106 protein-coding genes and 1 riboswitch are annotated in these 114,352 nt (G+C 57.5%); of the genes, 71 read left to right on the top strand and 35 right to left on the bottom strand.

Annotated elements, in window-relative coordinates; genetic code table 11:
• The first annotated feature begins 58 nt into the window (after positions 1-58).
• From VNZ60_RS14810 to VNZ60_RS14750, 13 genes are all read left to right on the top strand, one after another.
• On the top strand, positions 59-1,552 hold the full coding sequence (locus VNZ60_RS14810; RefSeq protein WP_414648849.1) for an ammonium transporter: 1,494 nt from the start codon (positions 59-61) through the stop codon (positions 1,550-1,552).
• A 126-nt stretch (positions 1,553-1,678) separates the two neighbouring features.
• Positions 1,679-2,227 carry a GNAT family N-acetyltransferase gene (locus VNZ60_RS14805; RefSeq protein ID WP_325660380.1) on the top strand — a complete coding sequence of 183 codons (549 nt, stop codon included), beginning with the start codon at positions 1,679-1,681 and terminating at the stop codon, positions 2,225-2,227.
• Positions 2,228-2,579: 352 nt separating this feature from the next.
• Positions 2,580-3,878 carry a glutamate--cysteine ligase gene (gene gshA, locus VNZ60_RS14800; RefSeq protein WP_325660379.1) on the top strand — a complete coding sequence of 433 codons (1,299 nt, stop codon included), beginning with the start codon at positions 2,580-2,582 and terminating at the stop codon, positions 3,876-3,878.
• Positions 3,879-3,914: 36 nt separating this feature from the next.
• Entirely contained in the window at positions 3,915-4,856 is a 942-nt protein-coding gene (gshB, locus tag VNZ60_RS14795) for a glutathione synthase (protein WP_325660377.1), read from the top strand.
• 123 nt (positions 4,857-4,979) lie between these two features.
• Positions 4,980-5,384, top strand: a complete 405-nt coding sequence (locus tag VNZ60_RS14790) for a PTS sugar transporter subunit IIA (RefSeq protein ID WP_325660375.1) — start codon at positions 4,980-4,982, stop codon at positions 5,382-5,384.
• Between the two features lie 67 nt (positions 5,385-5,451).
• Complete coding sequence (locus VNZ60_RS14785) at positions 5,452-5,721, top strand: HPr family phosphocarrier protein (RefSeq protein WP_325660373.1); 270 nt, start codon at positions 5,452-5,454, stop codon at positions 5,719-5,721.
• A 154-nt stretch (positions 5,722-5,875) separates the two neighbouring features.
• On the top strand, positions 5,876-7,630 hold the full coding sequence (gene ptsP, locus VNZ60_RS14780; protein ID WP_325660371.1) for a phosphoenolpyruvate--protein phosphotransferase: 1,755 nt from the start codon (positions 5,876-5,878) through the stop codon (positions 7,628-7,630).
• 405 nt (positions 7,631-8,035) lie between these two features.
• Positions 8,036-9,214 (top strand): homoserine O-succinyltransferase MetX, encoded by a 1,179-nt coding sequence (metX, locus tag VNZ60_RS14775; protein WP_325660369.1) that lies wholly within the window; start codon positions 8,036-8,038, stop codon positions 9,212-9,214.
• Positions 9,204-9,806: a methionine biosynthesis protein MetW gene (metW, locus tag VNZ60_RS14770; protein ID WP_325660367.1), complete on the top strand. Its 603-nt coding sequence runs from the start codon at positions 9,204-9,206 to the stop codon at positions 9,804-9,806. Before metX ends, metW begins: the two co-directional genes overlap by 11 nt.
• A 92-nt stretch (positions 9,807-9,898) precedes the next feature.
• On the top strand, positions 9,899-11,152 hold the full coding sequence (locus VNZ60_RS14765; protein ID WP_325660365.1) for an AmpG family muropeptide MFS transporter: 1,254 nt from the start codon (positions 9,899-9,901) through the stop codon (positions 11,150-11,152).
• A 173-nt stretch (positions 11,153-11,325) separates the two neighbouring features.
• Positions 11,326-13,248 carry a PrkA family serine protein kinase gene (locus VNZ60_RS14760; protein WP_325660363.1) on the top strand — a complete coding sequence of 641 codons (1,923 nt, stop codon included), beginning with the start codon at positions 11,326-11,328 and terminating at the stop codon, positions 13,246-13,248.
• A gap of 56 nt (positions 13,249-13,304) precedes the next feature.
• The gene (locus VNZ60_RS14755) at positions 13,305-14,570 is read left to right on the top strand and encodes a YeaH/YhbH family protein (protein ID WP_325660361.1); all 1,266 of its coding nucleotides are present in this window, start codon (positions 13,305-13,307) and stop codon (positions 14,568-14,570) included.
• Positions 14,567-16,096: a SpoVR family protein gene (locus tag VNZ60_RS14750; RefSeq protein WP_325660359.1), complete on the top strand. Its 1,530-nt coding sequence runs from the start codon at positions 14,567-14,569 to the stop codon at positions 16,094-16,096. The genes VNZ60_RS14755 and VNZ60_RS14750 overlap by 4 nt, the downstream gene beginning before the upstream one ends.
• A gap of 229 nt (positions 16,097-16,325) precedes the next feature.
• On the opposite strand, the gene guaD is transcribed toward VNZ60_RS14750, so the two are convergent.
• The 4 genes from guaD to xdhA all read right to left on the bottom strand — a co-directional run bounded on the left by guaD (position 16,326) and on the right by xdhA (position 22,764).
• Positions 16,326-17,678, bottom strand: a complete 1,353-nt coding sequence (gene guaD / locus VNZ60_RS14745) for a guanine deaminase (protein WP_325660357.1) — start codon at positions 17,676-17,678, stop codon at positions 16,326-16,328.
• Positions 17,679-17,746: 68 nt separating this feature from the next.
• On the bottom strand, positions 17,747-18,835 hold the full coding sequence (gene xdhC / locus VNZ60_RS14740; RefSeq protein WP_325660355.1) for a xanthine dehydrogenase accessory protein XdhC: 1,089 nt from the start codon (positions 18,833-18,835) through the stop codon (positions 17,747-17,749).
• Between the two features lie 24 nt (positions 18,836-18,859).
• Positions 18,860-21,235 carry a xanthine dehydrogenase molybdopterin binding subunit gene (gene xdhB / locus VNZ60_RS14735; protein ID WP_325660353.1) on the bottom strand — a complete coding sequence of 792 codons (2,376 nt, stop codon included), beginning with the start codon at positions 21,233-21,235 and terminating at the stop codon, positions 18,860-18,862.
• Positions 21,236-21,279: 44 nt separating this feature from the next.
• Positions 21,280-22,764, bottom strand: a complete 1,485-nt coding sequence (gene xdhA / locus VNZ60_RS14730; RefSeq protein ID WP_325660407.1) for a xanthine dehydrogenase small subunit — start codon at positions 22,762-22,764, stop codon at positions 21,280-21,282.
• A 577-nt stretch (positions 22,765-23,341) separates the two neighbouring features.
• Here xdhA and VNZ60_RS14725 point away from each other — a divergent pair.
• A complete protein-coding gene (locus tag VNZ60_RS14725; protein ID WP_325660352.1) occupies positions 23,342-24,643 on the top strand; it encodes an NCS2 family permease in 1,302 nt (433 codons plus the stop codon).
• Between the two features lie 44 nt (positions 24,644-24,687).
• Here VNZ60_RS14725 and metH read toward each other — a convergent pair whose 3' ends face one another.
• The 3 genes from metH to rocD form a co-directional block, all read right to left on the bottom strand.
• Positions 24,688-28,449 (bottom strand): methionine synthase, encoded by a 3,762-nt coding sequence (gene metH, locus VNZ60_RS14720; protein WP_325660350.1) that lies wholly within the window; start codon positions 28,447-28,449, stop codon positions 24,688-24,690.
• Between the two features lie 122 nt (positions 28,450-28,571).
• The gene (locus VNZ60_RS14715) at positions 28,572-29,450 is read right to left on the bottom strand and encodes a dimethylarginine dimethylaminohydrolase family protein (RefSeq protein WP_325660349.1); all 879 of its coding nucleotides are present in this window, start codon (positions 29,448-29,450) and stop codon (positions 28,572-28,574) included.
• Positions 29,447-30,685, bottom strand: a complete 1,239-nt coding sequence (gene rocD, locus VNZ60_RS14710; RefSeq protein WP_325660348.1) for an ornithine--oxo-acid transaminase — start codon at positions 30,683-30,685, stop codon at positions 29,447-29,449. The genes VNZ60_RS14715 and rocD overlap by 4 nt, the downstream gene beginning before the upstream one ends.
• A 232-nt stretch (positions 30,686-30,917) precedes the next feature.
• Between rocD and VNZ60_RS14705 the strand changes: the two genes are divergently transcribed.
• From VNZ60_RS14705 to VNZ60_RS14695, 3 genes are all read left to right on the top strand, one after another.
• A complete protein-coding gene (locus VNZ60_RS14705; protein ID WP_325660347.1) occupies positions 30,918-31,385 on the top strand; it encodes an Lrp/AsnC family transcriptional regulator in 468 nt (155 codons plus the stop codon).
• Positions 31,386-31,506: 121 nt separating this feature from the next.
• The gene (locus VNZ60_RS14700) at positions 31,507-32,142 is read left to right on the top strand and encodes a cysteine hydrolase family protein (RefSeq protein ID WP_325660345.1); all 636 of its coding nucleotides are present in this window, start codon (positions 31,507-31,509) and stop codon (positions 32,140-32,142) included.
• 68 nt (positions 32,143-32,210) lie between these two features.
• Positions 32,211-32,627: a tautomerase family protein gene (locus VNZ60_RS14695; RefSeq protein ID WP_325660344.1), complete on the top strand. Its 417-nt coding sequence runs from the start codon at positions 32,211-32,213 to the stop codon at positions 32,625-32,627.
• On the opposite strand, the gene VNZ60_RS14690 is transcribed toward VNZ60_RS14695, so the two are convergent.
• Positions 32,619-32,930, bottom strand: a complete 312-nt coding sequence (locus VNZ60_RS14690) for a 2Fe-2S iron-sulfur cluster-binding protein (protein ID WP_325660342.1) — start codon at positions 32,928-32,930, stop codon at positions 32,619-32,621. The genes VNZ60_RS14695 and VNZ60_RS14690 overlap by 9 nt on opposite strands.
• A 114-nt stretch (positions 32,931-33,044) precedes the next feature.
• On the opposite strand from VNZ60_RS14690, the gene VNZ60_RS14685 reads away from it, so the two are divergent.
• Entirely contained in the window at positions 33,045-33,203 is a 159-nt protein-coding gene (locus VNZ60_RS14685) for a DUF3096 domain-containing protein (RefSeq protein WP_092357961.1), read from the top strand.
• 22 nt (positions 33,204-33,225) lie between these two features.
• Here VNZ60_RS14685 and VNZ60_RS14680 read toward each other — a convergent pair whose 3' ends face one another.
• Both VNZ60_RS14680 and VNZ60_RS14675 read right to left on the bottom strand, forming a co-directional pair.
• Positions 33,226-34,128 (bottom strand): LysR family transcriptional regulator, encoded by a 903-nt coding sequence (locus VNZ60_RS14680; protein ID WP_325660340.1) that lies wholly within the window; start codon positions 34,126-34,128, stop codon positions 33,226-33,228.
• A gap of 61 nt (positions 34,129-34,189) precedes the next feature.
• Positions 34,190-35,263 carry a BMP family ABC transporter substrate-binding protein gene (locus VNZ60_RS14675; RefSeq protein ID WP_325660339.1) on the bottom strand — a complete coding sequence of 358 codons (1,074 nt, stop codon included), beginning with the start codon at positions 35,261-35,263 and terminating at the stop codon, positions 34,190-34,192.
• A 259-nt stretch (positions 35,264-35,522) separates the two neighbouring features.
• Here VNZ60_RS14675 and VNZ60_RS14670 point away from each other — a divergent pair, with 259 nt between their 5' ends.
• Positions 35,523-36,293 (top strand): class II glutamine amidotransferase, encoded by a 771-nt coding sequence (locus tag VNZ60_RS14670; RefSeq protein ID WP_325660337.1) that lies wholly within the window; start codon positions 35,523-35,525, stop codon positions 36,291-36,293.
• Between the two features lie 21 nt (positions 36,294-36,314).
• On the opposite strand, the gene VNZ60_RS14665 is transcribed toward VNZ60_RS14670, so the two are convergent.
• Complete coding sequence (locus VNZ60_RS14665) at positions 36,315-37,082, bottom strand: exodeoxyribonuclease III (RefSeq protein ID WP_325660335.1); 768 nt, start codon at positions 37,080-37,082, stop codon at positions 36,315-36,317.
• A gap of 256 nt (positions 37,083-37,338) precedes the next feature.
• Between VNZ60_RS14665 and pyrE the strand changes: the two genes are divergently transcribed.
• Entirely contained in the window at positions 37,339-38,004 is a 666-nt protein-coding gene (gene pyrE, locus VNZ60_RS14660; protein ID WP_325660333.1) for an orotate phosphoribosyltransferase, read from the top strand.
• Between the two features lie 49 nt (positions 38,005-38,053).
• The gene (locus tag VNZ60_RS14655) at positions 38,054-38,698 is read left to right on the top strand and encodes a DUF4124 domain-containing protein (RefSeq protein ID WP_325660331.1); all 645 of its coding nucleotides are present in this window, start codon (positions 38,054-38,056) and stop codon (positions 38,696-38,698) included.
• A 169-nt stretch (positions 38,699-38,867) separates the two neighbouring features.
• Here the strand turns inward: VNZ60_RS14655 and gatB are convergent, their stop codons facing one another.
• The 4 genes from gatB to gatC form a co-directional block, all read right to left on the bottom strand.
• Positions 38,868-40,328, bottom strand: coding sequence for an Asp-tRNA(Asn)/Glu-tRNA(Gln) amidotransferase subunit GatB (gatB, locus tag VNZ60_RS14650; RefSeq protein WP_325660330.1), 1,461 nt, complete (start codon positions 40,326-40,328; stop codon positions 38,868-38,870).
• A gap of 10 nt (positions 40,329-40,338) precedes the next feature.
• Positions 40,339-40,872, bottom strand: a complete 534-nt coding sequence (locus VNZ60_RS14645; protein ID WP_325660329.1) for a hypothetical protein — start codon at positions 40,870-40,872, stop codon at positions 40,339-40,341.
• Positions 40,873-40,889: 17 nt separating this feature from the next.
• The gene (gatA, locus tag VNZ60_RS14640) at positions 40,890-42,356 is read right to left on the bottom strand and encodes an Asp-tRNA(Asn)/Glu-tRNA(Gln) amidotransferase subunit GatA (protein WP_325660327.1); all 1,467 of its coding nucleotides are present in this window, start codon (positions 42,354-42,356) and stop codon (positions 40,890-40,892) included.
• A 111-nt stretch (positions 42,357-42,467) separates the two neighbouring features.
• Positions 42,468-42,770 (bottom strand): Asp-tRNA(Asn)/Glu-tRNA(Gln) amidotransferase subunit GatC, encoded by a 303-nt coding sequence (gene gatC / locus VNZ60_RS14635; protein WP_211461251.1) that lies wholly within the window; start codon positions 42,768-42,770, stop codon positions 42,468-42,470.
• 247 nt (positions 42,771-43,017) lie between these two features.
• On the opposite strand from gatC, the gene VNZ60_RS14630 reads away from it, so the two are divergent.
• The 12 genes from VNZ60_RS14630 to VNZ60_RS14575 all read left to right on the top strand — a co-directional run bounded on the left by VNZ60_RS14630 (position 43,018) and on the right by VNZ60_RS14575 (position 55,806).
• Positions 43,018-44,061, top strand: coding sequence for a rod shape-determining protein (locus VNZ60_RS14630; RefSeq protein ID WP_061534782.1), 1,044 nt, complete (start codon positions 43,018-43,020; stop codon positions 44,059-44,061).
• A gap of 167 nt (positions 44,062-44,228) precedes the next feature.
• A complete protein-coding gene (gene mreC / locus VNZ60_RS14625; RefSeq protein WP_325660324.1) occupies positions 44,229-45,266 on the top strand; it encodes a rod shape-determining protein MreC in 1,038 nt (345 codons plus the stop codon).
• Positions 45,263-45,775 carry a rod shape-determining protein MreD gene (gene mreD / locus VNZ60_RS14620; RefSeq protein ID WP_325660323.1) on the top strand — a complete coding sequence of 171 codons (513 nt, stop codon included), beginning with the start codon at positions 45,263-45,265 and terminating at the stop codon, positions 45,773-45,775. The genes mreC and mreD overlap by 4 nt, the downstream gene beginning before the upstream one ends.
• Positions 45,776-45,830: 55 nt before the next feature.
• Positions 45,831-47,831 (top strand): penicillin-binding protein 2, encoded by a 2,001-nt coding sequence (gene mrdA / locus VNZ60_RS14615; RefSeq protein WP_325660322.1) that lies wholly within the window; start codon positions 45,831-45,833, stop codon positions 47,829-47,831.
• 8 nt (positions 47,832-47,839) lie between these two features.
• Entirely contained in the window at positions 47,840-48,952 is a 1,113-nt protein-coding gene (gene rodA, locus VNZ60_RS14610) for a rod shape-determining protein RodA (protein ID WP_325660320.1), read from the top strand.
• Between the two features lie 85 nt (positions 48,953-49,037).
• On the top strand, positions 49,038-50,144 hold the full coding sequence (locus tag VNZ60_RS14605) for a septal ring lytic transglycosylase RlpA family protein (protein ID WP_325660318.1): 1,107 nt from the start codon (positions 49,038-49,040) through the stop codon (positions 50,142-50,144).
• A 221-nt stretch (positions 50,145-50,365) separates the two neighbouring features.
• Positions 50,366-51,223 (top strand): phosphonate ABC transporter ATP-binding protein, encoded by an 858-nt coding sequence (gene phnC, locus VNZ60_RS14600; RefSeq protein ID WP_325660316.1) that lies wholly within the window; start codon positions 50,366-50,368, stop codon positions 51,221-51,223.
• A 51-nt stretch (positions 51,224-51,274) separates the two neighbouring features.
• A complete protein-coding gene (gene phnD, locus VNZ60_RS14595) occupies positions 51,275-52,255 on the top strand; it encodes a phosphonate ABC transporter substrate-binding protein (protein ID WP_325660314.1) in 981 nt (326 codons plus the stop codon).
• A 3-nt stretch (positions 52,256-52,258) separates the two neighbouring features.
• Complete coding sequence (gene phnE, locus VNZ60_RS14590) at positions 52,259-53,062, top strand: phosphonate ABC transporter, permease protein PhnE (protein WP_325660312.1); 804 nt, start codon at positions 52,259-52,261, stop codon at positions 53,060-53,062.
• A 196-nt stretch (positions 53,063-53,258) separates the two neighbouring features.
• Complete coding sequence (locus VNZ60_RS14585) at positions 53,259-54,110, top strand: D-hexose-6-phosphate mutarotase (protein WP_325660310.1); 852 nt, start codon at positions 53,259-53,261, stop codon at positions 54,108-54,110.
• 533 nt (positions 54,111-54,643) lie between these two features.
• Entirely contained in the window at positions 54,644-55,054 is a 411-nt protein-coding gene (locus VNZ60_RS14580) for a hypothetical protein (RefSeq protein WP_325660309.1), read from the top strand.
• A gap of 53 nt (positions 55,055-55,107) precedes the next feature.
• Entirely contained in the window at positions 55,108-55,806 is a 699-nt protein-coding gene (locus tag VNZ60_RS14575) for a hypothetical protein (protein WP_325660307.1), read from the top strand.
• Between the two features lie 28 nt (positions 55,807-55,834).
• Here VNZ60_RS14575 and fmt read toward each other — a convergent pair whose 3' ends face one another.
• Positions 55,835-56,788, bottom strand: a complete 954-nt coding sequence (gene fmt / locus VNZ60_RS14570; protein WP_325660305.1) for a methionyl-tRNA formyltransferase — start codon at positions 56,786-56,788, stop codon at positions 55,835-55,837.
• Positions 56,789-56,891: 103 nt separating this feature from the next.
• Positions 56,892-57,422, bottom strand: coding sequence for a peptide deformylase (gene def, locus VNZ60_RS14565; RefSeq protein ID WP_325660303.1), 531 nt, complete (start codon positions 57,420-57,422; stop codon positions 56,892-56,894).
• A gap of 173 nt (positions 57,423-57,595) precedes the next feature.
• Here def and VNZ60_RS14560 point away from each other — a divergent pair, with 173 nt between their 5' ends.
• From VNZ60_RS14560 to VNZ60_RS14505, 12 genes are all read left to right on the top strand, one after another.
• Positions 57,596-58,660, top strand: a complete 1,065-nt coding sequence (locus tag VNZ60_RS14560; RefSeq protein ID WP_414648845.1) for a LysM peptidoglycan-binding domain-containing protein — start codon at positions 57,596-57,598, stop codon at positions 58,658-58,660.
• Between the two features lie 21 nt (positions 58,661-58,681).
• Entirely contained in the window at positions 58,682-59,878 is a 1,197-nt protein-coding gene (gene dprA / locus VNZ60_RS14555) for a DNA-processing protein DprA (RefSeq protein WP_325660405.1), read from the top strand.
• Between the two features lie 173 nt (positions 59,879-60,051).
• On the top strand, positions 60,052-60,531 hold the full coding sequence (locus VNZ60_RS14550; RefSeq protein ID WP_325660299.1) for a Smg family protein: 480 nt from the start codon (positions 60,052-60,054) through the stop codon (positions 60,529-60,531).
• 263 nt (positions 60,532-60,794) lie between these two features.
• The gene (locus VNZ60_RS14545) at positions 60,795-63,425 is read left to right on the top strand and encodes a DNA topoisomerase III (protein WP_325660297.1); all 2,631 of its coding nucleotides are present in this window, start codon (positions 60,795-60,797) and stop codon (positions 63,423-63,425) included.
• Positions 63,426-63,631: 206 nt separating this feature from the next.
• Complete coding sequence (locus VNZ60_RS14540; RefSeq protein ID WP_325660295.1) at positions 63,632-64,810, top strand: pyridoxal phosphate-dependent aminotransferase; 1,179 nt, start codon at positions 63,632-63,634, stop codon at positions 64,808-64,810.
• A gap of 240 nt (positions 64,811-65,050) precedes the next feature.
• Entirely contained in the window at positions 65,051-66,007 is a 957-nt protein-coding gene (locus tag VNZ60_RS14535) for a sugar ABC transporter substrate-binding protein (RefSeq protein WP_325660294.1), read from the top strand.
• Positions 66,008-66,129: 122 nt separating this feature from the next.
• A complete protein-coding gene (locus VNZ60_RS14530; RefSeq protein WP_325660292.1) occupies positions 66,130-67,743 on the top strand; it encodes a sugar ABC transporter ATP-binding protein in 1,614 nt (537 codons plus the stop codon).
• A 32-nt stretch (positions 67,744-67,775) separates the two neighbouring features.
• On the top strand, positions 67,776-68,753 hold the full coding sequence (locus VNZ60_RS14525; protein ID WP_325660290.1) for an ABC transporter permease: 978 nt from the start codon (positions 67,776-67,778) through the stop codon (positions 68,751-68,753).
• 26 nt (positions 68,754-68,779) lie between these two features.
• A complete protein-coding gene (locus tag VNZ60_RS14520; RefSeq protein ID WP_325660288.1) occupies positions 68,780-69,787 on the top strand; it encodes a LacI family DNA-binding transcriptional regulator in 1,008 nt (335 codons plus the stop codon).
• Between the two features lie 40 nt (positions 69,788-69,827).
• Positions 69,828-70,742: a ribokinase gene (rbsK, locus tag VNZ60_RS14515; RefSeq protein WP_325660286.1), complete on the top strand. Its 915-nt coding sequence runs from the start codon at positions 69,828-69,830 to the stop codon at positions 70,740-70,742.
• Between the two features lies 1 nt (position 70,743).
• Entirely contained in the window at positions 70,744-71,136 is a 393-nt protein-coding gene (gene rbsD, locus VNZ60_RS14510) for a D-ribose pyranase (protein WP_325660284.1), read from the top strand.
• Positions 71,137-71,189: 53 nt separating this feature from the next.
• Positions 71,190-71,435 (top strand): DUF3717 domain-containing protein, encoded by a 246-nt coding sequence (locus tag VNZ60_RS14505; RefSeq protein ID WP_325660282.1) that lies wholly within the window; start codon positions 71,190-71,192, stop codon positions 71,433-71,435.
• On the opposite strand, the gene VNZ60_RS14500 is transcribed toward VNZ60_RS14505, so the two are convergent.
• Entirely contained in the window at positions 71,424-72,938 is a 1,515-nt protein-coding gene (locus VNZ60_RS14500; protein ID WP_325660280.1) for a B12-binding domain-containing radical SAM protein, read from the bottom strand. The two genes, VNZ60_RS14505 and VNZ60_RS14500, sit on opposite strands and share 12 nt — an antisense overlap.
• A gap of 219 nt (positions 72,939-73,157) precedes the next feature.
• Between VNZ60_RS14500 and VNZ60_RS14495 the strand changes: the two genes are divergently transcribed.
• The gene (locus VNZ60_RS14495) at positions 73,158-73,448 is read left to right on the top strand and encodes a type II toxin-antitoxin system HicA family toxin (RefSeq protein WP_325660278.1); all 291 of its coding nucleotides are present in this window, start codon (positions 73,158-73,160) and stop codon (positions 73,446-73,448) included.
• Positions 73,423-73,839 (top strand): type II toxin-antitoxin system HicB family antitoxin, encoded by a 417-nt coding sequence (locus tag VNZ60_RS14490; protein WP_325660276.1) that lies wholly within the window; start codon positions 73,423-73,425, stop codon positions 73,837-73,839. The genes VNZ60_RS14495 and VNZ60_RS14490 overlap by 26 nt, the downstream gene beginning before the upstream one ends.
• 9 nt (positions 73,840-73,848) lie before the next feature.
• Here VNZ60_RS14490 and VNZ60_RS14485 read toward each other — a convergent pair whose 3' ends face one another.
• Positions 73,849-75,477: an ABC transporter permease gene (locus tag VNZ60_RS14485; RefSeq protein ID WP_325660274.1), complete on the bottom strand. Its 1,629-nt coding sequence runs from the start codon at positions 75,475-75,477 to the stop codon at positions 73,849-73,851.
• Positions 75,478-75,614: 137 nt separating this feature from the next.
• Here VNZ60_RS14485 and VNZ60_RS14480 point away from each other — a divergent pair, with 137 nt between their 5' ends.
• The gene (locus VNZ60_RS14480; RefSeq protein ID WP_325660272.1) at positions 75,615-76,682 is read left to right on the top strand and encodes an ABC transporter ATP-binding protein; all 1,068 of its coding nucleotides are present in this window, start codon (positions 75,615-75,617) and stop codon (positions 76,680-76,682) included.
• Between the two features lie 215 nt (positions 76,683-76,897).
• On the opposite strand, the gene VNZ60_RS14475 is transcribed toward VNZ60_RS14480, so the two are convergent.
• Entirely contained in the window at positions 76,898-77,932 is a 1,035-nt protein-coding gene (locus tag VNZ60_RS14475) for a Fe(3+) ABC transporter substrate-binding protein (RefSeq protein WP_325660270.1), read from the bottom strand.
• A 195-nt stretch (positions 77,933-78,127) separates the two neighbouring features.
• Between VNZ60_RS14475 and VNZ60_RS14470 the strand changes: the two genes are divergently transcribed.
• From VNZ60_RS14470 to VNZ60_RS14460, 3 genes are all read left to right on the top strand, one after another.
• Positions 78,128-79,306 (top strand): patatin-like phospholipase family protein, encoded by a 1,179-nt coding sequence (locus VNZ60_RS14470; RefSeq protein WP_325660268.1) that lies wholly within the window; start codon positions 78,128-78,130, stop codon positions 79,304-79,306.
• A gap of 5 nt (positions 79,307-79,311) precedes the next feature.
• Positions 79,312-80,124, top strand: coding sequence for a M15 family metallopeptidase (locus VNZ60_RS14465; protein ID WP_325660266.1), 813 nt, complete (start codon positions 79,312-79,314; stop codon positions 80,122-80,124).
• 107 nt (positions 80,125-80,231) lie between these two features.
• Positions 80,232-80,786 (top strand): phasin family protein, encoded by a 555-nt coding sequence (locus tag VNZ60_RS14460; RefSeq protein ID WP_325660264.1) that lies wholly within the window; start codon positions 80,232-80,234, stop codon positions 80,784-80,786.
• A gap of 104 nt (positions 80,787-80,890) precedes the next feature.
• Here the strand turns inward: VNZ60_RS14460 and VNZ60_RS14455 are convergent, their stop codons facing one another.
• A complete protein-coding gene (locus VNZ60_RS14455) occupies positions 80,891-81,805 on the bottom strand; it encodes a LysR family transcriptional regulator (protein ID WP_325660262.1) in 915 nt (304 codons plus the stop codon).
• A gap of 145 nt (positions 81,806-81,950) precedes the next feature.
• On the opposite strand from VNZ60_RS14455, the gene VNZ60_RS14450 reads away from it, so the two are divergent.
• Together VNZ60_RS14450 and ygiD are read left to right on the top strand one after the other, a co-directional pair.
• Entirely contained in the window at positions 81,951-82,355 is a 405-nt protein-coding gene (locus VNZ60_RS14450; protein ID WP_325660260.1) for a DoxX family protein, read from the top strand.
• A gap of 44 nt (positions 82,356-82,399) precedes the next feature.
• Entirely contained in the window at positions 82,400-83,197 is a 798-nt protein-coding gene (gene ygiD / locus VNZ60_RS14445) for a 4,5-DOPA-extradiol-dioxygenase (protein ID WP_325660258.1), read from the top strand.
• A gap of 18 nt (positions 83,198-83,215) precedes the next feature.
• On the opposite strand, the gene VNZ60_RS14440 is transcribed toward ygiD, so the two are convergent.
• The 6 genes from VNZ60_RS14440 to VNZ60_RS14415 form a co-directional block, all read right to left on the bottom strand.
• On the bottom strand, positions 83,216-84,433 hold the full coding sequence (locus VNZ60_RS14440) for a phospholipase D-like domain-containing protein (RefSeq protein WP_325660403.1): 1,218 nt from the start codon (positions 84,431-84,433) through the stop codon (positions 83,216-83,218).
• Positions 84,434-84,474: 41 nt separating this feature from the next.
• A complete protein-coding gene (locus VNZ60_RS14435) occupies positions 84,475-85,119 on the bottom strand; it encodes a MotA/TolQ/ExbB proton channel family protein (RefSeq protein ID WP_325660256.1) in 645 nt (214 codons plus the stop codon).
• 96 nt (positions 85,120-85,215) lie between these two features.
• Positions 85,216-87,612: a TonB-dependent receptor gene (locus VNZ60_RS14430; RefSeq protein WP_325660254.1), complete on the bottom strand. Its 2,397-nt coding sequence runs from the start codon at positions 87,610-87,612 to the stop codon at positions 85,216-85,218.
• Between the two features lie 78 nt (positions 87,613-87,690).
• Complete coding sequence (locus VNZ60_RS14425) at positions 87,691-88,431, bottom strand: TonB family protein (protein WP_325660252.1); 741 nt, start codon at positions 88,429-88,431, stop codon at positions 87,691-87,693.
• Positions 88,431-88,838 carry an ExbD/TolR family protein gene (locus tag VNZ60_RS14420; RefSeq protein ID WP_325660251.1) on the bottom strand — a complete coding sequence of 136 codons (408 nt, stop codon included), beginning with the start codon at positions 88,836-88,838 and terminating at the stop codon, positions 88,431-88,433. Before VNZ60_RS14420 ends, VNZ60_RS14425 begins: the two co-directional genes overlap by 1 nt.
• A 119-nt stretch (positions 88,839-88,957) precedes the next feature.
• Complete coding sequence (locus tag VNZ60_RS14415) at positions 88,958-89,530, bottom strand: hypothetical protein (protein ID WP_325660249.1); 573 nt, start codon at positions 89,528-89,530, stop codon at positions 88,958-88,960.
• Positions 89,531-89,675: 145 nt separating this feature from the next.
• Between VNZ60_RS14415 and VNZ60_RS14410 the strand changes: the two genes are divergently transcribed.
• The 5 genes from VNZ60_RS14410 to VNZ60_RS14390 all read left to right on the top strand — a co-directional run bounded on the left by VNZ60_RS14410 (position 89,676) and on the right by VNZ60_RS14390 (position 93,651).
• Complete coding sequence (locus tag VNZ60_RS14410) at positions 89,676-90,038, top strand: winged helix-turn-helix domain-containing protein (RefSeq protein WP_325660248.1); 363 nt, start codon at positions 89,676-89,678, stop codon at positions 90,036-90,038.
• A 191-nt stretch (positions 90,039-90,229) separates the two neighbouring features.
• Positions 90,230-91,672: a metallophosphoesterase family protein gene (locus VNZ60_RS14405; protein ID WP_325660247.1), complete on the top strand. Its 1,443-nt coding sequence runs from the start codon at positions 90,230-90,232 to the stop codon at positions 91,670-91,672.
• On the top strand, positions 91,672-92,907 hold the full coding sequence (locus VNZ60_RS14400; RefSeq protein WP_325660245.1) for a cytochrome-c peroxidase: 1,236 nt from the start codon (positions 91,672-91,674) through the stop codon (positions 92,905-92,907). The genes VNZ60_RS14405 and VNZ60_RS14400 overlap by 1 nt, the downstream gene beginning before the upstream one ends.
• Before the next feature lie 224 nt (positions 92,908-93,131).
• Positions 93,132-93,380, top strand: coding sequence for a type II toxin-antitoxin system Phd/YefM family antitoxin (locus VNZ60_RS14395; protein WP_325660401.1), 249 nt, complete (start codon positions 93,132-93,134; stop codon positions 93,378-93,380).
• Positions 93,370-93,651, top strand: a complete 282-nt coding sequence (locus VNZ60_RS14390) for a type II toxin-antitoxin system RelE family toxin (RefSeq protein WP_325660244.1) — start codon at positions 93,370-93,372, stop codon at positions 93,649-93,651. The genes VNZ60_RS14395 and VNZ60_RS14390 overlap by 11 nt, the downstream gene beginning before the upstream one ends.
• A 30-nt stretch (positions 93,652-93,681) precedes the next feature.
• Here the strand turns inward: VNZ60_RS14390 and VNZ60_RS14385 are convergent, their stop codons facing one another.
• Complete coding sequence (locus VNZ60_RS14385) at positions 93,682-95,313, bottom strand: NAD(P)/FAD-dependent oxidoreductase (protein WP_325660243.1); 1,632 nt, start codon at positions 95,311-95,313, stop codon at positions 93,682-93,684.
• A gap of 259 nt (positions 95,314-95,572) precedes the next feature.
• Between VNZ60_RS14385 and VNZ60_RS14380 the strand changes: the two genes are divergently transcribed.
• On the top strand, positions 95,573-95,890 hold the full coding sequence (locus VNZ60_RS14380) for a YXWGXW repeat-containing protein (protein WP_325660242.1): 318 nt from the start codon (positions 95,573-95,575) through the stop codon (positions 95,888-95,890).
• A 41-nt stretch (positions 95,891-95,931) separates the two neighbouring features.
• On the opposite strand, the gene mnmC1 is transcribed toward VNZ60_RS14380, so the two are convergent.
• On the bottom strand, positions 95,932-97,755 hold the full coding sequence (mnmC1, locus tag VNZ60_RS14375) for an FAD-dependent 5-carboxymethylaminomethyl-2-thiouridine(34) oxidoreductase MnmC1 (protein WP_325660240.1): 1,824 nt from the start codon (positions 97,753-97,755) through the stop codon (positions 95,932-95,934).
• 20 nt (positions 97,756-97,775) lie between these two features.
• Positions 97,776-98,714, bottom strand: a complete 939-nt coding sequence (locus VNZ60_RS14370) for a TraB/GumN family protein (RefSeq protein ID WP_325660238.1) — start codon at positions 98,712-98,714, stop codon at positions 97,776-97,778.
• A 45-nt stretch (positions 98,715-98,759) separates the two neighbouring features.
• Here VNZ60_RS14370 and VNZ60_RS14365 point away from each other — a divergent pair, with 45 nt between their 5' ends.
• From VNZ60_RS14365 to VNZ60_RS14335, 7 genes are all read left to right on the top strand, one after another.
• Positions 98,760-99,458, top strand: a complete 699-nt coding sequence (locus VNZ60_RS14365; protein ID WP_325660236.1) for an HAD-IA family hydrolase — start codon at positions 98,760-98,762, stop codon at positions 99,456-99,458.
• A gap of 71 nt (positions 99,459-99,529) precedes the next feature.
• Complete coding sequence (gene slmA, locus VNZ60_RS14360; RefSeq protein WP_325660234.1) at positions 99,530-100,105, top strand: nucleoid occlusion factor SlmA; 576 nt, start codon at positions 99,530-99,532, stop codon at positions 100,103-100,105.
• 90 nt (positions 100,106-100,195) lie between these two features.
• On the top strand, positions 100,196-101,329 hold the full coding sequence (locus VNZ60_RS14355) for an ABC transporter substrate-binding protein (RefSeq protein ID WP_325660399.1): 1,134 nt from the start codon (positions 100,196-100,198) through the stop codon (positions 101,327-101,329).
• Between the two features lie 17 nt (positions 101,330-101,346).
• Positions 101,347-102,408, top strand: coding sequence for a branched-chain amino acid ABC transporter permease (locus VNZ60_RS14350; RefSeq protein WP_325660232.1), 1,062 nt, complete (start codon positions 101,347-101,349; stop codon positions 102,406-102,408).
• On the top strand, positions 102,408-104,222 hold the full coding sequence (locus VNZ60_RS14345; RefSeq protein WP_325660230.1) for a branched-chain amino acid ABC transporter ATP-binding protein/permease: 1,815 nt from the start codon (positions 102,408-102,410) through the stop codon (positions 104,220-104,222). Before VNZ60_RS14350 ends, VNZ60_RS14345 begins: the two co-directional genes overlap by 1 nt.
• Complete coding sequence (locus VNZ60_RS14340; RefSeq protein ID WP_325660228.1) at positions 104,215-104,973, top strand: ABC transporter ATP-binding protein; 759 nt, start codon at positions 104,215-104,217, stop codon at positions 104,971-104,973. The genes VNZ60_RS14345 and VNZ60_RS14340 overlap by 8 nt, the downstream gene beginning before the upstream one ends.
• Positions 104,974-105,057: 84 nt before the next feature.
• A riboswitch (FMN riboswitch) is annotated at positions 105,058-105,226 on the top strand.
• A gap of 161 nt (positions 105,227-105,387) precedes the next feature.
• Positions 105,388-105,942, top strand: coding sequence for a 6,7-dimethyl-8-ribityllumazine synthase (locus VNZ60_RS14335; RefSeq protein ID WP_325660227.1), 555 nt, complete (start codon positions 105,388-105,390; stop codon positions 105,940-105,942).
• On the opposite strand, the gene VNZ60_RS14330 is transcribed toward VNZ60_RS14335, so the two are convergent.
• From VNZ60_RS14330 to gpmA, 5 genes are all read right to left on the bottom strand, one after another.
• Positions 105,936-106,328 carry a nuclear transport factor 2 family protein gene (locus tag VNZ60_RS14330; RefSeq protein WP_325660225.1) on the bottom strand — a complete coding sequence of 131 codons (393 nt, stop codon included), beginning with the start codon at positions 106,326-106,328 and terminating at the stop codon, positions 105,936-105,938. The genes VNZ60_RS14335 and VNZ60_RS14330 overlap by 7 nt on opposite strands.
• Entirely contained in the window at positions 106,325-107,092 is a 768-nt protein-coding gene (locus tag VNZ60_RS14325) for a HesA/MoeB/ThiF family protein (protein ID WP_325660223.1), read from the bottom strand. Before VNZ60_RS14325 ends, VNZ60_RS14330 begins: the two co-directional genes overlap by 4 nt.
• A gap of 91 nt (positions 107,093-107,183) precedes the next feature.
• Positions 107,184-108,710, bottom strand: coding sequence for a S41 family peptidase (locus tag VNZ60_RS14320; RefSeq protein ID WP_325660221.1), 1,527 nt, complete (start codon positions 108,708-108,710; stop codon positions 107,184-107,186).
• A 3-nt stretch (positions 108,711-108,713) separates the two neighbouring features.
• Positions 108,714-110,171: a murein hydrolase activator EnvC family protein gene (locus VNZ60_RS14315; RefSeq protein ID WP_414648843.1), complete on the bottom strand. Its 1,458-nt coding sequence runs from the start codon at positions 110,169-110,171 to the stop codon at positions 108,714-108,716.
• 80 nt (positions 110,172-110,251) lie between these two features.
• The gene (gpmA, locus tag VNZ60_RS14310; protein ID WP_211462476.1) at positions 110,252-110,998 is read right to left on the bottom strand and encodes a 2,3-diphosphoglycerate-dependent phosphoglycerate mutase; all 747 of its coding nucleotides are present in this window, start codon (positions 110,996-110,998) and stop codon (positions 110,252-110,254) included.
• Positions 110,999-111,202: 204 nt separating this feature from the next.
• On the opposite strand from gpmA, the gene VNZ60_RS14305 reads away from it, so the two are divergent.
• The 5 genes from VNZ60_RS14305 (at position 111,203) to VNZ60_RS14285 (ending at position 114,315) form a co-directional block, all read left to right on the top strand.
• On the top strand, positions 111,203-111,613 hold the full coding sequence (locus VNZ60_RS14305) for a rhodanese-like domain-containing protein (protein WP_325660218.1): 411 nt from the start codon (positions 111,203-111,205) through the stop codon (positions 111,611-111,613).
• Between the two features lie 73 nt (positions 111,614-111,686).
• Positions 111,687-111,950, top strand: coding sequence for a glutaredoxin 3 (gene grxC / locus VNZ60_RS14300; protein WP_325660216.1), 264 nt, complete (start codon positions 111,687-111,689; stop codon positions 111,948-111,950).
• Between the two features lie 145 nt (positions 111,951-112,095).
• A complete protein-coding gene (gene secB / locus VNZ60_RS14295; protein WP_325660215.1) occupies positions 112,096-112,605 on the top strand; it encodes a protein-export chaperone SecB in 510 nt (169 codons plus the stop codon).
• A gap of 130 nt (positions 112,606-112,735) precedes the next feature.
• The gene (locus VNZ60_RS14290) at positions 112,736-113,194 is read left to right on the top strand and encodes an SH3 domain-containing protein (RefSeq protein ID WP_325660213.1); all 459 of its coding nucleotides are present in this window, start codon (positions 112,736-112,738) and stop codon (positions 113,192-113,194) included.
• 104 nt (positions 113,195-113,298) lie between these two features.
• Positions 113,299-114,315 (top strand): NAD(P)H-dependent glycerol-3-phosphate dehydrogenase, encoded by a 1,017-nt coding sequence (locus tag VNZ60_RS14285; protein WP_325660210.1) that lies wholly within the window; start codon positions 113,299-113,301, stop codon positions 114,313-114,315.
• The last annotated feature ends 37 nt before the right edge of the window (positions 114,316-114,352 follow it).

The following is a 114,352-nucleotide window of genomic DNA, read 5'->3' as shown; positions in this document are numbered from 1 at the left end:
CATCAAAAGAACGTTTGCTACGATTTTAGCGGCCTGCTCGCTGATCGCTGCTACTTCCATGTTGCCGGCGTCAGCCGCTGACGAGGCGTCTGCCAGCGCCAGTGCCAGCGTGGCTGCTGCCAGTGCAGATGCATCAGCTGCCGCGGTTGCTGCGCCTGCAGCGGCGGCCGCAACACCAGTTGCCGCGGCGCCCGCTGCTGCCGCCAGCGCCCCTGCTGCTGCCGCTGCACCTGCAGCGCTGGTGCCGAACAAGGGCGACACCTCTTGGTTGCTGGTGTCTACAGCATTCGTCATATTGATGACTTTGCCCGGCTTGGGTTTGTTCTACGGTGGCCTGGTGCGCAGCAAAAACATGCTGTCGGTGCTGATGCAATGTTTCACGGTGTTCTCGCTGATCATCGTGTTGTGGATACTCTACGGTTACAGCATCGCGTTCACCGAGGGCAATTCCTTCTTCGGTGGTTTCAGCCGGCTATTCTTGCACGGTATGACACCGGATTCGGTTGCTGCCACCTTCAGCAAAGGCGTGGTAGTGCCTGAGTTCGCCTATGTGGTGTTCCAGGGTGCGTTTGCCGCGATTACCTGCGCCCTGATCATCGGCGCTTTCGCCGAGCGCGCCAAGTTCTCCGCGATCCTGGTATTCACCGTGTTGTGGTTCACTTTCGCCTATCTGCCGATGGCGCATATGGTCTGGTACTGGCCTGGTCCAGATGGCTTTACCGATGCTGCTGCCGCCGAAAAACTGACTGCTACCGGCGGCTGGCTGTTCCAAAAGGGCGCGCTCGATTTCGCTGGCGGCACCGTGGTGCATATCAACGCCGCTATCGCTGGCCTGGTTGGTTCGTATGTGATCGGCAAGCGTGTCGGTTTCGGCAAGGAAGCGTTCAAGCCGCATAGCCTGACCTTGACCATGGTCGGCGCTTCGTTGCTGTGGTTCGGCTGGTTTGGTTTCAACGCCGGTTCCGCTTTGGAAGCCAACGGCAGCGCTGCGCTGGCCTTCATCAATACCTTGCTGGCAACCGCTGCTGCAGTGTTGAGCTGGAGCGCGGGTGAATGGATCGGCAAGGGCAAGCCTTCGATGCTGGGTGGCGCTTCGGGTGCTGTTGCTGGCCTGGTGGCGATCACGCCTGCCGCCGGTTTCGTCGGCCCGATGGGCGCCTTGGTCATGGGCTTGCTGGCTGGTTTCGTCTGCCTGTGGGGTGTCACCGGCCTGAAGCGTTTGCTGGGTGCGGACGATGCGCTGGATGTGTTTGGCGTGCATGGCGTCGGCGGTATCCTGGGCGCATTGCTGACCGGTGTGTTTGCGGCGCCTAGCCTGGGCGGCGTCGGCATCTATGACTACGTCACCAATGCCGTGGCGCCAGACTATTCGATTCCTGGCCAACTGTGGATCCAGTTTGAAGGCGTGCTGACCACGCTGGTCTGGTCCGGCCTGGTTTCGCTGATCGCATTCAAGCTGGTCGATATCGTCATGGGATTGCGTGTGACCGAGGAAGAAGAGCGCGAAGGCCTGGATATCTCCAGCCATGGCGAATCTGCTTATCACGACTAAGTCATTCTGATCGTGCCGGATAGCTGCAGCACTGGCTATCCGCTACGATGCTCTACGTAATCCCGGGTCGATAGTCATGGCCTGGGATTTTGTTTTTTTGCGCTAACCGTTTCAGGAGATTTCAGCTTGGACCCGACCATCACCCCGCAGCGTTTGACCACATGTACGGTGGAGGACGTCAGGGCGAATCAGTTCGATCAGGTGGTGGGCCCGCTCACCGAGATCCTGATGGCCTGTGTAAGGCAGGGAGCCATTGTCGGTTTTGTGGATACGCCGAATGCCGAAGATGCGTTTTCATTCTGGTATGGCGTCAGCGGCTCGCTGGTAAGCGGCGGCCGTCGCCTGCTGGTGGCGCGCTTTGCCGGGCAGATCGTCGGCACCGTGCAACTGGTGCTGGCAGCGCCGGCCAACGGCCGTCATCGCGCCGAAATCTCCAAATTGCTGGTGCATCCCGATGTGCGGCGCAAAGGCGTAGCGCGCATATTGATGCAACAGGCGGAAGCAATTGCGCGCGCCGACGGCCGCTCTCTGCTGATCCTGGACACGCGCACCGGCGATGCGGCAGAATCTTTGTATAGTTCGCTCGGGTTTGCGCTGGCCGGTATCATTCCCGCCTATGCCCGCTCGACGGCGGGTAAGCTGACTGACAGCAGCTTCATGTACAAGCGGATTTAACTTTTGCAAGACAAAGGCAAGCGGGAATCGGGTCGGACACGATGGCAATTCGTGATAGCGATTTATGATAGTGATTTGATATGAAAAAAGGCGCCAGGCGGCGCTTTTTTTGTTTTTCCCGGGCTTTAAAAATACGCAACTGGCCCGATGTAGACTTGGCTTATAGAGCCCGTTGCCGGGCCATCGTTTTGGATGGCGTCGGATCGGGTAACCGGCGAAAGAATGCATTTCCCGTTAGAATCGGCGTCTCTTGCATGTTGTGGCTTGTTGTGGAAGTCTTGAAACCAACACTTTTACCCCAGGCAGTTGCGCTAGTTGCAGTCGCTGCATAGTTCCCAAAAGAAAGTTTTATATGGTTCCCCACCTTGTCACCGCCCTGAACGGCCCCTTGCTCGATCTGGAAAAGAAAATTCTCGCAGCCACTCCGGCCATCGAGCGCTGGTTCCGGATGGAATGGCAAGAACACACGCCGCCGTTCTATTGCTCGGTCGATCTGCGCAACTCGGGTTTCAAGCTGGCGCCGGTTGACACCAATCTGTTCCCGGGCGGTTTCAGTAACCTCTCGCCTGAAATGTTGCCGCTGGCAATACAGGCGGCGATGGCGGCTATCGAGAAATATTGCCCGGACGCCAAGAATCTGTTGTTGTTGCCGGAACTGAACACGCGCAACACTTTCTATTTGCAAAACGTAGCGCGGCTGATGCAGATTTTCCGTCAGACCGGCTTGCATGTCCGGCTTGGTTCGCTTGACGAAAACCTGAAGGAAGCGCAAACCATCGAGCTGCCGGACGGCAGCACGATCACGCTGGAGCCGCTCGAGCGTTCCGCCAACGGCCGCCGGCTGGGGCTGAAGAATTTCGACCCGTGCACCATCTTGCTGAATAACGATTTGTCTTCCGGCACGCCATCGATTCTGGAGAATATCAACGAGCAAAATCTGCTGCCGCCGCTGCACGCCGGCTGGACTGTGCGCCGCAAGAGCAATCATTTTGCGGCTTATGACGAAGTGGTCAAGAAATTCTCCAAACTGGTGGATGTCGATCCGTGGATGTTGAATCCGTTTTTCGCCAAGGTCGACCAGGTGGACTTCCAGGCCGTCGACGGTGACGACAAGCTGGCCGCCAGCGTCAGTTCGCTGCTGGCAAAGATCCGCAAGAAATACAAGGAATACGGCATCACGGAAAAACCGTTCGTGATCGTCAAGGCCGACGCCGGTACCGACGGCATGGGCGTGATGAGCGTGACAGACGTCAGCCAGATCAAGGAACTGAGCCGCAAACAGCGCGAGAAGCTGTCGCTGGGTAAAGCCGGCAACGAAATCCACGACTTGATCATCCAGGAAGGCGTGCATACTTTCGAACACATCAATGACGCTGTGGCAGAGCCGGTGGTGTACATGATCGACCGCTACGTGGTCGGCGGCTTTTATCGGGTGCACGCCGAGCGCGGCATCAATGAAAACCTGAACGCGCCGGGCGCCCATTTCGTACCGCTGGCCTTCGCCCAGCAACATGCGTTGCCGGATATGCTAGCCAAACCGGGCACCACCGCGCCGAACCGGTTCTACATGTACGGCGTAGTTGCACGTCTGGGTTTGCTGGCGGCTTCGCTGGAAATGGAAAAGACCGATCCTAATCCGGAAGAATATTAATTAGCACTCTGTCCTGACAACCATAGGGCCTAAAAAATGAAAATTGCTTTCCTCGCCGATCCGCTCAACACCTTCAAGACGTATAAGGATTCAACTTACGCAATGATGGTCGAAGCCGTCAAACGCGGCCATACCATCTATGCGTTCGAGCAGCAAGACATGGCGCTGGAAAGCGGGATTGTGACCGCCAATGTGGTCCGTGTCAGCCTGACCGGGGATGATAAGGATTGGTATCGCGCCAGCGCACCGGCGGCCATGTTCTTGTCAGAGTTCGATGCGATCCTGTTGCGCAAGGATCCGCCTTTCGACATGGAATATATCTACACCACGTATCTGCTGGAATTGGCGGAAACCCAGGGCGCGCGGGTATTTAACAAACCGCAGGCGATCCGCGACCACAATGAAAAGCTGGCGATTGCACAATTTTCGAAATACACCTCGCCGACCTTGGTGACGCGTGATGCGGCCCGCCTGCGCGCCTTCCATGCAGAACATCAGGACGTGATCCTGAAGCCGCTCGACGGCATGGGTGGCATCGGCATTTTCCGGGTGCGGCAAGACGGCTTGAATCTCGGATCCATCATTGAAACCCTGACCGACAACGGTCATCGCACCATCATGATCCAGCGCTTCATCCCAGAGATCGTCGCCGGCGACAAGCGGGTGCTGGTGATCGGCGGCGAAGTCGTGCCCTATTCATTGGCGCGGATTCCGCAAGGCAGCGAGGTGCGCGGCAATCTGGCGGCCGGCGGCATCGGCGTGGCGCAGCCGTTGACGGCGCGCGATCGCGAAATTGGCGAAGCACTCGGGCCGCTGTTGTTACAGCGCGGCCTGTTACTGGTAGGATTAGATGTGATTGGCGATTACCTGACTGAAGTCAACGTCACCAGCCCGACTTGCTTTCAGGAAATTAAACAGCAAACCGGTTTTGATGTTGCCGAAATGTTCATCAATGCGCTGGAAGCAGCGCTGCAATAATAAGAGATATAAGCGATTTGTATTGTCCTGATCGTTAGCTTGAATTCAGGGATCAGGATGGTCGTTGACGTAAAACCGTTGTAAACCCGGACAAATCCGCAATTCGGATTTGAGATTGACACTATGATTGGCATTCTTCTTTTAACCCACGCCCCATTGGGCCAGGCATTCATTGCCGCTGCCTCCCACGTGTTTCGTCAGACGCCGGAGCGGCTCGAAGCGATCGACGTCGTCGCCGACCAGAATCCTGCCGAAGTGCAGAAACTGGCCAAGCAGGCCGCGGCGCGTCTGGACGATGGTTCGGGGGTACTGGTGATTACCGACGTCATGGGTGGCACGCCATCCAATTGCACGCTGCCGTTTTGCACCGGCAGCCAGACCCAGGTGATTGCCGGTATCAGTTTGCCGATGCTGCTGCGCGCTTTGACTTATCGCAACGACACGCTCGACGTGGTGGCCGAAATGGCGCTGGCTGGCGGTCAGGGCGGGGCGGTCAGGGTCGATAACCGGGTGCGGGTGGCGCATTAGGCGCCGGCTTCTTAATACCAGGCAATACCAGGGTTTTTCAATACATTAGATATCAGATAAAAAACAAATGATTCAACAAGAAATTGAAATTATCAATAAACTCGGCTTGCACGCTCGCGCGTCAGCCAAATTTACACAACTGGCAAGTAAATTCAAAAGTGAAGTCTGGATGACCCGCAACAAGCGTCGTGTCAACGCCAAGTCGATCATGGGTGTGATGATGCTGGCGGCCGGCAAGGGCAGCACGATATTGCTGGAAGCTGAGGGCGAGGATGAGAAGACCTGCTTTGATGCCTTAAATCAGCTGATTCAAGACAAGTTCGGCGAAGGTGAATAAAACGGCTTATTGCTAGGCCAACTTCTAGGCCACCTTCTACAGCTTTAGCCCGGTTGCCTTGGAGATGGAGCGTTGCCGCCGGCTTGGCGGTTCCTGACTTTGTCTCGCAATTAATAAAAACATATAAAAACATATTTTTCAGCGGGCTGACCAGATGGCATCCTTTACCTTACATGGCATTCCGGTTTCGCGCGGCATCGCGATCGGCCGCGCCCATTTGCTGGCGCCGGCGGCGATGGACGTCAAACACTACCTGATCGGCGAAGCCGAGGTCGAAGCAGAAGTCCAGCGTTTGCAAAACGCAGTCGCCAAGGTACGCACTGAACTGCAGACCATCCGCAACGATTTGCCGAAAGAATCTCCGCCCGAGCTGGGCGCTTTTGTCGACGTCCATCTGCTGATCCTGTCGGACCCGATGCTGGCTGAGATGTCGCTCGATATCATCCGTAACCGCCAATATAACGCCGAATGGGCGCTGGTAACCCAGATCGACGAGTTGTCGGCGCAGTTCGACGAAATCGAAGACACCTATCTGCGCGAGCGCAAAATGGACGTGCTGCAGGTCGGTGAACGGCTGTTGAAAGTGCTGACCGGCACCGCCACCAGATTACCGGAAGTCGATAGCGACGGCGCTTCTTTTGCCAATATCGTGGTGGTCGCCTATGACATCTCACCGGCCGACATGCTGCAATTCCGCGATCGCGCGTTTGCCGGGTTTGTCACCGATCTCGGTGGCCAGAACTCCCATACCGCGATTGTGGCGCGCAGCCTGGATATTCCGGCTGCTGTCGGTATGAATAACGCTTCGCGCCTGATCAAGCAAGACGACTGGATCATCATCGACGGCGATGCCGGTGTCGTGATTGTCGATCCGGCAACAGTAATACTCAAACAATATCGCGAGCGGCAGGCGCACTTGCTGCGTTCGCGCAGGAAGTTAGGCAAGATCAAGAAGACCCGCGCGGTCACCCTGGACGGCACCGAAATCACCTTGCTGGCCAATATCGAACTGCCCAGCGACTGTGCGGCGGCGATGGATGCCGGCGCTAGCGGGGTCGGCCTGTTCCGTTCGGAATTCCTGTTCATGGGCCGCATCGGCACCCAGCATGAGTTGCCGAACGAGGACGAACAGTTTGAATCCTATCGGCAGGCGGTGATAGCGATGAAGGGCCGGCCGGTGACCATCCGCACCTTGGATGTCGGCGCCGACAAGCCGATCAACACCGAGGAGCAGACCGCGCTCAATCCGGCGCTGGGCTTGCGCGCGATCCGTTATTGCCTGGCAGAGCCACAGCTGTTCCTGACGCAACTGCGGGCAATTTTGCGCGCTTCCGCGTTTGGCAAAGTGAAGCTGCTGATTCCGATGCTGGCGCATGCGTTTGAAATCGACCAGACTTTGGCCATGATCGCGCAAGCCAAGCAACAGCTGCGCGATGAGGGCATCGCCTTCGATGAAGCGATCCAGACTGGCGCCATGATCGAAATCCCGGCGGCGGCGTTAGCCTTACCGATGTTCATCAAGCGTATGGATTTTTTATCGATCGGCACCAACGACCTGATCCAGTACACATTGGCGATCGACCGCGTCGATCACGAAGTGGCGCATTTGTATAATCCGCTGCACCCCGCTGTCTTGTTCTTGTTGTCGAGCGTGATTGCATTGGGCCGCAAGGCTGGGATTGCGGTGTCGGTATGCGGCGAAATGGCGGGCGACGTCAAATTTACGCGTTTGTTGCTGGGCATGGGCTTACTGGAGTTTTCGATGCATCCGGCGCAGTTGCTGGCGGTGAAACAGGAAGTGCTGAACAGCGATCTGGACGACCTGATGCCGCAGACCAAAAAAATCCTGCGTAATACGGAGCCGAGTGCAATTGCGACAGCCGTCCACCAGATGCGCATGACAGCATGATCAGCCTGTCTTTATAGTTCCAGTTTGACGCCAGGCCCCGACTTGGTTATTCTTGAGTCATCGCGCCGATTTGAATGGTCTTACCACCTCAGCTTGCGGGCGCGCGGCATCACCCGGTCTCCGGATCAGGCGATGCCAAATAAATACGGCTAAAGCGAGCTTGAAGTACAAGCCCAGAATTTAGCCCGATTAGCGAAAGCTCTCGGGCTTTTTTTATTTCCATACAACTCTAATGTAGTGTTTCACACATAATGAAACTTCATAAACGGCGTCTTTTCGCGCCATGCGTCGTTGCAAATCCTCGCGATAGTCCCGCTATCGCTCCGGTTCGCGCCTAGCCTGGCACGAAAATACACCATTTCTGAAGCCCCATTACATGCGAAACACTACACGAGCGTCCCAACCATGTCCCAAGGAATAGTTGCCCCGCAGTCCATGCATTTCGCGACGCCGCTGCAGTTGCAAAGCGGCGCGCTGCTGGCGGATTACACGCTGGTGTACGAAACCTATGGCAGTCTCAATCCCGACAAGTCCAATGCAGTGCTGGTCTGCCACGCCTTGAACGCCTCGCACCACGTCGCCGGCGTGTATCAGGGCGACGAAAAGAATGTCGGCTGGTGGGACAATATGGTGGGGCCCGGCAAGGCGCTCGACACCAACAAATTCTTCGTCATCGGCGTCAACAACCTGGGTTCCTGTTTTGGCTCTACCGGCCCGATGCATATCAATGCGGCTACCGGTAAACCTTACGGCGCCGGGTTTCCGGTAGTGACCGTGGAGGATTGGGTGCAAGCCCAGGCGCGCCTGGCCGATGCGCTGGGAATCGTGCAATTTGCTGCCGTCATGGGCGGCTCACTGGGCGGCATGCAGGCGCTGGCCTGGAGTTTGATGTATCCGACCCGCCTGCGCCATTGCGTGGTGATCGCCTCGACTCCCAAGCTGTCGGCGCAAAACATCGCTTTCAACGATGTCGCGCGCCAGGCCATCCTGACCGACCCTGGCTTTCACGGCGGCGATTATTACGCGCATGGCGTGGTGCCCAAAAACGGCTTGCGGGTGGCGCGCATGGTGGGCCACATCACCTATCTGTCGGATGACGACATGGCCGAGAAATTCGGCCGTGACCTGCGTTCCGGCGCCTACCAGTTTGGCTTCGGCATCGATTTCGAAATCGAATCGTATCTGCGTTACCAGGGCGATAAATTTTCCGAATACTTTGACGCCAACACCTATCTGCTGATCACCAAAGCCCTCGATTATTTCGACCCGGCCAAGGAATTCGACGGCGACCTGACGCGCGCACTGAGCAAGACCCAGGCGCAATTCCTGCTCGTATCGTTCATGACCGACTGGCGTTTTTCGCCGGAACGCAGCCGTGAAATAGTGCAGGCTTTAGTCAACAACAAACGTCGCGTCAGTTACGCCGAGATCGACGCCCCGCATGGGCATGACGCCTTTTTGCTGGACGACCCGCGCTATATGGCGGTGGTGGGCGAATACTACAACCGCATCTGGCAGGAACTTGGACAGCCAGCGGCATCGAGCGCAGCGGCTGAAGTGGCAGGAGCAGTACATGAATTTTGATCAATTAAGCGGTTTGCGCCCCGACCTGGCCTTTATCGCACACTGGGTGCGTGACCAGTCGCAAGTGCTCGACCTCGGTTGCGGCGACGGCGTCATGCTCGATTATCTGCAATCCGACAAACAATGCGCCGGCTACGGTGTGGAAATCGATGACGCCAAGATCCCGGTTTGCGTGGCGCGCGGGGTTTCGGTGATTCAGCAGGACATGGAAGCCGGGTTGACCCTGTTTGCCGACAATGCCTTCGATACCGTGCTGTGTCTGTCGGCCCTGCAAATGATGAAAAATGTCGAAGGCGTATTGCGCGATATCGCCAGGGTCGGTCGCGAAGCGATTGTCTCCTTCCCCAATTTTGCCTACTGGCCGCATAGAGTGGCGCTATTGCGCGGCCGCATGCCGGTTTCCAAGTCCCTGCCTTACGAATGGTATGACACGCCCAATCTGCGCTGCGCCACCATCAAGGATTTTGAAGAACTGGCGAATGAGGTCGGCCTGGAAGTGCTGGAATGCGTCGCCCTGCACGATGGCCAGCCGATTTCGGTGCTGCCCAATTGGCGTGGTAGTCTGGCGGTATTTCGCTTTCGCAAGAAATGAACCTGAAAAAAATAAAGGACATGCCGCCGGATTATGGCTGTAGCCATGCTTTGGCGGCGGATCCTAAACTCCCCGCTGCCGCGGGCGCATCCATGACATCAGATTCAAATCCCTGGCATCACTATCTCAACCGGCGCATGCTGATTTGCGCCTTCCTCGGTTTCAGTTCCGGTCTGCCGCTGTTCATCCTGCTTAGTTTGCTGCAAGCCTGGTTAAGTAAATCCGGCCTTGATGTAAAGGCACTGGGCTTGTTTGCGCTGGTGATGTTTCCATACACCTGGAAATTCCTGTGGTCGCCGTTGATGGACCGCTTCCATTTCGGCAAACTCGGCCGCCGGCGCAGCTGGATGATGCTGACCCAGGCCAGCTTGTTCGTTGCTATTGGCGGCATGGGTATGCTGAATCCGCACACGCAGGTGGCGACGATTGCCTTCATGGCCTCACTGGTGGCGTTCTTATCGGCCAGCCAGGATATTGTGATCGACGCCTATCGGCGCGAAATCCTGCCGGACAGCGAGCAGGGTCTGGGCGCGGCCATCAATGTCAATGCCTATAAGGTGGCGGGCATGGTGCCGGGCGCCTTGTCGCTGTTCCTGGCCGATCACATGAGTTGGCAGGCGGTATTCTGGATTACGGCCGGGTTCATGTTGCCGGGTCTGATTTGCACGCTGATGATCAAGGAGCCGACGGTGTACGGCGCGCCGCCAAAGAATCTGCGGGAAGCCGTTTTGTTGCCATTTCAAGAGTTTATTGTTCGGGACGGTTGGCGTAGCGCGTTGTGGATCCTGGCTTTTATTTTTCTGTATAAGCTCGGTGACAGCATGGCAACCGCGCTGGCTACCAGATTTTATATCGATCTTGGTTTCTCGCTGACGCAGATAGGCGTCATTTCAAAAACCACCAGCTTGTGGGCCAGCCTGGTCGGCGGCCTGGTTGGCGGCATCTGGATGGTGCAGATCGGGATTAATCGCGCCTTGTGGATTTTTGGCGTGGTGCAAGCGGTAACCATCCTGGGATTTGCCTGGCTGGCCCAGACTGGACCCGATCCGCTGGTACTGGCGATCGTGATCGGCGGCGAGGCGTTTGGCGTCGGTCTCGGCACCGCCGCTTTCGTAGCGTATATCGCGCGCACCACCGATCCGCGCTACACAGCAACGCAATATGCCTTGTTCACCAGCCTTGCTGCGGTGCCGCGTACCTTTATAAATTCTTCGGTAGGTTATATTGTTGCCGAAACCGGTTGGTTCCATTTTTTCATTTTATGTTTCGGACTGGCATTGCCCGGGATGTTGATTCTGTTCAAGGTCGCACCGTGGAATGAAAAGTTAGATGTTGTCGAAACATAGAAAACCCTGTTGCATCTTAGAAAAAGGATTAGAATCAAATCGTGTAATCCTCTTCTGGGCCGGGTCAAAAGATGACAGTAGCCGATCAAGGAACTGCGAAAAGCTGAAGAGGTCGAATTAGCAGAAGTAATTTGTTCAATTTGTTTTCGCAACATCGTTGATGCGGGGGTGATATGGATATCTACAGCAGCTTTGCGAGTCGGTTCGACAAGACCAGAGAAGAAGAGTTTTCCTTAGAAGAATATCTTGCGCTTTGTAAGACTGATCCCAGCTGTTATGCAACAGCAGGGGAACGCATGCTGATGGCGATAGGCGAGCCGAAACAAGTAGATACCCGCCACGATCCTTCCTTATCGCGCATCTTTGCCAACAAGGTGCTCAAGGTCTATCCGGCTTTCAAGGAATTCTACGGCGCTGAAGAGGTGATCGAACAAGTGGTCGCCTATTTCCGGCACGCAGCGCAAGGCCTGGAAGAACGCAAACAGATTCTGTATCTGCTCGGTCCGGTCGGCGGCGGCAAGTCGTCTATAGCAGAGCGCCTCAAACAGTTGATGGAGCATGTGCCGTTTTATGCCCTTAAGGGATCACCGGTCAACGAGTCGCCGCTGGGCCTGTTCGATTACGAAGAAGACGGCGCCATCCTGGAAGAGCAGTACAATATTCCGCGCCGTTATCTGAAATCGATATTGAGTCCGTGGGCCGTCAAGCGCTTGCACGAATTCAATGGCGACATCCGTAAGTTCCGCGTAGTCAAACGTTATCCATCGATCTTGCGGCAAATCGGCATTTCCAAGACCGAGCCGGGCGACGAAAACAACCAGGACATTTCCTCCCTGGTCGGCAAGGTCGATATCCGCAAGCTGGAGCAGTATTCGCAGGACGATGCCGACGCCTATAGCTACTCCGGCGGCTTGTGCCTGTCGAATCAGGGCTTGCTGGAATTCGTCGAAATGTTCAAGGCGCCGATCAAGGTGCTGCATCCGCTGCTGACAGCAACCCAGGAAGGCAACTTCAAGGGCACCGAAGGTTTTGGCGCGATTCCATTCGACGGCATCATCCTGGCGCACTCGAACGAATCGGAATGGAAAGCGTTCCGCAACAACAAGAATAATGAAGCCCTGCTCGATCGTATCTACATCGTCAAGGTGCCGTATTGCTTGCGGGTGTCGGAAGAAATCAAGATTTATGAAAAGCTGATCCGCACCTCCTCGCTGGGCAAGGCGATTTGCGCGCCCGGCACTCTGAAAATGATGGCGCAATTTTCGATCCTGACGCGCCTCGGCGAACCGGAAAATTCCAGCATCTTCTCGAAAATGCAGGTGTACGACGGCGAGAATCTGAAAGACAGTGATCCGAAAGCCAAGTCGTTCCAGGAATATCGCGATTATGCCGGCGTCGATGAAGGCATGACCGGGGTTTCGACCCGTTTCGCCTTCAAGATACTGTCACGCGTATTCAACTTCGATTCGACCGAAGTGGCGGCCAACCCGGTGCATCTGATGTATGTGCTGGAACAGCAGATCGAACGCGAGCAATTCCCGCAGGAGCTGGAACAAAAATACCTGTCTTACGTCAAGGATACGCTGGCCACGCGTTATGCTGAATTCATCGGCAAGGAAATTCAAACTGCTTATCTGGAATCGTATTCGGAATATGGACAGAATGTGTTTGACCGTTACGTCACCTATGCCGACTTCTGGATACAGGATCAGGAATTCCGCGACCATGACACCGGTGAAAGTTTTGACCGCGCCGCCTTGAACGCTGAGCTGGAAAAAATTGAAAAACCGGCCGGCATCAGCAATCCCAAGGATTTTCGTAATGAAATCGTCAACTTTGTGTTGCGCGCCCGGGTCTCGAACGCCGGCAAGAATCCGCTCTGGACCAGCTATGAAAAACTGCGCGTGGTGATCGAGAAAAAAATGTTCTCGAATACGGAGGATTTGTTACCGGTTATTTCATTCAACGCCAAAGGTTCGAACGAAGAATTACGCAAGCATGAAGATTTCGTCAATCGCATGGTCAGCAAAGGTTACACGCCGAAACAAGTGCGCTTGCTGTGCGAATGGTATCTACGCGTGCGCAAATCGTCGTAAGGTGAGCCGAAAGTAGTCGCGACTCACCGGACGCATTCCGACTAGGGGAGCCGAACGTGTTGCATCAGATAATCGACCGTAGACTGTCTGGCAAGAACAAGAGCATTGCCAACCGGGAGCGCTTTTTACGGCGCTTCCGGGCGGCTATCCATCGCTCGGTGACGGAGGCCGTGCGCGATCGCGGCATCAAGGAAATCGAGAACGCCAAGAGCATCAGCATTCCGCGCAAGGGGATCAGCGAGCCGGTATTTGGCCACGGCCCCGGCGGCAAGCGCGAGATGGTTCATCCCGGCAACCAGGATTATCTGCAAGGCGACCGCATTCCTCGCCCGGATGGCGGCGCCGGCGGTGGCGGCAGCTCGGCCAGCAATCAAGGTGAAGGCGAAGATGAATTCGTGTTCCAGTTGTCGCGCGAAGAATTCATGCAGTACTTCTTCGAAGACCTGGAGTTGCCGCGCCTGATCAAGACCAACCTGCTGGCGGTGCCGAGCTGGAAAAACATGCGCGCCGGCTATTCGACCGAAGGCACACCCAACAATATCGATATCGTGCGTTCTCTGCGCAGCTCACTGGGACGCAGGATTGCACTCGGTTCGCCGCTGGTGGCCAGACTGCACGAGTTGGAATTGCTGATGGAAACGCTGAAGGCGGATCCGCAAGACCGGCGCGATGAAATCAAGCGCCTGGAGGAGGACATCCACCATTTGAAAGGCCGCATCTGGCGCATTCCGTTCATCGATCCTTTCGATCTGCGCTATGTGAATCGGATCAAGGTACCGCAGCCTTCCAGCCGGGCTGTGATGTTTTGCGTGATGGACGTATCGGGTTCAATGGATGAGCAGCGCAAAGACCTGTCGAAACGTTTTTTTATCCTGCTCTACCTGTTCCTGACCCGTAACTACGAGCATATCGAAGTGGTTTTCATCCGTCACCACACACGTGCCGACGAGGTCGACGAAGATACCTTTTTCCACTCGCAGGAAAGCGGCGGCACGGTAGTTTCGAGCGCACTGGAATTGATGAAGAAGATCATCGACGAACGTTATCCGCCCGGAGACTGGAATATCTACGGCGCCCAGGCATCCGACGGCGACAACTGGAATGACGATTCGCCGAAATGCCGGCAACTGCTGGAACTGGAGATACTGCCGCGCTCGCGCTATTTCGCCTACATCCAGGTAACCGTTGAAGAACAGAATCTGTGGACTGAATATCAGCAGATCGCTGCTGTGAATCCGCAGTTTGCCATGAAAAAAGTGCAGGCTGCCAGCGAGATCTATCCGGTGTTCCGCGAACTGTTTGAAAAACAGGTGCAGTCATGAACGACCGCTTGGCCAACAAAGTTTTGCCATGTCCGTCCGATTGGAGTTTCGACCTGATCGAAGTGTATAACGACGAGATTGCCCGTGTTGCGGCCACTTACAAACTGGATATCTATCCGATCCAGCTGGAAATCATCACCGCTGAACAAATGATGGATGCCTATGCTTCCGCCGGCATGCCGGTGAATTACCGGCACTGGTCGTTTGGCAAGCATTTCCTGATGACCGAGCGCGACTACAAACGCGGGCAAATGGGCCTGGCCTACGAAATCGTCATCAATTCGAATCCCTGCATCGCCTATCTGATGGAAGAAAACACCATGACGATGCAGGCGCTGGTGGTGGCGCATGCGGCGTATGGACATAATTCTTTTTTCAAGGGCAACTACCTGTTCCAGCTGTGGACCGACGCCCACGCAATCGTCGACTACCTGGTGTACGCCAAGAGCTACATCGCCGAATGCGAAGAGCGCTACGGCTTTTCCAAGGTCGAGGAATTGCTGGATTCCTGTCATGCCCTGATGCACTACGGCGTCGACCGTTATAAGCGCCCGCAGAAACTCTCACTGGAAAAAGAGCGGGCGCAGCGCCGCGAACGCGCAGATTACATGCAATCGCAAGTCAACGAATTGTGGCGCACCTTGCCGGAGAAAAAGGCATCAGCGGCGGAGCAGATTGAAGGGCGTTTTCCGCCCGAGACGCAAGAAAACCTGTTGTACTTTGCCGAGAAAAATTCACCGCTGCTGGAGTCGTGGGAGCGCGAGGTGATCCGCATCGTGCGCAAGATCGCCCAGTATTTTTACCCGCAGCGTCAGACCCAGGTCATGAACGAAGGCTGGGCCACGTTTTGGCATTACACGATTCTCAACACGCTATACGATGAAGGCCGGCTGACCGACGGTTTCATGATGGAGTTTTTGCACTCGCACAGCAATGTGGTGTATCAGCCGCCGGTGACCAAATCGTATTACAGCGGCATCAACCCGTATGCCCTTGGTTTCGGCATGATGAGTGATATTCGCCGTATCTGCGAAAAACCCACCGATGAAGACCGGCATTGGTTTCCTGAAATGGCAGGAACACCCTGGCTGGATGCTCTGCATTACGCGATGCGCAACTTCAAGGATGAAAGTTTTGTCGCGCAATACTTGTCGCCGAAACTGATACGCGACATGCGTCTGTTTTCCGTATTGGACGATGAAAATCGCAGCGAGCTGGAAGTCTCGGCGATCCATAACGATGCCGGCTATCAGTACGTGCGGCAAGCCTTGTCGCGGCAATACGATATCAACCACCGCGAGCCGAATATCCAGGTCTGGTCGGTCAACACGCGCGGCGACCGCAGCCTGACATTGCGCCATTTCCGCAGCGACAGCCGGCCACTGGCAGATGGCACCGATGAAATGCTGCGCCATATGGCGCGCCTGTGGCAATTCGATGTGTATCTGGAAAGTGTCGACGACAGCGGCAATGTTTTGCAACGCTATGAATGCGTTAGCGAAAACAAGTATGTGCTGCGGCCCTAGGAGCCTGTCGGACTTAGGGATGATCGGCTGCAAAAATAGCTGAGCGGTCCATATTTCACCGGTTTCTTGGTCAATAGCTAGCTATTGACGCTGCGAACCCGGCAAAATCTGCCCTCGCTCAGCTATTTTTTCGCTTCGATCCCCTAAGTCCGACAGGCTCCTAGAACTTCATCAAAACTTCGATCGTACGGCTAGACCGGATTACACCAGCGTAATCCGGTCTAGCGCTTCATGCGCTAGCCGCAGTCCGGCTATGCACCAGTTTCCCGGCCGCATAAGTTGCAGCAATAGCCCGGTCATCGCCCAGCAGAGCCAGCGCAAACAACAATTCCTCCAGACTCTCGGTACGCTCGCTTCGGCGCGCCAGCAACGGCGTAGCTTGCGGATCGAGCACAATGAAATCGGCTTCGGCGCCGGCGACGAAATTGCCGATCGTGCCTTCCAGCTGCATGCTGCGTGCGCCGCCCAATGTCGCCAGGTAGAACATCCGCAGTGCCGGCAGATAGGTAGTTGCCATACGCGCCACCTTGTAGGCTTCGTTCATGGTTTGCAGCATCGAGAAACTGGTGCCGCCGCCGACATCGGTAGCCAGCGACAATGGTACGCCCGCCGCATCGGCGCCTTTAAAATCGAATAAACCGCTACCGAGAAACAGATTCGATGTCGGACAAATCGCGACGGCCGATTGTGTCTCCACCATACGTTGACGATCGTGGTTGTCGAGCCAGACGCAATGGCCATACATGGAGCGCGGCCGCAACATGCCGTACTTGTCGTAGACATCCATATAGCTGCGCGAATCGGGGAATAGCGATTTGACCCAGGCTATCTCATCGGTATTCTCTGCCGCGTGGGTTTGCAGATACACATCCGGATAGGCCTGCGCCAGTTCGCCCGCCAGTTGCAGCTGCGCATTGCTGGAAGTCGGCGCGAAGCGTGGCGTGATCGCATACAGTTGACGGCCGCGCTTGTGCCATTTCTTCAGCAACTCTTCACTGTCGCGGATACCGCCTTCCGCCGTGTCTTGCAAGAACTCAGGGCAATTCCTGTCCATCAGCACCTTGCCGGTCACCATCCGCAGATTGCGCGCTTCGCTAGCGCTGAAGAAGGCGTCCACCGAGACCGGATTGACTGTGCAATACACCATCGCCGTGGTGGTGCCGCAGCGTAGCAACTCATCGATAAAGAATGTGGCGACCTCGCTGGCATGGGCCGGATCGCTAAATTTGCGCTCGGTCGGGAAGGTATATTTTTCCAGCCACGGCAACAGGCCAGGCGCCGGTGAGGCGATCATGTCGGTTTGCGGGTAGTGCAGATGGGTGTCGATAAAACCCGGCATGATGATCTTGCCGCGGTAATCCTGGATCTTCAGTTCGCTCTTCAATTCAGCCTGCAATTGCGCAGACAATTGCTGATAGTCGCCGGCCGCCACTACCTTGCCGTCGGCGATCAGCAGCAAGCCATCTTCATGCCATGCATAAGCATCTGCCTGAAGCGCCGGATCGGCGTGGAAATGGAAAACACTAGCGCGGTATGCCTGCAATGTGGACTGATCGATATTGCTGAAACTGATGGCTGCCATGAAACTATCCTTGAATGAAAGCGCGAACTAACGCTGCAATGAATAACTGAATTTGAATCGAATTTAAACTAGATTTCGCTGACAAGTTGCAGCCGCAATTGCGGCGCTGCTGTCTGCTGTTGTTTGGCAATTTGCTCCCAAACCTGAAGCAACTGCGCAGTGACCGAGGCGGCGATGACAGCGGGTTCCTTGCCGATAATGCCCGGTATGCCGATAGGGCAGACCATGTCGGCCAGCCGTTCCAGCGCTATGCCGCGCTCGTGCAAACGATGCTCGAATTGCATGCGCTTGCTCTTCGAACCGATCAGGCCGAACCAGGCAACCCCATCGCGCTGCAGAATCTGTGCCGACAAGCGCTGGTCCAATGCGTGATTATGGGTCATGACCAGGAAGCTGGAACCGTCCGGAGCGCTATCGACCAAGGCCTCCGGCGTATCGGTCGCTTCCACGCAAACATTGGCCGGCAACTGGTCCGGGAACATTTCTTCCCGCTCGTCGATCCAGACCACGCGGCACGGCAAATCGCCGAGCGCCTTGACGATCGCCGCGCCGACATGGCCGGCGCCAAACAGAAACAACAGCGGCCGGGTCGCCAGGCAGGCATCCAGCAACCAGCGGCGGCCGTGATCATCGCGCAAGATCAGGCAAGCGCCGAGCGCCTTGGCCGATGGCGTCGATAAAGACGGCAGGGTCGGCAAACGTCCCGGTCCGTGCAGGCGCTCGCCATCGCCGTCGGTCAATGCCGGCGGCGCGGCGTCATCCAGGGCGACCAGACGCCAGCTGTCTTCACCCTCGCGCAAGCGGCGCTGCAGGAAACTGAAATAGTCGGCCGCGGCAGCCGTTACCCGTTCAAACGCCAGATGCACGACGCCGCCGCAGCATTGGCCCAGCGATGGCCCGAGAGAAAAACGTTGCAGACGACGTTCGCGGCTTAACGACAAGCCTTCGTCCAGCATTTCGCGGGCGATTCTGATCGCCTGCAATTCGAGATGGCCGCCACCGATAGTGTCGAACTGGCCGACCGCAGTCACCACCATTTTTGCGCCCGGCTCACGCGGACCGGAACCCTCGACCTGCGCCACGGTGACCAGGATCGCCGTAGTGGTTTGCGAGGGTTGCGTGATCAGCGTGGTAAGCGCATCCAGCCAGTTGCTCATGGGGAATCTCCCGCTATGTGTCGATCAACTGGTCCGCGACATGGCGCTTGCGATGTCACGTACGGCATCGACTGACTTGAGAATCGCTTCGCTGGTCGCCGGCGCATTCAGCGGCGGATTGAAGCGGTTGCCGCCAACGCTGGCGATCGCGTCGCGGATCGCGAAGAATACCGAGAATGGCAACAGCAAAGGCGGTTCGCCGACGGCTTTGGAGCGATGGATGCTGTCTTCAACGTTGCGGTTCTTGAACAGCTTGACGCGGAAATCTTCAGGGCAATCGGAAATGCCGGGGATCTTGTATGTCGACGGCGCGTGGGTCATCAGCTTGCCGTCCTTGTTCCACCACAGTTCTTCGGTGGTGAGCCAACCCATGCCTTGAATGAAAGCTCCTTCAACCTGGCCGATATCTATCGCCGGATTGAGCGAATGGCCGGCATCGTACAAAGCATCCGCGCGCAGCAATTTCCATTCGCCGGTGAAGGTGTCGACCACCACTTCCGATACCGAAGCGCCGTAGGCAAAGTAAGAGAACGGCCGGCCGGTCATGGTTTTCGGATCCCAATGCAGGCCGGGCGTGGCGTAGAAACCGTCTGACCACAATTGCACCCGCGACAGATAGGCCTTTTGCGCCAGATCGCCAAACGCCAAGCTGTGCTCGCCGAGATGGACAGCACCGGCTGCAAACGTCACAGCTTTGGCGTCACCGCCGTGCAATTTGGCAAAAAATTCCGCCAGGCGCTGACGAATCGTATGCGCCGCGTCTTGCGCCGCCTTGCCGTTCAGGTCGGCGCCGGTGGAGGCTGCAGTTGCCGAAGTATTGGCGACCTTGCTGGTGTCGGTCGCGCTGACGCGTACCAGTTCCAGCGGGATACCGAGTTCATGCGCCACCACCTGCGCCACTTTGGTATTGATACCCTGGCCCATTTCGGTGCCGCCGTGATTGACCAGTACCGAGCCGTCGGTGTAGACGTGCACCAGCGCGCCGGCCTGGTTGAAATGGGTGACGTTGAAAGCGATACCGAATTTGACCGGTGTCAGCGCCAGGCCCTTTTTCAGTACCGGGCTAGACGCATTGAACGCTGCGACGGCGGCGCGGCGTTGCCGGTACTCACTGCTGGCTTCCAGCTCGGCCACCAGTTCATGGATCACGTTATCGACGATTTTTTGACCGTATTGCGTGACGTTGCGGCCTTCTTCATCGTTGCGGCCGTAGAAATTCAGCTTGCGGATATCGAGCGCATCGCGTCCCAGGTTACGGGCGATTTCGTCGACGATGTATTCGATCGCAATCGCCCCCTGCGGGCCGCCGAAACCACGGAAGGCGGTGTTCGATTGGGTATTGGTCTTGCCGCAACTCGCCCTGATGTCGACATCGGACAGGTAGTAGGTATTGTCGAAGTGGCAGACGGCGCGGGTGGCCACCGGCGCCGACAAGTCGGCCGAGAAACCGGCGCGGCTTACCATGTCGACTTTTGCGGCGACAATCCGGCCAGCATCGTCGTAACCGACTTCGTAATCGTAAAAGAAGCAATGGCGTTTACCGGTGACCATCATGTCGTCGTCGCGGTCGGCGCGCAGCTTGACCGGGCGTTTCAGCTTGGCCGCAGCAATTGCTGCCACCGCCGCCCACAAGGCCGATTGCGATTCCTTGCCGCCGAAGCCGCCGCCCATGCGCCGGCACTCCACCACGATGTTATGCGAATGCACACCCAGCGCGTGCGCAACCACGTGCTGCATTTCGGTTGGATGCTGGGTCGAACACAATACCAGCATGCCGTTTTGTTCTTTCGGGATGGCGTAGGAAATCTGGCCTTCCAGGTAAAACTGTTCCTGGCCGCCGACATACAACTGGCCACTGGCACGATGTGGCGCAGTCTCGAAAGCTTGCTGTGCATTGCCGCGCTCCAGGTGCATCGGCGGCAACACATAGGACTTCGCAGCGTGCGCGGCTTGCGGCGTCAGGATGGCGGGCAACTCTTCATAGTCGATGACTACCTTGCGCACTGCGCGACGGGCGTTGTCATGGCTGTCGGCGACTACCGCGAAGATCGGCTGTCCCACATATTCGACCAGACCCTTGGCCAGAATCGGATCGTCGTGAAGAATGGGGCCGCAATCGTTGGTGCCGGGGATGTCGGCTTCCGTGAAGACTGCCACCACACCAGGTGCGCTGCGCACGGCATCGAGGTTGATCGAGCGAATCCGCGCGTGGGCTTTTTGCGACATGCCGAGCGCGGCGTGCAGCGTGCCTTGCGCTTCCGGGATATCGTCGGTGTAGGTAGCCTCGCCCAGCACATGCAATATCGCCGATTCGTGCGGATGCGATTGCCCGACCTCAGCCCAGGCAGTGCTGCTGCCTGGCTGCACGGTTTTCATAAAATTTTCAGTTTGCTTATTCATGGTGTCTACTCTTTATCTTCGCCGGCTGTGGACTTATGGGGCACTCAAGCACACACAAAAGGATTCACCTGATCGCTACGCAACGGCGCATCGACACGGGTTTCCAGCCAGAACCGGCGCAGCAGGTTCTGCGACGTCTTCATCCGGTACTCGGCGGAGGCGCGCATATCGGAGAGCGGTTTGTAATCGTCGGTCATCAGCGCGACCGCGGTTTCCATCACGCTTTCGCTCCAGACCTGGCCGCGCAATGCAGCTTCAGTCAGTGCCGCACGTTTAGGTGTCGCTGCCATGCCGCCGAAGGCGATCCGGATATCGCGGATCTTGTCGCCGTCGAGGGTGACGGAAAACGCAGCGCAGACGGCTGAAATGTCCTGGTCGAAACGCTTGGCCAGTTTGTAAGTACGGAAACGTTGTCCGGCATGCGGCAATGGAATGCGTACGCCTTCGACAAATTCATCGGCCTGCATGTCTTTCTTCATGTAGTCCAGATACAAAGCTTCCAGCGGCATCACGCGTTGCCCGGCCGGACCGCGCAGCACCACTTGCGCGCCAAGTGCAATCAGCCACGGCGGCGAGTCGCCGATAGGCGAGCCGTTGGCGACATTGCCGCCCAAAGTGCCGGCATTGCGGATCGGCAGCGAGGCAAAGCGTTGCCACATTTCCGATAATTCCGGGTAGTGCTTGCAGATCTCGGCGTAGGCGTCATTCAGCGTTACGCCGGCGCCAATTTCAAGTTGTCCGTCGCGCGTGACCATCGCGTTCAGTTCGGTCACCTGGCCGAGGTAAATGATGTCGCCCAGATCGCGCATCTGCTTGGTGACCCACAGGCCGACATCGGTCGAGCCGGCCAGGATGCGTGCGTTCGGTTTGGCGGCGCGTACTTCCACCAGTTGCGCCAGGGTGCGCGGTGCGTAGAAAGTCTGGCCATCGTGCTTGTAGACGAATATGTCGTCACGTTGCAAAGGCTGCAGCGCGTGTTGCAAGGCTTCACGGTCGAAGCCGACTGCCGGCAACTCGCCCATCCGGTGTGCGGCGTCGATGATCGGACGGTAGCCGGTGCAGCGGCACAGATTGCCTGATAGCGCGATGTCGATATCCTTGCGTTGCAACGGCTGGCACGCGCCTGCCGACTTGCAGGCGGAGGCCTGGCTGCCATCGTTTTTCAGGTATAAATCCCACAGCGACATCACAAAACCGGGGGTGCAGAAACCGCATTGCGAGCCGTGGCATTCGACCATGGCTTGCTGGACCGGATGCAAGGCGCCGTTGTTTTGCTTCAAGTCTTCGACTGTATACAAGGCCTTGCCGTCTAGCGTAGGCAGAAACTGGATGCAGGAATTGACCGATTTCAGCGTGACGCCGTCGGCGGTCTGTTCGCCGATGACAACGGTACAGGCGCCGCAATCGCCTTCGGCGCAGCCTTCCTTGCTGCCGGTGCAGTGCAGGTCCTCTCGCAAGTGTTGCAGGATAGTGCGGGTAGGCGCGGCCTGGTCTACCGAATGGATTTCGCCACGGTAGTAGAAGCGGATGACGCTATCGGCGACCTTATTGGCCCCATTATCGGCCGTGGAATTAGATGCGGATGTAGACAAGACGATCTCCAATCAGATTTGGCGACTGCTGCAAGAACTATGCCTTTTGGACCGTATTGCCGGGATTGCCTGGCTGCGGAGCAGTGCATAGGTATAGGTCAGATATGGTTAGACTGACTTTGCAACGGTGTATTAATTATGAGCTTAGATTAGCATTCGCGCCGTCGCTCCATATAGCGAAACGGCTAATGTCAGGTATCTCTGAAATGGAATAGAGAATGCATAAGCCATACATAATTGCAAATATCACTATCGTCGACGAGATGTTCTTGCTTTGTGATGCATTTGCTAATTTTTGAAGTGCTTGAGAGGCATGAAATTCCTGGCGGCAGCAATTGCAGGGCTATCAAAGCCGTGGCGGGAGCGGTTATCATCACGCTGGAATAATTGATATTTACCCTGGAGCATACTTGTGACCTCGTTCTGCAACACCCTATTTTCTCGGAACTCCGCAGCAAACGGAGCAACGCGGCAGCCAGAAAACCAAAAACAACAATAATCAAGGAGACACACAATGCAGTTGCTCGAGAATTTTTTCAAACTGAAAGAAAACGGTACTGACGTTCGCACCGAACTGATCGCCGGCCTGACCACCTTCCTGACGATGGCTTACATCATCTTCGTCAATCCGGCCATCCTGGGCGACGCCGGCATGCCGAAGGGCGCAGTCTTCGTCGCCACCTGCGTGGCGGCCGCCATCGGCACCCTGATCATGGCCTTGTACGCCAACTATCCGATTGCGCTGGCGCCCGGCATGGGCCTCAATGCTTACTTTGCCTACGCGGTGGTGAAGGGCATGGGCGTGTCCTGGGAAGTGGCGCTGGGCGCCGTCTTCATTTCCGGTTGCCTGTTTATCATTGTCAGCCTGGTCGGCATCCGCGGCATGATCGTCAACGGCATTCCGCCCACGATACGGATTGCGATCACCTCCGGGATTGGTTTGTTCCTCGGTTTTATCGCGCTCAAGAGCTCGGGCCTGGTGGTCGCCAATCCAGCCACTTTCGTGCAAATCGGCGACCTCCACCAGATCCCGGTGATCCTCTCGATTATCGGTTTCCTGCTGATCGTGGTGCTCGATCACCTCAAGGTCAAGGGGGCGATCCTGATCGGCATCCTGACTGTTACCGTGCTGAGCTTTGTGGTCGGCGGCAATACCTTCACCGGCGTGGTGGCGCTGCCGCCATCGATAGAGCCGACCCTGTTCAAGCTCGACATTATGGGCGCCTTGTCGATGGGCGTCATGAACATCGTACTGGTGTTTTTCCTGGTCGAGATGTTCGACGCGACCGGCACCATGATGGGTGTGGCGAACCGTGCCGGTTTGTTGGTCAACGGCAAGATGGCACGCCTTAACAAGGCTTTACTGGCGGACAGTACAGCGATTGTGGCCGGTACCCTGCTGGGTACCTCCAGCACCACGGCCTATGTCGAAAGCGCCGCCGGGGTCCAGGCTGGCGGCCGTACCGGTTTGACTTCGCTGGCGGTCGGCATCCTGTTCCTGGCCTGCCTGTTCATTTCGCCGCTGGCCGGCGCGGTGCCCGCCTACGCTACGGCGCCGGCATTGTTTTATGTCGCCGGTTTGATGCTGCGCGAACTGGTGCACCTGAACTGGGAAGACAGCACCGAAAGCGTACCGGCTGTGATCACCGTGCTGATGATCCCGTTCACCTATTCGATTGCCAACGGGATTGCCTTCGGTTTCATTTCTTATGCAGCGCTGAAACTGTTCACCGGCCGCGTCAAGCAAGTGCCGGTGATGGTGTGGTTTATTGCGGCAATCTTCCTGTTCAAGTTCATTCACCTGGGTGGTGATTGACAGCCAGGTAGATTAAAAAAGGGGCGCTACCCCCCTTTTTAGTCTTACAAATTCGGCGCCAGCCAGCGCTCCACATCGTCCTTGCTGGCATCGCGCCGCGCCGCCATATCGCTGACCTGGTCGTCGCCGATCTTGCCGACCACAAAATACTTCGACTCAGGATGCGCGAAGTAAAAGCCAGACACCGCAGCACCCGGGAACATGGCGAATGACTCGGTGACTTGCATGCCGATTTCGTCGCATTGCAGCAGCTGGAACATATCGGCCTTGACCGTGTGTTCCGGGCAGGCCGGATAACCGGGGGCCGGGCGGATGCCGCTGTAGCTTTCCTTGATCAAGGCTTCGTTGGACAGGCTTTCATCAGGCACATAACCCCACAAATCCTTGCGCACCCGTTCATGCATGTATTCGGCGAAGGCTTCCGCCAGACGGTCAGCCAGCGACTTCAGCATGATCGACGAATAATCGTCGTGCGCATCTTCGAAGCGCTTTTCGTACTTCTCGATGCCGATGCCGCTGGTGACCGCGAACAAGCCGATGTAGTCGGAAATCCCGGATGATTTCGGCGCAATGAAATCGGCCAGGCATTGATTCGGACGGGCAACGCCGTCGATCACCGGCTTCACGGTTTGCTGACGCAAGCCGTAGTAGGTGAAGGCGATTTTTTCGCGTGTGTCGTCGGTATAGATTTCGATGTCGTCGTCATTTACCGTATTGGCCGGCATCAGTGCGATGACGCCGTTGGCGGTCAGCCAGCGGCCGTCGATCACTTTCTTCAGCAGCGCCTGGCCTTCTTCGAATACCTTGCTGGCCGCTTCGCCCACCACCTCATCCTTGAGGATGGCAGGATAGGGGCCGGCCAGATCCCAGGTCTGGAAGAAAGGCCCCCAGTCGATGTAACGCGCCAGCGTGCCCAGATCAACGTTCTTGAAGACGCGGCGGCCGATGAACTTCGGCTTGACCGGTGCAAACTGCAAGCGCGTACGATTCTCGCGAGCCGCCGCCAGCGTCAGCAGCGGCACCGCTTTCTTGTTGGCGTGCTGCTCGCGGATTCTTTCGTAATCGACGGCGATTTCATCGATGTACTGATCGCGTTGTTCCGGCGTCAGCAGAGACTGCGCCACCGATACCGAGCGCGAAGCGTCCGGCACGTAGACTACCGGGCCTTCGTAATTCGGTGCGATCTTGACTGCGGTATGCGCACGGCTGGTGGTGGCGCCGCCGATCAGCAGCGGCATCTTGACGCTGCGGAAATACGGATCGCGCTGCATTTCCTTGGCGACGTGCGCCATCTCTTCCAATGACGGCGTGATCAAGCCGCTCAAGCCGATGATGTCGGCATTCTCAGCCTTCGCCATGGCCAGGATTTCCGAACACGGCACCATCACACCCATGTTCACCACTTCGAAGTTATTACATTGCAAGACCACTGAGACGATGTTCTTGCCGATGTCATGCACGTCGCCCTTGACGGTGGCAATCACGATCTTGCCCTTGGGTTTGGCGGCGATGCCGGTCAGTTCTTCGTGCAGGCGTTTTTCTTCCTCGATGTAGGGAATCAGATGTGCCACCGCCTGCTTCATCACGCGCGCCGATTTAACCACCTGCGGCAAGAACATCTTGCCCTGGCCGAACAGGTCGCCGACGATGTTCATGCCATCCATCAGCGGCCCTTCGATCACATGGATCGGCCGGCCGCCGTTGTTCAGCAGTTCCTGGCGCGCCTCTTCGGTATCTTCCACGATCCATTGCGTAATGCCTTGCACCAGCGCGTGCGCCAGCCGTTGCTGCACGGTGCCGCTGCGCCATTCCAGCGTCGCTTCTTCCTTCTTGTCGCCGGCCTTCAAGGTCGAGGCGATTTCGATCATGCGTTCGGTGGCATCCTCGCGCCGGTTCAACACCACATCCTCAACCCGCTCGCGCAATTCGGCCGACAGGTTGTCGTAGACGCCCATCATGCCGGCGTTGACGATGCCCATGGTCATGCCAGCCTTGATGGCGTGATACAGGAATACCGTGTGGATCGCTTCACGCGCCGGATCGTTGCCGCGGAAGCTGAAGCTGACGTTGGAAACGCCGCCGCTGATCTTGGCGTACGGCAGGTTCTCGCGGATCCAGCGGGTGGCGTTGATGAAATCGACTGCGTAGTTGTTGTGCTCTTCGATGCCGGTCGCGATGGCGAAAATGTTGGGATCGAAAATGATGTCTTCCGGCGGGAAGCCGATCTGTTCGACCAGTAATTTGTAGGCGCGTGCGCAAATCTCGATCTTGCGTTCGAAGGTATCGGCCTGGCCTTTTTCATCGAAAGCCATGACGATCACGGCGGCCCCATAGCGGCGGCACAATTTGGCCTGACGCAGGAATTCCGGTTCGCCTTCCTTCATCGAGATCGAGTTGACGACGGCTTTGCCTTGCACGCATTTCAGGCCGGCTTCAATCACCGACCATTTGGACGAGTCGATCATGATCGGCACGCGGGCGATGTCCGGTTCCGACGCGATCAGGTTCAGGAAGCGCTGCATCGCGGCGACCGAATCCAGCATCGCTTCATCCATGTTGATATCGATCACTTGCGCGCCGTTTTCAACTTGCTGGCGGGCTACCGTCAGTGCCTCATCGTATTGCTCGTTGAGGATCAAGCGTGCGAAGGCTTTGGAGCCGGTGACATTGGTACGTTCGCCGACGTTGACGAACAAAGAGTTATCGTCGATGGTGAATGGTTCCAGGCCCGACAGCCGCATTTCGTGTGTGGTCTCAGGCACGGCGCGCGGCGCGATGCTGGCGACAGTGTCGGCAATCGCCTTGATATGCGGCGGCGTCGTGCCGCAGCAACCGCCGGCGATATTGACGAAGCCGCTTTCAGCGAAATCCTTGAGCAGCGACGAGGTCACATCCGGGGTTTCGTCAAAGCCGGTATCGCTCATCGGGTTAGGCAGGCCGGCGTTCGGATAAATGCAGACAAAGGTATCGGCGATCTTCGACAATTCTTCGGCGTAGGGGCGCATCAGGGCCGCACCCAGCGCGCAGTTGAGGCCGACCGTCAGCGGCTTGGCGTGGCGGATCGAATTCCAGAACGCCGGCACGGTTTGTCCCGACAAAATGCGTCCGGAAGCATCGGTCACGGTGCCGGAAATCATGATCGGTAAACGCAGGCCCGATTCTTCAAAGAAGGTATCGATGGCAAACAGCGCAGCTTTGCAATTCAGGGTATCGAAAATGGTTTCGACCAGCAGCACGTCGGCGCCGCCTTCGACCAGGCCGCGGGTTTGTTCCAGATACGAGGCGACCAGCTGGTCGAAAGTGACGTTACGCGCCGCCGGGTCGTTCACGTCCGGCGAGATCGACGCGGTTTTCGGCGTCGGTCCGAGCGCGCCGGCGACGAAGCGCGGCTTGTCCGGTGTCGAATATTTGTCGCAGGCGGCACGCGCCAGCCGCGCCGAGGCGACATTCATCTCGTAAGCCAGATGCGCCATGTGGTAATCGTCTTGGGCCACAGTGGTGGCGCCGAAGGTGTTGCTTTCGATCAGATCGGCGCCGGCCGCCAGATATTCCTCGTGGATGGCGCTGATGATATGCGGCTGCGTCAGCGACAGCAGTTCGTTATTGCCCTTGACGAACAACTCGCGGCCAGGGCCGGTGAAGTCGATGAAACGGCCCTTGGGGCCGCCGCGATAATCTTCTTCCGTCAGCTTGTATTGCTGGATCATGGTGCCCATCGCGCCATCCAGGATCAGGATGCGTTGCGCCAGCAGCTGGCGCAGGCGGGTTTCGGTAGATACGGTCGGGCTGGTTGCGGAAGGCGTCATGGCGTGCTTTAGTTACGTACTCTGGTCGGTATGAACGCAAAAAACCCGGTCGCCGATAGCGCCGGGTTGTTTGCAAAGGCAATGCCAGAAATTATACGTTAAATCAAGGGCTTGCGTATGCCTTAGGCCGCTTGCTGGCTGACTAGTTGCGCCACGGTTTGTTGCGGCTCGTTGAGCTTCAGGGTCAGGCATTTTGCTGCGCCGCCGGCCTTGAGGAATTCGGTCAGTGCTGTCTGATGCACAATAAAACCGTGCGCTTGCAGCTGCGCAACCAGGGCGTCGGACGCCTGGTTCAAGAAGATATGGCGACCTGAGTTGACGGTATTGCAAGCAAAATGCAAGGCGTCTTCACTGCTGACAATGATCCGTTTGTCAGCCGGAACGCGGGCTGCAATGTGTGCTTGCGAGACGGCGTCGAACGCTTCCGGGAAATACATCACATAACCGCCGGCGAGCGGGCAAAAGCAGGTGTCCAGGTGGTAGAAGCGGGCATCGACCAGCTTCAGCGGCTGTACTTCAATTTCCAGTAATTCAGACAATCTTGTTGCACAGGCAATATCCGAGCGATGGCCGTGGCCGAACCACAACAGATTTTCGCTGCGATCCATCAAGGCGTCGCCAGCGCCTTCGAAAGGCAGTTCCGGCGGCAAGGTCAGCACGTCGAAACCGTGGGCGGTAAACGCGGCTTCGAAATAGACTTCCTCGGCTTGCCGTTCGACATGGCGGAAACGCGAGAGCACAACTTTATTGCCCAATACCACACCGGCATTGGCAGTAAACACCAGATCAGGCACCCCCGGCATGGCCGGCATCATCTTGATCTTTGCAACCTGTCCGATGGCTTCCACCAGCGCCAGCCACTGTTGCATGGCGAGACTACGGTTGCCATGCGCAATATTGCCAGCCATCCACGGATTAATGACGTAAGAAACTTCAAAATGGTCTGGAGCGCACATCAGGAATGTGTCCTCCGCGGTATGGTCCAGCAGGTGGTTGGTCATGCGTAGCTCCTTTCGGTCAGGTGGGCGGGGGGTGAAGATAGGGATGAAAATGTATACTTGATGGCTTCCAATGCAGCGTCGATATCATTGGCGGTAATGATCAGCGGCGGTGCAAAGCGCACCACCGTGTCGTGCGTATCTTTAGACAAAATTCCTTGTTGCATCAGGCGCTCGCAGAATTCGCGCGCAGAAATAAAGCTAGGATCGAGATCCATGCCGATCAGCAGGCCTTTGCCACGGACTTCGCGGATAGCTGGGTGCGATATCGCCCGCAAGCCCGTCAGTAAGCGCTCACCCATGAGTTGCGCGTTGTCTGCCAGCTTGTCGTCGCGCAGCAGGCGCAATGCGGCATGGCCGACTGCGGCCGCGAGCGGGTTGCCGCCAAAGGTGCTGCCATGATCGCCGGGAGTAAATACCGCCATCAGGTCTGCCCTGGCCAGAAACGCCGATACCGGCAGCAAGCCGCCGCCGAGCGCCTTGCCGAGAATCAAACCGTCCGGCTTGATAGCGTCATGGTCGCTGGCCAGCAGGCGGCCGGTGCGGCCCAGCCCGGTTTGCACTTCGTCGCAAATCAGCAGCACATTGTGGCGATCGCAGATTTCGCGGCATTTTGCCAGGTAGCCTTCGGGCGGCACGATGATGCCGGCTTCGCCCTGGATCGGCTCCACCAGGAAGGCTGCGGTACGCGGTGTGATGGCGGCTTCCAGCGCGGCAGCATCGCCAAACGGCACGCTGACGAAACCGCCGGAAAACGGACCGAAACCGTCGCGGTACTGCGCTTCCGATGAAAAGCCGACGATAGTCGTGGTGCGGCCGGCAAAATTACCGCGGCAAACGATGATTTCGGCGGTCTGGTCGGCAATTCCTTTCACCTTGTGGCCCCATTTGCGGGCCGCCTTGATGGCGGTTTCAACCGCCTCTGCGCCGCTATTCATCGGCAGCGCCTTGGGCATGCCGGTGATTTCACACAGCAATTGCAGGAACGGTCCCAGCTGGTCGCTGTAAAACGCTCTGGAGACGACTGCCAGCTGGCCCGCCTGTTTGCTCAATGCGGCGACCAGGTCAGGGTGGCTATGGCCGAAGCTGACAGCGGAATATGCCGACATCATGTCCATGTAACGCTTGCCGTCCTGATCCCACAGCCAGATGCCTTTGCCGCTGCTGAGCACTACCGGCAGCGGGGAGTAGTTGTGCGCACAATAGCGGTCTTCGAGAGTTATTGCGTGGTTCTTCATGGTTTGCTCCTGGGGTGAGGCCACTTCTAAGAACCTAGCCTGGGCTGATATGCCGATGACATCTGGTCCGCTGGCGGACGCTGGCTGAGACGCTTAGAGGTAGCTGCAAAATGCCGTTTTATCGGTGTGCTGCATCTGGTTACATGATAATCACAAGTGTTGGAAATATTTTTGCGTAATTGCTCAACGATTCGATGTAATGTGCACGAATCATGCATAAAAGGAGACCAAGGTGGAAAAGCTTGATCGTTATGACCGTATTTTGCTGCGAACTTTGCAGACCAACGGCCGCGCTTCGAATGTGGAGCTGTCCGAGCAAGTCAATTTATCGCCGCCGCAGTGTTACCGGCGCGTGCAGCGGCTGGAGAAGGACGGCGTCATTCGCGGCTACGCGGCGCAGGTGGAGCCGGCCGCCATCGGGCTCGGTGTGGTTGCCTTCGTCAACCTGAACATCGCACGCGAGCAGTTCAAGCAGGTGCGCAAGCTGGAAAAGGCGATCCGGCTGTTTCCGGAAATCCTGGAGTGCTACACGATTTCGGGGGATTTCGATTATCTGCTGAAGGTGGCGGCCAGCGATCTGAAATCGCTGTCGGCGTTCCTGACCGATCGTTTGATGCAGGTGCCGGGAGTGGCCGGTGTGCGATCCATGGTTTGCCTGGAGGAGATCAAGCCGTCCAGTCCGTTGCCATTGGCGGATTGATCGCCGAAACCATTATTTGTGCTGATTCAGCACAAATAATGTGCCGCCAGCCGGCTGTTCTCTGCACGGCTGCGGGCTTAATCTGTGTACTCCGGATCACAACAAACAACACGGAGTTCACATGACTACCTCGACCAGCAAACTGAACGGCAGCCCAACCATTCGCACCATCGTTGGCGCTACCCCCAGCACCAGCCTCGATCCAAAATCGACCGCGCTGCTGGTGATTGATATCCAGAACGAATATTTCAGCGGTCAATTACCGATTCCCGACGGTATGCAGGTACTGCGTAACGCCAATCGCCTGATCTCGCTGGCCGACCGGCATGGCATGCCGGTGTTTCATATCCAGCAATGGAGCCCGGCAGCACGGCCGCTGTTCACGCAAAATACGGTGATGGCTGAAATTCATCCGGAAGTGCAGCGCGCGCCGCACCATTCGACCATCCGCAAGATTTTCGCGAGCTCATTTGCCGGCACCGATTTGCAACAGCAATTGCTGGCCAAGGGTGTCAAGACGCTGATCATCAGCGGTTTGATGACTAACAATTGCGTGGCGGCTTCCGCTTTCGATGGTGTCGCCAATGGTCACAAGGTCATCGTCGCCAGTGACGCCAGCGCCACCCGCGATCTTGAAACCTGGGACGGCAGCGTGATCAACCATAAGGATCTGCATCGGGCCGTATTGGCCGGGATCTCCGATGCCGCCGCAGAAATCCGTACTACCAGTGCGATTCTTGAACTGGCTATTGAGTAACTGAGTGAGTAAGAGTGAGTAACTAAGCGAAGCTTGGATTTTTAACTAAACAACTTGGAGCTTGCATCATGCCTATCCTTACCGTATTGCTTTCCACCACACCCGACACCACCGTTTCCGCCAAGGTCGCCAGTACATTGTCCCGCCTGACCGCGGCGATCTTGCACAAGAAACCTGAGCTGACATCGATCGCGATTTCACATGTCGATCCGGCGCACTGGTTTGTCGGTGGCCCATCCTTGACGGCGCAAAGAAAAACCAGTTTTTTCCTCGACATCCGCATCACCGATGAAACCAATACCGCCGATGAAAAGGCGGCGTATATCGACGCCGTCTTCAAGGAAATCGGCGCATTACTGGGCGAGCTGCATCACGAAAGTTATGTCCATGTCCACGATGTGCGCGGCGCAGCCTACGGCTTCGGCGGACTGACGCAAACGCATCGGGCGGTTGCGGCGCGCCTGCAAAGCCAGACCTCAGCCTGACGCCGGTACGATACTGGCCCGGGTTTCCTCGATCACCAGGTCTGATTGCGGATAGGCGATGCAGGGCAGTATGTAGCCTTCTTTCCGTTCATCGCTGCTCAGGCCCGGCCATTCGATCTGATAACGTATTTGACCACTCAGCAGACGGCACATGCAGGTGCGGCATGTGCCGTTTCTGCAAGAACTCGGTAAATTGATGGCGGACTGGCGTGCAGCTTCCAGCAAGGGGATCGTGTCGGACGTAACAAACGTCCATCCCCTTGGTTCAATCCGGACAGTGAACTCGTCTGGTGCAAGTGACATCCTGCGATCCTCTAAAATGCGGCCACTAAATCACCGTATGATGGCTGCGGTCTTGTAAAATGCCCAGCGCAAGGCGAATTGCGCCTGTCATTTACCATCATAAAAAGATTGCCTATGAATATTCATCTTTCGCTTGTCCCCGTGGTTTCCCTGATCGCCGGCGTTCTGATCCTGGTCATGCCAAAGCTCCTGAACTATATTGTTGCCTTCTATCTGATCGCTATCGGTCTGATCGGCTTGTTCGGCGGCGGCCATTTTCACTTGCATTTGTAATTCTTAGACAGCTGGCGGGAAATCATTCCCAGCGCGGGGTGCGATACCAGGCCGTCGCAAAATCGACAAACGCTCTGACCTTGGGCGACAGATGCCGGTTCTGAGGATAGATCGCGTACAGGTCACGCGGTTTCATCGTGAAATCGGGCAAGACGTGCAGCAGGTCGCCGCGCCGCAAATCCTCGTGCACGATGAAAGAGCTGGTGGCAGCGATGCCGAGGCCGGCCAAGGCCGCCGAGCGTAATGCTATGCCGGTGTTGGCTTGCAGATTGCCGCGCACGCTCACCGCGTGCTCGCTGCCGTCGGCGGCGTAGAACTGGAATTCATTGGATTTTTGCGCCAGCGTATAGGTCAGGCAATTGTGCTGGACCAGGTCGGCCGGCTGCTGCGGCACGCCATGCAGCTTCAGATAAGCCGGCGCGGCGGCCAGCAGTATCTCGCAGCGCGTCAGCCGTTTGGCAACCAGGGTTGAATCGGGCAGAGCGCGGGTCAGGCGCAGCGCGACATCGAAGCCTTCTTCAATCATGTCGACCAGACGATCGTTGCAGACCAGATCCACCTTGAGTTGGGGATTGGCCATGATGAATTGCGGCAGCCATTGCGCCAGTTCCAAGGTGCCGAACGCCATCGGCGCGTTGATTCGCAGCACGCCGGAGGGGAGCGCCTGATGCGCCGACACCGCCTGGGCGGCGTCATCTATCTGATCGATGATCTGGCGGCTGCGTTCGTAATATTCCTGGCCGGCTTCGGTCAGCGCAAAGCGGCGCGTGGTGCGATTCAGCAGTTGTGCGCCGAGTTCCAGCTCCAGCTGGCGCACCTGACGCGAGACGATGGTGTGCGACTGGTTGAGTTCTGCTGCGGCAGCAGTGAAGCTGCCGCTCTCGACTACGCGCCGGAACGCACGCATCGCTGCTAGTTGATCCATGCCGCTCCACCTAGAATAAAACCACAACGCTATCAGAATCGCATGGGTTAATCCAGATTGATTAATCTATGTTGAGCTTACCGCTGACAATGGCGTTATTGGCTTCGCGCAGTTTTAACAGCAGCGGCCGCTGGTGCAGGATTTCACATTCCGAATAAGCCGCATCCAGGCCCAGCGCGGTCAAGGTCACTGCCCCCTCTTTCAAGCCGAAGTCAAAGCGCGGCGCGGTCGAGCCGTTGATTAGCAAACCGACTGCCAGCGCAATGGCTGTATCGGCATGCACTTCGACGTTGTCGAGCACCCGCCCGGGCGCTTGTATGCATTGGTTGACGCCGCTGCCGATCGCCTTGGCGCGCGATTGCGGCGTCAACACCTTGAACACGCCGGTATTGCTGCCGGCGGCGGCGGCCCAGATGACGTCGACGCCATCGCCCAGCATGGTTTTTGTGAGTGTTTCTGCGCGCGGCGGATCGTTGAAGGGCTGCGGGCCTTCCACCCACAGCGGTTCATGGATCGAAATACCTGGTTTGGCGGCACGCGCGCCGGCCGCGAAAGCCTGGCTGTTTTTCTGGCGCAAAGTGGTGTTGATGGCGCCGATCATGCCTATCTTGCCGGTGCTCGACGCCAGCGCCGCCTGCATGCCGGCCAGATAGCTGGCTTCGTTTTCGCGGAACGTGATGCAAGTGATGTTGGCAGCGGCATTGGCGATGCAATGTTCCAGAATCACAAAGCGGGTTTGCGGCGCCTGGCGTGCGACCTGATCCAGTATTTCCTTGAATTCGATACCTATCACCACCACAATCCTGGCGTCTTGCCTGACCGCATTGTCCAATTGTTGCTGGCGGCCGGCGCGGCTCGCCTGGCTTTCCAGGGTGCTGGCTTGCAGCCGGTATAGCTTGGCGGCGTTGTTGATGCCGCTGGTCCCTTGTTGCAGCAGTACGTCATCGTTATTGGGCACCGGCCGTACGTAAATGATCTTGGGCAGGTCGGCCGCGCTGGTGATGGCGCTCACGCTTGCCAGCAGCAGCGCCAATGGCAGCAATAGAAGCCACCAGCGGGTATGCGGTCTATTGCATTCCGCTTCGGTGATAGCGGGATCTGCGTCTACACAGGACGTACGGGGGATCGGCAGCATTGTCTCTTCCTTGTTATAAGGCGCCGAATCTGACGTCGGCACGCATTTGCCTCACATATTGCTGGCAAAGCGGCCGCAGGCCATTTGAGGGCGGCTATACAAGGTATAGCGCCGAACTGATATGTGACGGAAGCAGCAGTATATTTAACTTTTGCTTAGCGCTTCCGCGTGATAACGTTATCAATTCGCGTTATCAATCTGTAATTCGCGTCTGTAGTTTGCGTCCGTAGTTAGCGTTTATTTCACTTGGTTCACAAATATGTGTCAGTTACTTGGAATGAACTGCAATGTGCCGACCGACATTGTGTTCAGTTTTACCGGCTTTGCCACCCGCGGCGGCCAGACCGGCCATCATAGCGACGGCTGGGGCATCGCCTTCTTCGAAGGCCGCGGGGTGCGTCATTTTGTCGATTATCAGGCGGCAATTGCGTCGCCGGTGGCGGAGCTGATCCGGCGTTGCCCGATCAAATCGAAAAACGTCATTGCCCATATTCGCAAAGCCACGCAAGGCCAGGTAGCGTTGCAAAACTGCCATCCGTTCGTGCGCGAATTATGGGGGCGTTACTGGGTCTTCGCCCATAACGGCGATCTCAAGGAATTTGCGCCGCATCTCAACGGCCCGTACCGGCCGGTTGGCAATACCGACAGCGAACTGGCGTTTTGTTATCTGTTGCAGCAACTGCGGCAGCGCTTCGGTGATACGCCGCCATCGCAGGCTGAGTTGACGGCCGTCTTGCGCGAACTGATGCAGGAGATCGCCGTCCACGGCACTTTCAACATGATGTTGTCGGATGGCTCGGCCCTGTACACGTATTGCTCCACCAATCTGTATTACATCGTGCGCCAGTTTCCGTTCGCCGAAGCGCATCTGTCGGATGAAGATGTCAGCGTCGACTTCTCGCAAGTGACCACCCCGCAAGACCGGGTGGCGGTGATCGTCACCGAACCGCTGACCACCAATGAGGTATGGACCAGGTTTGGCGAAGGCGAGCTGATCGTCTTTGTCGACGGCCAGCCGCAGCCGGCCTGATCCTGATTCAGGAGTAGCCGGTCAGGAGTAATCGATGGTTAGCGGCGCATGGTCCGAGAAACGCTCGTCCTTATAAATCGCCACCGCATGCGCATTGGCGGCGATGCCAGGCGTAGTGATGTGATAGTCGATGCGCCAACCGACGTTCTTGGCCCAGGCCTGGCCGCGATTGCTCCACCAGGTGTATTGCTCGTCGCGCTGGTCGACTTGGCGGAAGGCGTCGACCAGCCCGACTTGTTCAAACAGATGGGTCAGCCAGGCGCGTTCTTCCGGCAGGAAGCCGGAATTTTTCTTGTTGCCCTTCCAGTTTTTTAAATCGCGTTCCTGATGCGCGATATTCCAGTCGCCGCAAATCACCACTTCGCGGCCGCTTTCCTTGAGTTGTTTCAAATGCGGCAGGAAGGCTTCCATGAAGCGGAACTTGGCAATTTGCCGCTCTTCGCTGGACGAGCCAGACGGGCAGTACAGTGAAATCACCGTCAGATCGCCAAAATCGCATTCCACATAACGCCCTTCGGCATCGAATTCAGGATTGCCAAAACCTATCCTTACAGCGTTCGGTTTGCGCTTGCTGTATAGACCGACGCCTGAGTAACCCTTTTTTTCGGCGTAATGGAAATGGCCGATGTAGCCCTCGGGCGCCAGGAACTCCGGCGTCATATCGGCGGCTTGCGCTTTCAATTCCTGGACGCAGACGAAATCGGCAGACTGTTTGGCCAGCCACTCGAAAAAGCCTTTTCTGGCAGCTGAGCGGATACCGTTGAGATTGGCGGAAATGATTCTTGGCATGTTTGATCGATAAAAAAGATTTAAAGGGGAAGGGGAGGCCCGTACAGGTTCTAAGCATAACCGAAGGGCCGCCGTCGTGTGCAGCCCGCGGCGTCGGCCGCCAGCGTTGGCCGCTGGAAAACTGGCCACGGGCAGGCACGGTGTTTGCACTTACTGCTGTAGAAGGGATGAACTCCATTTAAAATGGCGGTCTGGTGTCGCTAGTGTGCAGCAAATAGCGACAAAATTTGTCAGCCTCAACCGTCTGGAGTGCATTTTGAACAATTTACGTCAACAATTTATTGAGTTTGCAGTGAAGGCCGGGGTGCTGAAGTTCGGCGAATTTGTGACCAAGGCCGGGCGTACCTCGCCGTATTTTTTCAATGCGGGCATGTTTAACGAGGGCGCCGCACTGGGCCAGCTGGCGCAATTTTATGCACGCACCCTGATTGATTCCGGTTTGCAATTTGACATGTTGTTCGGGCCGGCCTACAAAGGCATTACGCTGGCCTCGGCGACAGCGGTGGCGTTGGCGGCGCAAGGGCGCAATGTGCAGTTTGCCTACAACCGCAAGGAAGCCAAGGATCATGGCGAGGGCGGTAACATCGTTGGCGGCCCATTGAAGGGGCGGGTGCTGATTATCGATGACGTGATTTCCGCCGGAACTTCGGTGCGCGAGTCGGTCGAGATGATTCGCGCCGCCGGCGCCACGCCGTGTGCGGTGGTGATTGCGCTGGACCGGATGGAGCGTTCGGGCAAGGATGATGCACTGTCGGCCAACTCGGCAGTGGAAGAAGTAACGCAAGCGTATGGCATGCCGGTGATTTCGATCGGCAATCTGAACGACTTGCTGGAATATATTTCCGGCGCTGGCGCTAACGCCGAGCTGAACCGTTATCAAGCTGCAGTGGCGGCTTACCGTGAGCGTTATGGCGTAGCGTGATCGCAACAAGCAAAGTGTAGCCCCGTGTCGTGGATTCGTGGATGATGGAATGAATCGTATTGCTCTCACTCTCAAGCGAGGTTTGTTTTTCAGTGCAGCAGGCTTGCTGCCGCTGCTTGCGCACGGCCAGATTTATACCTGCAAGGATGCCGCTGGACACACTGTTACCGGCGATCATCCGATGCCGGAATGTTCCAACAGCAAAATCGTGGAGTTGAGCAAGGCGGGGGTGATAAAACGGGAAATCCCGGCGCCGCTGACTGCCGAGCAAAAACGCCAGAAGCAAGCGCTGGATGACAAGCGCCAGGCCGAGGCGGCGGCGGATGAGCAGCGGCGTCAGCAAGATCGCGCGTTGCTGTCGCGCTATCGTAGCGAAGCCGATATCGAGTCTTCGCGCCGTTACTATCTGTCGCTGTCGCATGATCTGATCAAGCGCGACCAGGTTGCCATCGACGATGCGCAGAATCAGTTAAAGGCAGCGAATACCGAGGCTGAATTTTACAAGCACAGGAAAACCTTGCCGGTCGCGCTGCGTTACAAGATTGACGAAGCCAATCGCGACATTATCTATAACCAGAAAAATATGGCGGATCATCAAGCCGAGCTGGGGCGCATCAACGACAAGTTCGATGAAACGCTGAAGCATTATCGGGAGTTGGTCAGTGCCATGCCGGAATCGCAGGCAGCACACTAGTGAAGCCCCATAAGCACTGCTTCTTTGCGCCAGGCGTCGTTGCAAATCCTCGCGATAGTCCCGCTATCGCTCCGGTTTGCGCCTAGCCTGGCACAAAAAATCAGCACTTCTGGGGCTCCCCTACTAACTACAAAGCACTACGCCAGCGGCAACCCCGGCCGCATGCATTTCAGGCAGTCAGTTTCTGCTTCAACAGCTCAGTCAATTGCGCCGGATTGGCCTTGCCCTTGGTGGCTTTCATGGCTTGGCCGATGAGGGCGTTAAAGGCTTTTTCCTTGCCGGCACGGAATTCCTCGACCGATTTGGCGTTCGCCGCCAATACTTCATCAATGATTTTTTCCAGCGCGCCGCTATCGGAAATCTGCTTCAATCCCTTGCTCTCAATAATCTCGTCGGCCAGGTTTTCTTGCGCCGACCGGGCTTCCCACATGGCGCCGAATACTTCCTTGGCGATCTTGTTGGACACCGTGCCGTCGGCGATGCGTTGCAGCAACACGGCCAGTTGCGCGGCGCTCACCGGCGCTGCGTCGACGTCGACGTTTTCCCGGTTCAGCGCCGACGACAGGTCGCCCATCAGCCAGTTGGCGGCAGGCTTGGCTTGCTCCTTGCCGGCTTTCACCGTCACCGCTTCGAAGTAGCTGGCCATGGCTTTCGATTGCGTCAGCACGGCCGCATCGTATTCCGACAAACCGAAATCGCGCACGAAACGTTCGCGCATTGCGCCTGGCAGTTCCGGCATGGTGGCCCGCACCCGCTCGACCCATTCCGCAGCAATCACCAGCGGCGGCAGATCCGGATCCGGGAAGTAGCGGTAATCCTGGGAATCTTCCTTGCTGCGCATGGAGCGCGTTTCTTTCTTGTCCGGATCGTACAAGCGGGTTTCCTGCACCACTTTGCCGCCGTCTTCGATCAATTCAATCTGGCGCCGCACTTCGTAATTGATGGCCTCTTCCAGGAAGCGGAAGGAGTTCAGGTTCTTGATTTCGCTGCGGGTGCCGTAAGCGGCTTGGCCAAGCGGGCGTACCGAGACGTTGGCGTCGCAGCGGAACGAGCCTTCTTGCATATTGCCGTCGCAAATTCCCAGCCACATCACCAGCGAGTGCAAGGCCTTGGCGTAGGCGACGGCCTCGGCAGCGCTGCGCATGTCCGGTTCGGTGACGATTTCCAGCAGCGGCGTGCCGGCGCGGTTAAGATCGATGCCGGTCATGCCTTGATAATCTTCGTGCAGCGATTTGCCAGCGTCCTCTTCCAGATGGGCGCGCGTCAGCTGTACTGTCCTGAGTTCGCTCTTGCCGTCTTTTTCCAGGACGAAGGAGACCTTGCCGCCTTGCACCACCGGGATTTCAAACTGGCTGATCTGATAACCCTTCGGCAGATCAGGATAGAAGTAATTTTTGCGGGCAAAGATCGATTGCGGCGCAATCGTCGCGTTCACCGCCAGGCCGAACTGGATCGCGCGTTCCACCGCGCCGCGGTTGAGCACCGGCAGCACGCCCGGCAGCGCCAGATCGACTGGACTGGCCTGAGTATTGGGGGCGGCGCCGAACTGGGTCGGCGAGCCGCTGAAAATTTTTGACTGGGTCGAGAGTTGCGTATGCGTTTCCAGACCGATCACGACTTCCCACTGCATAATTATTTCCTCATTTGTCTTGGTAACTACAGTCGCCGGTTTTGAGATTCACCGACAGCTCAGTAAAGTTTACTCTTGATCCGCATAATGCCGGGCAGCTTGGCAGAACGTGCAATTTGTCGCCATCGCGCTGCAGGCGGATGCTGCAATTCATGCCGTGATTGAAAAAATCGTAGCCGCGCTGCTGGCGCGCTGCGGCCGGATCTTTCAAGGTGATGCGCCAGTTGTCCTTCTGCCCATCCTGCCGCACCTCGGCCTGCGGTTCGTCGTAGGTGTCGATGCTGCATTCGAAACCATGAGTCGGCCGGTATTGCGCCGATTCCCAGCGCAGCGCCTCGATCTTGTCGCCATCCAGCTTGAACTCGCCGGTATCGCCGTAAATCACTTTTTCGCCGTTTTCATCGCGCGTCAGGGAGCAGCCGAATTTGGTCTGCAACTGTTGGGCCTGAACTGCTGGCGCCAACAACGCGGCGCTCAGGATCAAGCAGAGCGACGCCGCCAGCTTAGGGCGATGAGCGGGAAAAAAGCGCAAGATTGGTGGCATGGTTTGGCGAAGGCTTTTTAATCCGGGCTGCGCAAATGCCAGTCGGTGACGCGCTGATACTGATGCGCGACGTTGAGCAGCCTGGCTTCGTCATAATAATTGCCGATGATTTGCAGGCCGACCGGACGCCGTGCATTCTTCTCGCCCTGACCGAAGCCGCATGGTATCGACATGCCCGGCAAACCGGCCAGGCTGGTTGACAGCGTGTAGATGTCCGCCAGGTAGTTGGCGACCGGATCGTCTGCCTTGGCGCCCAGATCCCAGGCCACGGTCGGCGATACCGGCCCCATGATGACGTCGCACTGGCGGTTCGGGCCAGTCAACGCATTCTGAAAATCTTGCGCGATCAGGCGGCGGATTTTTTGCGCCTGCAGATAGTAGGCATCGTAATAACCGTGCGACAGCACGTACGCGCCGACCAGAATCCGCCGCTTCACTTCTTCGCCGAAACCTTCCGCGCGCGACTTCTTGTACATGTCGGCCAGGTCTTTGTAGTCGGCGGCGCGGTGGCCGTAACGGACACCGTCGAAGCGGCTCAGGTTGGACGACGCTTCGGCCGGTGCAATCACGTAATAGACCGGGATCGACAGCTCGGTTTTCGGCAGCGATATATCGACCAGCGTGGCGCCCAGTTTTTCATATTCCTGCAATGCGGCGCGCACTGCCTGCTCGACATCGGCGGACAGGCCGCTGCTGAAATACTCGCGTGGTATACCGATCCGCAGGCCTTTCAAGTCGTTGTTCAGATTGCCGCTGAAATCTTCTTTTTTGCGTTCCAGGCTGGTCGAATCGCGTGGATCGAAACCGGTCATGGCGTTCAGCAGCAGCGCGCAATCTTCCGCGGTCTGGGCAATCGGCCCCGCCTGGTCCAGCGACGAAGCGAAGGCGATCATGCCGTAGCGCGAGACGCTGCCGTAAGTCGGTTTGATGCCGGTGACGCCGCACAAGGAAGCCGGTTGGCGGATCGAGCCACCGGTGTCGGTGGCGGTAGCGGCTGGCGTCAGGCGTGCCGCCACGGCGGCGGCCGAACCGCCCGAGGAGCCGCCCGGAATTGCAGTTTTGTCCCAGGGATTCTTGACCGGGCCGAAGTGCGAATTTTCATTCGACGAACCCATCGCGAATTCATCGCAATTCAGTTTGCCCAGGGTCACCATGCCGGCGTTGTTGAAATGTTCCACAACGGTGGCGTCGAACGGGCTGATATAGTTTTCCAGCATCTTCGAGCCTGCGGTGGCGCGCCATCCGCGCGTCACGAAAATATCCTTGTGGGCGATCGGCACACCGGTCAGCGGCGTGCTGTCGTTTTGCGCCAGGCGCTGGTCGGCGGCGCGCGCCTGCTGCAGCGTCAACTCCTGATCGACATGCAAAAATGCATTCAGGTCGCTGTGCCCGATCCGCGCCAGATACAGTTGCGCCAGTTCCTCGGCCGAAATCTTCTTTTCGTGCAGTAACACCGACAGTTGCTTGAGAGTTTTGGTATGCATGAGAATTCTTAAATATTAACTTTGCGGGATCGCCCTGGCAGGCTTCGCCTCGCCTGGTTGCGACCAACATGCCGCGCATCGACTGCTTGCGCCAGCAAATAGTATGCCGATTTATTCGATTACTTTTGGCACCAGGTACAAACCATCTTCGGTAGCCGGCGCCACCTTTTGATATTCCTCGCGCCGGTTCGGCTCGGTTACCACATCGTCGCGCAAGCGCAAGGACAAGTCATGCTGAAGCGCCGCGATCGGGTGGCTCAGCGGTTCGATACCGGTGGTATCCACCGCCCGCATCTGCTCGACCAGCGAGAAAATGCCGTTCAGTTTATCGAGCGTGGAAACGGCCTGATCTTCGGTGAGTTCGAGGCGTGCTAAATTGGCAATGCGCTTAACGTCGGAAAGGGCTAATGACATAATTTTCGATCGCGCGCGGAGGCGCGGCTGCTAATGTGGTTGAAATGAAAACACTTTGCTTGCCGATAACTTCTCAGTTTTTTGTAAAAAGCAAGCATTTTGAGCGCTATACGCCCTAAGTTGAGTCAAATTATAAGGTAGAATGTTGCGTCCATGCGGCAGGTAATCGATCTTTACCATGCGCGGGATACTAGACACCCCCCTAAAAAACGTTTAAGCGCATCATTGTTGCGCATTGGAACAATTCATGTTTGGATTTTTACGCAGTTACTTTTCGAATGACCTGGCGATTGACCTGGGTACCGCGAATACGCTGATTTATGTGCGCGATCAAGGTATTGTCCTGGATGAGCCATCGGTTGTGGCGATCCGCCAGCAAGGCGGTCCTAACGGCAAGAAGACGATTCAAGCCGTTGGCAAGGAAGCAAAACAGATGCTGGGTAAAGTCCCTGGCAACATCGAAGCGATCCGGCCGATGAAGGACGGTGTGATTGCCGACTTTACCGTCACCGAGCAGATGCTCAAGCAATTCATCCGCATGGTGCACGACACCAAGCTGTTCAAACCTTCGCCACGCATCATCATCTGCGTACCTTGCGGCTCGACTCAGGTTGAGCGCCGCGCGATTCGCGAATCGGCGCTGGGCGCCGGCGCTTCCCAGGTGTTCCTGATCGAAGAGCCGATGGCAGCTGCAATCGGGGCCGGCCTGCCGGTGTCGGACGCAACCGGTTCGATGGTGGTCGATATCGGCGGCGGCACTACCGAAGTCGGCATCATCTCGCTAGGCGGCATGGTCTACAAAGGTTCGGTACGCGTCGGCGGCGACAAATTCGACGAAGCCATCGTCAACTACATCCGCCGCAACTACGGCATGCTGATCGGCGAACAGACCGCCGAGGCGATCAAGAAAGAAATCGGCTCCGCCTTCCCCGGTTCGGAAGTGCGCGAAATGGAAGTCAAGGGGCGCAACCTGTCGGAAGGCATTCCGCGCTCGTTCACCATCTCCAGCAACGAAATCCTGGAAGCCCTGACCGACCCGCTCAACAACATCGTTTCCGCCGTCAAGAACGCGCTGGAACAGACGCCGCCGGAACTCGGTGCGGACATTGCCGAAAAGGGCATGATGCTGACCGGCGGCGGCGCCTTGCTGCGCGATCTGGATCGCCTGCTGATGGAAGAAACCGGTTTGCCGGTGATCGTGGCCGAAGACCCGCTGACTTGCGTGGTGCGCGGTTCAGGCATGGCGCTGGAACGGATGGACAAGCTGGGCTCGATTTTTTCCTACGAGTAATCCAGACTGATGCGACGCTTGCCCCACCTCAGCATGTCGGTTTTGAGGTCGGGCAACGGCAACCGGGTCGGTGCATTAGTGCATGCGACCCGCTTTCGTATCTACGGTATCTGCATGGATGCACTTCTACCGTTTGTCACTGACCAATCCCAATCTGTCCATTACTGATGGAATACAGTCCACCACCCCTCTTTAAGCAAGGCGCTTCAGCCCGTGCCAAGGCGGTGATATGCACGCTGCTGGCGGCGGCGCTGCTGATTGCCGATTCACGCGTACATGCTTTGCTGCTGCTGCGGCAGGCGGTCGGCACCGCGCTTTATCCGTTGCAGATGGTGGCCTTGATGCCGCGCGACGCAAGCAATCGGGTCGCCGATTATTTTTCTTCGCTGTCGACGGTTGAGAAAGAAAACCAGGCTCTGCGCAGCCGGCAAGGCGAACGCGCCCAGCAATTGCAGCAGGCGCAACAGCTGGCCGCGGAAAATGCCCAGCTGCGCAAATTGCTGGGAGTCGCGCAGCGCTTGCCGGTGAAATCGGTGATGAGCGAAATCCTGTACGACGCGCGCGATCAGTTTGCCCGCAAAGTGATCATGGACCGCGGTTCGCAGCATGGCGTCGCCACCGGCCAGCCGGTGATCGACGACGCCGGCATCGTCGGCCAGGTGACGCGGGTGTTCCCGTTCACCTCCGAGGTGACGCTGCTGACCGACAAGGATCAGGCGATTCCGGTGCAGGTGCTGCGCAACGGCTTGCGCAGCGTGGCCTACGGCCGTGGCCAATCCGGCTATCTGGATTTGCGCTTCATGTCTTCCAACGCCGATATCAAGAAGGGCGACGTGCTGGTGACTTCCGGCATCGACGGCGTCTATCCGGCCGGGCTGTCGGTGGCCAAGGTGGTGCAGGTCGAAACCAAATCGGCCGATGCCTTTGCCCATATCGTCTGCGAGCCGATCGCCGGCATCGACCGCCATACCCAGCTGCTGATCCTGCTGGTCGATCCGAATCCGATCGCACGGCCGGATGACGAGGCGGCCGTCCCTAACAGCAAAGCCGACATACTCAGCAAACGCCGCTTGACCGAAAGCACCCGGGACAAGACCAGAGAAGCAGCGAAAGATAATGGGAAAGACAGCGGGAAAGAAGCAGTGAAAGAGAATAACCCTGACGCGGCGGCGCGCAAGAATCCGCAGGGAGCCGGTGTCCGATGATGCGTCCTCATTACATCCTGTTGCCAGCCAATCCGCTGTTCATTGCGATGACGCTGTTGCTGGCGTTTCTACTCAACTTGCTGCCTTGGGGGCAATGGCCGGGCGTGCCGGATTTCGTCGCCCTGGTGTTGGTGTTCTGGAGCATTCATCAGCCGCGCAAGATTGGCATCGGCATCGCCTTTTGCATGGGTTTGCTGATGGATGTGCACCAAGCCACGCTGCTTGGTCAGAATGCGCTGGCGTACACGCTGCTATCGTATTTTGCGATCATGATTCATCGCCGCGTGTTGTGGTTCTCGGTCGGCGTCCAGGCCTTGCATGTGCTGCCCTTGATGCTGTTGACGCAGTTGATACAGCTGGTGATCCGGATGTCTGTCAGCGGCAAGTTTCCCGGCTGGTTGTATTTTGCCGAGAGCTTTGTCTGTGTGGCTCTGTGGCCGATTGTCGTGTGGCTGTTGCTGGCGCCGCAACGCCGCGCGGTCGACCGCGATGACAATCGCCCAATTTAATTACTGCCGCCAGCGGCTGATGCTGCCCCGAAGCTAGTCCGAAGCTACACTACCAATGACCGAATTTAAAAACACCGAGCGCGAACTACGAAACTTCCGGTTGCGGATCACGGCAGCCGTGGCGTTTGTGCTGATCTGTTTCGGTTTGCTGAGCGCGCGCTTTATCTGGGTGCAAGTGGTGCGCCATGATGCTTATGCAGCGCAGGCCGAGGACAACCGGATTTCGCTGGTGCCGGTGGTGCCGAATCGCGGCCTGATTATGGACCGCAACGGTGTCATCCTGGCACGCAATTATTCTGCCTACACGCTGGAAATCACCCGCTCCAAAATCCGCGGCGATCTGGAAAGCGTGATCGACGAGCTGGCGCAGGTGGTCAGCATCACACCCAAAGACCGGCGCCGTTTCAAGAAACTGCTGGAAGACTCCAAGAGCTTTGCCAGCCTGCCGATCCGCACCCGCCTTACCGACGAAGAAGTAGCGCGTTTCACCGCGCAGCGTTATCGCTTCCCGGGGATCGATGTGCAAGCGCGCTTGTTCCGTCAATATCCCTTAGGCGAAGTGGCGGCGCATGTGATCGGCTATATCGGCCGCATCAACCAGAAAGACGCCGATCGGATCGATGACAGCGACGACGGCCCCAACTATAAAGGCACCAGCTATATCGGCAAGGATGGCCTGGAAAAGAGTTACGAGCAGCAGTTGCACGGCACTACCGGTTACGAAGAAATCGAGATCGCCGCCAGCGGCCGTGCGGTGCGCAGCATGTCGCATGTCTCTGCGGTGCCGGGCAACAACCTGATCCTGTCGGTCGATATCGAGTTGCAGAAAGTGGCGGAAGAAGCTTTCGGCGATCGCCGCGGCGCGCTGGTGGCGATCGAACCTGCCACCGGCGACGTGCTGGCGTATGTCTCGCAACCGTCGTTCGATCCCAACCTGTTTGTCGAAGGCATCGATCAGCAAAGCTGGGACGAGTTGAACAATTCGCCCGATCATCCATTGATCAATCGCCCGATGAACGGCACCTACGCGCCCGGCTCGACCTACAAACCGTTCATGGCGCTGGCGGCGCTGGAGCTGGGCAAGCGCACAACTTCTTTCGCCATCAACGATATCGGCTATTTCATGCTGGGCGGGCACCAGTTCCGCGACGACAAGGTGGGTGGCCACGGACGGGTCGATATGTACAAATCCATCGTTGAATCATGCGATACCTATTACTACATGCTGGCCAACGATCTGGGCCCGGACACCATCCACGATTTCATGAAGCCGTTCGGTTTCGGACAACTGACCGGCATTGATCTGGAGCACGAGCAGCGCGGCATATTGCCGTCGACCGACTGGAAGCGAAAATACTACAAACGCGTGGCAGCGCAGAAGTGGGTTGGCGGCGATACGATCTCGCTAGGCATCGGTCAGGGCTTCAACGCCTTTACCCCGCTGCAGATGGCGCATGCGGTAGCGACGTTGGTCAACGATGGGGTGGTGATGAAGCCGCATCTGGTCAAGATCATTGAAGACGGCACAACCCACACGCAAACGCAAACCGTGGCAAAGGAAAGTTACCGCATTCCGCTGAAGCAGGAAAATGTCGATTTCATCAAGAAGGCGATGGTGGGCGTGACGCGCGAAGGCACCGGCAGAGCAATATTTTCCGGCGCCGGTTATGAATCGGGCGGCAAGACCGGAACGGCCCAGGTGGTCGGCATCAAACAAGGCGAAAAATATGACAAAAGAAGGATTGGCACGCGCATGGCCGACAATGCCTGGTATGTCGGCTTTGCACCGGCCGACAAGCCGCGCATCGCAATTGCGGTGATTGTGGAAAATGGCGGCTGGGGTGCGTCGGCGGCGGCGCCGATTGTGCGCAAGGCGATGGATTACTACCTGCTTGGAAAACGGCCAGGCGTTGACGGTAAAGAAGCGGCAGCGGCGGCAGTTGCGCCTGAGCCGGCCGAAGACGCCGCAGCGCCGACCGAGCTTGACGCCAAACCTGGCGACAAATCTGAAGAGAGTTATAAACCCGGCGAAGTAACGACGGGCAATCGCGAGTAACCGGAACCATGAATCTGACCGACAAACATAGCGTGTGGCACAGCATCAAATCGCATATTGCGGTGTTTGACGGCGCCTTGTCGCTGATCATGTTCCTGATACTGTCGGTTGGCATCGTTACCTTGTATTCGGCCGGGATCGATTTCCCTGGACGCGTCGAAGATCAGCTGCGCAATATCCTGGTGGCGTTTGTCATCATGTGGGTGGCCGCCAATATTCCGCCGCAGACTTTGATGCGGTTTGCGATACCGGCCTATGCGCTGGGGGTGTCGCTGCTGATTGCGGTGGCGGTATTCGGCATCGTAAAAAAAGGTTCGCGGCGCTGGATCAACATCGGCATGGTGATCCAGCCTTCGGAAATCATGAAAATCGCCATGCCCTTGATGCTGGCCTGGTATTTTCAGAAGCGCGAAGGCATGATCACCTGGCGCGATTATGTGGTGGCGGCAGTGCTGCTGGTGTTGCCGGTCGGCTTGATTATCCGGCAACCGGATCTGGGTACCGGCACCCTGGTGCTGGCGGCGGGTTTTTATGTGATCTTCCTGGCGGGGTTATCGTGGCGCATCCTGATCGGCCTGGCGGTCGCCGTCGGCGCCAGCTTGCCGGTGGTGTGGTCGGTGCTGCACGATTATCAGCGGCAGCGGGTGATGATGCTGATCGATCCCACTTCAGACCCGCTCGGCAAAGGTTTCCATATCATCCAGTCAACCATCGCGGTCGGCTCCGGCGGGATTTTTGGCAAGGGTTGGCTGAAGGGCACGCAAGCCCATCTGGAATTTATCCCGGAACGCACCACCGACTTTATTTTTGCGGTATTTTCCGAGGAATTCGGCTTGATCGGCAACGGTGTCCTGTTGTTCCTGTACATGCTGCTGATCGGCCGCGGCATGATGATCGCGGTCAATGCGCCGACCATGTTTACGCGGTTGCTGGCCGGATCCATCACTTTGATTTTCTTTACTTATGCCTTCGTCAACATGGGCATGGTCAGTGGCATTTTGCCGGTGGTTGGCGTACCTTTGCCGTTCATGAGTTATGGCGGCACCGCGCTGGTTACGCTGGGGCTGGGCGCCGGCATATTGATGAGCATCCAGCGCCATCGCAAATTGATACAGACTTGATCAGGGTTGAACTTGTACGATAAAAGCCGAGTCCATTCATGCAATCATTTATGTTCAATCGTCATCCGATCGCCGGGGAGAATGCATGGTAGGTACGTCAATAGACAAGCACCGCTGCTACAAAGTTGTCGCATATTCCAGTGCCTTGTTGCTATCGCTGATCCTGGCTGGCTGCGGCACTTCGCCGAAAATATCTTCGACGCCGTCGGCGCCGGTCAAATCCGGTTCCAGCGCCAGCCGTGGCGTACCGGCGCTGCCGCCGGCAGGCTCCGGGCGCGGCGGCTACTACAAGGATGACGGACCGGGCGACGCCATTCCGGAAGGGCTGCTAGACACCCCTGATGCGGTTCCGGTGATTGAACCTTACTCGCGCACCGGTAACAAACCTTATGTCGTCTTTGGCAAGACCTATACCCCGCTGACCGACGATCAACCGTTTAAACAGCGCGGCGTCGGCAGCTGGTACGGCAAGAAATTCCATAAGCAAAAGACATCCTCCGGCGAGCTGTACGACATGTACAAGATGACCGCTGCGCATCCCACTTTGCCGATCCCCTCCTATGCCAGAGTAACCAATCTGAAAACCGGCGCACAGGTGATCGTGCGGGTCAATGACCGCGGGCCGTTCCACTCCAGCCGTATCATCGACCTGTCCTACACGGCGGCGCTGAAACTGGGTTATCTGGGCAGCGGCAGTGGCCAGCTGGAGGTAGAGCGTCTGCTACCGGCCGATATCGTTGCGCTTAACCAGCAGCGCGGCAGCACGCCGGCGCCGGCGCAAGTCCCAGTTTCTGCTCCGGCGTCGGCCGAACCGCTCAGGGATAACACCGCGTCTGCCGTAGTGACTACTGAAGCGGTGGATGTACCGGTGTTGACGGCGCAACCGTTGCTCGTCAGTCAATCCGCGCCGACGCCTGCACCTGGCGCAACTGCGGCAACCGACAACAACAATCAGCTGGCCGCCGGGTTTTACCTGCAGTTTGGCGCCTATGCACAAGCCGCCAATGCCGACGCCGCCCGCTCCCGTTTGATGCTGGAGTTGTCCGGCCTGGTGACTTCGCTCGACAGCATCGCGGTGAATGGCTTGTACCGTTTGTACGCTGGCCCGTACACCAGCCGCGCCGACGCCGACAGCATCTTGCAACAGATCCGGCAACGCTCCCGCGCTACGCCGATTATTGTGCAACGCTAGAACGCATCGGCGTTATCGATCCCGTCACATCTGCCACCGTTGCCTGGCAGAGTATCCCTCCCTCTGAAGCATTCGCGAGCCTGAAAAAAGCTTGTCAAACCAGGCTCGCCGGCCTTGTCCGGTTGCGCCCGCTGTAACCGAATGGTCACGGAAATTTCATACGCCTGACATATTTGACCGCAATACTTCGGCCATTCAAAAGCGCAATGGCGGTACATATCATGGTTGAAATCAAAGGTTTGTCAAAGACGTTCCGCGGCGGTTTCCGCGCCCTGGACAACGTCAGTCTGTGTTTCGCCCAAGGTGAAATGGTGGCTTTGATCGGCGCTTCAGGCTCCGGAAAATCGACTCTTTTGCGACATATTTCCGGACTGATGGCTGCAGATAACAGCGGCGGCACGATTTCCATCGATGGTCAGCCGGTACAGAAAGACGGCGTCGTCGATCGCCATATCCGTGCGGTGCGCGCCAATGTCGGTTTCGTCTTTCAGCAATTCAATCTGGTGGGGCGGCTGCCGGTATTGACCAATGTATTGACCGGCGGCCTGTCGCGCATGCCGCTCTGGCGCAGCTGTTTCAAACTGTTTACCGCCGAAGAAAAAGCACTGGGCCTGGAAGCGCTGGCGCGGGTCGGCATTTCCGAACACGCCTATAAACGCGCTTCCGCACTCTCCGGCGGCCAGCAGCAACGGGCTGCGATTGCCCGCACTATCGTGCAAAAGGCGCGCGTGGTCTTGGCCGACGAGCCGATCGCATCGCTCGATCCTGAATCGGCACGGCGCGTGATGCAAACCCTGGCCGATGTTAACCAGCGCGATCGCAGCACTGTCATCGTGTCGCTGCATCAAGTCGACGTCGCCTTGCGCTTTTGTCCGCGCACGGTGGCCCTGCACAAAGGCCGCGTGGTGTACGACGGCCCATCCAACGCGCTGACCGAGCCGATGCTGCGCGAGTTGTACGGCAGCGAGGCCGAAGACATCCTGGGCGGTTCCAATACATTGACGCGGCCGGCAGTCGCCGTGCCTATTCCTGTAGCGACTCCCTTCGACAACGTACCGGCGCTGGCCGCTGCGGCCTGAATCCACATCCAGTAATTGAACATCACCCCTATCCATCAGGAGAAGCACATCATGTTTGCAAAATTATTTTCCGGCGCTGCAATCGCCATGACGATGCTGGCGGCGACAGCTTCCGTGGCGCATGCCGACGAGACCAAGGTTTTAAACTTCGGCATCATCTCGACCGAATCGTCGCAAAATCTGAAACAAGACTGGCAGCCGGTGCTGGATGAAATGAGCAAACGCATCGGCATCAAGGTCACCGGCTTCTTTGCCTCCGACTATGCCGGCATCATCGAAGGCATGCGTTTCGGTAAAGTGCAGATGGGCTGGTTCGGTAACAAGTCGGCGATGGAAGCGGTCGACCGCGCCAGCGGCGAGGTGTTCGCGCACGTGGTCAACCCGGACGGCACATCCGGTTATTACAGCCTGGTCGGGGTACAGAAAGACAGCCCGAACAAGAGCATCGAAGACATCCTGAAAAATTCCAAGAGCCTGACCTTCGGCATCGGCGATCCGAATTCTACTTCCGGCTACTTGCTGCCGAACTACTACATTTTTGCCAAGAACAATGTCGATTCGAAGACCGCGTTTAAAGTGATCCGCACTTCGAATCACGAAGCCAACATCCTGGCCGTCGCCAACAAGCAGATCGATGCCGCGGTATTTGCTTCGGACACCATGGACCGTATCGAAGAGCGCCAGCCTGCCGTTGCCAAGGAAGTCCGGATCGTCTGGAAATCGCCGCTGATCGCTGCCGATCCGCTGGTATGGCGCAAGGATTTGCCGGCTGACACCAAGAACAAGATCAAGGACTTTTTCCTGAACTACGGCAAAACCGGCCCTAACGCCGCACAGGAAAAAGCGCAACTGGCAAAGCTGCAATACAGTGGTTTCGCAGCATCCAGCGATGCCCAGTTGAACCCTATCCGCCAGCTGGAACTGTTCAAGCAAAAAGGCAAGCTGGAAGCGGACGCCAACCTGAGCGCCGATGAAAAGAAAACCAAGCTGGACGATATCAACCGTAAGTTGTCCGACCTGGCCAAATCCTAAGCAATGACAAGTCCCGTATCTCTGAAAATGCAAACCGCGCTGCCTTTGCCGCCCAAGCAATCGATTGGCCGCACCTTGTTCTGGGGCGTGCTGCTGGCAGTCCTGATCGCATCGTGGAAAGGCGCCGACATGCGGCCGCTGGAGCTGCTGCGCGACGGCGGCAATATGGGCACTTACGCCGCCAGCTTTTTCCCGCCTGACTTTCACGAGTGGCGCACCTATCTGCAGGAATTGCTGGTGACCATACAGATCGCTGTCTGGGGTACTGCGCTGGCGGTGGTGTGCGCGGTGCCTTGCGGTTTGCTGGCGTCTTCCAATATCGCTCCGGCCTGGGTCAACCAGCCGGTGCGCCGTTTGATGGACGCCGCACGGGCGATCAATGAAATGGTGTTTGCGATGCTGTTCGTGGTGGCGGTCGGCCTGGGTCCGTTCGCCGGCGTGCTGGCCTTGTTCGTGGCTACTACCGGCACTTTATCCAAGCTGTTTTCGGAAGCAGTCGAAGCCATCGATCCGCAGCCGGTCGAAGGGATACGCGCTACCGGCGCCAATGCGCTGGAAGAAATCGTCTACGGTGTGTTGCCGCAAGTGATGCCGTTGTGGATCTCCTACGTGCTGTACCGCTTCGAAGCCAATGTCCGTTCGGCGACGGTAGTCGGCATGGTTGGCGCCGGCGGTATCGGCGTGATTCTGTGGGAAGTGATCCGCAGCTTCGAATACGCCCAGACTTGTGCGGTGCTGATCATGATTGTGGTCGCGGTCAGCGTGATCGATCTGGTTTCTTCGCGTTTGCGCAAGTTGTTTATTTAGGTAATCCGTTTCTGCTTTGATATCAATAGATGGCGCGACGCCTGTGCATTGCCGCAGGTCGGTCGCGCCATTTTTTTTGCGCGGAATTTTCGGCATTACGCAGCACGGGATCAGCATGGCGATTCCGGTTCCCAAGCCGGCATAAAACAAGCGGGTGCATAATATGCAGCTAAGGCCAGCCATAGGAGAAACGATTTTGCCAAACTCAGACAATCTGCAAGCAAGCAACGATTTCATCGGCGCCACTGCCGCCGACGGCGCCCGGGTGGAGGTGACGCTGCACGGCGGTCATGTCTGTTCCTGGCGCACGCCGGATGGCGTCGAGCGCTTGTTCATGAGCCCGCTGAATTCGTGGAGCAGCGATAGCGCAATCCGCGGCGGCGTCCCGGTGATTTTTCCGCAATTCGCCAGCGAAGGACCATTGCCGAAACACGGCTTTGCGCGCCTAAGCAGGTGGAGTTTGCTGGAGTCTTCGCGACAAACTGACGGCAGCGGATTGATTCGCCTCGGCCTGACCGATTCAGAACAAACCAGAGACGTATTTCCCCATGCGTTTGCGCTCGAGCTACGCATCAAATTTTCCGGCCAGACCCTGAATACCGAACTGGTGGTGACGAATAATGGCGATCAGCCTTTCGCATTCACCTGTGCCTTGCATACTTATCTGAATACACACATTGCCGATGCTGCTTTGTATGGCCTCAAGGGCTATCGCTATCGCGATTCTGTCGACAACCGCCGTATCAAGGTGGCGGATGAAGAAGTCCTGCATATCACCCACGAAGTCGACCGGGTTTATTTTGCAGTCGATAAACCGATTACCCTAGGCGGCCGCCAGCAAAGCCTGATCGCAACCCAGGCCGGGTTTGCCGATGCGGTGGTGTGGAATCCGTGGGAAAACGGTTGCGAAAAAATTGCCGATCTTAAGCTGGATTCTTATCAGCATTTTGTGTGTATTGAGGCCGTTACGGTTGAACACCCGGTCGCGCTGGCGCCGAACGCGAGCTGGAGCGGGTATCAAAATCTTGAGTGTGTCTTGATCGCTTGATTTTCTTCATGGCCTCCAAAATGATCTAAGCCTCTTATTTATTTTCCGCACACATTTTCTTGAGTCGCCGATTCCCATCCTGGATTTCTTTCATGCGACTACTCGACGAGGCATCCATGCAGCCGTATTTTCTGCGTCATTGTTAAACGAGGTAGACCTCACGTCGTGTTCTCGGCAAAGTTTCGGCTGGTACGTGCCGCTCACAATTGCTGCCTGTCTGAATTAGCCCGGTAAGCCGATGCTCAACGACGTGCTGAGTTTGATCGCGCGCGTCAGTGGATGCCTCCGCCGTAGGATTGATGGCGATCTCGGTTCGAAGACGATTTGGCGAGAATACTGCGCGGACTAGGTGTTGTCGACGATGAGATCAGTTGTACGTAATCGGATGATGGACGATATGTCAACTATCAATAATGGCAGCTTGTTCTATGCATATGTTTCAGCTATCTTAAATTGTTGTTAATAAGTTAATAAATAACATCCTATAAATCACTTCACTTGTAGCTCGATTACTTAAAGATAGAGGTTTGTATATGAAATTAAAGTCTATAGGGAGAAAGTTAATCTCGCCGCTATCAGTAATTTTAGCGACATCAATTCCAATGTCGAGCGCTTTGGCTTTAGGAATTGTGAGTCGCTCTTGTGCTCCGGCTGGCGCGCAAGAAAGTATCAGTGTGGATTGGGGGTTTAAAAAAAATCTCTTATGGACAGCTTCTTCCCATTATAGAAATGGGGCAATTCTGCACACCACAAATACCGTCAACAATGCCGGTTCTCAAAATGGCTGGGAATATACCTGGCGATCTTATGCGGGACACTTTGGTTCGGAATTTTGGTATGGCTCAGTTGTAGGTCATCACTGGAGGAACGATTCTGGATTTATTTCTTTTCTGGGAAACAGCTATGCGAGTGATTGTAATTTGAGGCAATGGGGTACTCGGTGATAGGTTTTATCGACAATCCAAAAAACAATATATCTATAGGAAGGAAACCGAACATGTCGAAATTAAGCTTAATCGCTTTTGTTCTCTTGGCGCTCAATATGAACACTATTTTTGCCGCTGAGAATGATAGTGTTTCGCCACTTTACAATGCGCAGGGGGGGCCTATGCCGCAGATGGAAGTGGGGAAAGTAAAAAATATATCGAAGAGAAAACTGTCGTCTGGTGTGAGGCAGTTGGTGGATGAAGATATGAACAAAATGCGGGGCGGTTATGCAGAAATATCAGACGAGGCATTTATCTACAGAGACACCTACCGCGATCGCCTGCGTAACGAAGATGAAATAAAACCAAACTTACGAATAACGCTGGCTGACATCAAAAATACTGAATTAAAAGAATACGCTTATGAGGGGATTATTCCTGACGGCCCTACGGTAGCAGGACCGTGGACTAGCGTCATCCGTGTCTTCAAGCGGCAAGACGGTGTGCTCCTCATGCTCAGCGAGTGGGACTACGTGGCAGATGGTGGCGGCATAGTCACTGTAAGCGAACTGATGAATGTCAAAGTCAAAGGCGCACCTGCAATGCTATCGATAAAAAAATCTCCCTCGGGAAATGTGATGACAGAATTGGCTTGGGCAACCAAAAAGAAATACTTCACCATCACTGTTTGGGATGACATCGGATCGCAACAGAATGCCAAGAAATATGATGAAGCTTGGCTGTTAAATTTAGCTAAAACGCTTCCCTGATTTCATCTTGGTTTTGACAGCGTGGCGTTTAGTCGAAGCGTCCGCCTTGCATAGGGAACGCTTTCAGGAATTCAGCCGCCGGCAGACGTTTGCCGCCCGGCTTTTGTAATTCCGTGATACGCAAGGCGCCACTGCCGCAGGCCACGATCACGCCGTCTTGCGGATCGGCGCTGATGATGGTTCCTGGCGCGTGTTTGCCGTCAGTATTGATTACCTGTGCCTGCCACAACTTCAAAGTGACTCCACCGAACACGGCGGCGGCGGCAGGGAACGGGTTGAATGCACGTATCTTGCGCTCCAGCACAGCGGCTGGCAGCGTGAAATCGAGGGCCGCTTCTTCCTTGCTGATCTTGGCGGCGTAGGTGACGCCTTGTTCTGGCTGCGGTGTTGCCGGCAACGCCTTCTGTTCCAACTTGCGCAGTGCTTCGACGATCATTTCACCACCGAGTTTTGCCATCTTGTCATGCAGCGTGCCGGTGGTGTCGTCGGCGCCGATTGCCATTTTCTCGACCAGCAGCATCGCTCCCGTATCCAGCCCCTGATCCATTTGCATGATGGTGATGCCGGTCTCATTGTCGCCGGCTTCAATCGCGCGATGTATGGGGGCGGCGCCACGCCAGCGCGGCAGCAGGGAGCCGTGGATGTTGAGGCAGCCGAGCGGCGCGATGTTCAAGACGCTGAGCGGCAGGATCAGGCCGTAGGCGGCCACCACCATGACGTCGTGCGGGGTTGCTTGCAATAGGTCATGGGCTTGCCTGGCTACGTCCGGGTATTTGCCGTCCAGCCGCAGCGATACCGGTTGCGCTACCGGTATCTGATGGTCCAGCGCGAATTGTTTGACCGGCGATGCATGCAGTTGCATACCGCGGCCGGCCGGCCGATCGGGCTGGGTCAATACCAGTGGAATCTGGTGACCGGCCTCGTGCAAGGCTTTGAGCGCCACGGCGGCGAATTCCGGGGTGCCGGCGAAGATGATTTTCATGGGAGCTATAGTCTCGGATGGCGGCCAAAATAATTGCGGGACAAATTCAAGAATCGCCAGGTTGGCGCTTCTTGCACTTTGTCCCGCAACATGGAAAAGATGTTTATCTTGTAGCGTATTGCTTGTCGCGCTTCAGTTCACGCTCTTCCTTGAGCATCTTGGCCTTGATCCGGTTGCGCTTCAACGGCGACAGATATTCAACGAATACCTTGCCCTTCAAGTGATCCATCTCATGCTGGATACAGACCGCCAGCAAGCCATCGGCGTCGACTTCAAACGGTTTGCCGTCGGCATCCAGGGCGCGCACCTTGACGCGCGCCGGGCGTTCGACGCCGTCATAGACGCCGGGTACCGAGAGGCAGCCTTCGTCGTAAATCTGTTTTTCTTCACTGGCCCAGAGAATCTGCGGATTGATGAAAACCCGCAGGTCGGTGCCGGCATCGGAGGTGTCGATCACGACCAGCTGTTCGTGGACATCGACTTGCGAAGCAGCCAGGCCGACGCCGGGCGCTTCGTACATGGTTTCCGCCATATCTGCGATCAATTTTTTCAAGCGAGTGTCAAAAACTGTCACTGGCTTGGCAATTTTGTGCAAACGGGCGTCAGGATAACGCAGGATATTTAATAAGGACATACAAGATTGCGTAACAATTTAGGCGGTTTGGAAGGGGTTTTCTCTTGCTAGTTCAATCGATTATGGGCAAAATTTGATTCACTATGGCAAGTTTTTTGCTTTGCCTCGATCAAGCCATGGCGACGAAACCAGGATGTAGGCGCCAATTTAACGCAGTATCCACTGGAAAGAATATGAAAAAGTTTAGCACAGCTGCACTCCTTCTTGCTTTAAGTGCCGGATTTGGCAGCATGGCTCATGCTCAGGCGGTCAAGCCTGCGCGTTGCGAATTTCTAGCCAACGCCCCGGATCAGCACGTTGTAGTGCGTGGCGATACGCTGTGGGGAATTTCCGGACAGTTCCTGCAACATCCTTGGTGCTGGCCGCAAGTATGGGGCTTGAACCAGGACCAGATTCGTAATCCGCACTGGATTTATCCGGGACAGATCGTTTATTTCGATCGCGTTAACGGCCGCCTGCGTCTCGGAAATTCTGCCGGCGAACCGGGTGTGGTGAAATTGTCACCGCAGACACGGGTGCAAGGCATAGGACGCGATGCGATCACTGCCATTTCCGCCGACGCCATCGGCCCTTTCCTGTCACAACCGTTGATCATCGAAGATGACGATTTGAACACTGCGCCACATATCGTGGGGGTCCAGGATGGCCATCTGAACCTGGGCAAGGGCGATAAAGCCTATGTGCGCGGCGATCTGACGGACGCTACCGCATTCCAGGTATTCCGTCCTGGCAACCCGCTCAGGGATCCGGACACCGGCAAGGTCATCGCCAATGAAGCACTGTATCTCGGCAGCCTGAAGCTGGAGCGCAAAGGCAGCACGCCTGACGAGGCGGCGACATTCAGCGTGGTCGACACCAAGGAAGAGATGCAAGTCGGCGATCGCATCATTCCACGGCCAGTTGAGCCGATCATGAATTATGTGCCGCATGCACCGGCCAGCAACGTCAACGCCCGCGTAGTCTCGGTCTACGGCGGTGTGGCAACCGCGGCGCAGAACCAGATCCTGACCGTCAATCGCGGCAAGGCTGACAATATCGATGTCGGTACGGTGCTGCAGTTGTACAGCCTCGGAAAAGTAGTTAAGGATCCGGCCGATCACAACAATAAGGTCAAGCTGCCGGATGAACAATACGGTACTGTGTTCATTTTCCGCGTGTTCAACCATATTTCGTATGGCCTGATCATGGAAGTCCGGAATCCGGTCGATATCGGCGATATCGCCAGATCGCCAGAATAGAGGTACGCGCTGTTAATAAAGATAATCGTCCATGACGATGGTGGCGAGCTGAACCGCCACCATGCCGCAAACGATAGCGCCGAACTGGCAGCTTGGCTGCGCCTGGAGCAGACTGCAGGCGTCGGCGCGGAAACCGCGCGTCGCTTGCTGCTTGCCTTCGGTTTACCGGAAAATATTTTCTCGTCCTCTTTCTCTGCCTTGCACAAGGTGGTGCCTGAGCGCATTGCCTATGCCTTGCTGGCGGCGCCGTCGGATGCGCTTCAGGCACTGATCGCGCGCACGCTGGAATGGCTGCAGTTACCTGGCAATCAGTTATTTACCCTGGCCGACAGCGCCTATCCGCAAGCCTTGCTGGATATACCCGATCCACCGCTGCTGTTGTATGTGAAGGGGCGCGCTGAACTGTTGGCGCGGCCGGCCATGGCCGTAGTCGGCAGCCGCAACGCTACCGTGCAGGGTATTGCCAATGCCGATCGTTTTGCTGAAATCCTCAGCCAGCGCGGCCTGACCATCATCTCCGGCATGGCTTTGGGGGTAGACGCCGCCGCTCATCAAGGCGCGTTGCGCGGCGCCGCCGGCAATCCTGAAGGCGGCAGTACGGTGGCGGTGATCGGCACCGGAGCCGACATTGTTTACCCGGCGCGCAATCGCGCGCTGGCGCATCAGATTGCCGAGGCCGGTTGCCTCGTCAGTGAGTACCCGCTTGGCATGCCCGGCATCGCCGCCAATTTCCCGCGTCGCAACCGCATCATTTCCGGCCTGGCGCGTGGTGTGCTGGTGGTCGAGGCGGCGGCGCAATCGGGTTCGTTGATCACCGCCAGGATGGCGGCAGAGCAGGGCCGCGACGTCTTCGCGATTCCCGGTTCGATTCACTCGCCGCTGTCGAAAGGCTGCCATCAACTGATCAAGCAGGGCGCCAAGCTGGTGGAGTCGGCACAGGATATTCTGGAAGAACTGGGTGCTTTGCGTGCGGGCGCCTCATGTTCGGCGATCAAGGCTACAGCCCCGGCAGCGCAGCATGAGGCGCCCGCTGTCGAGGTCGCCGGCGCCGGCAATCAAGAGCTGCTTGCCATACTCGGGTATGATCCGGTCAGCTTCGATGCGCTGGCGGCGCGCAGCGGCAGTAACGCCGCTAGCCTGAGCGGCCAGTTGCTTGAGCTTGAACTGGCGGGCCTGATCGAGGTTTTACCAGGTGGGATTTATCGTCGTATCGGCTGAATATCGGCTAAATATCGGCGGATATAGCCCGCGCCGATAACGATGGTATTTTGCCATTTTTGGCGGCTTTGCATAAATCCTGCGATACTTGTATACGTATATGGTGTAGCAGGAGTCACTGTTGCCGCTGCACTTTACTTGTTTTACCCTTACCTTAGCGATACAGTAGAACCATGTTTGAAGTCCTTGTTTATCTGTATGAAACTTATTATCGGCCCGACGCCTGTCCTGAACCGGAGGCTTTGGTCAAGAAGCTGTCGGCGATCGGCTTTGAAGATGACGAAATCGCCAAGGCGCTCGGCTGGCTGACGGATCTGGCGGAAACCAATCACGAATTCGCCGATAAATATCCGCAGCAAACCGCTTTTTCTTTTGGCATCCGCATCTACGCGCAGCAAGAGATCGACGTGCTGGGCATTGCTGCGATTGGTTTCATCCAGTTTCTGGAATCGGCCAAGATGCTCAACCCGGTGCAACGCGAGATTGTCATTGCGCGCGCGTTGACCGTCAGCGAGACTCCGGTCCCGCTCGACAAACTCAAGGTGATCGTATTGATGGTGCTATGGAGCCAGGGCAAGGAGCCGGATGGCTTGATGTTCGACGAGCTGTTTCTCGACGAAGACGACGATCCTGAGCCGCGCCAGCTGCACTAATCGCCATTTACACCTGCTGCATGCTGGCCAGACCAAGGTCTTGCTGCTTGCGATTTTTCCAACAACCCGCTTATCATTGGCCGCAATATGCGGCGCCGGCTGCGAAATTTGCTGGAGTTACCTGCTGCTACGAATTTTCTGTTAAGAGTTTACTGCTATATTACGGGTGATTTCCAGCGGGCAACTAAATTTCCAGACTGCCGCTTGCGTGCAAAAGCAAAAACATGCGCTGAGATAATGCGCGCTACTTTCGAGACAACACTATGAGCAAGACCCTCATCATTGCTGAGAAACCTTCTGTCGCGAACGACATCGCGAAGACGCTCGGCGGCTTCACCAAGCACGATGAGTACTTTGAATCCGACGAATACGTTCTGTCATCGGCGGTCGGCCACCTGCTGGAAATCGCCGTTCCCGAGGAATACGATGTCAAGCGCGGCAAATGGACTTTCACCCATCTGCCGATGATCCCGCCGCATTTCGCGCTGAACCCGATTGCCAAGACCGAGTCGCGCCTCAAGGTGCTCAACAAGCTGATCAAGCGCAAAGACGTGACAGCCCTGATCAACGCCTGTGACGCCGGGCGAGAAGGCGAGCTGATTTTCCGCCTGATCGCGCAATATACAAAAGCCAAGCAACCGGTCAAGCGGCTCTGGCTGCAATCGATGACGCCGGGCGCGATACGCGACGGCTTCACTCACTTGCGCGAAGACAAGGACATGCTGCCGCTGGCCGACGCCGCCCGCTGTCGCAGCGAAGCGGACTGGCTGATCGGCATCAACGGCACGCGCGCAATGACCGCCTTTAATTCGAAAGAAGGCGGCTTCTATTTGACCACCGTCGGCCGGGTGCAGACGCCGACCTTGTCGATCGTGGTCGAGCGTGAAGAGAAGATCAAGAAATTCGTGCCGCGCGATTTCTGGGAAGTGCGTGCCGATTTCGTCTGTGCTGCCGGTATCTACGAAGGCCGCTGGCTCGATACCGCGCACAAGAAGGATGAAAACGATCCGGAAAAACGTGCTGAACGCCTGTGGAGCAAGGCTGCCGCCGAATCCATCGTTGCCGCCTGCCGCGGCAAGCTGGGCGCGGTGCGTGAAGAATCGAAGCCGACCACCTCAATGGCGCCGGCGCTGTTCGACCTGACCAGCCTGCAGCGTGAAGCCAACTCGCGTTTTGGCTTCTCCGCCAAGAACACGCTCGGACTGGCGCAAGCGCTGTACGAAAAGCACAAGGTGCTGACCTATCCGCGTACCGATTCGCGTCACCTGCCGGAAGATTACCTGAGCACCGTCAAGCAGGCGCTGGAAACGGTATCCGAGAACAATAATTACCAGCAGTTCGCTGCGCAAATCCTGAACAAAGGCTGGGTCAAACCGAACAAGCGGATCTTCGACAACACCAAGATCAGCGATCACTTTGCGATCATTCCTACCACGCAAGCGCCGAAGAATCTGTCGGAGCCGGAACAGAAGCTATACGACCTGGTGACACGCCGTTTCATGGCAGTATTTTTCCCGGCCGCAGAGTTCCAGGTCACCACCCGCTACACTGAAGTGTCAGGCCATCAGTTCAAGACTGAAGGCAAGGTCATGACGAATCCGGGCTGGCTGGCGATCTATGGCAAGGAAGCTGCCGATGACAAGGATCCGGAAAACAGCGGTACGCTGGTCGCCGTGGCCAAGGATGAAAAGGTCAAGACCGACAAGATTACCGCCAACGGCCTGGTCACCAAACCACCCGCGCGCTACACCGAAGCGACCTTGTTGTCGGCCATGGAAGGCGCCGGCAAATTGCTGGACGACGGCGACCTGCGCGAAGCGATGGCCGGCAAAGGTCTCGGCACGCCAGCGACACGGGCCGCGATCATCGAAGGTTTGCTGAACGAAAAATACCTGCTGCGCGAAGGCCGGGAAATGATGCCGACCGCCAAGGCGTTCCAGCTGATGACCTTGCTGCATGGTCTCGGCGTGGATGAATTGACCGAACCTGAACTGACCGGCGAGTGGGAACACAAGCTGTCGCAAATCGAGCGCGGCACCATCAGCCGTGAAGAGTTCATGCGCGAAATCGCGCAACTGACCCAGATCATCGTCAAGCGCGCCAAGGAATACGATAACGACACCATCCCTGGCGACTATGCCACCTTGCTGGCGCCGTGCCCGAATTGCGGCAGCGTGGTCAAGGAAAACTATCGCCGCTTCGCCTGCACCAAATGCGAATTCTCGATGAGCAAGACGCCGGGCAGCCGTCAGTTCGAAATTCCTGAAGTCGAAGAATTGCTGACCAAACGCACCATCGGCCCGCTGCAAGGCTTCCGCTCGAAGATGGGCCGGCCGTTTGCCGCGATCCTGAAAATCAGCCGCGATGAAGAGATCAAGAACTTCAAGCTGGAATTCGACTTCGGCCAGAACGACGGCGAAGGCGAAGATGGCGAGGGGGTTGATTTCACCGGCCAGACCGCACTTGGGCCATGTCCGAAATGCGCCGGCGGCGTGTATGAAATGGGCCTGGCCTATGTCTGCGAAAATTCTGTAGCGAAACCGAAGACTTGCGATTTCCGCAGCGGTCGCATCATCCTCCAGCAAGAAATCCTGCCGGAGCAAATGGTCAAGCTGCTCAACGACGGCAAGACCGATTTGTTGCCGGGCTTTATTTCGCAGCGCACGCGCCGTCCGTTCAAGGCCTTCCTGGTCAAGGGCAAGGATGGCAAGGTCAGCTTCGAGTTTGAAGAACGCAAAGCCAAGGCGCCGGCCAAGGGCAAGGCAAAAGCAGCTGCGGTCGAAGCGGAAGACGGCGAGGCAACAGCGGTGGCAGCGAAGAAACCGGCAGCCAAGAAACCGGCGGCAAAAAAGGCTGCGCCCAAAAGAGTAGTCGCCAAGCGCAAAGCCGCATAAGCATCAATCTGCAGCAGAAAAAACCGCTCACAACGAGCGGTTTTTTTATTGGCGTGAAAACAGTACAGGCCACTGGCTCGGTGACTTTGCCGGGCCACGGCTCACCGCGCTTTCGGCTACACTTCCTGGCAAGTAACGCTGTCGCCGCCTGCCTCAAACATAGCCAAGCCGACGTTGATTATTGCTCTTGCTAACAGGATATTGCCATGTCTTTGGATCATCCCGCCGTCGCCCGTGCCGTGGTTCGTCAACTGGAAGCCTCGCGCATCCGCGAGGTCGCCAATGTCGGCATCGGCCGCGACGATGTATTGCCATTCTGGTTCGGCGAACCGGACCAGGTGACCCCAAGCTTCATCCGCGATGCGGCCAAGGCCGGGCTGGATGACGGCGATACGTTCTACACCCACAACTATGGCATCCCGCCTTTGCGGGCGGCGATTGCAGGCTATTTGTCCGCCTTGCATCAGCCGGTCGAGGCCGGCCGGATAGCGGTCACTTCCTCGGGGGTATCGGCATTGATGGTGTTGTCGCAACTGATCATCAATCCCGGCGATCGCGTGGTTGCGGTGACGCCGTTATGGCCGAACGTCGCCGAGATCCCGAAAATCCTCGGCGCCGAAGTGGTGCGGGTGGCTTTGCAATTCGGCCAGACCTGGGAACTCGATCTGCAACAACTGCTGGACGCCTTGACGCCGGACACCCGCGCAGTCTTGCTGAATTCGCCCAACAATCCAACCGGCTGGGACATGCCGCGCGCGCAACAGGATATCGTGCTGGCGCACTGCCGCCGGCACGGCATCTGGATTGTCGCCGACGACGTGTATGAACGGCTGGTCTACACCGAGCAAGCCGATGCGCCTCAGTGCGCACCTTCCTTTCTGGATATCGCCGCTGCCGACGACCGCCTGATTTCCTCCAACAGTTTTTCCAAATCCTGGCTGATGACCGGCTGGCGGCTGGGCTGGCTGGTGGCGCCGCCGACCTTGATGACGGACATCGGCAAACTGATCGAATACAACACATCGTGCGCGCCGGGGTTTGTGCAACGGGCCGGCGTCGTCGCCATCGAGCGTGGTGATGAAATCATCGGCAACACGGTAGCGCGTTATCGTGCGGCGCGCGATTTCCTGTATCAGCGCTTGAACGCCTTGCCGGGAATTACCGCGCCGCGGCCGAAGGGGGCGATGTATCTGTTTTTCCGCGTTGACGGCGTCAGCGATAGCCTGGCGCTGTGCAAGCAGCTGGTGCGCGACGCCGGGCTCGGTTTGGCTCCCGGCAACGCCTTTGGTCCGGAAGGGGAGGGTTATGTGCGCTGGTGTTTTGCCAGTTCGCTTGAGCGTCTGGAAGACGGCGTGCAACGCCTGGAGCGCTTCCTGCTCGCCTGATCTGCGCTTGATGTCAGGACCGGAATCTCCTGTTATCCGTCTTCCTCGCTGTCTTCTCCAAGAATTTATTGCGGTTTTTGCATGCAGTGCAACGGTCTTGAGTTTTTGCCGGATGTGGTGCTATCATCGAAACGCGCAAACGTTTGCGCACTCCAAAAGATGGCATGCCGATCCGAACGGATATGCTTTCAACAACGCACTTAATAGCCGCAGTTCATAACAATTTTCAGGAGACTTTTGATGAATACCCGTATCCGCCTCAAGCTGATTGCCGCCACCATTCTCGTCTGTGCACTGCCTTCTTTGCCTGCGCTGGCGCAGACCGCCGCCAAACCTAAGGTTGCGCTGGTCATGAAATCGTTGGCCAATGAATTTTTCCTGACCATGGAAAACGGCGCCAAGGAGCATCAGAAAGCCCACGCCGCCCAATATGACCTGATTGCCAACGGCATCAAGGACGAACAAGACACTTCGAACCAAATCAAGATCGTCGAACAGATGATCGTCTCCAAGGTCAACGGCCTGGTGATTGCTCCAGCTGACTCCAAGGCGCTGGTGCCGGTCATCAAGAAAGCCATCGACGCCGGTATCATCGTGGTCAATATCGACAACAAGCTGGATGACGCAGCGCTCAAGGAAAAAGGCATCACCGTGCCATTCGTCGGCCCGGATAACCGCAAGGGTGCGAAGCTGGTCGGTGATTACCTGGCCAAGCAAGTCAAGAGCGGCGACAAGGTTGCCATCATCGAAGGCGTCTCCACCACGTTTAATGCACAGCAACGTACCCTGGGCTTCCAGGATGCAATGACCGCCGCCGGCGCCAAGGTAGTTGGGGTGCAATCGGGGCAATGGGAAATGGACTCGGGCAATAAGGTTGCTGCTGCCATGCTGAATGCAAATCCGGACATCAAGGCGCTGCTGGCAGGTAACGACAACATGGCCCTGGGCGCAGTCGCTGCGGTCAAGGCGGCAGGTAAGACTGGCAAGGTACTGGTGGTTGGCTATGACAACATCAACGCCATCAAGCCGATGTTGAAAGACGGCCGCGTGCTGGCAACCGCCGATCAGTTCGCTTCGCAACAAGCAGTGTTCGGTATCGAGACGGTATTGAAGGCGATTACCGACAAAAAAGCCCAGAACACTCTCGGCGGCACTGTTGAAACCAAGGTCTCGCTGGTGACCAAAGACAGCAAGTAATCTGCATACGAGGGACAGGTGCGTGCAGTCGCCAAGCGCGACGCATTGCCCTGTCCCTACTCAGCTTATTGTCAAAACTCATTGTCAAAACACAACCACGCCTGTCATAGGTGGAGGACAGAATGTCCAATGAATTCAACGCGGCGCACCAGCCTGAGCTGCGCGCCGCTGCATCCGCAGTTCCCTTATTAAGCTTGACCGGAATCGGCAAGACCTATGTCGAACCGGTCTTGAGCGACGTTTCAATCAGCATCAGCCCGGGCCAGATCCTGGCCTTGACCGGTGAAAATGGCGCCGGCAAAAGCACGCTCTCGAAAATCGTCTGCGGCCTGGTGGACGCAACTACCGGCAGCATGCTGCTCGACGGCCAAAGCTACCAGCCAGGCTCGCGCAAGGAAGCCGAGCATCTCGGCATCCGCATGGTGATGCAGGAATTGAACCTGATTCCCACCCTGAGCATTGCCGAAAACCTATATTTCAACCAAATGCCGCATCGCTTCGGCTGGATCGACAAGGCCGCGCTGGCGGCGGCGACACGGGTCCAGATGGCAGCGGTAGGTTTGACCGATATCGATCCTTGGACGCCGGTCGGCGAACTGGGCGTGGGCCATCAGCAAATGGTGGAAATCGCGCGCAACCTGATCGGCAGCTGCCGCTTGCTGGTGCTCGATGAACCCACCGCCATGCTGACCAGCCGCGAGGTCGAGTTGCTGTTCACGCAGATAGCGCGGCTGCAGTCGGAAGGTGTGGCCATCATCTATATTTCGCATCGGCTGGAAGAGTTGAAGCGGGTGGCTGACCGCATCGCCGTGTTGCGCGACGGCCAACTGGTATGCGACGACGTCATCGGCGGCTACAGCACTGAAGCGTTGGTGCAACTGATGGTCGGCCGTGCTGCAGAAGCCGAGCTTGATCTGGGCCATCGCACTATCGGTGCGCCCTTGCTGCGAGTGCGCGATCTCGGGCGCGGCGCGGTGGTTGCGCCGACCTCATTCGATTTGCGCGCCGGCGAAATTCTCGGCGTCGCCGGTTTGATCGGTTCTGGCCGCACCGAATTGCTGCGCCTGATTTTCGGCGCCGATCGCGCCGATCAGGGCGAAGTATTCATCGGCGATCAAACTCAAGCGGCAAAAATTTCGTCGCCGAAAGACGCTGTCGCCGCCGGCATCGCCATGATCACCGAAGACCGCAAGAGCCAGGGCTTGCTGCTGCCGCAATCGATCGGCCTTAACACCACGCTGGCTAAACTGCCTGCCGTCAGCAAGTTCGGCATACTCGACAAGCAGGCCGAGGCCGAGGTCGCCACGGACTACATCAAGCGCCTGCGGATTCGCTCGCGCAACGGCATGCAGGCAGCCGGCGAACTATCCGGCGGCAATCAGCAAAAAGTGGTTATCGCGCGCTGGCTGTACCGCGATTGCCCGATCATGCTGTTCGACGAGCCGACCCGCGGCATCGATATCGGCGCCAAGTTTGATATCTACAAACTGTTGGCCGAGCTGTCGCGTCAAGGCAAGGGGCTGCTGATCGTTTCCAGCGACCTGCGCGAACTGATGCTGATTTGCGACCGCATCGCCGTGATGAGCACCGGCAAGCTGGTCGACACTTTTGAGCGCGGCCAATGGAGCCAGGAGACGATTCTGGCGGCGGCGTTCAGCGGCTACGTGAACGGAAATGGTAACGGCAGCGGCAGTGATAATACTCCGGCAGATACATCCACCGCGCAAGCCGTCTGAAGCCCGCGCTGCAATCAACATAATCGAAAATCATGACAACTCTCTTATTTACCCGAAGCTTTACCCGAAGCATGTCCGGCCTGAAGAATTACCTGGGCTTGATCGGCGCGCTGCTTGCCATGTGCGTGCTGTTCTCATTCTTAAGCGAAAACTTCCTGACCTCCGCCACGTTCACTACCCTGTCCAACGATATTCCGACGCTGGTGGTGATGGCGGTCGGCATGACCTTCGTGCTGATCATCGGTGGCATCGACCTCTCGGTCGGTTCGGTGATGGCGCTGGCGGCCTCGGTGCTGTCGATGGCGATGGTGCGCTGGGGCTGGCCTTTGTTTGCGGCCGCCGTGCTGGGCGTATTTGTGGCCAGCTTGTGCGGCATGCTGACCGGTTCGATTTCGGTCGGCTGGCGGATTCCGTCGTTTATCGTCTCGCTGGGCGTGCTGGAAATGGCGCGCGGCCTGGCTTACCAGGTCACCAATTCGCGCACTGAATATATTGGGAGTGCGGTGGACGGTATCAGTTCGCCTGTCCTGTTCGGCATGTCGCCGGCTTTTCTGTCCGCCATTGTGGTCGTCATCGTCGGTCATCTGGTATTGACCAAGACCGTGTTGGGACGCCACTGGATCGGGATCGGCACCAATGAAGAAGCGGTGCGCCTGGCAGGCATCAATCCGCGCCCCAGCAAGGTGCTGGTGTTTGCCTTGATGGGTTTGCTGGCGGGCGTTGGTGCGCTGTTCCAGGTATCGCGGCTGGAAGCGGCTGATCCGAACGGCGGCGTCGGCATGGAATTGCAAGTGATTGCAGCGGTGGTGATCGGCGGCACCAGCCTGATGGGTGGGCGCGGTTCGGTGATCAGCACCTTTATCGGCGTGCTGATCATCTCGGTGCTGGAAGCGGGACTGGCGCAAGTCGGCGTCAGCGAACCGATGAAACGTATCATCACCGGGCTGGTGATTGTCGCCGCAGTGGTGCTGGATACTTATCGTCGCCGCGGCGAACGTTCAACGCACTAAGCTGCATCAGGCATTGAGTAAATAATATGGCAACCATCAAGGATGTAGCGCGCAGCGCCGGGGTTTCGTACACCACGGTTTCGCACGTCCTCAACCATACCCGCCCGGTCAGCGACGACGCCCGGGCGCGCGTGCTGGCGGCGGTGGAGTCGCTGGCCTACATGCCGAGTGCGCTGGCGCGTTCGCTGAAAAGCAAGGCCACCGGCAGTATCGGCCTGATCATTCCGAACAACACTAATCCGTACTTTTCGGAAGTGGCGCGCGGCATCGAAGATAGTTGTTATGCGGCCGGCTACAGCGTCATCCTGTGCAACTCGGATGACGACCCGGCCAAGCAGCGCGATTATCTGAATGTGCTGCTGACCAAGCGTTGCGATGGCTTGATCGTGGCGACGCTGGCGCAAACCGACGGCGAACTGTTGCGCAAGATGAAAGTGCCGACCGTGTTGCTGGACCGTGCGCCGAAAGACATGGCGATCGATCTGGTAGCGGTCGACAATACCGCCGGCGGCGCGCTGGCGGCCGCGCATCTGCTGAGCCTGGGCCGGCGTCGCATCGCCTGCATCGGCGGCCCGCAAGACATCGCGATTTCGCGCGAGCGGATCGGCGGCTTGCGCCAGACTTTGCAGGCTGCGGGCGTTGCGCTGCCGGAGAGTTTGCTGGCCTACGCTGACTTCACCAGCGCCGGCGGTTATCTGGCGGCGCGCAGTTTGCTGGCGCGCTTTGCATCCCAGCCCTCGCAAGCGCCGGATGCGATTTTTTGCTGTAACGATCTGATGGCGATCGGTGCGCTGCGCGCCGCGGCAGAGCACGGCATCGCAGTGCCTGAGGCGCTGGCGGTGGTGGGCTTCGATGATATCGACCTGGCGCAATTCGTCCATCCGACCTTGACCAGCGTCGCACAGAATACGCGCAAGCTTGGCCAGCTCACCGCCGAATGCCTGCTGCAACGGATTGCGACGCCCGACCGGCCATTGCAGAGGATTTCGATTGCCCCTGAATTACACATCCGCGACTCGACCGTCAGGTCGTGACGACGGAAAACTCTAGTAACCCTTACTTTTAAGAATACACATGATCGTCATCATCGGCAGTATCAATATGGACCTGGTGCTAAGCGTGCCGCGCATGCCGCATCCCGGTGAAACCTTGTCCGGCGGCCGCTTCCAGACCATCTCCGGCGGCAAGGGTGCGAATCAGGCAGTCGCTTGCGCACGCCTCAGCGCCGACAGCGCGAAGGTGGCGATGGTTGCCTGTCTCGGCGACGATGCCTTTGGCGCAGAACTGCGCGCCGCCCTGCGCCGCGACGGTATCGACGATAGCTATGTCAGCACCGTAGAAGGCGAAGCGTCAGGCGTGGCATCGATCCTGGTCGACGCTAATGGCCAGAACAGTATTGTGCTGGCAGCCGGCGCCAACGACGCGCTGAGCCCGGCCCATATCGACGCTGCCCGCAGCCTGATCGAACAGGCGCGCATCGTCGTCTTGCAGCTGGAGACGCCGCTGGCCACCGTCAGCCATGCGATTAAGCTGGCGCATGAACTGGGCAAGATCGTGGTGCTGAACCCGGCGCCAGCGCAAGCTTTGCCCGCCGCTCTGCTGGCGCAAGTGGACTATCTGATTCCGAATGAAATCGAAGCGGCCATGCTGGCCGGCTTGAACGCTGCCAGTCTCGATAACGACGCCGCCATCGAAGCCGCTGTCGCGAAATTGCGCGCTGCCGGCAGCGCCAATGTGCTGGTGACGTTGGGCGAGAAGGGCGTGTATGCCGCGCTGTCGTCCGGCTCGGTCCATTTCGCCGCGCAGCCGACCAAGGCGGTCGATACCACCGCCGCCGGCGATACCTTCATCGGCGGTTTTGTCGCCGCTCTGGCCGAGGGCCGCAGCGAAGCCGACGCCATCGCCTTCGGTCAACGCGCGGCAGCCCTGAGCGTGGCCCGCATCGGCGCTCAAACCTCGATTCCTTATCGTCACGAACTGGAAGCTTGAAATGAAGAAGAGCCCATTGCTGAATATCGCCCTGTCGGAATTGATTGCCTCGCTCGGTCACGGCGAAAGTATCGTGATCGGCGACGCCGGTTTGCCGGTGCCGCCCGGCGTGCCGCTGATCGATCTGGCGCTGACGCGCGGCGTACCTGGCTTCATGGTGACTTTGCAAACGGTATTGACGGAAATGCAGGTCGAACACCACGTATTGGCTGACGAGTTGCCGCTGCACAGCCCGCAACTGGCGCAGCAGATCGATACTCTCGGGCTGGCCGACAAGCGTACTTTGTCGCATGCCGATTTCAAGCGCATGACGCAGAGCGCTAAAGCCGTTATCCGCACCGGCGAGTTCACGCCTTACGCCAACATCATCCTGGTCGCCGGCGTAGTTTTTTGACAATATTTATGCAACATAGCTGACAAGCCGGCCTCGGCAGGTACAATTAAGCCATGAATATCTCATTGCCCGAACTGGAACAAGCCATCAATTACTGGCGTCTGCAACGGCCTGCGGTAGGGGAGGAATGCGCCTTGTCGCCCGAGGTCAATGCGCTCGCCAATGTGTATGCCTTGATGATCATCAATCACAGCAGCAGCGTGACGCTGGCTTCCATGGACAGCATTGCGCAGCAGTTGATCGGCGCCTGGCGCCAGCACATGCTGGACCTTGGCAGCGCCACCAAATCAATGGGTTAGATGCCGCGCCTGACGTTTCGGCGCAACCAGGCCGTCGGGTTTGAGCGGGAGCTGTGGCAAGTCTGCTTGCCTGGCTGGTTTGCCCGCATAGTCCGTGCTGAGCACGGCGTTGACCGCGGTTTCACTCATTCCTTGCAAACGCAACCACTGGCCGACCAGGCCTGCCAGCCGATCCAGCGCAATCCGATGGGTCGCATCGGTCTTGCCGTACAGCCAATCGGAAAACGCCATGAAGTTTGCAAACGGCGACTCGCCCAGCAAGATCGGCAACGTGTGCGCAAAGCGGCCTGAATTTGCCACCAGATCCCAGTAGCGCGAGAAACGTTGCAGGCGTTGCATGGTTTGGAAGTCGATCAGATTGGTCGCCAGGATGGTATAGGGCGGGTGCGGATCGAAGATCAGGCCGTAGGGTTCGGTATGGCGGATGATGGGCGTGCCGCGCAAGCGCTTCAGAATCCCGAACTGGATTTCATGCGGCTGCAGCTCAACCAGGCGATCGAAACCGCGGGCGAAACTGGCGACGTCTTCCCCCGGCAGGCCGGCGATCAAGTCGACGTGCAGATGCGCCTGCGATTGCTGTATCAGCCAGCGAATGTTTTCCGCCGCCTTTTCATTATTTTGCTTGCGGCTGACCAGCGCCTGCACTTCCGGATTAAAACTCTGGATGCCGATTTCGAATTGCAGCGCGCCGGGCGGGAATTGCGCGATCGACTCCTTCAAGGCGTCCGGCAAATGATCCGGCACCAGCTCGAAGTGGGCAAACACCGGATCGTCGGGATTGGCCGCCAGCTTGTCGAGAAAGAATTGCAGGATCTTGAGGCTGGTCTTGACGTTCAGGTTGAAAGTGCGGTCGACGAATTTGAACAGCCGCGCGCCGCGTGCATATAGCGACTCCATCTCGGCCAGGAAATTGTCGAGCGCAAAAGGCCATGCCGTCTTGTCCAGCGCCGACAAGCAGAATTCACATTTGAACGGACAGCCGCGCGAAGCCTCTACATACAAGGTGCGATGGGCGATATCGTGGTCGCTGTACAAGCTATACGGCAGGACAATATCAGCCATCGGCGGCTGGACACCGACGTGGACCTTCATCAGCGGCTTCGGCCCATGCAGGATCTGCCGGCATAACTGCGGCAAGGTAACGTCGCCCCAGCCGGTCACCAGATAATCGGCGAGCTGGACGATTTGTTGTTCGGCCGATTCGTAAGACACTTCCGGACCGCCGAGGACGATCACCATCTCCGGCGCCACCCGTTTCAGCATTGCCACCACCTTGGTGGTTTCCTCGATATTCCAGATATACACGCCGAAGCCGACGATGGTGGTGCCTGTGGCAGCTTTGTGCGCCAGCAGCTTTTCGACGATGTCGGTGGTCTTGGCGCCGATGACGAATTCATGCAATTGCGTAAGCTCGCGCAGATCGCCCATGTTCGCCTGCAAGTAGCGTAGCCCGAGAGAGGCGTGGGAATAGCGCGCGTTGAGTGTGGATAGCAGGATGGTCATAGTTGGCTAGCGGAAAGATTGACGGCAGAAACTGCGGAATGCGCCATTTTACGCCTGGCTACCTGCCTGACCCCTAAGCTTTTAGGTGGATTGCCAAATTGACAAAATTAGCCTTATTTATGAATACTGCAATAAATCATCACGTATCAGGCTTTATCCGAATCTCCATTTTGCAACTGATTTTCAGTTGCTTTTTTTAGGGTCGCACGGGATAATCAAATGACGAAAACCGATAAATTACGCAGCCGAGCTGCGTCTGTTCCTGCGGACTTTACTTGGCAGGAATTGGTCAGCCTGCTCAACTCATACGGGTTCATCGAGTTTTCCGATAAGGGCGGTTCTTATCGCAGTTTTAAAAACGCGGCGGGTCTCAAGATATTTATGCACAAGCCGCACCCTGGAAATATCGTGAAAAAATATTTATTGCTAAAAGTACGCAACAAGCTGAAAGAATACGGCTTGACGGATACCTCGGAGGAATGCCATGAGCGACAAAGTACTGAACCATAGAAATTATTCCGGCTCGATCGAGATCAGCATCGAGGATGGCTGCCTGCATGGCGAGATCTTGTTTATCAACGATCTCGTAAGCTACGAAGCCGAAAACGTTCGGGAGCTGCAAACAGCATTTGAAGACGCAGTGGATGTTTATCTGGACAAATGCCAACGCGAAGGCCTGGAACCGGACAAGCCCTGCAGCGGTACCTTCAATGTCCGTCTTACGCCAGAGCTGCATCGTAATGCCAGCTTGGCGGCGGCTAGGAAGGGGCAGTCTCTCAACGATTTCGTGAAGGATTGCGTTAGCGACGGCGTATCGGCAACAAGTAAAGATCCCGGCTCTACTCCACGTAGCAGCCACTTACGTCCTGTCACTACCAAATCCCATCGCAGCGCAAAATAAGGAAAATTTTTAGCGCCGGCTCAAGGCTCTGGTTACCAGCAATACCGGAATCAAGCCTACGGCAACAATCGTCAAGGCAGGCAACGCTGCCTCGCCCAGACGTTCATCACGCGCCAGATTGTGCGCGATCACCGCCAGCGTATCGGTATTGAACGGCCGCAGCAGCAGGGTGGCGGGCAATTCCTTGACCACGTCCACGAACACCATCAGGAACGCAGTCGCCATCGAGCGCCACAACAGTGGCGCGTGGAGGACACGAGCGATGCGCCAGCCGCTGCTGCCGAGGGTGCGTGCTGCTTCATCCAGCGCAGCGGGGATGCGGGCGTAGCCGGCTTCGATTGATTGCACCGCAACCGCGCTGAAGCGCACCAGGTAGGCGTACAAAATTCCGAGCGCGGTGGCTGTCACCAGAATCCCGATCTGGTTTTGCGGCGCCAGCACCTGCAACCACGCCAGCGGCAGCAGGATGCCGACCGCGATCACCGAGCCGGGCACGGCATAACCCATGGCCGCCATGCGCGTGACCAGACGCAGCAGCCATAGTTTGAACGGCGGCAAATTGCGCGTCCGCTGTACATAGCTGAGCGCCAGCGCCACCGCAACAGCGAGTACCGCGGCGATTGCGCCGAAGCGGGAGCTGTTCCAGGCCCAGCCGGCATAGCGCAACAGATCGACACCGCTGTTCAGATAGGGATCGCTTTCCTGATGCAGGAATTCGCGCCACATCAGCCGTAGCAGGATCAATACCGGCAAGACAAAACCAAGCACGATCGGCAGGCCGCAGATCAGCCATGCAATCAGGCGCTGGCCGCCCCGCAAAGGTGCGAGTCGCGTCTCCGGCGCATCGCTGCGTTGTCCGCGTACGCTGGAAAAACGCAGGCGCTGCTGGCCCTTGCGTTCAACCCATAGCAACAGCGCGACGATGGCCAGAAGCACCGACGCCAGTTGCGCTGCGGCCATCTGGTTATCCATCACCAACCAGGCTTTGTAGATGCCGGTGGTGAAAGTGCTCAGGCCAAAATACGCGCCGACGCCATAGTCGGCCAGCGTTTCCATCAAGGCCAGCGCGGCGCCGGCCATCAACGCCGGCCGCGCCAGCGGCAGCGCCACGCGGCGGATGCGCGCAGCCAGGGGCGCGCCCAGCAAACGTGCTGCTTCCATCAGATGCAGACCGCGTTCGTTCAAGGCATTGCGCGCCAGCAGGTAGGTGTAGGGATAGAGCGTAAAAATGAACAGGAAAATCGCGCCGGGCAGGCTGCGTATTTCCGGCAGGCGCAGGCCCGGCATGAGCTGGCGCAAACTGGTTTGCAGCAGACCGCTGTATTGCAGAAAATCGGTATAGGCATAGGCAGACACATAAGCCGGCATCGCCATCGGCAGTAGCAGCGCCCATTGGAAAAAACGGCGGCCGCGGAACTCGAACAGGCTGACAGTGACCGCCGTGGCGGCGCCGACCATCACCACGCCGACCGTCACCGCCAGCGCTAGCCAGGCGGATGTGGCCAGGTAGGCTGGCAGCATCGTTTGCATCTGCTGCGACAACAGATCGAGCGCCTGCGCCTCCAGTTGCAGCCAGGCGCCGGCGATACCGAATAGGGGAAGAGCGATCAACAGCGCGATTAAAGCGATCAGTGGCATGTGCTTGGAAGTAGGGAATTGCGGGGTTTAAATTGGAGTGCGGTAAACTAGGGTATTCCACCCGTGGCATTGAGCGGCAAAGACGCGTTTATCCCGATCCGACCCGAATTGTAACCAGCATCACCTGCCTGCTTCCCATGTTTCTCACTCTCGATCAAGTCAGTGTCAGTTATCCCGGCGCGCCGGCGCCGGCGGTGCATGCGGTGTCGTTGCAGCTTGCGGCCGGCCAGCTTGGCGTGCTGATCGGCCCGTCTGGCAGCGGCAAGACCAGTTTGTTGCGCGCGATCGCCGGCCTGGAGCAGGCGCAGAGCGGGCAAATTACCTTGGATCAGCAACTGCTGGATGGGCCGCAGACCAGGGTCGCCGCCGAGCAGCGCCGCATCGGCATGGTGTTCCAGGATTTTGCCTTGTTCCCGCATCTGAGCATTGCGGCGAATATCGGCTTCGGTTTGCAGCATGCCTCGCGCCAGCAACGCTTGCGGCGGGTCGAAGAAATGCTGGCGCTGGTGGGATTGGAAGGTTCGCAGGAAAAATATCCGCATCAATTGTCTGGCGGCCAGCAGCAACGGGTGGCGCTGGCGCGGGCCCTGGCGCCGGAGCCGCGCCTGCTGCTGCTGGATGAGCCGTTTTCCAGCCTGGATATCGAGTTGCGCGAGCGTCTGGCGCATGATGTGCGGCAGATCTTGACGCAGGCCGGCATCACGGCGCTGATGGTGACCCACGATCAGCTGGAAGCCTTCGCCATCGGCGATGTGGTCGGCGTGATGCAGCATGGCCATCTGCAGCAATGGGCGGCGCCCTACGATTTGTATCATCGGCCTGCGACACGCTTTGTCGCCGATTTCATCGGCCACGGCGTGTTGCTGCCGGGGCGTTTGATCGACAGCAGCGGGCGGCTGGCAGTGTCTACCGCATTGGGCGATTTGCAGGATGTCAGCGCCGAGGCCTTGCAGAAAATCCAGGTGCATGGGCGCGCGCCGTTTGACGTATTGTTGCGTGCGGACGGTATCGTGCATGACGATGCGTCGCCGTTCAAGGCACGGATAAAACGCAAATCTTTCCGCGGCGCTGAATTCTTATACACGCTGCAACTGGCAAGCGGCCAAGAGTTGCTGGCATTGGTGCCGTCCCATCACGATCATGCCGTCGATGAGTGGATAGGTATCAAACTGGATGTGAGTCACGTGGTGACCTTCCCTTTGTAAATTTGTAAATTTATCAATTGCATGACTTTCCGGAAAAGTAATCATCATGGCGCAATATATTGTGGTCGGTCTGGAGTTTGGCGTGGTGCTGATGGTGGCGCTGGCGATTTACATGATCAGGAAAAAATAGACCGTTCCCAGATATGAAAAAGGCTGGCGCATCGCGGCCAGCCTTTGCCTAAACCTTGGCGTCTTCTTAGTGACCTCTCAGTGGCCTATTTATAACCGGCGCGATCCAGCAATTGCTGCACTTTCTGCTGGTTACGGCCAACCGCCGAGACGTCGATCACCTCCGCTTTGTAAGGGCCAAGCGCATCCAGCGCCGGATTGCCGCTCTTCACGCCCTTGACCGCTGGCGATTCGTTATTGCCTTCGGCGAAATAGCGCTGGGCGTCGTCGCTCGACAAATATTCCAGGAACTTGACTGCCGCAGCACGATGCGGCGCATGCTTGGCGACGCCGGCGCCGGCGATGTTGACATGGGCGCCGGTGGTTTTCTGATTAGGCCAGATCACCGCGACTTTTTTCATCACCTCGATATCTTCCGGCTTGGTCGATTTCATCAGCCGCGCAACGTAGTAGGAATTCGAAATCGCCACGCCGCATTCGCCCGAGGCGACGGCCTTGATCTGGTCGGTATCGCCACCCACCGGCGAGCGCGCCTGGTTAGCGACATAGCCCTTGAGCAGCGCTTCCGTCTTGGCTTCGCCGTGATGTTCCAGCAGAGAGCCGAACAGCGAGACGTTGTAAGGATGCGAACCGGAACGGGTGCACAGCTTGCCCTTGTTCTTCGGATCGGCCAGCGCTTCGTAGGTGTCGACGTCTTGCGGCTGAACATTTTGCTTGTTGTAGACGATCACGCGAGCCCGCGTCGAAAAGCCAAACCATTGCGAGCCCTTGCCATCATCCTTGCCGCGCAGGTTCACCGGGATGCGTTCATCGAGGACGGCCGATTTCACCGGCTGGAACAGGCCGTCGTTTTCTGCCCGCCACAACCGCGCCGCATCCACCAGCAAGATTACATCGGCCGGACTGGCGGCGCCTTCGCTTTTCAGGCGCGCGATGGTGCCGGCGTCATCGCCGTCGACGCGGTTGATCTTGATGCCGGTAGTCTTGGTGAAATTGCCATACAGCGCTTCGTCGGTTTGATAGTGGCGTGCCGAATACAGGTTCAGAACTTGTTCCTGAGAGAATGCGGAGGCGGTACTAGTGGCCAGAATGGCGCTGGCGATGAGAGAGCGCAAAAGCATGGAAACTCCTGTCTTGATGAGGGGAATGAAGATTTGTTGCTGGTAACAAATAGTTACATTTAAGGATGCGCCACTATATCACAAATGAGAATCGTTACGATTTGTGATGATTTGATGACATATCGGAGATCGCCGTCGCGGCACATCGCGATCGGGTAATATATTTGCTCTTCCATAAGAAAAGATGGGCGTCAAATGAGCAATAAAACTACATCCAAAGTACAGACGCAAGCGAAGACCAAAGCCGCCGGCCCGCGGGTGGCGCTGGTGCTGCAGGGCGGGGGCGCGCTGGGCGCTTATCAGGCCGGCGTATACCATGCGATGCACGAAAACGGCTTTACTCCGGATTGGGTGGTCGGCACCTCCATCGGCGCGATCAATGCCGCGATTATTGCTGGCAACGAACGCGATCTGCGGCTTTCGCGGCTGAAGGAATTTTGGGAGCAGGTCGGTCACGGCGATTTGATGGATTTGAGCAAAGTCACAGATACCGCGCGCCAGTTCAATACCTGGTGGACCACGGCCGATGTGACAATGCGCGGGGTGCCGGGATTTTTCTCGCCGCGCGGGCCTAATCCGTTTCAACTAGGCATGGCGGTAGCGCCCGAGCAGGCCAGTTTCTACGACACCGGTCCGCTGGCCGAGACGCTGAGCCGACTGGTCGATTTCGATTTTCTGAATGCGCCGGGCGGCATTCGTCTGACCGTCAGCGCGATGAAAGTGGCGTGCGGCAGCCTGGTCAAATTCGATTCGCTGGAACGGCAGATCGGGGTCGAGCACATCATGGCCAGCGGCGCGTTGCCACCCGGCTTTGCGCCAGTGCGGGTTGACGGCGATCTGTACTGGGACGGCGGCTTGTACTCGAATACGCCGTTGGAAGTGGTGCTGGAAGACGAAGCCAAGACCGAGATCGATGGCCACACCATTTGCGTGCTGGTGGATTTATGGAACGCCAACGGCCCCGAGCCGACGACCTTGAACCAGATCGAGAATCGTCAGAAAGACGTGACATTTGCTTCACGCTCGGAGCGTCATATCCAAAATTATTTGCGCATGTATCAACTGCGCCATGCCGCCTTTGCTCTGTATAAAAAATTGCCGCCGGAACTGCGCAGCAAATCGGATCTCCACGAGTTCAAGGGTATGTCCGACCAAGGTACGATTCATGTGGTGCGCCTGCGCTACGGCGGCCACGACTGGAATATGGCGTCCAAGGACATCAATTTTTCGCGTGGCTCGATCGAATGGCGCTGGGAGCAAGGTTACTCCGACGCCATGCAGACCGCCGAGAGCATCAGGGCGAATGGCGAAACCTTTGGCAACTCCGACGCCGGCCTGGTGGTGCATGAGTTGGTCATGCCACCGTCAGCGTAAAATCGATGGCGTCTATCTCTGTCTTTGCCTCTGTCTTGCGCCTGGCCGTGCCCTTGCTTTTGCTGCTGGCAGGTGCGGCGCCGCATGCCGGCGCGCAGCCCGGCGTCGCGGCGCTGGATAGCCAGCAATGCGCGCTCCTTAAGCAGCATGTGCTGCAGCCTGGTGCGCCGGTTGATTGCCCGCAACTGCAAGTGGTCCGTTTCGCGTATCTGGATTTTGACCATGTGTCGCATAACGATGGCGAGATCATGGTGATGGCAGCCGTCGCGCCGCAGGTAAAAGCGTTGTTCGACGAACTGCTCAAGCGTGGTTTCCCGCTTGCGCAGGCACGCCTGATGGAGCATTATCAAGGCAACGACGACGCTTCGATGGCAGACAACAATACCTCTGCCTTTAACGACAGGCCGATCACCGGCGGCAAGACGGTTTCCTTGCATGCCTACGGTTTGGCGATCGATATTAATCCTTTGCAAAATCCGTATGTGCTGCGCGATGCTCAGGGGCGGCAGATATATAGTCCGCCGGCCGGGCAGGCTTTCGGTGAACGACTGGTTAGCCGGCCCGGAAGCAGTGAACAAGTTGTGGAACTATTCGCCCAGCATGGCTTTCTGATCTGGGGAGGCGATTGGAGAAAACCGATTGATTACCAGCATTTCCAGGTCAGCCGCAAGCTGGCTGAACGGATGGCAAAACTGCCGGCGCCGCAGGCGCGCCAGCTGTTTGAAAGTACGGTTGCAGCTTACCGTGCCTGCCGCACAGGCAGCGGTCACGGTAGCAAACCAAAAGACAGGATGGTTTGCGCGGCAGCGGCAGGCTAGCGCACTGTCAAATTTGGCAGGGGGCAGATTCGCATTTTGCTTGTAGAATGAATGCGAAATATTGCCATATTGATAGCAATACCGATTTGTTCACACAGGAGAAGGCCATGTTTTCGTTTCATGAAAAGTTTGCCGAAGCAACCAAAGCGCATTTTGAAGCCCAGTTGGCATTGCTCAATACCCTGACTGCAAAAACTTTCGAGGGCGTTGAAAAAGTCATCGAACTCAACCTGAATGCCGCCAAAGCGTCATTGGAAGAATCCAGCGAAGCCACCAAACAATTACTGAGCGCCAAAGACCCGCAAGAATTCCTGACATTGTCGGCCGCGCAAGCCAAGCCGAATGCAGAAAAGGCCGCAGCCTATGGCCGTCATCTGGCCAGCATCGCCTCTGGCACCCAGGCTGAATATACCCGCGCAGCAGAAGCGCAAGTCGCAGAAACCAGCCGCAGAATCAATGCCTTGATAGAAGAAGTCAGCAAGAACGCGCCACCAGGTTCGGAAAGCGCGATCTCGATTCTGAAATCGGTGATCAGCAATGCCAATGCGGGTTATGAGCAGCTCACCAAGAATACCAAGCAGGCGGTGGAAACCCTGGAAGCCAATCTGAATAACGCCAGCGCGCAACTGACTCAGGCGACTACGCCACGTAGCAAGAAGTAAATAATAAGAGATAAGGGCAGCAGCTTTTTGCTTACCGCTTTACTGCTCTTCTTGATCCACGCTTGATCCACGATAAAGGCCGCAGATGCGGCCTTTATCTTTATCTATATAGGTAAGGCGCGGTCCCAGGCCGGCACCTCGCCGAACTGCTGCGCCAGGAAATCGACAAAGGTGCGCACCTTGGCCGACAGGTGCTGGCGGCTCGGATATACCGCGTGGATCGCCAGCTCGTCACCATGGTAATCGGTCAGGATCGGTAGCAAGCGGCCGTCGCGGATCGCATCGCCAATGATGAAAGTCGGTTGCCGGATGACGCCCATGCCGGCAACTGCCGCGGCCAATAGCAGATCGCCGTTATTGCAATGCAAACCGCCGTTGATGCGCACCGTGTGCGTTTTGCCGTCGCGCTGCAAGCGCCATTCGTTATCCGGCAGCGTATAGGCATAGGTCAGGCAGGCATGGCGGGCCAGATCATCCGGATGTTGCGGTACGCCGTGCCGTTCAAGATAGGCCGGCGCGGCGCAGGTCAGCACGTGCGCCGTCGCCAGCTTGCGCATCACCAGGCTGGAATTCTGCAATCTGCCGATGCGGATCGCCAGATCGAAACCTTCTTCAACCAGATCGACAACCCGATCGGACAAGGTCACGTCCAGTTCGACATTCGGATAGCGTTGCGCGTACAACGGCAGTAGTTGCCCCAGATGGTTGACGGAAAAGGACACCGGCGCATTGATACGCAACACGCCGCCCGGATTGGCGGCGTGCATGCCGGCCGCCAGCGTGGCTTGTTCAAGATCGGCCAGTAGCTGCTTGCAGCGTTCCAGATAGGCGCTGCCGGTATCGGTCAGGCTGAGGCGGCGCGTGCTGCGATTCAGCAGGCGCGCGCCCAGGTATTCCTCAAGCTCGGCGATATGCCGTGTCACCGACGGATTCGACAAGTTCAGAATCCGCGCAGCGCCCGACAGGCTGCCGCTTTCAGTCACTTTGACAAACACCTTCATGGCCTCGAACAGATTCATTGCAACGCCCTATTGTTTTGAAATCCGGAAATGGTATTTTAATGAAACCGCATTTTTCTTTCCGTTGCAAGAATATATAGTCAAACACGATCCGATTCATAAACTATCTATCTTGGTTTTTAACTATTTTTGCGAGGGTAATATCATGAACACAAGCAACCCCGGCATCTACGCCGCTACCCTGCTCAGACTGACCCTGGGCATTGCCCTGCTGGCGCATGCCTACCTCAAGGTCTTCGTATTCACTTTACCGGGCGCGGCCGGCTTTTTTGCCAGTCAGGGGTTTCCCGCATGGTCGGTCTACCCTGTGGTAGCGGTGGAAGTGCTGACCGGGATTGCCATGGTGCTTGGCCTGCAAGCCCGGATTGCCGCCGTGATTTCACTGCCGGTACTGTTGGGCGCATTATCGGTACATGCCGGTAACGGCTGGGTGTTCACCAGCCCTAACGGCGGTTGGGAATATCCGGCGTTCATGGTGATCACCGCCATTTCAGTGGCCTTGCTGGGCAACGGCGCGTTTGCGTTAGGCACCAGCAAGGTCGACAAGTAATTTGACAAATAAGCTGAAAAATAAGCTGATTGGAAGGGATTAAGATGAGCACCATTGCCACCCGCATGCCGGCGATTTTCTTCGGTCACGGCAGCCCGATGAATGCACTTGAGGATAATCGCTACACCGCAGCCTGGGCCGAATTGGGCGCGAGTGTCGCGCCGCTGCAACCGAAAGCGATCCTGTCGGTGTCCGCGCACTGGTACACGCGCGGCACCGGCGTCACCGCGATGGCGCAGCCGAAAACCATTCACGATTTCGGCGGTTTTCCGCAGGCATTGTTTGACGTCCGTTATCCGGCGCCGGGCGATCCGCAGCTGGCAGCGCAGGTGCGCGATCTGCTGGCGCCGGTGGCGGTTGCCATGGACCAATCCTGGGGGCTCGATCACGGCACCTGGTCGGTGCTGGTCAAAGCTTTTCCCAAGGCCGATGTGCCAGTGATACAACTGAGCATCGACGCTACCCGGCCGGCGCAGTTTCACTTTGATCTGGGCCGCAAACTTGCCGTATTGCGCGAACAAGGCGTGCTGATCATCGGCAGCGGCGACGTGGTGCATAACCTGCGTCTGATGAATCGCAGCCAGGATGCGCCGGTGCATGGCTGGGCTCAGCGTTTCAACGACCACATCCGCGAGAGTCTGGTGAGCGGCGATCTGCAAGCCTTGATCGATTACGCCGATCAGGGCCAGGACGCGCAATTGTCGGTGCCGACGCCAGAGCACTATCTGCCGCTGTTGTACATCGCCGGCGCCAAACAAGATGACGAGACGATTTCGATTGCAGTCGATGGCATCGATATCGGTTCTATCAGCATGCTGACCGCCGTGGTCGGCGCTGTCTGAGGTTAGAGGAACGCCGGACTATTCCTTGCCCTTTACCGGCTTGGGATAGTCCTTCATCACATCGATAGCTTGTGCATACGTGGATTCCCAGGTTTGCTGGTGCAAGTCGGCAATCCGTTGCGCCATCTTCTCATTGCGCAGCACGATCTCCAGGTTGCGTGAATTATCCAGGTAGCCGCCGCTCCAGTTGCTGGTGCCGATCCATGCCAGCTGGCCATCGATAGACATGGTCTTGCTATGGATCACGCGGGCGAAGGGAATGAAGCCGGTGCTGGCCTGCGGCAGCGTGACGATCCGGATTTCCATGCCGGGCAGCAGCGCCAGGCTTTTCAAATAGGCGATCGCCGGCTGTTCGGTATTCCAGTTCGACACCATCAGCTTGACCTTGACGCCGCGCGCCAGTGCAGCGCGGATCGCATTATCGATCACCGCGTAATAAGGACGTGTGCGATTCGGCCCGTAGCTCAGCGGCGCATAGTCGAGCAACTGTATCCGGACTTCGGATTTAGCCGCGGCCAGCAGTTTCGGCAACTCGGTTTCAGAGTCGCCGACGCCGGGCGGATTGAACGCGTTCGGGCTGGCTACCAGAAACGCCGCTTGCCGGTCATCGGCGCTTGCCACACTCTGATTAAGAAGCGGCACCGGTTGCCCTTGCGCGATCAATTCCTGCGCCTGCCAATCGTACTCAAAAATTTGCTGCAACTGGCCAACCATCATCGCATCCGTGATGCGCAAGCCGGTTTCATGGATGTGGACAAACGAGCGCCAGTCAAAATTCTGGCTGCCGACGTAGGCGGTGCTGGCGTCGACCACCATATATTTTGCGTGGATGATGCCGTTGCCGGTCAGCTTGGAATAATCGAGATAACGGAATTCAAGATTGGGAATTTTTTTGAGCCGTTCGATGGTTGGCATGTCGGACGCGAACTTGCCTTTTTCTTCCATCAGGAAACGAATCTTGACGCCACGCGCACCGGCTGCGGCGAGCCGCGCTATCACCTGTTCAAATGCGGCGCCAGGCTGGCTGGCGACATAGAACTGACCCAGCACGATCTCGTGCCTGGCGCTATCGAACATCTCGCTCCAGACTTGCAGCGGTTCACGCAAGTCAGGCGTTGCCAGCGTGGTTTCGAGCGGCGCCGTGTGGACTAGTTCGTAACCGGGAATGCCGAATTCGGCACGGGCGCTGCCGGTGCAGCCCAGCAGAATTGCTAGCGAGGCGATCAGCCGACGCATTTCTATCTTATATATTTTTATCTTATGCATTTCTATCCTGGTCAGGCCAGATGCAGCTTTCCAGATTCTGCTGGCATCACCGTGCTGCTGCCAGCCACTCGGCCGACGCAGGCACGCAGCATCAATACTTTCAAATGATCGTTGATGCGTTCGATCCGTTCCTGGAACATATTAAAGAAAAACATGCCCACCACCGCAATGCCGATGCCCAGCGCGGTCGCATACAAAGCGGTGCCGATGCCTTGCGAGACCTGGCCCGGATCGGATACGCCGGATACCGCCAGCGCCTTGAAAGTATCGATAATACCCAAAATCGTACCGAGCAGGCCGAGCAGGGGAGCGGCAGTGACGATGGTGTCCAGAATCCATAGCCGATGCTGCACTTCGCCGCGGTTGGCGATATATACCGACTCGCTGAAATCTTCCAGATCCTTTTCACTGGTCAGCTGATGTTTTTCCGCCAGGATGTCGGACACCAGTGTCAGCGGCAGGCTGGCGCGCGACGTCAGTGCGCTCGGCAATTCCTGCACGTGCTGCACGGCGTGGGTCATGGCTTTTTCCAGGCCGATAGCCTGGCGCAACGTGTAGTTGAAAAACAGCCCGCGCTCGACGATCACGAAGATCGCCAAGGCAGCGCAGGCGTACATCAGATAGAAAGCGAGCTCGTGGAATAATTGCATGTTCATGTTGACCTCTCTGCGCACGAATGCACGTTTGTTGCAGCGGCGAGCCCCAGTCCGGGGCCGCCCGCCATGGTTTGCCGCTAATGCTTTGCTGCTGGATTAAAAATCCGCCACCAAAGTGACGCTAAAGCTGCGCGGTGCGCTGACATAGAACGTCGGCGGCGTTGCCGGTGCGCTGCTGCCGATCGCCACCGCATTGCTGGTGAACTGGCTGCCGCTGCCGGCATTCAGGTTCAGGTATTGCTTGTCAAAGATATTGTTGAGGTTGAAGCGCAGCGTCGGTTTTTTCAGCCAAGTGGTCGACGGGAAGGTATAACCGGCGCCGGCGTTGAACACCGTATAACCGCCCAGGCTGTCATCGTTGACCAGTGTGGTGTAGCGCTTGCCGGTGTATTTAGCCTGGCCGAATACATACCAGCTGTCTTGCGCATATTGCAGGCTCAAGCCGCTCAGCCAGTTCGGCGTATCCGGAAACTCTTTGCCGCCGGTAGGCAGGTTGAAGTTGGTGGCCCAAGGCATGTCCTTATCCATCTTGCTCTTGATATAGGACAGTGAACCGTACAAGCTCAGGTTCTTGGTGAGCGAGTAGCCGGATTCCAGTTCAAAGCCTTTGGATGTCGAATCGCCGACGTTGTAATCGATACGATTGCCGGTATCCGGGTTGAACGAGGTGGCAATCCGGTTTTTGTAATCGACATAGAATACCGATCCCGAAAACGTCCATTTGTCAGTCGCGTAACGGTAGCCGAGATCATAGTTCCAAGAGGTTTCCTTATCCACCGGCACATTGCGCACGGTGCCGCCGGTATACACGCCGTTTACAAAATTGCCGCCCGAGATCAGGTTGAAAAAGGAGAAATTGCCTGGCGCCTTGAAGTTCTTCGCAGCGTTGAAAAATACCGATTGCGCCGGATCGAGCTGATAACGGATGCCGAGGCTAGGCAACAGGTCGGAATACGATTTCTGCACGGTATAGAAACCTGGCGAACTCTGGCTTGGATTGTTGGTGACGTTACGGTCTATGCTCGAATAACGCGCGCCGAGCTGCAGGTTCAGCTTGTCTTGCATCAGGCTGATATTGTCTTGCGCAAAAGCTGATTTACCGGTGCTGACGGTGAGTGTGTCGCGGTATTGCACGACGCTGCCGTTCTGGTTTCTGAGCCAGACGTCAGGATTGCTCAGCCAGACATCGGCGGCGTTGCCATTGTTGTCGATAGGCGCATAAGGGCCGGTTTGCTGATGCCGCGCGCGCTCGTACCAATAGCCCACCATCAGTTTGTGGTTGTCGATCTGCTGGTTGTACTTGAGCGTCACGCCGGGACGATAGGTGCGGGTGCGGCTGCCTTCGTAGGCGAACACAGTGTCCTTGGTGTCGCCGTCGCGATTGACATCGCGCACACCGCCACCCAGCAAAGTACCGGAATTACCCTCGGTGATAGTTTGCAATTGATTGCCGCCAGTGCCGAAGCCGTACCACATGTATGGGTTGACATCGATGCTGGATTGCGGCGCCAGCTGGAAGTGTGCGTTCATGGTGGCCAGCCAATTCTTGAACGGATTCAGGTTGTAGCCGTAGTACAGATCCTTGCTGCCGGTATTGATGCCGGCGTTCGGGCCGTAGGTCGAATCATTTTGCGCACCAGGGCCGCCTGGCTGATGCACCGGCGCCACCGTGCCGTAATCCAGGTTGCGTCCATACTGGGCAATCTGCGCCTTGGTCAGCGAACGATAATTATTGTTCAACGCCGTGTTGTACATGAAACCGGTATCGACAAAACTGCCGCCGCCCAGATCCAGTTTGCTATTGAAATCGACATGTTCCTTGTCGGCACGGCCTTTACCCTTGAACTTGTCGGCCTGCGCCTTGGAATAAGAGATAAAGAACTTGAAACGATCGTTGAACAGCTTGCCGGAATCGAGGCGCACGTAAGCTTTCCACAGATCGTTCGAGCCGAAAGTATATTCGGTGCGGAAGCGGCGCTGGTCTTCCGGGGTACACATGGTCATGCCGATATTGCCGCCGGTGGCGCCGACATGCGGTGCTTCAGTGTCGGTGGATCCTTGCGTGACGAAGATGTCGCACAGGTTTTCTGCATCGGTGTATTCCTGCGGATAGACGGCGAAGCTGCCGGAATCGTTGACCGGTGCACCATTGACGGTGAAGCCGAGCTGGTCGCTGTTAAAGCCGCGCACCCGGACGTTGCCGCCGAACAGGCCGGTGCCGTCGGTATCGTAGCTGTTCACGCCCGGCAGCAGATTGATCATCTGAAACGGATTGCCGGTGGTGCTTTGTTTTTCCATATAGTCGCGATTGACCGAGCTGCGCGCTTTCGCTGACTCTTCCTGCTGGATCAGGCCGGTGCTTTGGCCGCCGCCGGCATCGCCTTGCACTGTGACCTTGCCGACCTCGGATGTGTCGGCAGCGTAGACCAGCGGACTGGCGGCGATGAATAACCCGGAGATCAGCAGTGACAGCCGGGTGACTTTGAATTGCATGGCATTACTCCCTGTATATTTTTGCTAGGTGTTCAAACTAAGTATTCAAGCTGCTGCTAACTTCTGTTCGCTGTTGCTCTACCCCGCTCCCGGGATGAATTCCAGCTCGGCGCTGAATCGATGGCTCGCTTCTCCGACCCAGCTGGATTCGGGAAAAGCAGAAAAAGTGGCGCGGTTGATGGTCTTGCGGGCGGCTTCGTCGAGCAGCATGGAGTTCGACGATTCGTCGATGCCTTGCTCTACCAGAGTGCCGTCGCGATTCAGCACAAACCAAACCTTGACCTTGCCTTGCGGCCGCTGCTGACTGGCTTCGCGCCCGGTCGGATAACGCTTGATGCTATTCAGATGCGCCCGCAGCTTGGCGATGTAACCGGCTTCGACGCCGGCGTTGTTCGGCTTGGTTACCGGCGGCGCGGGTTCCGGAGCCGGTGGCGCTATGGGGGCAGGCGCGGCGACGGCTTTGGGCGCTGCCGGCGGTGCGGCTACTTCGGCACTCGGACTGTTGCTGACCGGTGTGGCGCTCACGGTCGGTTGCGGTGTTGCCGGAGTTGGCTGCCGGTTCTGGATCGGCTGCACCGCCGGTACTGGCAGCGGCTTAACCACCTGCGGCGGCGTCGGAGTCGGCGGCGTGGGTGCGGCCACTGGCGGCTCCGGTTCCGTCAACGCGATCTGCACCAGGGAATCATCTGTATGCGGCTGGATCTTTACCGCTTTCTGGATCCCGGCAAAGATCAGGATCGCGAGTATGACGATAGCCGGCAGCGTTGCCAGCGCATCGCGAAACCTGTAGAAAAACGGCATGGTCATGATTGCTTGCATCACGGTTTGCGGGTAGCAATGGAGATCGATTCGAAGCCGTTCTGCTTCAAGTTGTCCATCACTTCCACCAGCCGTTGCACCTCAACCCCGCGATCGCTGTTGACGATGACGTTGAGTTTTTCGTCTTTCTTTTTAGCTTGATTCAAGCGTGTCGCCAGCTCGCCGATCTTGGTGTCGACGCCGTCGACTTGCAGCGCATCGTTAAGACCGATGCTGATGACAGCTTTGTTTTGCGGTTTCAGATCCTGCGAGCTGCTGGCAGTCGGCAAATGTGTTTTCATGCCGAGTGCCGGAATCACGTTGAGACTGATCAGCACAAAAAACACCAGTAGAAACATCATCACGTCGATCATGGGAATAATTTCGACGCGGGCTTTCCGCTTTTTTGGTTCGTCCCAGCTGCGCATTGCACTACCCCGATGTAAGAAGCGCGGTGATAGCGTGAAGTCGCTAACCGCTATAATTTCTATAACTGTCGGCAGAATAGCGAGGAATTATTTCGGCAGTATTACAATCGTTAACTTAGCTATTGATGTGGCGGCAGCCGCACAAAAGACAGCAGCATCTTGATCGCATAGACCACGATCAGAGAGCCGGTCAGATCGCCGATGGACATCACGATCAGGCCCGACCAGAAATGATAGGAGACGCCGCGCAGCACAAACCACATCAGCTGCAGCAGCGGATTGGCGAGGCCGTATAACAAGATGCAAGCCAGCAAGCGGGTCGTGGTCAGATTGCTGAGCGAGCGTTGCAAGCGCATTTCCTGCAAGGTGAATCTATAGGCGAGATAGGGCGCCAGCGCCGAGATAATGCTGTAGCCGATGGTGGTGACCGGATCGCCGGGAAAGATGGCGTAGATGCTGGAAGTTAGCAGTGAAGCGAACAGGATGCCGAGCACGCCCGCCTCGGCAAACAGCAAAGTGCAGATAAGCCGTATCCCGGCCGGCAGGTAGATCCAGGCAATCCCCTGGGTGAATTCGATGTGCTTGAATAACCAGTCGTTGGTCATGTACACCAGCATGTAGACCACCACCGTGATGGTCACGGTTAACAGGTTGAGGCGCAGTTTCGCGGCGCTGGACGAGGGAATGGACATGGCGCGCATATATTACCGAAGTATCCGCGCCAGCGCCGGAAGATACTTGCGATGGCTGTGAAATGACGGGTATGATCGATATGAATTTCACAGCATTAGCAGAGCATTTCCGGCAGCCGCCTACCTACGTGTTAAAAATAGAGCTATGGAAAAAAATAACCGACCTGCAGATATCTATGTGCGGTTTTTGCAACTGGCAAATGCGCTGCGCGGCTTGCCGTCGCTGCCATCGCTGGACCCTTTGGAAGATCGCATCCTGGCCTTTGTTGCGCGCGCCGGGCAAGCCAAGGAGCGGCTGTCGGTACGCGACATGATGGCGCAAAGCGAACTCGGATCACCGGCCATGTTGCATGCGCGGCTGAAGTCGATGCGGGAAAAGGGCTGGATCGTGCTGACAGATACCGACGATACGCGCCGCAAGCAGGTGGAATTGAGCCAGGCGGCGTGGCTGCACTTCGACAAGTTATCGAAGTGCTTGCTGCAGGCAACGCGGGACGCCGGCAAATAGCTGATCATAGGTCAACACGCCCTAGGGGAAACCGCGACACGATGTGCTCTCAAAAAATACGCTCACGGCGTATTTTTTTTATCCGTCCGCTGTAACAAACTGATGTATCAAGCCGATGTAACAAGCAGGTCATATTTATTTCTTATAATTTCGACTACTCAATATCATTACCTCAGACCTGAGCGAGCTACATGGACGCGACAAAGCAACTGCGGCACAACACAGTTTCACCGGCGCTCACGCTGGCATCAGCGTTGGGCATGAGCCTGCTTGTCGCTGCCTGCGGCGGCAGCGACAGCAACCGCAGTGTCGACGCCGGCGTGAAGGCGGCCTGGGTGGTCGTCGGCAGCAACAACCAGGCCACCGTCAGGGTTATCACCAGCGACGCCAGTTGTCCGCAAGTCCTCGACGGCGCTGACTATAATGCGATGACTTTGCGCGCTGCAGCGGCAACCGCAGCGCAGCGCCCGACCGCCAGCGCAGCCGCCGACTCCAAGCCTTCCGCCTTCCCGGTCACCGCCTGTGAATACAAGGTGCCTGCCAATAGCAGCAGTATCTCGGTCGGCTCCCGTTCTTTACCTCTGCCCAAGAAAGCGCCGCAGCGCGTAGTGGTGCTGGCCGATACCGGTTGCCGCTTGAAGAAGGCCGATAACGCCTGGCAAGCCTGCGCCGATGGCGACGCCTGGCCGTTTCCCGAGATCGCCAGCACCGCTGCCGCCATGCAGCCGGATCTGGTATTGCACATAGGCGATTATCACTATCGCGAAAATGCCTGCCCGGCAGATATCGGCGGTTGCAAAGGCAGCCCCTGGGGTTACGGCTGGGACGCCTGGCAAGCCGATTTGTTCCAGCCCGCTGCACCGCTGATGGCTGCCGCGCCGTGGATCATGGTGCGCGGCAATCACGAAGAATGCGCGCGCGCCGGCCAGGGCTGGTTCCGCTTTCTGGATACGCAACCGTTCGACGCCAAGCGCTCTTGCGACGATCCGGCCAATGATGGTTTGGGTAATTTTTCCGATCCGTATGCGGTCGCAGTCGGCGCCGATACGCAAGTGATTGTGTTCGACTCGTCGAAAGCGGGCAGGGCTGCGTTGCCGATCAGCGATCCGCAATTCGTCAAATATCAGGCACAATTCCAGACAGTCAACCGCTTGGCGGCGCAAGCCGGCGTCAACAGCATTTTCACCAATCATCATCCGATCCTCGGTTTCGCGCCATTGGCCGGCGCAGCGCCGGCGCCGGGCAATCAGGCGCTGCAATCGGTGATGCAAAGCGTCAATCCGACAGCCTTTTATCCGGCCGGTGTGAAGACGGCGATTCACGGCCATGTGCATGATTTCCAGGCCATCAATTTTTCATCCAACCATCCGGCCACTTTTGTCTCCGGCAACGGTGGCGATAATCTGGATGTGAATTTTGCCGATCCGTTCCCATCCAGCATCAGTCCGGCTCCCGGTGTCATCGTCGACAAGATTGCGCATACCAGCAGCTTCGGTTTCATGGTGATGGATCGTCAGAGCAATGGCACATGGGCATACAAAGCCTATACGCGTAAGGGGCAGCTACTCACCACTTGTCAGCAAAATGGGAATAACATCAGTTGCGACAAGACCGGTTATCTGGCGCCAAATTGATGCAGCGTTTTTGGCCGGCGCTACTGCTAGCTTGCTGCTTGCCGTTCAAACTGAATGCAGCGCCGCTCAACACGCCGTTGTATCCGGAAATGCCGGCGCCGGCGGCAGCGCCGGCCGATGCTCCGGCATTAGTGGCGCTAGGCCGCCAATTGTTTTCCGATACCCGCTTGTCGGAGCCGCGCGGTACCAGTTGCGCCAGCTGCCACGCCCCGGCGCAGGCTTTCTCCGGCAATCATGGATCACGCATCGGTGTCGCGCTCGGCAGCCGCCCGGCCAGTCTGGGTACCCGCAATACACCGTCAGTCTTGTATCTGCGTTATACGCCACCACGTTTTTTTTACCAGGACGACGATGCGCTAGCGCCGATTCCGTTCGGCGGTTTCTTTTGGGACGGCCGCGCCAATACTTTGGCCGAGCAAGTTCAGGGGCCTTTGTTTAATCCCCAGGAAATGAACAACCGCAATCCCAGCCAGCTGGCGCGCAAACTGCAGCAAGCGTATGGGCTGGAGATGCGCACGCAGTTTGGTGCGGCCATCTTTCAGCGGCCGGCACTAGCGACTCAGGCCGCCAGCCGTGCGCTGGAGGCATTTTTGCGTAGTGATGAAATGACGCCGTTCAGCTCCAGGTACGACGACTATATCCGCGGCAGGATTAAATTGGATGTGGCGGAAATGCGCGGTTTGCGCCTGTTTAAAGATCCGGACAAAGGTAACTGCGCATCCTGTCATAAATTCAACGACAGCTCCAGCAATCCGGCGCGCTCGATGTTTACCGATTTTGGTTACGATGCGGCGGCGATGCCGCGCAACCGCCGGATCGCGGAAAATCGCAATCCTAAATACTACGATCTAGGTTTATGCAAAACCGCAGCCGAGTTGCAATGGCCCGACAGCAGCCAATGGTGCGGTTATTTCAAAACGCCGAGCTTGCGCAATGTCGCCGTACGTGAAAGTTATATGCATAACGGCGTATTTGGCGCGCTGCGCGACGCCGTCGCGTTTTATGCGACACGCGCGACCAAACCGGGCGACTGGTACAAGACCGGGATCAAGTTCGATGACCTGCCGCCAGCTTATCGGGAAAACGTCAATATCAATTCGGTGCCGTACAACCGGCGCGAAGGAAGCACGCCGGCGCTCAGCGATAGCGATGTTGATGATCTGGTGGCGTTTCTGCGAACGCTGACCGATGCCGCGTATGTCAAACAGAGCACTCGATCCAGCAATAAACAATAGAGGCCGGATGCCGCATCTGGCCAAGTCTGTTTAAGCTATTAAACAAGAAACAAAAATTCAGCCAAGACTTATAGGTACACATGTAAGCAGCAGGCAAAAGCTAAGCCATACTGCAATCTTTCACGAAGCAAATACTTTCCTGCCCCAAGGCGGATGGTATTTATAGGAGTGCTATGAAAGATGCTATTATTGGTGCTATTAACAATGCTTTTAAAGGCATTTCTATGGCACACCTGATTCTTGCCGAAACGACCGCCAGCGTTTCCGAGTTAAAAAAAGACCCTATGGGCACCGTTGCTGCAGGCGAAGGATTTCCCGTGGCGATATTAAACCGCAACCAGCCGGCTTTTTATTGCGTTCCTGCAAAGGCTTATGAAGCCTTGATGAACAAGCTCGAAGACATGGAACTGAACGCGCTTGCAGACGCGCGCCAAGGGCAAGCTATTATCAAGGTCAAGCTGGATGAGCTTTGAACTAGCTTTCCTAGAAGAAGCATTGAAGGAGTGGGGTAAGCTGGATCAGGGCATCCGCGAACAGTTCAAAAGGAAATTAGCAGAACGATTGCTGAGTCCGCATATCCCGTCAGCCCAACTATCTGGCTCCGGAAGTCGCTACAAAATCAAGCTGCGCCAGGCTGGCTACCGCCTGGTCTACGAAGTACGCGACCGGGAGTTGATCGTGCTGGTCGTCGCGGTGGGCAAGCGCGAGCGCAACGCCGTGTACAAGGCCGCAGAAAGACGTTAAGCCAGCGGCCCATACCATACGCCAGCAGATTTAATTTTTGTTCAGCATGCTCAAGGCAACCGCCTCGGCCACGCGGATGCCGTCAATCGCCGCCGACATGATGCCGCCCGCATAACCGGCGCCTTCTCCGGCCGGAAACAAACCAGTCGTATTCAAACTTTGCAGACTGTCGTCGTGGCGCTTGATGCGTACCGGCGATGAAGTGCGGGTTTCGACCCCGGTCAGCACGGCGTCGGCCATGGCGAAACCGCGGATCTGTTTGTCGAATACCGGCAAGGCTTCGCGGATAGCGGCAATTGCGTAGTCTGGCAAGGCTGTGCTGAGATCGCCCAGATGGACGCCGGGTTTGTAGGAAGGAATCACGGAACCGAGCGCGGTCGACGGCCGGCCGGCGATGAAATCGCCCACCAGCTGGCCCGGCGCATCATAGGTGCCGCCGCCCAGTTCGAAGGCGCGCGATTCCCACTTGCGCTGGAAGTCTATCCCGGCCAGCGGGTGGCCGGGATAGTCGTCCGGCGTGATGCCGACCACGATGCCGCTGTTGGCGTTGCGTTCGTTGCGCGAATACTGGCTCATGCCGTTGGTTACCACTCGCCCGGGTTCCGAGGTGGCCGCGACTACAGTGCCGCCCGGGCACATGCAGAAACTGTAAACCGCACGGCCGAGAGCTTGACTGGATTCGCAGTGATGCACCAGCTTGTAATCGGCGGCGCCCAGTATCGGATTACCGGCGGCGGGGCCAAAGCGGCAGCGGTCGATCAAGGATTGCGGATGTTCGATGCGGAAGCCGATGGAGAATGGCTTGGCTTCGATATACACGCCGCGGTCGTACAGCATCTGGAATGTATCGCGAGCGCTATGGCCGATGGCCAGCACCACATGGTCGGTAACGATGGTCTCACCGCTGGCGAGCACTACCGCACGCACCTGGCCCTGGCCGTTTTCCATCTTGATGTCGATATCCTCGACCTTTTGCTGGAAGCGGAATTCGCCGCCCAGCGCCTCGATGCTGGCGCGCATCTGCTCCACCATCTTGACCAGCCGGAAAGTACCGATATGCGGTTTGCTGACGTACATGATCTCGTCTGGCGCATCGGCCTTGACGAATTCGGTCAGCACCTTGCGGCCGTAGTGTTTGGGATCCTTGATCTGAGTCCACAGTTTGCCATCGGAAAACGTGCCGGCGCCGCCTTCGCCGAACTGCACATTCGATTCCGGCTGCAACTCGCGTTTGCGCCACAGTCCCCAGGTGTCCTTGGTACGCTCGCGCACTGCCTTGCCGCGTTCCAGGATGATCGGATTGAAACCCATCTGCGCCAGGATCAAGCCGGCAAACAAGCCGCATGGCCCGGTGCCGATTACCACCGGCCGTGATTTCATCTGAGTTGGCGCTTGCGCTACGAAACGGTAATTGGTGTCGGGTGTCGGCAGCACGCTGCGATCGCCCTTCATGCGCTTGAGGACCGCGTCCTCGTCCTTGAGCTCGACGTCCACGCTGTAAGTCAGGATCACAGCAGTCTTTTTGCGGGCGTCGTAGCTGCGGCGGAAAATTGTGTAACCGAGCATTTCCTCAGCGGCGATTCCCAGCCGTCCCAGAATCGCAGCATGCAGGGCGTCTTCAGGATGGTCGAGGGGGAGTTGTACTTCATTCAATCGCAACATGGGTATTCCGGGAAGTCAGGTGAGGATAGTGGGTGGCCGCGTTGCGGCTGCACCGTCCTGTAATTATTTTAATAAAACGACAATGCCGTGTGGCAGGCCGCCATTTTACCTTAGGGGCGGCGCAATAGCTGCCTGGTGAGCCATCAGACCGTTGCGCGGCCTGTATCTTTTGGAAACACAAAATTACAAGTAATAGGGTATTTGTCGCCTATATTTTAATCGTCGCCCGCGGTTTTTAAACGAACAAAGGAGGTGTCCGATGAAGATCAAATCGATTTTATGTGTCAGTTTGCTGGCGCTCGGCGCAGGGATGATGGCGCCGTTGACTTCGGCCCAGGCTGGAACCTATGTCGGGGTCCAGATCGGGCAACCGCCGCCGCCACGTTATGAAGTAGTGCCGCCGCCGCGTTACGGCTATGTCTGGGCGCCGGGGTATTGGCGCTGGAACGGCTATCGCCACGTGTGGGTGAGGGGCTACTGGCTCAGAGCTCGGCCGGGCTACCATTATGTGCCGCCACGCTGGCAAAGAGGCCCGCGCGGCGACTGGGAAATGCGGCCATACCGCTGGGATCGTTAAGCCGTACAAGGCGCCTTCGGGCGCCTTTTTTGTTGGCCAGCTTATCGCTGCGGTGTCGCGCCGCGTCGCTGCTGTTTTAATAAAAACCGCGCCGGATCGAGCGCCGCCGCCAGATCGGCCTCGATCGGCAACGGTTCTCCATTCAGCTGCGACGCCAGCAATTCCGCCGCCAGCGGCGCCCATATCAAACCGCGTGAGGCATAACCGAGCAGGCTGTAGAGGCCGGGGAAACGGGGCAGGTCTTTCAATTTTGCTTCGCGCACTGCGCATGCGCCGTCTTTATCCGGTAAGGCGCCGACCAGCGGCAGACGGTCGATCGCCACGCAGCGAAAACCGACGCGCCCCGCCAGCGGTAGTTGGCCCGCGCGCCAACCCGGCAGGATGTTGGCCAGGCGCGCCAGATTGGCGTCCTGGCTTTCCTGGCGCAGCGCCGACTGTTGATCCTCGTCGTAGGAAGCACCGACGCTGCAGACACCCTCATAAGCAGGGGTCAGGTAGGCTTCGCCGCAGAGTACCGGCGTGATGGCCGGAACCTGCTTTGCCTCAAGATAGGTGACTTGGCCGCGGATGGCGCTTAAGGGTAAATCTTCTGCCTGGGAAAAACGCAGGGCGTCGCAGGCATTCGCCAGAATCACCACCGGCGCACTGGCTATCTCTGCGCCGTGCTGGTCGCGTATGGTCCAGCAATTCTTATCTTTGCCTTGCTGGCGTTCGATGCTTGCGGCGCGCCGTCCGAAATGGATTTGCAGGTGAGTGCCGCAACTATCCAGCATGGCTTGGCAAAGGCTGCTCGGCCGCACCCAGCCGGCGGCCGGAAAATACCAGCCGCCGCCGCTGACCGGGCTGCCGGCGCGCTCACTTGCGACGGCTTGATCCAGCCACTGCGCATAGTCGGCCGGATAGCGCCAGTGCCTTGCCAATTGCTGCTGGCCCTCGGCATGCTCGGCATCGCGGGCGATCTGGAGGACGCCGCAGGCAGCGCCGTCAAAGGTGTTGCCGATGCCGCCTAACTGGCGCCAGACCTGCAGGGCGAACAAATAGGCGCTACGGCTGAGGCGCGAGCCGGGGTTGTCGTCGCGCGATAGCACTGGCATGAAAATGCCGGCAGGATTGCCGGACGCCTGCTGCGCCGGTGTGGTCTGGCTCTCAATCAGATCGACGCTCCAGCCACGCTGCACCAGGCGTTGGCAAGCTGCGCTGCCGGCCAGGCCGGCGCCGATGACAATCGCGCGGCGCTCGCTATGGGCAGTTGTTGCTGCAGGACGTGGCTTAAAACGTGGCGTAAAACGGCCGCGCAAAGCGCTGGTTTGGGGCTCGCCGTCAGCCGCATTTTCAAATACAAATCCGGCTTGTTGTAGCTGCTTGCGTGCGACTTCTTCCGCTACTGAAATATCCAGACTGGCATGCTCGGCAGCCAATCTGCCCAGGGTGCTTAGCACCTGCATAGGCCACGCTTTCCAACCGTGCCCATGGATTCGGAAGGCATCCACTTTTGCCACGATCTGACGCAGGCAAGTGGCGCTATCGCCGATCATCAGCGTCAGGATCAGTTGTTCATGTTGTAGAAAAATCCGATGAAACCCCGGCACCGCCGGCGGCCATGCTGAACACAGCTCGGCGCACAAGATCTGCCATTCCGGGAATCTGGCGCAGACTAGCTGCAAATCGTGGAGCGTTGTAAGTTGCGGCAGCGGCGCCAGATAATGCAATTGCCGGGACCGTTGCGGATCCTCAAGCCAAGTTTGCCAGGTGGCGAAAAAATGCTCGCCGCTGCCGAATTCGCTATCCAGCAAGACGAAGTTTTCCCGCCCCTGCCAATGGGGCGCGTGATAACTCAACGAGGTAGCTGGATCCGGGGTCGTCATGGCGGTGCGGCAAACGTTGGCTAGTAAATCCGGGTGACCTTGTAACCGCGTTGCTGAAGTATCGCCAGCACGCTGTTTTTCCCCACCAGATGCAGCATGCCGATGCCGACGAAAGCATGCGGTGTTGCGGTCGTCAATTTGGCGATGCCGTCCGCCAGGCCCGGGTTGCGTTCATCCAGCAAGGCGCGTTGCACGAATTTTCCGGTGAAAGTGTCATCGCTGGTCAATTCTGCCAGCATGGCTGCCATGCCGTCGACATCGCCATTGCGCCACAGCGTGATCATCTGCACTGAGCGTTGCGCCTTGGCCGGGTCTTGTATTTCATCGATGCTGTCTTGCAGGAACTGGATCTGCTCGGCCGACGTCAGTTTGCCCAGCAAGGACACCTGCTGTTCGGCAGTCTCCAGTTCGATCAATGGCTTGCCGTGGCTTTTCGCAAAGGTGGCCAAGGTGGTATCGACCCCATACTGCGGCAGATAACCCTGATGCGTGTATTCGCCGACGCCAAGCACGGTCGCCAGCAGCCACGGTTTCATGTTGGCCACCGCGGCCGGCGTCAGGCCGTACTTTTCCAGCAATGGATTGATCTGCTGTTGCAGCGGCGACGGCAGTTCCTGCGCCAGCGACTTGCCATCGGCATAGACGCCGTATTTGCTCATCAGGGCGGCCAATCCCTGTGTGTTGCTGGGATCGATTTCCAGCGCTACCGACGACGAATGTTGCAGCGCTTGCAAGACTTTGTCATCGAAAGGATAAAAATCGGCACGGCCGACGTGGATGGTGCCGAAGACATAAGCGCTGTGGTTGGAACGCTGTATCTTGAACAGCGCGCCGCCCTGGCGGCCGTGGCCGGCTACTATGGCCGGGGCCGCCACTGCGTCCGCAGCGTTGGCCGGGGCGGCCGGCGCCAGCAAGCTTAGCGGCAACCAGCACAATGTCACTATAATCTGACGAAGCACACTTTCTCCTTGATAACGAATGCACCGAATGCACACTCCGGCACAATGGTAACGAATACTACAGCGCTCTGGCTGTTCGATCTGGACAATACCCTGCACAACGCCTCGCACGCAATTTTCCCGGCGATTCATGACAATATGAACGCCTTCATGGCGCGCACCCTGGGCAGCGGCGGCGTCGACGCCGACGCCGCCACCGTCAATGCCGCCAGGGAGGAGTATTGGCGGCGCTACGGCGCAACCTTGCTGGGCCTGGTTAAACATCATCAGGTGCGGCCTGAGGATTTTTTGCGTGAAGCGCATCGGTTTGACGATCTGCCAAGCATGATCCGGGCCGAACGCGGCCTGATCAATCTGCTCAAGCGCCTGCCGGGGCGCAAGATCCTGTTGACCAATGCACCGCTGCGTTATTCCGGCGACGTCATGCGCCACTTGCGCTTGCAGCGTCATTTCGGCAAGCATATTTCGATCGAGTCGATGCACGTCCATCGGCGATTGCGGCCAAAACCGTCGCGCCACCTGTTGCGCCAGCTGCTGGCGCGGGAACGTGTTGCAGCGCGCCGTTGCATCCTGGTGGAAGACACGATAGCCACACTGAAGGCGGCCAAATGGGTCGGCATGCGTACGGTATGGGTCACGCAATACCTGGCCGACCAGTCAAATGTGACAAAGCGCCCCAAATACGTCGATGTCAAAGTAAAATCGGTGCGGCAGCTGAGCAAGAATCTGCATCGCTTGTGTTGAAGCCGCTGCTGCGGCTTGAACAGGGAGCAAGCACAGTTTTTCTTTACCCCATCATTACTAAAATAAAAATCATGGCAACTACTAAACCCGGCGAGCGCAAACTCCAGATTCTTCAGACCCTGGCCGCTATGCTGGAACAGCCCAAGGGCGAAAAGATAACCACCGCCGCGCTGGCGGCCAGGATCGAGGTCTCGGAAGCGGCCCTGTATCGGCACTTCGCCAGCAAGGCGCAGATGTTCGAGGGCTTGATCGATTTCATCGAGAGCAGCGTTTTCGGCCTGGTCAACCAGATTACCGAACAGCAGGAAAAAGGCTTGCATCAGGCGCAGGCGATTGCACTCATGCTGCTCAATTTTGCCGAACGCAATCCGGGCATGACCCGGGTCATGATCGGCGATGCGCTGGTCAATGAAGACGAACGCCTGCAGCTACGCATGAATCAATTCGTCGACCGCATCGAGCTGGCGTTGAAACAGGCGCTGCGGATCGCCGCCTCGCAAGGGGAGTCGAATGAAGCGGAAGTAGCGCTACGCGCCAATATCCTGACCAGCTTTGTGCTGGGACGCTGGCAGCGTTTTGCCAAAAGCCGTTTCCAGCACAAGCCGGGCGATGACGCGGCGCAACAGATTGCATTGATGCTGCTGTAGTACCAGTCACATTAGTAGCAGCTATATTTTTACCAAAATGGAGCAGATTTAATGAAAAAAACATGGTTGGGGACTACCCTTTCCGCAGTAATGACGGTAGCGCTGCTTAGTGCCTACGGCAGCGCAAGCGCCCAGATCAAGGTCGGCGTGAGTGTCTCCGCCACCGGGCCTGCAGCCTCGCTTGGCATCCCGGAAAAAAATACTTTCGTCCTGTTGCCGAAGGAAATCGCCGGCCAGAAGGTGCAATACATCGTGCTCGACGACGCCACCGACAGTACCACCGCAGTCAAGAATGCACGCAAGCTGATCAGTGAAGAAAAGGTTGATTTGCTGATCGGTTCGACTGCTGTTCCCGGTTCGCTGGCGATGAGCGATGTCGCCGCAGAATCCGGCACGCCGATGATTTCGATGGCAGCTTCGGCCGCGCTGATCGAACCGGTAGACGCCAAGCGTCGCTGGATTTTCAAGACCCCGCAGAATGACTCGCACATGGCAACTGCGATCATCGCCCACATGGCGGACGCCGGCATCAAGAGCGTTGCCTTTATCGGTTTCTCGGATGCGTATGGCGAGGGCTGGTATCGCGAATTTTCCAAGCTGGCCGAGCTGCGCAAGATCAAGATTGTCGCCAACGAACGCTTCGCCCGCAACGATACCTCGGTCACCGGGCAGGTGCTGAAAATGGTCAGCGCCAATCCTGATGCGGTACTGATTGCCGGCGCTGGCACACCTGCCGCCTTGCCGCAAAAAACGCTGAACGAGCGCGGCTACAAAGGCAAGATTTATCAGACCCACGGCGTCGCCAACAATGACTTCCTGCGCGTCTGCGGCAAGGATTGCGACGGCACCTTCCTGCCGGCCGGCCCGTTGCTGGTGGCCGAGCAGCTGCCGGACAGCAATCCGGTCAAGAAATCGGCCATGGCTTACCGCGCCGCCTACGAGAAAGCCTATGGTGCCGGCAGTATTTCGACCTTTGGCGGCCACGCCTGGGACGCCGGCATGTTGCTAGGCGCCGCTGCACCGCAAGCGCTGAAAAAGGGGCAGCCGGGCAGCAAGGAATTCCGCGCTGCGCTGCGTGACGCTATCGAAGCCATCAAGAATCTGCCGGTATCGCACGGCATCGTGAACATGAGCCCGACCGATCACGTCGGCTTCGATCAGCGCTCGCGCGTGATGGTCGAAATCGTTAACGGCAAGTGGAAACTGATCGGCGCTGCGCAGTAACGCAGCAGAATAAAATCATGGATCTCTCAATAGCCGCCATCCTGGCTCAGGATGGCATCACCAGCGGTGCGGTATATGCACTGCTGGCGCTGGCGCTGGTGCTGGTATTTTCGGTAACCCGCGTCATCTTTATCCCACAGGGTGAATTCGTTGCTTTCGGCGCTCTGACGCTGGCGGCGATCCAGGCCGACAAATTTCCCTTGTCGGCGACCTTGCTGGTAGTGCTCGGCATTCTGAGTTTTATCCAGGAAGCGGCGACTGTGGTTTTCAGCCGTAACGCTAGCGGTGACACCCTGCGCGCCCGGCGACTCGGTTTGGCGCTGCTGAAGTTCGTGCTGTTGCCGCTGGCTATCTATGCGGTCACCCGTTGGTATGGCCATGCCGCCTTAGCGATGCCATTGCAGGTTTTATTGACCTTGCTGATCGTGGTGCCGATGGGGGCGATGATTTACCGGCTGGCGTTCCAGCCGCTGGCGGAAGCCAGCACGCTGGTCTTGCTGATCGTATCGGTGGCGGTGCACTACGCCCTGATCGGTATCGGCTTGCTGATGTTCGGCGCCGAAGGTTCGCGCACCACGCCGTTTTCCGACGCTCGCTTCGACATCGGCGGCCTGACTATTTCCGGCCAGAGCTGCGTGATCATTGTGGTCTCACTGCTGCTGATTGTTGCGCTCTACGTTTATTTCGAACGCACCTTGTCCGGCAAGGCTTTGCGCGCCACCGCCGTCAACCGGCTTGGGGCGCGCCTGGTCGGTATCGGCACCGCGCAAGCGGGGCGTTCGGCGTTCACGCTGGCCGCTGCATTGGGCGCCTTGTGCGGCATCCTGATCGCGCCGTTGACCACTGTGTATTACGACAGCGGTTTCCTGATCGGCTTGAAGGGTTTTGTCGGCGCTATTATCGGCGGCCTTGGCAGTTATCCGATTGCCGCCGCCGGCGCTTTACTGGTGGGTTTGCTGGAATCGTATTCCTCGTTCTGGGCCAGCGCGTTCAAGGAAGTGATCGTGTTTACCCTGATCATCCCGGTGCTGCTGTGGCGTTCGCTGAGCAGCAAGCAGATCGATGAGGGCGATCAGTGATGCCTAAATTCTCCTTTAGCAAGCTGCCATTGCTTGGCTTCGTCGCAGTGTTGGTTTTGCTGCCGATCCTGCCGACGCCGGAATTCTGGATCACCCTGGCCAATTACATCGGCCTGTACGCCATCGTTGCCTTGGGCCTGGTGCTGTTGACCGGCGTGGGCGGCCTGACTTCCTTCGGCCAGGCGGCGTTTGTCGGCCTCGGCGCTTACGCCACCGCTTATCTGAGCACTCAATTCGGCCTGTCGCCGTGGTTAGGCTTGCTAGCCGGCTTGTGCGTGACAACGCTGGCGGCGCTGTCGATCGGTGCGATTACGATGCGTTTGTCCGGCCACTATCTGCCGCTCGGCACCATCGCCTGGGCGCTGTCGCTGTATTTCCTGTTCGGCAATCTGGAATTCCTCGGCAAATACGATGGCTTGAACGGCATCCCAGCGGTCAACCTGTTTGGGGTTGAACTCGATAGCGGCCGCAAGATGTTTTACCTGATCTGGGCGATTTTGCTGGTGGCGCTGATCGGTTTGCAGAATCTGTTGAACTCGCGTTCCGGCCGCGCCATCCGCGCGCTCAACGGCGGCGCAGTGATGGCCGAGGCGATGGGCGTCAACACCACCTGGATCAAAGTGCTGATCTTCGTGCTGGCGGCGTTGCTGGCCAGCGTCTCCGGCTGGTTGTATGCGCATCTGCAACGTTCGGTCAGTCCGACGCCGTTCGGTCTCAACGCCGGTATCGAGTATCTGTTCATGGCGGTGGTGGGCGGCGCCGGTTATGTGTGGGGCGCGATTCTTGGATCGGCTTTGCTGACCTTGCTGAAGGACCAGTTGCAAACGCTGTTGCCGAAACTGCTGGGGGCAAATGGCAATTTCGAAACCATCGTCTTCGGCATTCTGATGCTACTGCTGTTGCAACGCGCACGCGATGGTTTGTGGCCTTATTTATCTCTTTTCTTGCGGCGATGGATACCGAACAAGCCAACTGCACTGGCGCCGCAATCTGCCGCGTCGTTAGCGCTTCGAGCCAGGCATGCGGATGCCGAAGTGGTGCTGGAGATCGAGCGCGCGCGCAAGGAATTCGGCGGCCTGGTGGCGGTCAACGACATGAGCTTCAGCGTCAGCGCCGGCCAGATCGTTGGTTTGATCGGCCCTAACGGCGCCGGCAAATCGACCATGTTCAATCTGGTTACCGGGGTCTTGCCGTTGACCAGCGGTTCGATCAAGTTCCGTGCGCAAAATGAGTTGCAGCAGATATCCGGTTTGCCGTCGCGCCAGATCGTTGCCCGCGGCATCGCCCGCACCTTCCAGCATGTGCGGCTGATGAGCAGCATGACAGTACTTGAAAACGTCGCCATCGGTGCGCATCTGCGCGCTCACCGCAACGACGTCAGCGGTATCGCGCGCGGCCTGTTGCGGCTTAACCGCGGCGAAGAGCAGACCTTGTTGTTTGAAGCAAAAAAACAATTGGAACGGGTCGGCCTTGGGCATCTGCTATATGAAGAAGCCGGCAGCCTGGCGCTGGGCCAGCAGCGGATTCTGGAAATCGCCCGCGCGCTGTGTTGCGATCCGACCTTGCTGTTGCTGGACGAACCGGCAGCAGGTTTGCGTTATCAGGAAAAGCTGGCGTTGGCTGATTTGCTGCGCAAGCTGAAGGCGGAGGGGATGAGCATTTTGCTGGTGGAGCACGATATGGATTTTGTCATGAACCTGACGGATCATTTGGTAGTGATGGAATTCGGCAGCAAGATCGCGCAAGGTTTGCCGGCCGAGATACAACAAGATCCTGCTGTGCTGGAAGCTTATCTGGGAGGCATCGATGACTAACTCTGTGTCCGCCCCGGTGCTTGCAGTCGATGATCTGCACGTTGCTTACGGCAAGGTCGAGGCCTTGCATGGCGCCAGTCTGCAAGTCGGCGCCGGCCAGATCGTGACCGTGATCGGTCCTAATGGCGCCGGCAAATCGACCATGCTGAATGCGATCGCCGGCGCCATGCCGAACAACGGCAGCATGCGCGGCAAGATCAGTCTGCTGGGTGAAAATATCGACAGCGTGGCGATCGAAACGCGGGTTGCGCGCGGCATGTGCCTGGTGCCGGAAAAGCGCGAGCTGTTTGCCAGCATGACGGTGCAAGACAATCTGCTGCTAGGCAGTTATCGCCGCTACAAAGCCGGCGACCACGCTTACGCCGACCAGATGGCGGTAGTGTACGACTTGTTCCCACGCTTGCAGGAGCGCCGCAAACAACAGGCCGGCAGCCTGTCCGGTGGCGAGCGGCAAATGCTGGCGCTGGGACGCGCCTTGATGGCGAAGCCGCAATTGCTGATGCTGGACGAGCCTAGTCTCGGTCTGGCGCCGCTGATCGTGAAAGAGATTTTCCACATCATCGTGCGCCTGAAGCAGACCGGCGTGGCGATCTTGCTGGTCGAGCAAAACGCCCGTGCGGCCTTGCAGGCTGCCGATTACGCCTATGTGCTCGAAACCGGTGACATGGTGTTGCAAGGGCCGGCGGAGCAACTGGCGCATGATCCGAAAGTGATAGCCACCTATCTCGGGCTGGCCAAGAAAACCGGTTGACGTTGCGCTCTCGGGAAAGCGGCCGGGCTTCTGCAGCGCTGCAACTTCTGTGATAAATTCTCTGCTCGCTCAAGAAATCGAGCGAAACGTTCTCAGGGCGGGGTGCGATTCCCCACCGGCGGTAATTGCGTGCAACGCGCATAGCCCGCGAGCGCTTGTTGCAGTGTCGGTGGCAAGATGAGCCGCAGCAAGGTCAGCAGACTCGGTGTGATCCCGGGGCCGACGGTATAGTCCGGATAAAGAGAGAACAGGTTGCGCGCTAGTTTCTAGGAATCGATAAGTGTCTTGCCGACGAGGCAGCGGCATCGCCGTTGCTATTGGTATTGCTGGCCAGCGCTCGTGGATTCCGTATAAATTCTCGCTTCCTTTCGATCCAACACGCCCTGTTTTATTTTTTTAAACAGGAGTCTTCAAATGCAACAGCAGCACACGCAACAACAACACACTCAAGCAGTCGATATCAAATCAAAAACTCCTGGCGCCGCAGCTGATGACCGCATCGCATTCATCCAGGCCGGCTGGCATCGCGAGATAGTGGATCAATGCCGGATCGCCTTCATTGCGGAAATAGCCAAGGCCGGCTACACCGAGCAACACATCGATTTCTTCGAAGTCGCCGGCGCTTTCGAAATCCCCTTGCACGCCAAACTGCTGGCCAACAGTAGCAAGTACGCCGCTGTCGTAGCCACCGGGCTAGTGGTGGACGGCGGCATCTATCGCCATGAATTCGTGGCGCAGGCGGTGATCAGCGGTTTGATGCAGGTGCAACTGGAAACCGCGGTGCCGGTGCTGTCGGCGGTATTGACGCCGCATCATTTCCACGGCGGCGAAGAACATCAGAAATATTTCTTTGAGCATTTCCTGGTGAAGGGCGCGGAAGCTGCGCGTGCTTGTGCTGACACTATCCAGAAATTGCGGGTTCTGAAAGCCGCGCAGCCGGCTGCACGCGCTTTGCATAGCGCTTATTGAATTGCCTCGACCAGGTGTTTTCGATTGGCCGGAGCCGGATACGGCTCTGGCCAGTACTCAACAATGCGGGTAATTTTGCTGTCGGCAATCGTGAAGAAGGTAACGGCTTTCGCCTGTTGCACGCCGTCGGTAATGCTGACTTCGGACACTGCCTCGGTCTGATTGCCAACGATGCGATGAATTGAGAATCGCCATGGTCCGTTTGCCGGATATTCGGCATTCATTGCGGCGAACCGATCCTTGCCTCGGATGCGCTCATTGCTCTGGGGCCAATCAAGCACGAATTCCTCTGCGAGTATCACGCCGACCGATGAGAAATCGTTGGTAGCCATCAGCCGCCAGAATTCTTGGACAACCGTGACCGCATGGTTCGATGCTGCGCTCATGCGACAGGCGAATGATCCTGTTTGCCGCACACCGGGCAGCCGGCATCACGGGCGACGCCGATGCGGGTCCATTCCATGCTGCGCGCATCCAGCATCAGCAGGAAACCGGACAAGGAGGTGCCGATGCCGGCGATCAGCTTGAGCGCTTCGGCCGCTTGCATGCTGCCGATGATGCCGACCAGCGGTGCGAACACACCCATGGTGGCGCAGGCAACTTCTTCGAATTCCCGATCCGGCGGGAACAGACAGGCATAACAAGGCGAACTGGCGTCGCGCGCATCGAATACGCTGATCTGGCCGTCGAACTGGATCGCCGCGCCGGAGACCAATGGCACTTGATGGGCGACGCAGGCGGCATTGATGGCTTGCCGTGTGGCGAAGTTGTCGCTGCAATCGATGACCACATCGGCGGCGCTGATCAGTTGATCGAGACGCGCCTGGTCGGCGCGTTCGGCCAATGCCGCCACCTGGATGTCGGGATTGATTTGCGTCATGGCGGTTTTGCCGGAACTGACCTTGGCCTGGCCGACGCGTTCGCTGGTGTGCAGGATTTGCCGTTGCAGATTAGTCAGGTCGACGTTGTCGTTATCCACCAGCGTGATGTGACCAACCCCGGCCGACGCCAGATACATGGCGACTGGCGAGCCGAGGCCGCCGGCGCCGATGATCAGCGCGTGCGCTGCCAGGAATTTTTCCTGGCCGGCGATGTCGATGTCATCCAGCAGGATGTGGCGTGAATAGCGGAGTAATTGCTGGTCGTTCATGGTGAGCTGCCAAATAGATAAACAATACTGCGGGTAGGGCGGACGCAAAAAAGGCCGCATCGCTGCGGCCTTAGTGTAGCGTGAAAAACGATTATTTTTTCTCGTTCTTCGGTTCGTTCTTCGGTCCATCTTTCTTGATGATGGCGCCATCTTCCGGAGCCGGCTTGTCATCTTTAGAGGTCTTGCCATCCTTCTCGGTTTCCGAGCGGATTTCCGGTTTTATCGCGGACACTTTTACCGGCAGACCCTTCAACTGGTTGAGCGCCTGCGCCAGCTGGAAATCGTCCTTGCTGCCGAATTCCAGTGGTTTGCTGCGTTTCTTTTCGATCGCCGCAATGCGCTGTGCTTCTTCCAGTTCGTCGACCTTGGCTGCAGCGACTTCAGGACCTTTGTCGGTATCGTTGCTCAGATGCTTGGTCAGGTCGGCTTCGCGCAGACGCAGGCCGTTCAAGCCGTCGCCGTCGGCATATTCATCCACCATCACATCTGGCACGATGCCTCTGGCCTGGATCGAGCGGCCGTTCGGCGTGTAGTAACGGGCCGTGGTCAGCTTGACTGCGGTGTTGCGTTCCGGCGGCAGAGCGATCACCGATTGCACCGAACCCTTGCCGAAGGTTTGCGTGCCCATGATGGTGGCGCGCTTATAGTCTTGCAAGGCGCCGGCCACGATTTCCGAGGCGGAGGCGGAACCGGTATTGACCAACACTACCATCGGCACTTTCTTCAGCGCTTCCGGCAGGCGTGCCAGTGGATCATTGCCCGGATTGGCATAGTATTCACGCTTGGCGTAGAACGAGGCCTTGGAGCTTGGCAACTGGCCGTTGGTGGTGACGACTACCGAATCCTTAGGCAGGAAAGCGGCGGAGACACCGATTGCGCCCGGCAAGACGCCGCCCGGATCGTTACGCAAATCCAGCACCAGACCCTTCAGATTCGGCTCTTGCGCATAGATGGCGGCAATTTTCTTGGCCATGTCGTCGACCGTCGGTTCCTGGAACTGGGTCACGCGCAACCAGGCGTAACCCGGTTCAATCACTTTCCCCTTGACGCTCTGGACGCGGATTTCCTGGCGCGTGATGCTGAAGATCAGCGGCTTGTCTTCATCCTTGCGCGAGATGGTCAGGGTGATCTTGGTATTGGGCTCGCCGCGCATGCGCTTGACTGCCTGCTCCAGGGTCAGGCCCTTGACCGGCGTGGCGTCGAGGCGGGTGATCAGGTCGCCGGCCTTGATGCCAGCGCGGTAGGCCGGTGAATCCTCGATTGGCGAAACCACCTTGATGTAGCCTTCTTCCATGCCGACTTCGATGCCGAGGCCGACAAATTTACCTTGGGTGCTCTCGCGCAACTCCTTGTAAGCCTTCTTGTCCAGATAGGCGGAATGCGGGTCGAGCGAGGCCACCATGCCGGAAATGGCTTCGGTCAGCAGTTTTTTATCGTCGGCCGGTTCGACATAATCGGACTTGATCAGGCCGAAAACATCGGCCAGTTGCCGCAATTCTTCCAGCGGCAATGGCGCTGCAGCGCTTTTCTGTGCAATCGCGTCGAACTGAATGGAGGCGCCTATTCCTGCAATGACGCCTAAACTGATCAGACCGATATTCTTGAGTTTACTGCCCATGTTTCACCTAGTAGTTACCCATCCGAGTGGGTCAAACGCACGGCCTTGATGCCGAATTTCAAAGTATAAACCCGATTGTTCATTGCCGCCGCTGTTGCCGGCGCTGGCAATCACGTCGCCGCTTTTCACGGCGTCTCCGGGACGCTTCAATAATGCCTGATTATTACCGTAAATCGTCATGTACTGGTTGCCGTGATCGACAATGATCAGATTGCCGAAGCCGCGCAGCCAGTCGGCAAAGACTACCCGGCCGGCGGCAACCGCCTTGACCTCGCTGCCTTCGGCGGTGCGGATAAACAAGCCTTTCCAGCTCGGACCGTCGCCGCGCTTGCTGCCAAAGCGGGCCATGACGTCGCCCCGCACCGGCAATCTGAGCTGGCCGCGCAGCGATTCGAACGACTTGCCATAGGCGTTATCCTTGCCGGCTTCAGGGGTCAGTTCGTTACTTGCCAATGGCGTCGGCGCCGGGGGCTGCGTTGTCGCTGGCTGCGGCGTTGCCACCACTGCTGGCGGCTGATCGTCGTCGATCGCATCCGGATTTGGCACCTTCGGCTTGCCCTGATTATCGGTGGCAGGCGGCTTTTTGGCCTGGGCCGCGCGCTGTTGCTCAAGCAAGCGCTGGCGTTCACGTTCACGCGCTGCCTGGGCTTGGGCCTTCGCTTGCGCCTGGGCCAACTGCTGCTGGCGCAGTTTTTCGCGGGCTGCGGCGTCGGCGATCTTTTGTTCTTCGATCAATTGCGCCAATTTGTCGACCAGGCCTGACAGGCGTTGATCGTCGCGCTGGATATTCCCGGCTTCCTTGCGCTGGCTGACCAGTTTGCTGGAAAGCTGGGTCAGCAGCGTAGCGCGCTTGGCTTTTTCCTTTTCCAGCAGATTCTTTTGATCTCGCTGTTCCTGGGCGATTTCATCCAGGTCGTCCTTGGCGTCCTGAGCTTCAGTCTGGTTGGCTTCCACCGCAGCCAGATTGGTGCGCAGCGATTCCAGCAGCCTGGCTTGCGCCTGCGATACATATCCCATGTATTGCAGATCGCGATTGATGCGATTCGGGTTGTCGCCCGACAACAGCAGCTTGATGCGGTCTTCATTGCCGGCCACGTATTGCTGGCGCAGCAAGTTGGCCAATTGGGTCTGCTGCAAAGCCACGGTTTTGCTTAATTGGTCGTGCTGTTTCGCCAGCTGGGCCAGTTTGGCTTCGGTTTGCTTTTGTTCTGCGCCGAGATCGCGCAAGGAGCGGGTGGCCTTGGAAACGGCGGCTTCGGAGTCGGCCAGGGCGTCGCTGGCGTTGTCTTTCTCGGTTTCGGTCTGGCTGATGTCGCGCTTGAGGTTATCCAGTTTTTGGCGCAAGTCGGCGCGCTGTGCCTCAGCCGCCTGTTTTTGCTTGCTGCGCTCGGTTATTTTGACGGCGGCATTGGCGCTTGAGGGCAGCGCCGATACCAGCGCTGTCGCCAGCAACAGCGCCAATGAGCACGCTATCAGCCCCTTGCGGCGGCCAATGGCGCGATTGGATTTGCGTCTACCCAGAAGCTTGTCCAGCGAGATATTTATTTCGCTTTCCCCTGGCTGGCGACGGCGTTCATCGCCGCTGCTATCGCCTCTTGGTCGCCGAGGTAATAACTCTTGATCGGCTTCAGATCGGCGTCCAGTTCGTAGACCAGCGGCTGGCCGTTGGGGATGTTGAGGCCGACGATATCCTGGTCGCTGATGCCGTCCAGCATTTTGATCAGGGCGCGCAAGCTGTTGCCGTGGGCCGAGATGATGATGCGCTTGCCGCTGCGGATAGCTGGGGCGATGTCATCGTTCCAGAATGGTAATACACGTGCTACCGTGTCTTTCAGGCATTCGGTCAGCGGGATTTCTTCGCGTTTCAAACCGGCATAGCGCGGATCGTTATAGGAGGTGCGCGGATCGTCTGCATCCAGCGGCATAGGCGGCGTATCGTAGCTGCGGCGCCAGACCATGACCTGCTCGTCTCCGTATTTGGCCGCGGTTTCCGCCTTGTTCAAACCTTGCAAAGCGCCGTAGTGGCGTTCGTTCAGACGCCAGGCATGCCTGACCGGCAGCCACATCAGGTCCATCTCGTCGAGTGTGCCCCACAGGGTGCGAATGGCGCGCTTGAGTACTGAAGTGTAGGCCAGGTCGAAAGTGAAACCGGCTTGTTTCAGCAACTGCCCGGCTTGTTTGGCTTCGGCCACGCCTTTTTCGGTGAGGTCGACATCGACCCAGCCGGTGAAGCGGTTAGCCAGGTTCCAGGTGGATTCGCCGTGGCGCATCAATACGATTTTGTACATGGTAAGTTTGCTGTTTGCTAAGAGTAAGAAATCTATTGCCCGCCATTGGAATTCAGCCAGGGGCTCCCCATTTACACGACTGTAGCGACAGTAAAGCGCAAACGCGGGGGGCGCAAAGGTTTTTTCAGGGGACCTGATACGAATTGAATGGCGCCTCGGCTTCTATTTTATAATGGCGGGATTAACTAATACCATTGGATCACTGTGAAATTCTTGATTGATAACATTTTTCTGTTCGTAGCAGCCGCAGCGGCAATTTTATCGGGCGGCGCGCTGTTGCTGCCTTTGTTGCAAAAGCGCGGTAACCGGGTCTCGACTTTACAGGCTACCCAGCTGATTAACCAAGGTAAAACACTGGTGCTGGATGTGCGTGACAGCGCCGCATTTGCCGCCGCTCACCTGATCGATTCCAAAAATATTCCCTTGAAGGACTTGCCGCAGCGCATGGCCGAACTGGACAAGTTTAAAGCAAAGAACGTGTTGGTGGTTTGCCAGACTGGCAACCTGTCGGCCAAAGCCGTTGCACAATTGGGCCAGGCCGGCTTTGCCCAGGCCTATAACCTGGAGGGCGGTATCGCCGCCTGGCAGACCCAGGGTTTGCCTACGGTCAAATAATACAGTCGGAAAATACAGTCGGAACCGATAGCGGTATCCGACCCAGCCAATGATAAGGAAGCAGGGAACAATCATGACTGCCCATGTAGTAATGTATAGCACTGCGGTGTGCCCGTATTGCATTCGCGCCGAGCAATTGCTGAAGGCAAAAGGCGTGGAAACAATCGAAAAGATCCGGATTGATCTCGATCCGGCACAGCGCGACACGATGATGCAGAAGACCGGACGCCGCACGGTGCCGCAAATTTATATTGGCAAAACCCATGTCGGCGGCTTTGACGACTTGCATGCGCTTGATCGCGATGGCAAGCTGGAGCCTTTGCTGCAAAGCGCCTGATTTTCGGCAAGCAATTTTTGGCAACTAATTTTCGTCAATTTGCCGATGATTGAGGTATCGTTGCAGATTGTACTGAGACTGTACTTAGACCCGGCCAGCTGGCAGCGCTGCTATCTGGCAAATTTAAATTAACTGAAAGAGTGTCATGGCTGAAGAGAATCAACAAGTTGAGCAACCACAACCGGTGTTCCAGATTCAACGCGTTTACCTGAAAGATTTGTCGCTTGAACAACCGAATTCGCCGGCCATTTTCCTCGAGCAGGATGCGCCGCAAATCGAAGTCGCGGTAGATGTCGGTGCCGAAGCGTTGGCCGAAGGCATTTTCGAGTCGACTGTCACGGTTACCGTCACCGCCAAGGTGAAAGACAAGGTGGCGTTCCTGGTTGAAGGCAAGCAAGCCGGTATTTTCGAGTTGCGCAACATCCCGACCGAACAACTGGATCCTTTGCTCGGCATCGGCTGCCCGAACATCGTTTACCCGTATCTGCGCGCCAATCTGGCAGACGCTATCACCCGCGCCGGTTTCCCGCCTATTCACCTGGCCGAAATCAACTTCGAAGTGTTTTATCAGCAACGTCTGCAAGCACTGGCCGAGCAAGCGCAAAAGGGCAGCGGCGACAGCATCGCGGTTGACGGCACCTCCGCGATCAATTAATTTCGCGCAGCAAGCAGGGCGGATAGCGTAGTTTTGTTGGCAGTTTTGTTTTTCCGGCGCCAGACAGGCGGCGGCAGGCATGGCCGGCGCTGTCCACCCTGGAAGTTTTACCGCAACTGGAGAGCAATAGATGAATTTTGCACGCGTAGCCGGTATCACCGTTTTGTTGCTGGCAAGCTTGCTTGGTGTCGCCGGTTCTGCCCATGCGCTTGACTTCAAGGCGGTCGGCGCGGCGCCGGTAGTGTTATACGATGCGCCATCCGAAAAAGGCCGGCGGGTGGCGGTTGCGCCGCGCGGCATGCCGGTCGAAGTGGTGCTGACTTACGGCGAGTGGACCAAGGTGCGCGACGCCAGCGGCGATTTGTCGTGGTTGCAGTCCAAGGCGCTGGTCGCCAAGCGTAATCTGGTGGTGAGTGTCGCCAATGCCAAGATCCGGGCTAATCCGGACGATGCGGCAGCGGTAGTGTTTTCTGCCGACAAGGGCGTGTTGCTGGAGTTGCTTGATCCGGTGGCCTCCGGTTGGGCCAAGGTGCGCCATCGCGACGGTCAGACTGGCTATGTGAAGGCAGCTGAGGTATGGGGCGATTGAGCGCTGCTTTTGCGTCGTATTTGCGTGATTCTTGCGTTGTTTCATCTATTTTTGTTTGACCTCTTGGATGCAAGTAAGTGTCCTCTGAACCCACCATCCCATCCATGAATATCACCGTACTGGGCGCCGGCGCCTGGGGCACCGCCCTGGCGATCGCATTGGCGCAGCGCCACAATGTACTGCTGTGGGGACGTAATCCGGACACCATGGCGGCGACTGCCGCGCAGCGCGAAAACTCCGCCTACCTGCCCGGTTTTGCCTTGCCCGATGGACTGACTCTCAGCGCCGATTTTTCTCAGGCGATAAGGCATGTGACTAGCGACGCGCTGGCGAGTCAGAGCGAGGCCTTGCTGATCGTTGCCTCTTCCGTCGCCGGCCTGCGCGAGCTGGCGCAGCAACTGCTGGCTTTCCCCATTCCCAATATCGTCTGGTTGTGCAAGGGCTTCGAAGAAAATACGCGCTTGCTGCCGCATCAGATTGTGCGTCAGGTGCTGGGCGATGCGATCCCGGCTGCGGCGCTGTCCGGCCCGTCTTTCGCGCAGGAAGTAGCGCGCGGCCTGCCGTGCGCCTTGTCGGTCGCTAGCGGCGATGCGGGATTGTGCGAGCAAGTGGTGGCCGCGGTTCACGGCGGCAATATCCGCGTCTATTCCACCGACGATCTGGTCGGTGTCGAAGTCGGCGGTGCGGTAAAGAATATCCTGGCAATTGCCACCGGCGTTGCCGACGGCCTCGGCCTCGGCTTGAATGCGCGCGCGGCCTTGATCACCCGCGGCCTGGCAGAAATTACACGGCTCGGCGTCGCCCTCGGCGGCCGTAGCGAAACCTTCATGGGCTTGTCCGGGGTCGGCGATCTGATCTTGACCTGTACCGGCGACCTGTCACGCAACCGCAGGGTAGGGCTAAGCCTGGCGCAAGGTAAACCATTGGCATCCATCGTGACCGAACTTGGCCATGTCGCCGAGGGAGTGCGCTGCGCGGCTGCGGTGCGCGCCTTGGCGCAGGAATGCGGAGTCGACATGCCGATCACTAATGCGGTGGCAGGCGTTTTATTCGATGGCGATTCGTTGCAGGCTGTGATGGAACTGCTGTTATCGCGCAACCCGCGCGAAGAGGCGGCTTAAGCCTGCACATTCCCGCAGTTCGCAGTTTATAGCCTCA

Origin of the sequence: Collimonas sp. (assembly GCF_035566375.1) — a bacterium.
GTDB lineage: Bacteria > Pseudomonadota > Gammaproteobacteria > Burkholderiales > Burkholderiaceae_D > Collimonas.
The sequence above is the reverse complement of the archived record's forward strand: the minus strand, read 5'-3'. Positions and strand labels throughout refer to the sequence as shown.

What these genes read in the sequence shown, in the direction of transcription:
- VNZ60_RS14535 (WP_325660294.1), top strand. Translation starts at nt 65,051, where the DNA reads ATGAATACCCGTATCCGCCTCAAGCTGATTGCCGCCACCATTCTCGTC.
- VNZ60_RS14505 (WP_325660282.1), top strand. Translation starts at nt 71,190, where the DNA reads ATGAATATCTCATTGCCCGAACTGGAACAAGCCATCAATTACTGGCGT.
- grxC (WP_325660216.1), top strand. Translation starts at nt 111,687, where the DNA reads ATGACTGCCCATGTAGTAATGTATAGCACTGCGGTGTGCCCGTATTGC.
- VNZ60_RS14695 (WP_325660344.1), top strand. Translation starts at nt 32,211, where the DNA reads ATGCCTATCCTTACCGTATTGCTTTCCACCACACCCGACACCACCGTT.
- VNZ60_RS14400 (WP_325660245.1), top strand. Translation starts at nt 91,672, where the DNA reads ATGCAGCGTTTTTGGCCGGCGCTACTGCTAGCTTGCTGCTTGCCGTTC.
- gatB (WP_325660330.1), bottom strand. Translation starts at nt 40,328, where the DNA reads ATGCAGTGGGAAGTCGTGATCGGTCTGGAAACGCATACGCAACTCTCG.
- VNZ60_RS14320 (WP_325660221.1), bottom strand. Translation starts at nt 108,710, where the DNA reads ATGGGCAGTAAACTCAAGAATATCGGTCTGATCAGTTTAGGCGTCATT.
- VNZ60_RS14395 (WP_325660401.1), top strand. Translation starts at nt 93,132, where the DNA reads ATGGCACACCTGATTCTTGCCGAAACGACCGCCAGCGTTTCCGAGTTA.
- VNZ60_RS14425 (WP_325660252.1), bottom strand. Translation starts at nt 88,431, where the DNA reads ATGCAAGCAATCATGACCATGCCGTTTTTCTACAGGTTTCGCGATGCG.
- phnD (WP_325660314.1), top strand. Translation starts at nt 51,275, where the DNA reads ATGTTTGCAAAATTATTTTCCGGCGCTGCAATCGCCATGACGATGCTG.
- gshB (WP_325660377.1), top strand. Translation starts at nt 3,915, where the DNA reads ATGAAAATTGCTTTCCTCGCCGATCCGCTCAACACCTTCAAGACGTAT.
- phnE (WP_325660312.1), top strand. Translation starts at nt 52,259, where the DNA reads ATGACAAGTCCCGTATCTCTGAAAATGCAAACCGCGCTGCCTTTGCCG.
- VNZ60_RS14560 (WP_414648845.1), top strand. Translation starts at nt 57,596, where the DNA reads ATGAAAAAGTTTAGCACAGCTGCACTCCTTCTTGCTTTAAGTGCCGGA.
- rbsD (WP_325660284.1), top strand. Translation starts at nt 70,744, where the DNA reads ATGAAGAAGAGCCCATTGCTGAATATCGCCCTGTCGGAATTGATTGCC.
- VNZ60_RS14785 (WP_325660373.1), top strand. Translation starts at nt 5,452, where the DNA reads ATGATTCAACAAGAAATTGAAATTATCAATAAACTCGGCTTGCACGCT.
- VNZ60_RS14430 (WP_325660254.1), bottom strand. Translation starts at nt 87,612, where the DNA reads ATGCAATTCAAAGTCACCCGGCTGTCACTGCTGATCTCCGGGTTATTC.
- VNZ60_RS14450 (WP_325660260.1), top strand. Translation starts at nt 81,951, where the DNA reads ATGAACACAAGCAACCCCGGCATCTACGCCGCTACCCTGCTCAGACTG.
- VNZ60_RS14335 (WP_325660227.1), top strand. Translation starts at nt 105,388, where the DNA reads ATGCAACAGCAGCACACGCAACAACAACACACTCAAGCAGTCGATATC.
- VNZ60_RS14670 (WP_325660337.1), top strand. Translation starts at nt 35,523, where the DNA reads ATGTGTCAGTTACTTGGAATGAACTGCAATGTGCCGACCGACATTGTG.
- VNZ60_RS14680 (WP_325660340.1), bottom strand. Translation starts at nt 34,128, where the DNA reads ATGGATCAACTAGCAGCGATGCGTGCGTTCCGGCGCGTAGTCGAGAGC.
- VNZ60_RS14460 (WP_325660264.1), top strand. Translation starts at nt 80,232, where the DNA reads ATGTTTTCGTTTCATGAAAAGTTTGCCGAAGCAACCAAAGCGCATTTT.
- VNZ60_RS14465 (WP_325660266.1), top strand. Translation starts at nt 79,312, where the DNA reads ATGGCGTCTATCTCTGTCTTTGCCTCTGTCTTGCGCCTGGCCGTGCCC.
- VNZ60_RS14385 (WP_325660243.1), bottom strand. Translation starts at nt 95,313, where the DNA reads ATGTTGCGATTGAATGAAGTACAACTCCCCCTCGACCATCCTGAAGAC.
- gshA (WP_325660379.1), top strand. Translation starts at nt 2,580, where the DNA reads ATGGTTCCCCACCTTGTCACCGCCCTGAACGGCCCCTTGCTCGATCTG.
- gatC (WP_211461251.1), bottom strand. Translation starts at nt 42,770, where the DNA reads ATGTCATTAGCCCTTTCCGACGTTAAGCGCATTGCCAATTTAGCACGC.
- VNZ60_RS14685 (WP_092357961.1), top strand. Translation starts at nt 33,045, where the DNA reads ATGAATATTCATCTTTCGCTTGTCCCCGTGGTTTCCCTGATCGCCGGC.
- VNZ60_RS14525 (WP_325660290.1), top strand. Translation starts at nt 67,776, where the DNA reads ATGACAACTCTCTTATTTACCCGAAGCTTTACCCGAAGCATGTCCGGC.
- xdhB (WP_325660353.1), bottom strand. Translation starts at nt 21,235, where the DNA reads ATGAATAAGCAAACTGAAAATTTTATGAAAACCGTGCAGCCAGGCAGC.
- VNZ60_RS14480 (WP_325660272.1), top strand. Translation starts at nt 75,615, where the DNA reads ATGTTTCTCACTCTCGATCAAGTCAGTGTCAGTTATCCCGGCGCGCCG.
- VNZ60_RS14500 (WP_325660280.1), bottom strand. Translation starts at nt 72,938, where the DNA reads ATGACCATCCTGCTATCCACACTCAACGCGCGCTATTCCCACGCCTCT.
- mreC (WP_325660324.1), top strand. Translation starts at nt 44,229, where the DNA reads ATGGAATACAGTCCACCACCCCTCTTTAAGCAAGGCGCTTCAGCCCGT.
- VNZ60_RS14760 (WP_325660363.1), top strand. Translation starts at nt 11,326, where the DNA reads ATGGATATCTACAGCAGCTTTGCGAGTCGGTTCGACAAGACCAGAGAA.
- VNZ60_RS14540 (WP_325660295.1), top strand. Translation starts at nt 63,632, where the DNA reads ATGTCTTTGGATCATCCCGCCGTCGCCCGTGCCGTGGTTCGTCAACTG.
- VNZ60_RS14725 (WP_325660352.1), top strand. Translation starts at nt 23,342, where the DNA reads ATGCAGTTGCTCGAGAATTTTTTCAAACTGAAAGAAAACGGTACTGAC.
- VNZ60_RS14490 (WP_325660276.1), top strand. Translation starts at nt 73,423, where the DNA reads ATGAGCGACAAAGTACTGAACCATAGAAATTATTCCGGCTCGATCGAG.
- mrdA (WP_325660322.1), top strand. Translation starts at nt 45,831, where the DNA reads ATGACCGAATTTAAAAACACCGAGCGCGAACTACGAAACTTCCGGTTG.
- fmt (WP_325660305.1), bottom strand. Translation starts at nt 56,788, where the DNA reads ATGAAAATCATCTTCGCCGGCACCCCGGAATTCGCCGCCGTGGCGCTC.
- VNZ60_RS14410 (WP_325660248.1), top strand. Translation starts at nt 89,676, where the DNA reads ATGGAAAAAAATAACCGACCTGCAGATATCTATGTGCGGTTTTTGCAA.
- VNZ60_RS14440 (WP_325660403.1), bottom strand. Translation starts at nt 84,433, where the DNA reads ATGCGTCGGCTGATCGCCTCGCTAGCAATTCTGCTGGGCTGCACCGGC.
- gatA (WP_325660327.1), bottom strand. Translation starts at nt 42,356, where the DNA reads ATGCATACCAAAACTCTCAAGCAACTGTCGGTGTTACTGCACGAAAAG.
- VNZ60_RS14545 (WP_325660297.1), top strand. Translation starts at nt 60,795, where the DNA reads ATGAGCAAGACCCTCATCATTGCTGAGAAACCTTCTGTCGCGAACGAC.
- VNZ60_RS14290 (WP_325660213.1), top strand. Translation starts at nt 112,736, where the DNA reads ATGAATTTTGCACGCGTAGCCGGTATCACCGTTTTGTTGCTGGCAAGC.
- VNZ60_RS14580 (WP_325660309.1), top strand. Translation starts at nt 54,644, where the DNA reads ATGAAATTAAAGTCTATAGGGAGAAAGTTAATCTCGCCGCTATCAGTA.
- VNZ60_RS14350 (WP_325660232.1), top strand. Translation starts at nt 101,347, where the DNA reads ATGGATCTCTCAATAGCCGCCATCCTGGCTCAGGATGGCATCACCAGC.
- VNZ60_RS14485 (WP_325660274.1), bottom strand. Translation starts at nt 75,477, where the DNA reads ATGCCACTGATCGCTTTAATCGCGCTGTTGATCGCTCTTCCCCTATTC.
- VNZ60_RS14520 (WP_325660288.1), top strand. Translation starts at nt 68,780, where the DNA reads ATGGCAACCATCAAGGATGTAGCGCGCAGCGCCGGGGTTTCGTACACC.
- VNZ60_RS14715 (WP_325660349.1), bottom strand. Translation starts at nt 29,450, where the DNA reads ATGACCAACCACCTGCTGGACCATACCGCGGAGGACACATTCCTGATG.
- slmA (WP_325660234.1), top strand. Translation starts at nt 99,530, where the DNA reads ATGGCAACTACTAAACCCGGCGAGCGCAAACTCCAGATTCTTCAGACC.
- VNZ60_RS14630 (WP_061534782.1), top strand. Translation starts at nt 43,018, where the DNA reads ATGTTTGGATTTTTACGCAGTTACTTTTCGAATGACCTGGCGATTGAC.
- metX (WP_325660369.1), top strand. Translation starts at nt 8,036, where the DNA reads ATGTCCCAAGGAATAGTTGCCCCGCAGTCCATGCATTTCGCGACGCCG.
- VNZ60_RS14655 (WP_325660331.1), top strand. Translation starts at nt 38,054, where the DNA reads ATGAATCGTATTGCTCTCACTCTCAAGCGAGGTTTGTTTTTCAGTGCA.
- secB (WP_325660215.1), top strand. Translation starts at nt 112,096, where the DNA reads ATGGCTGAAGAGAATCAACAAGTTGAGCAACCACAACCGGTGTTCCAG.
- VNZ60_RS14470 (WP_325660268.1), top strand. Translation starts at nt 78,128, where the DNA reads ATGAGCAATAAAACTACATCCAAAGTACAGACGCAAGCGAAGACCAAA.
- VNZ60_RS14605 (WP_325660318.1), top strand. Translation starts at nt 49,038, where the DNA reads ATGGTAGGTACGTCAATAGACAAGCACCGCTGCTACAAAGTTGTCGCA.
- xdhC (WP_325660355.1), bottom strand. Translation starts at nt 18,835, where the DNA reads ATGAGCAACTGGCTGGATGCGCTTACCACGCTGATCACGCAACCCTCG.
- VNZ60_RS14645 (WP_325660329.1), bottom strand. Translation starts at nt 40,872, where the DNA reads ATGCCACCAATCTTGCGCTTTTTTCCCGCTCATCGCCCTAAGCTGGCG.
- VNZ60_RS14405 (WP_325660247.1), top strand. Translation starts at nt 90,230, where the DNA reads ATGGACGCGACAAAGCAACTGCGGCACAACACAGTTTCACCGGCGCTC.
- VNZ60_RS14475 (WP_325660270.1), bottom strand. Translation starts at nt 77,932, where the DNA reads ATGCTTTTGCGCTCTCTCATCGCCAGCGCCATTCTGGCCACTAGTACC.
- mreD (WP_325660323.1), top strand. Translation starts at nt 45,263, where the DNA reads ATGATGCGTCCTCATTACATCCTGTTGCCAGCCAATCCGCTGTTCATT.
- VNZ60_RS14675 (WP_325660339.1), bottom strand. Translation starts at nt 35,263, where the DNA reads ATGCTGCCGATCCCCCGTACGTCCTGTGTAGACGCAGATCCCGCTATC.
- VNZ60_RS14810 (WP_414648849.1), top strand. Translation starts at nt 59, where the DNA reads ATGTTGCCGGCGTCAGCCGCTGACGAGGCGTCTGCCAGCGCCAGTGCC.
- VNZ60_RS14340 (WP_325660228.1), top strand. Translation starts at nt 104,215, where the DNA reads ATGACTAACTCTGTGTCCGCCCCGGTGCTTGCAGTCGATGATCTGCAC.
- VNZ60_RS14330 (WP_325660225.1), bottom strand. Translation starts at nt 106,328, where the DNA reads ATGAGCGCAGCATCGAACCATGCGGTCACGGTTGTCCAAGAATTCTGG.
- VNZ60_RS14575 (WP_325660307.1), top strand. Translation starts at nt 55,108, where the DNA reads ATGTCGAAATTAAGCTTAATCGCTTTTGTTCTCTTGGCGCTCAATATG.
- VNZ60_RS14750 (WP_325660359.1), top strand. Translation starts at nt 14,567, where the DNA reads ATGAACGACCGCTTGGCCAACAAAGTTTTGCCATGTCCGTCCGATTGG.
- VNZ60_RS14700 (WP_325660345.1), top strand. Translation starts at nt 31,507, where the DNA reads ATGACTACCTCGACCAGCAAACTGAACGGCAGCCCAACCATTCGCACC.
- metH (WP_325660350.1), bottom strand. Translation starts at nt 28,449, where the DNA reads ATGACGCCTTCCGCAACCAGCCCGACCGTATCTACCGAAACCCGCCTG.
- VNZ60_RS14455 (WP_325660262.1), bottom strand. Translation starts at nt 81,805, where the DNA reads ATGAATCTGTTCGAGGCCATGAAGGTGTTTGTCAAAGTGACTGAAAGC.
- ptsP (WP_325660371.1), top strand. Translation starts at nt 5,876, where the DNA reads ATGGCATCCTTTACCTTACATGGCATTCCGGTTTCGCGCGGCATCGCG.
- VNZ60_RS14285 (WP_325660210.1), top strand. Translation starts at nt 113,299, where the DNA reads ATGAATATCACCGTACTGGGCGCCGGCGCCTGGGGCACCGCCCTGGCG.
- VNZ60_RS14790 (WP_325660375.1), top strand. Translation starts at nt 4,980, where the DNA reads ATGATTGGCATTCTTCTTTTAACCCACGCCCCATTGGGCCAGGCATTC.
- VNZ60_RS14420 (WP_325660251.1), bottom strand. Translation starts at nt 88,838, where the DNA reads ATGCGCAGCTGGGACGAACCAAAAAAGCGGAAAGCCCGCGTCGAAATT.
- VNZ60_RS14325 (WP_325660223.1), bottom strand. Translation starts at nt 107,092, where the DNA reads ATGAACGACCAGCAATTACTCCGCTATTCACGCCACATCCTGCTGGAT.
- VNZ60_RS14415 (WP_325660249.1), bottom strand. Translation starts at nt 89,530, where the DNA reads ATGTCCATTCCCTCGTCCAGCGCCGCGAAACTGCGCCTCAACCTGTTA.
- phnC (WP_325660316.1), top strand. Translation starts at nt 50,366, where the DNA reads ATGGTTGAAATCAAAGGTTTGTCAAAGACGTTCCGCGGCGGTTTCCGC.
- ygiD (WP_325660258.1), top strand. Translation starts at nt 82,400, where the DNA reads ATGAGCACCATTGCCACCCGCATGCCGGCGATTTTCTTCGGTCACGGC.
- VNZ60_RS14355 (WP_325660399.1), top strand. Translation starts at nt 100,196, where the DNA reads ATGACGGTAGCGCTGCTTAGTGCCTACGGCAGCGCAAGCGCCCAGATC.
- VNZ60_RS14665 (WP_325660335.1), bottom strand. Translation starts at nt 37,082, where the DNA reads ATGCCAAGAATCATTTCCGCCAATCTCAACGGTATCCGCTCAGCTGCC.
- rodA (WP_325660320.1), top strand. Translation starts at nt 47,840, where the DNA reads ATGAATCTGACCGACAAACATAGCGTGTGGCACAGCATCAAATCGCAT.
- VNZ60_RS14345 (WP_325660230.1), top strand. Translation starts at nt 102,408, where the DNA reads ATGCCTAAATTCTCCTTTAGCAAGCTGCCATTGCTTGGCTTCGTCGCA.
- VNZ60_RS14530 (WP_325660292.1), top strand. Translation starts at nt 66,130, where the DNA reads ATGTCCAATGAATTCAACGCGGCGCACCAGCCTGAGCTGCGCGCCGCT.
- VNZ60_RS14550 (WP_325660299.1), top strand. Translation starts at nt 60,052, where the DNA reads ATGTTTGAAGTCCTTGTTTATCTGTATGAAACTTATTATCGGCCCGAC.
- gpmA (WP_211462476.1), bottom strand. Translation starts at nt 110,998, where the DNA reads ATGTACAAAATCGTATTGATGCGCCACGGCGAATCCACCTGGAACCTG.
- mnmC1 (WP_325660240.1), bottom strand. Translation starts at nt 97,755, where the DNA reads ATGACGACCCCGGATCCAGCTACCTCGTTGAGTTATCACGCGCCCCAT.
- metW (WP_325660367.1), top strand. Translation starts at nt 9,204, where the DNA reads ATGAATTTTGATCAATTAAGCGGTTTGCGCCCCGACCTGGCCTTTATC.
- VNZ60_RS14690 (WP_325660342.1), bottom strand. Translation starts at nt 32,930, where the DNA reads ATGTCACTTGCACCAGACGAGTTCACTGTCCGGATTGAACCAAGGGGA.
- VNZ60_RS14365 (WP_325660236.1), top strand. Translation starts at nt 98,760, where the DNA reads ATGGTAACGAATACTACAGCGCTCTGGCTGTTCGATCTGGACAATACC.
- guaD (WP_325660357.1), bottom strand. Translation starts at nt 17,678, where the DNA reads ATGGCAGCCATCAGTTTCAGCAATATCGATCAGTCCACATTGCAGGCA.
- VNZ60_RS14390 (WP_325660244.1), top strand. Translation starts at nt 93,370, where the DNA reads ATGAGCTTTGAACTAGCTTTCCTAGAAGAAGCATTGAAGGAGTGGGGT.
- def (WP_325660303.1), bottom strand. Translation starts at nt 57,422, where the DNA reads ATGTCCTTATTAAATATCCTGCGTTATCCTGACGCCCGTTTGCACAAA.
- VNZ60_RS14380 (WP_325660242.1), top strand. Translation starts at nt 95,573, where the DNA reads ATGAAGATCAAATCGATTTTATGTGTCAGTTTGCTGGCGCTCGGCGCA.
- VNZ60_RS14435 (WP_325660256.1), bottom strand. Translation starts at nt 85,119, where the DNA reads ATGAACATGCAATTATTCCACGAGCTCGCTTTCTATCTGATGTACGCC.
- rbsK (WP_325660286.1), top strand. Translation starts at nt 69,828, where the DNA reads ATGATCGTCATCATCGGCAGTATCAATATGGACCTGGTGCTAAGCGTG.
- VNZ60_RS14765 (WP_325660365.1), top strand. Translation starts at nt 9,899, where the DNA reads ATGACATCAGATTCAAATCCCTGGCATCACTATCTCAACCGGCGCATG.
- VNZ60_RS14495 (WP_325660278.1), top strand. Translation starts at nt 73,158, where the DNA reads ATGACGAAAACCGATAAATTACGCAGCCGAGCTGCGTCTGTTCCTGCG.
- rocD (WP_325660348.1), bottom strand. Translation starts at nt 30,685, where the DNA reads ATGAAGAACCACGCAATAACTCTCGAAGACCGCTATTGTGCGCACAAC.